The sequence below is a fragment of the Agrobacterium sp. 719_389 genome (assembly GCF_900188475.1).
Lineage (GTDB): Bacteria > Pseudomonadota > Alphaproteobacteria > Rhizobiales > Rhizobiaceae > Agrobacterium > Agrobacterium radiobacter.
On sequence record NZ_FYEM01000002.1, the window covers coordinates 113182 to 226407 of the forward strand.

A 113226-nucleotide genomic window follows, 5' to 3' on the forward strand; every position below is an offset into this window, starting at 1 on the left:
AGGCGAGGTTGCCATTCGCCAGCCGGTCCAGCCCCTCATCCAGAGACTGCACGACCATTTGCAGGGCGCCTGCTTCCGCCTCCCGTTCCGCAAGATGCGCGCGCCGGGCCGTTTCGGCTTCTTCCCGTGTGCGGGATGCGGTCTCTTCCATGTCCCGCTGCAGGATGAGTTTTTCACGGAAACTGCCGAGCGCACGCGCCATGCGGCCGATCTCGTCCTTTCGATCCTGATTGCCGATCTCCGCATCGAGGCGGCCTGCGGCCACTTCGCCCGTCAGTCCGGCAAGCTTTTCCAACGGTGCGAAGAGACGCCGCGCGAAAAAGGCCGTCGCCGCGCACATGGCGGCCAGAACGCAAAGGCCGATCACGGCAAGCGTGCCGGCAATCGAGATGGAGCCGGCGTTCAACTCGCTGCGCAGCATGCTTTCCACCGCGAGATATTTTTCGTCGGCGAAGGAGAAGGGACGGGCATAGGCATTGGCTTCGCCATCCGCGCGGTCGATCTTGGCGATGGTCATGCCCGCCGCGTTCAGGGCCTTTCCGTGGAAATCGTAGATGGCCGGATCAAGGCTGACCAGCCTTTCGCCCTCAACACCGATAGCCTTGCCATCGGCTGATATGATCGCGGATTGTTCCGAACTGCCCGCCGCGATGCCTTTCGTCAGGATCTGGCTGAAAACGCCTTCCTTGACCTGGAAGAGGACGATGCCCTTGAACGCGCCGAATTTGACAACCGGAACGCCGAAATAAATACCGGCCTCTTTCGTGGCCGCATCGATGCGCAGGCCGGAGAAACTGGTCTGCGCCACGTCGTTGACCGCCTTTTCGGCGTTCGCCGCGCCGCGCGCGAAGGCCGTACCAAGGCCGCTTTCCGCCCAGGCGCCGCCCTTGACGGTTTCCCCGAAGGCCGGTCCCTTCAGATAGGAATAATAGACCGTACCGGCGGGGTCGATGAAGAGAACATCGCTGAACGGCGTTCCCTTGATATAAGCGCCGATATCCGTCTGGGTCTTCTCATGGGTGGAGTAATAAAAGCCGCTGGGGCTTTCCGGCTTGATCAGCTTTTCCTTTTCGCCGAAGGGGTTTTCCTTGACGAAGACGCGCTGAAGTTCCGCTTTTGCGTCGCCGGAGTTTTTCTGCACGGTGGCCCAGCCGCTGCGCATGGAGACAACAGCCATCTGCAGGGATTCGATCTTGGCAATGGAATCCGCCTGAGTTTTCAGCTGCTCAAGGCGTTCCTGAAGCATGTCGCCGCGGAAAACCAGAATGCTTTCCATGGATCTCGACGCCTGCTCCTCAAGAACGCCGCTGCTGCTTTGATAGCCGAGAAGCGTCAGAGCCCCGGTCGAGATCGCCATCAGCGCCAGGAAAATCGCCAGCACTTTGGTGGATATGGAATGAAAACGGTTCAGCATGGCCGATGCAGCCCCCAATGCCGGATCAGTTCCCGCGCCATGCATGGATGGCGCCATCGGACGGCTGATATGGCGAACATGTTGTGCTGCGGATCATCATGTCCGCAGCTCCCCTTTTTTGATTTTGTGGGGAACAATGCGGTACGCGGTTTAAGCAGAGGTAAATGCTGCACTGCAAATTTGATCAATGTTGTCGTTTTGTTCACTTATCGCTGGCAGGGTCGCAGCCGGAAAGATAAGGTGCCTCATGCAAAAGACGATTCGAATCATCGGCATTGACCCCGGATTGCGGCGCACCGGATGGGGTGTCATCGAAACCCTTGGCAACAGCCTTCGGTTCGTCGCCTCCGGTACCGTGACATCGGACGGCGATATGGATCTCGCCTCCCGGCTGTGCCAGCTGCATGACGGGCTGGCTGACGTCGTGCACAGCTACCAGCCCGACGAAGCGGCGGTGGAGCAGACTTTCGTGAACAAGGATGCTGTTGCCACTCTGAAACTCGGTCAGGCGCGCGGCATCGCCATGCTGGTTCCGGCGCGGGCAGGATTGCCGGTGTTCGAATATGCGCCGAATGCGGTCAAGAAGGCCGTCATCGGCGTCGGGCACGGCGAAAAGCAGCAAATTCACATGATGCTGAAAATCCTGATGCCGAAGGCCGAATTCAAGGGTAACGATGCGGCGGACGCTCTCGCCATCGCAATCTGCCACGCGCATAATCGCGGCGGTGACAGGATGGCGCGGCTCTTGGCGGCTGGTTGAATATTTGAAGTCTCATTGCAGCGGGCGGCATTATGATCGGAAAACTGAAGGGCAGCATCGAGGAAATCGGCGCGGATTACGTGCTGGTGGACGTGCACGGCGTCTGTTACGTCGCCTATTGTTCGGCGCGCACGCTGTCGAAAATCGGCTCCGTCGGTGAGGCGGTGGTGCTGTTCATCGAAACCTATGTGCGTGAAGACCAGCTGAAGCTCTTCGGCTTTCTTTCGGCGCTGGAGCGGGAATGGTTCAACCTGCTGCAGAGCGTGCAGGGTGTGGGCTCGAAAGTGGCCCTGGCCGTTCTTTCCACGCTGTCGCCCTCCGAACTCGCCAATGCCATCGCGCTTCAGGACAAGGTGATGATTTCGCGTGCGCCCGGCGTCGGGCCTAAGGTGGCGGTGCGTCTTGTGACCGAACTTCGCAACAAGGCGCCCGCCTTTGCGGGGGAAGCTTCCGCTTCGATCGGCCTCAAGCAGGAGCTTGGCGAAGGCGTTGCTTCCGCGCCGGTGGCGGATGCTGTTTCCGCGCTCACCAATCTCGGCTATTCGCGCGACCAAGCCGCCAATGCGGTTGCTGCCGCGCTGAAGAATGGCGGGGAGGGCGGCGACAGCGCCAAGCTTATCCGTCTCGGGCTGAAGGAGCTTTCGCGGTAAGGACCGTCTGGCATGCGGACGTGGAGCCGCGTTTATCGTGAATTTCGTGAAGCGTATTGATGCGATAGTCGTGATATAGGGGCGACGACCACCTGATGAATTCGGTTAGAACAATGGAATGCCCTGAATGAGCGATGCGGAGAGACTGATTACCCCGGAAAAGCGCGGTGAGGACATCGACACCACGCTGCGCCCGCAGTCGCTGGATGATTTTACCGGCCAGGCGGAGGCCCGTGCCAATCTCAAGGTGTTCATCGAGGCCGCCAAGAACCGCGGCGAGGCGCTGGATCATGTGCTGTTCGTCGGCCCGCCCGGCCTCGGCAAGACCACGCTGGCGCAGATCATGGCCAAGGAACTTGGTGTCAACTTCAAATCCACTTCCGGGCCTGTCATCGCCAAGGCGGGTGATCTCGCCGCACTTCTCACCAATCTGGAAGAGCGCGATGTGCTCTTCATCGATGAAATCCACCGCCTCAATCCGGCAGTGGAAGAAATCCTTTATCCTGCCATGGAGGATTTCCAGCTCGATCTCATCATCGGCGAGGGGCCGGCGGCGCGCTCGGTGAAGATCGATCTTTCCAAATTCACCCTCGTTGCCGCCACCACCCGTCTCGGCCTCTTGACGACGCCGCTGCGTGATCGCTTCGGCATTCCGGTCCGCTTGGCCTTCTACACCGTCGACGAACTGGAGCTGATCGTTCGGCGCGGAGCGCGGCTGATGGGGCTGAATATGACCGATGAGGGTGCGCGCGAGGTGGCAAGGCGGGCGCGTGGCACGCCGCGCATCGCCGGGCGGCTGTTGCGCCGTGTGCGCGATTTCGCCGAGGTGGCGCGGGCGGAAGCCGTCACCCGTGAGATCGCCGACGAGGCTTTGACGCGGCTGCTGGTCGACAAAATGGGTCTCGACCAGCTCGACATGCGTTATCTCACCATGATCGCCGTCAATTTCGGCGGCGGCCCTGTTGGCATCGAAACCATCGCCGCCGGCCTCTCGGAGCCGCGCGATGCGATCGAGGACATCATCGAGCCCTATATGATCCAGCAGGGTTTCATCCAGCGCACACCGCGCGGGCGCATTCTGACTGCAACAGCCTGGAAACATCTGGGCATGCAGCCGCCCAAGGATATCGAGGCGGCGCAGTTCCGTCTGACGCTTGAGGATGACTGAGGGAACAAACCCGGCTTGCCGGCTTTGATCGTCTTTGGCACGGAGATGGTCATGTCTGGATATCGCAAGGGTACGAAGGTCCGGTGGAACTGGGGCAATGGCACCGGTGAAGGTAAAATCGTCGAGACTTTCACTGACGATGTCGAACGCACCATCGCCGGTTCCAGAATAAAGCGGAAAGCAAGCAGGCAGGAGCCTGCCTATCTGATCGAACAGGAAGACGGCGCGAAGGTTCTGAAAAGCAGATCGGAGCTTGAGCGTGTCGATTGAACGACGGCGTCCTTCGACGTCAAGGGAGGTACCCTCATGCCTTACGATCCGCTGCGGGTTTTCCGCAAACTTGCACGCAACAACCGGTTGGCAAATTTCCGGCTGCATCAGGCCTGTCTTCAGCTTTCACAGGGGGCGTTTGTCGCTTCCCGCGTCAGCTTCTTTCCCACGCTTAGGGCAACGCTGAACCACATCTACACCGTCGACCGGTTTTATATCGATGCCCTCCAGGGCGGCACGCTCGGCCTTGCTGCTTTTGCCGAAGAGGAGCCCTTCGCCACAATGCAGGCGTTGCAGAGTGCCCAGAGGGAGCTTGACGAGGAGCTGATCGCATATGTCGACGGTCTCGATGAAAACGGCCTTGCGGCCAACGTCAATATTCATCGGGGTGCGCGTATCCAGCGGGATCGCTGCGACGATGTTCTGTCTCATCTCTTCCAGCACCAGACGCATCATCGCGGGCAGGCGCATGCGATGTTATCAGGGACCACGGTCAAGCCGCCGCAACTGGATGAATTCATTGTGGGAGATGATGCAAAGACGAGAAAAGACGATATGGATGCGTTAGGGTGGACGGAAACCGATTTGATGTTTCCAGCCCGCAGGCCAGCACCATGACACATGATACCAAGCAGGACACCCGTATCCGCATCAAGTTCAAGCCGAAGCGCATTTTTCAGATGCGTGTCGCGGGACTGGCGTTTCGTGATGGCCATGTGCTGGTGCACCGGGCGTCGCATGAAAAATTCTGGACCTTTCCGGGTGGCCGCGCCGAAATGGGCGAACGCTCCGAAGAAACGCTGGCGCGTGAAATGGTCGAGGAGCTTGGCGTCGAAGCCAGGGTGGGACGTCTTCTCTGGGCGGTCGAGAATTTTTTCCACTACGAGGGCAAGGACTGGCACGAACTCGGGTTTTATTACCTGATGGACCTGCCGGAAACACTGGCCTTTCATCCGACTGACATCATTCACCGCGTTCAGGACGGCGAAAACGAGCTGGAGTTCCGCTGGGTTGCGGCAACCCGGCAGGCATTGACGGAGCTTGATATTCCGCCCTATTTCATCGCCGACGAAATAGAGCACCTGCCGAAGGCCACACGACACCTCGTCTGGCATGACGGCGATCTGGACGATAAATGACCTCTGCGCCTGAACGCCACATGATCCGGCTGGACCGGAAACCGCAGCTTTTCAGCATGCGGGTTGCGGCGCTGATCTTGCAGAACGGCCATCTTCTGGTCCAGCGCGGCACGAATGACAATTACTGGGCCTTGCCCGGGGGCCGTGCCGAAATCGGCGAAAGCACGCAGGAAACCATCATCCGCGAGATCGGCGAGGAGCTTGGCCGGGATTGTTCGGTCGAGCGTCTCGTCTGGTCGGCTGAAAATTTTTTCGCCTATGACGATTATGCGGCGCATGAGCTGGGATTTTATTATCTTGTTTCGCTTCGCCAGCCTCTGCCGTTCCACGAAAGCGATATCGTGCATCGGGTACTGGATGGCGTCGAGGTGGAGTTCCGCTGGCTGCCCGCGCAGCCATCAGCGCTTTTGAAGAGCGATCTGAGGCCCCGTTTCATCGCGGAGCGCATCGAGGCGCTGCCGCAACGGCATGAGCACCTTATCATTCGCGAAGGGCGTCCCGACGCAGCCGAAATTCTCAAGGAGATAGTATGAGCGAGCTTGTGGTTTCGCTTTCGGGTGAACTGATCGAACATGGCCACCGCCTGACGCAACGGGTCTATTATGAGGATACGGATTTCTCCGGCCTCGTTTACCACGCCCGTTATCTGCATTTTCTCGAGCGCGGACGCACCGATTACCTCCGGTGCCTCGGCTGCGAACAAAGCGCGCTTCTGACCGCCGATGAGGAGGGGCTGGTCTTCGTTGTGCATCGCATGGAGATCGATTTCAAAAGCCCGGCGCGGATGGATGACGTGTTGGCGATCACGACCATCACCGAGAAGGCCGGCGGCGCGAAAATGGTGCTCAATCAGGAAATCCGGCGGGGCGAAACGCTGCTGGTCGCCGCCAAGGTCATCATCGCCGTCATCAATGCCAATGGCCGGCCAAGGCGTCTTCCGGAGACAGTGGCGGAAAAATTCCTGAAGTAATTGACGGCCCCGTCCAGTAAATCCATCCGGCGTGGCCCCGCTGTAACACTCCTTTAACCATAATGGTGTCTTACTTTAGCAACTGGCATTTGTGCGGCGCACGCCTTCCTTTCACCAAATTTATTGGCAAGTAAGGCTTACTGGCAAGTATCGGGGTATGGCTAAGGGGTTGGCGGCTGCGGCCGCAGGACTTCGAGCGTTAACACGCGTTTGAATCGCCCGGTCCCGTACCGGGCGTTTGGATTCGGGGATTGGATATTTATGGAACAGGCAGGTTTGGCAGCGGCGACGCACGATGTAAGTCTCTGGGCGCTGTTTATGCAGGCGGGCCTCATCGTGAAGCTCGTGATGATCGGACTTATCGCCGCCTCGGTCTGGACGTGGGCGATCGTCTTTGACAAATATGTGAGCTTCGGCAAGGCAAAGAGGCAGTTCGACCAGTTCGAACAGGTCTTCTGGTCGGGCCAGTCGCTCGAAGAGCTTTATCGCACGCTGGCGGAACGCCAGAATGGCGGTCTTGCGGCAATTTTCGTTTCCGCCATGCGGGAATGGAAAAAATCATTCGAACGCGGCGCCCGTTCTCCCATCGGTCTGCAGATGCGTATCGACCGCGCGATGGACGTGACGATCGCACGTGAAGGCGAACAATACGAGGCTCGCCTCGGTTCGCTCGCCACCATCGGCTCGGCTGGTCCCTTCATCGGTCTTTTCGGTACGGTCGTCGGTATCATGACATCGTTCCAGGCGATTGCCGGTTCGAAGTCGACCAACCTTGCGGTCGTGGCGCCGGGTATCGCCGAAGCGCTTCTGGCGACGGCCATCGGCCTTGTCGCGGCTATTCCGGCGGTTATCGCCTATAACAAGTTCACGGCCGACGCGCACAAGCTTTCCGCCCGTATGGAAGGCTTCGCCGACGAGTTCTCCGCGATCCTGTCGCGCCAGATCGATGAAAAACTTCAGACGCGGCAGGCCGCCCAGTAAGCGGTCCCTAATTTACATGCCGTGCAGTAATTTGCCGCAAGGCAAAATGGAGTAGATGATATGGGTATGTCAGCAGGTGGCGGCGGCGGCGGTTCCGGTGGACGCCGGGGTGGGCGCGGCGGACGACGCAAAGGCGGGGCGATCAGCGAGATCAACGTGACGCCGCTGGTCGACGTCATGCTCGTGTTGCTCATCATCTTCATGGTGGCTGCGCCGATGATGACGGTCGGCGTGCCTATCGACCTGCCGCAGACCTCCGCCAATGCGTTGAACTCGGACACGCAGCCGATCACGATTTCCGTCAACGCCAATGGCCAGATCCATCTGCAGGAAACGGAAATCCAGGCGGCTGAAGTGGCCGACAAGCTGCAGGCAATCGCCACGACGGGTTATAACGAACGCATCTTCGTGCGTGCGGATTCCGTTGCCGCCTATGGCGTCGTCGCCGACGTGATGGCGCGTATCCAGGCGGCTGGCTTTAAGAATATCGGCCTCGTGACCCAGCAGAAACAGGACAATTGACGTAAAACGATGAAGGGCAGCCTTACCACATCCGCGATCGTGCATGCGTCGCTTCTGGCTTTCGCCCTCGTTTCCCTGGGCTCGCCGGAACCGCTTGACGTGTCGCAGGCCGAGGCCCTGCCGGTGGAGCTGGTGCCGATCGAGGAACTGACCCAGATCCAGCAGGGCGACAAGAACGCGCCCAAGGCGGAAAAGTCCGCGCCTGTTCCGACCACGCGTCCTGATATCATCGAGAATGCCCAGAATATCGGCAACAACACCGCCGATATCGAAGCGCCGCCGACCCCGACCGCAAAGCCCAACGACAATATCAGCGCGGCAGCTCCGCCCAAGCAGGAGAAGCCGCAGCCGGTCGTCGATACCAAGGCGAACGAGGTGAAGGAAATCGTCAAGGAAGAGACCTCGGCTCCCAAGCCGCAGGAAATGGCCGCCTTGCCGCAGACCAAGCCTGAAATTGCGCCGCAGCCGAAGACGGAGCCGCCGCCGCAGGAAACCAAGGCCGAAGAGCCGCCGCCTGCCACGCAGGAACCGGCCGAAATTCCCGTGCCGCAGAACGTGCCGCGCCCGAATTCTCGCCCGGAGCCGCCGAAGCCGGAGGAGCCGAAGCAGGCCGAGACCAAGCCTGCCGAGCAGAAGCCCGCGGAAAAACCGGCCGAAACCAAGCCCGATCAGGCGAAGTCCACGGACAAGCCTTCCGACAAGAAGCCGGGCGAGAAGAAGCAGGAGACTGCGAAATCCGCCTCTTCGAAGGAAAGCGATTTTAACGCTGACGATATCGCTGCACTTTTGAACAAGCAGGCGCCTTCCGGCGGCGGCGCCAAGCGCTCCACCCAGCAGGCAGCCCTTGGCGGCAAGAAATCGACCGGCGGCTCTACGCTCAGCCAGACGGAAATGGATGCGCTGCGCGGCGCAATCCAGAAAAACTGGCAGATCATTCCCGGCATGGCGGATGCCTCGGACGTTCGCGTCCGTGTCACCATGAAGCTTGACCGCGACGGAACCATCATCGGTCGGCCCGAGATCGAGGCAACCGGCGGTTCGGAAGGAACGCGCCGTGCTCTTTCCGGCGGAGCCTATCGCGCCATCATGCGTTCTGCTCCGTTCACGAACCTTCCTGCCGATAAATATGACGCATGGAACGAAGTCGTCGTGAACTTCGATCCCAGTGAATTGCTATGAATGCTGAAAGGCCTGGCAACATGAAGATATTTTCGCCGATCCGGCTGGTGCTCGCTGTCGCGGCCCTCATGTCGGTTTTCTCCGCACCGGCTTTTGCGCGGGTGGAAATCAACATCAACAAGGGTAATGTCGAACCGCTGCCCATCGCCATCACCGACTTCATGTCGAGCGACGGCATCGGTGCGCAGGTTTCCGCTGTTATCGCCGCCGACCTGCAGCGTTCCGGCCTCTTCGCGCCGGTCAACAAGAACGCCTTCATCGAAAAGATCAGCAACCCGGATCAGCAGCCGCGTTTCGAGGACTGGAAGGTCATCAACGCCCAGGCGCTTGTGACCGGCCGTGTCACGCGTGAAAGCGATGGCCGCCTGCGCGCCGAGTTCCGCCTGTGGGATACTTTCGCAGGCCAGCAGATGACCGGCCAGCAGTTCTTCACCCAGCCGGAAAACTGGCGCCGTGTCGCTCACATCATCGCCGACGCCATCTATGAGCGTATCACCGGTGAAAAGGGCTACTTCGATACCCGCGTGGTTTTCGTCTCCGAAAGCGGCCCGAAGACCGCCCGCAAGCGTCAGCTGTCGATCATGGATCAGGACGGCTTCAACGTCCGCAATCTGACCAATTCGAACGACATCGTTCTGACGCCGCGTTTCTCGCCGAACCGTCAGGAAGTGACCTACATGTCCTTCGAAGGCCAGCAGCCGCGCGTTTACCTGCTGCAGCTGGAAACCGGACAGCGCGAAGTGGTCGGCAATTTCCCGGGCATGACGTTCTCGCCGCGCTTCTCTCCTGATGGCCAGAAGGTCATCATGAGCCTGCAGCAGGATGGCAATGCCAATATCTACACCATGGACCTGCGCTCGCGCACCACGACGCGGCTGACCAACACGTCGGCGATCGATACCGCGCCGTCCTATTCGCCTGATGGCCAGCGTGTCGCCTTTGAAAGCGACCGTGGCGGCCGCCAGCAGATCTACGTCATGAATGCCGATGGCTCCGGCCAGCAGCGCGTCTCCTTCGGCGACGGTTCCTATTCCACGCCGGTATGGTCGCCGCGCGGCGATCTGATCGCCTTCACCAAGCAGTCGGGCGGCAAGTTCTCGATCGGCGTGATGAAGACCGACGGTTCGGGCGAGCGCATTCTGACCAGCGGGTTCCACAATGAAGGCCCGACCTGGGCGCCGAACGGCCGCGTACTGATGTTCTTCCGCCAGAACGCCGGCGCCGGTGGTCCGCAGCTCTATTCGATCGACCTGACGGGCTATAACGAACAGCTCATCAAGACGCCGACCTTCGCTTCGGATCCGGCATGGTCGCCGCTTCTGGACTGATATGACTGCCATAATGGCGCCGGCATGAACCGGCGCCATCATGTTTTACTTGATACCATGGGGAAGTGCGCCTCTTTCTTGCCGCAAAGTGTTGTGAGGGAGCAAAAAAACGGGGACATTTCCTTTCTGTTAACCATAAGCGTTTGCCGGCTATTAACCGCGATCAGTTAGTGTCCGGCAACGTTATTGAAATCCTAAGGAGAGACCGGCGATGAGCCGTACACACACTTCGGCACTCAGCCCCATGCAGAAACTGGCCCGTAACCCGGCTGTCATCGCCATGACGCTCGCGCTTGCTCTCGCAGGCTGCGCGAACAAGAAAAACATGCCGAACAGCGCCGGTGAACTCGGCCTTGGTGGCGCGGGCTCCGCAACGCCGGGCTCCCAGCAGGACTTCACGGTCAACGTCGGCGACCGCATCTTCTTCGACACCGACTCCACCTCGATCCGCGCCGACGCCCAGCAGACCCTGCAGCGCCAGGCCCAGTGGCTCGCCCGTTACCCGAACTACGCCATCACCGTTGAAGGTCATGCCGACGAACGCGGTACGCGCGAATACAACCTTGCGCTCGGCGCCCGTCGTGCGGCAGCAACCCGCGACTTCCTGGCTTCCCAGGGCGTTCCGGCTAACCGCATGAAGACGATCTCCTACGGCAAGGAAAAGCCGGTCGCGGTTTGCGACGACATTTCCTGCTGGTCGCAGAACCGCCGCGCCGTGACGGTTCTCGGTGGCGCGGGCATGTGATTGCCTGACGTTATTGTGATCTTGAATGAGAGGCGGTCTTCGGGCCGCCTTTTGTTTTTTTCATAGTTTGGCCGAAGTTAAGTTGCTTTTTCGGTTGATATGGAAAAAATCCGGCTTGCGCCATTCCGGTGCAAATCAGTTAAGGCAGGACGAATGAGATGAAGAAACTTGTCGTGGCGGGAATGCTGGGGCTTGCAGCCTGCACCGGCTTGAGCGGCACAGCCGTTTCGGGTCCGCTGTTCGGTGCGGGGGGTAGCTTCGGCACGATCAACTCTCAACAGCAGCTCCCGGTCGTCCGGGTTCAGGCCAATGAAGCCTATCGGGTTCAGCAGCTTGAAGAACAGATCCGGCAGCTCAATGGCCGTATCGAAGAAATGAGCTTCCAGCTTCTGCAGATGCAGGAAACGATCCGCAAGGCGCAGGAAGACAACGAGTTCCGCTTCCAGGAACTGGAAGGCGGCAATGCCGGCGGCAAGGGTGCAAGCCCGACCGCTGCACCGAAAAAGAAGGCGGAAGCCAGTCCGGTCAATCCGGCCTCGCCGCCGACCGACGACGTTGCAACGATCATCGAAACGCCACCCGAGGGTGGCGCTTCCGTTTCTCCCTCTGCTCCGACAGGCGCACCGGGAGAGACGACGCTCGGCTCGATCGAGCTTGATTCCAAGGGAATGCCGATTGGCGGCACGCTCAATTCGGGCGCCAGTAATTCCTCCGGTAGCCTTCCGGGTGTGACCACCGGCAACAGCACCCGCAAGACCGATCCTGTCAACACGGCGGCGCTGACCAGCGAAGGCGACATCTATCAGGCCGCCTACGGTCATGTCCTTTCCGGTGACTACAAGCTGGCGGAACAGGGTTTCCAGCAATATCTGCAGGGTTACCCCAAAGGTACAAAGGCCGCCGATGCGAGCTTCTGGCTGGGCGAGGCGCAATATTCCCAGGGCAAGTTCAACGAGGCCGCCAAGACCTTTCTGAACGGCCATCAGGCCTATGGCAAATCTCCGAAAGCGCCGGAAATGCTGATGAAGCTCGGCATGTCGCTTGCCGCCCTCGACAATACCGAAACCGCCTGCGCCACGTTGCGCGAGGTGCCGAAGCGCTATCCCAATGCTTCGAAGACCGTGCTGAGCAAGGTCGCCAGCGAACAGAAACGGCTGAGCTGCTGATTTTTCCCTGCGATGGCGGGTATTTCCATGCCGGTTGATGCCCGCACTCCGAATGAAAAGACAGTTGCGCCGCTCGCGGCGGCACAGCTTTTTGTCGGAAAACTAGAACCCCCCACCCATATCCTCGTCGCAATCTCAGGCGGCAGTGATTCCACCGGCCTGTTGCTGGCATTGCACGAGGCAACGGCGGGATTGGATGGGGACCGTTTGCGGCTCTCCGCCGTCACGGTCGACCATGCGCTGAGAGCGGAATCCGCTGATGAGGCGCGCAAGGTCGCCATGCTCTGCGCCGAACTTGGCATCCCCCACGTCACCCGCCGGTGGGATGGTGCCAAACCGGCTTCCGGCCTTTCCGAAGCCTCCCGGCTTGCCCGCTACCGCCTGATCGCCGAGGTCGCCCGTGAAACTGGCGCCGATGTTGTGGTAACGGGGCATACAATCGGCGACCAGCGTGAAACCGTGGCGATGCGCGCCGCCCGCAATGGCGGCAGTGATAATCTCGGTCTCTCCGGCATGGCGGACGCGGTTTTATACGATAACCGCTACTGGGTCATGCGGCCGTTCCTGATGTGTGAGAGACAGGCGATCCGTGACTATGTTTCGTCCCGCTCGCGCGTTTGGCTTGACGATCCGAGCAATGAAAATATCAGATATGAGCGGGTGCGTGTAAGGCAGGCGCTTCCCGTCTCTCCCATGTGGATCGATGCGGAGGCCTCTTTCAAAAGACGGTCGCTTTCCGACAAAACAGCTGTTTTCCTGCGCGATCACGCGCAGATTTTCCATGCTGCTCTCGCCAGGCTCGCCGACGATGGCGTCAATCCCGATCTTCCCGAGTTCCGGCATGGGTTGGCGGCGATGATCGCCATCCTTGGCGGAAGGGCATATTTTCCGGCCGCAAGCAGCATGGAGCGCGTTTTACGGTTTCTCAAAACGGGTGAAAACGGGCGAATGACAGTCGGCCGTGTTCTTCTCGATCGGCGGCGGGATGGCCTTTATTTGTTGCGCGAGCAGCGAAACCTGCCGCAACTTCACGTCGGCGCGCATGAGCAAGGGCTGTGGGACGATCGTTTCCTCGTGAAGAACGGATCGGCTTTTCCAATCCTTGTCAAAGCGGGCAAAGTTGGTGATGCCGCGGAAATGGCCGCGCTTTTTCCGTCGGCGCCATCAGGGGTGACAAAACCGGCGATGGCGGGTCTGCCGCAAATTGCCGCAGCGGCCGGCGGACCGGTTTTCATGCCGCAGGCCGTCACCATCACGCCGAGGCTCGCACCTTTCGATCTTTTCCTGCCGCGTTTCGACCTTGAGTTGGCAAATGCAATCGCGAATTTATTCGGACGGACGGCCTATCCACAGCCACCGGTTTAAATCCGGCCTCTTTTTCGTGAATTGCCATGGAATAGTTTTTACACCAAAACGCATCAGATAATGCGCTTTGCCTTGGCAACGGCAGATGTCGTCCTTATGTTAGGGGCACGTAAGAGCGGGCAGCAGATATGTCCGTGTGAGTTCGGGGAGTTCGATGAACCCAAATTTCAGAAATTTCGCCTTGTGGGCCGTGATCGCCCTCTTGCTGATCGCGCTGTTCAGCATGTTCCAGACCTCGCCGACGCAAACGGGCTCGCGGGAAATCCCGTACTCCCAGTTTCTTCGCGATGTGGATTCCGGGCGAGTTCGCGACGTGACCGTCACCGGTAACCGGGTTCTCGGAACCTATACCGAAAACGGCACGGCCTTTCAGACCTATTCCCCCGTCATCGACGACAGCCTGATGGAGCGCTTGCAGAGCAAGAACGTCACCATTGTGGCGCGTCCCGAAAGCGACGGCTCCTCCGGTTTCCTGAGCTATCTCGGCACGCTTCTGCCGATGTTCCTCATTCTCGGCGTATGGCTGTTCTTCATGCGGCAGATGCAGGGCGGTTCCCGCGGCGCGATGGGCTTTGGCAAGTCCAAGGCCAAGCTTCTGACGGAAGCGCATGGTCGCGTGACGTTTGATGACGTCGCAGGTGTGGACGAAGCCAAGCAGGACCTCGAGGAAATCGTGGAATTCCTGCGCGATCCGCAGAAGTTCCAGCGTCTTGGCGGTAAAATCCCGCGCGGCGTGCTGCTTGTTGGTCCTCCGGGCACCGGTAAGACGCTTCTGGCGCGTTCCGTCGCCGGCGAAGCCAATGTGCCGTTCTTCACCATTTCCGGTTCGGACTTCGTGGAAATGTTTGTCGGCGTCGGCGCAAGCCGCGTGCGTGACATGTTCGAACAGGCCAAGAAGAACGCGCCCTGCATCATCTTCATCGACGAAATCGACGCCGTCGGCCGCCATCGTGGCGCCGGTCTTGGCGGCGGTAACGACGAGCGTGAGCAGACGCTGAACCAGCTGCTGGTCGAGATGGACGGTTTCGAGGCGAATGAAGGCATCATCCTCATCGCCGCCACCAACCGTCCTGATGTTCTTGATCCCGCACTTCTGCGTCCAGGCCGTTTCGACCGTCAGGTCGTCGTTCCGAATCCTGATATCGTCGGCCGCGAGCGCATCCTCAAGGTGCATATCCGCAACGTGCCGCTGGCGCCGAATGTCGATCTCAAGATTCTGGCCCGCGGCACCCCCGGTTTTTCCGGTGCGGACCTGATGAACCTCGTCAACGAAGCCGCCCTCATGGCTGCCCGCCGCAACAAGCGCGTGGTCACCATGCAGGAATTCGAAGACGCCAAGGACAAGATCATGATGGGTGCGGAGCGCCGCTCCTCCGCCATGACCGAGGCCGAAAAGAAGCTGACCGCCTATCACGAAGCCGGCCACGCCATCACCGCGCTGAAAGTTGCCGTGGCCGATCCGTTGCACAAGGCGACGATCATCCCGCGCGGCCGTGCGCTCGGCATGGTCATGCAGCTGCCGGAAGGCGACCGCTATTCCATGAGCTACAAGTGGATGGTGTCGCGTCTTGTCATCATGATGGGTGGCCGCGTTGCCGAGGAATTGACCTTCGGCAAGGAGAACATCACGTCAGGCGCGTCTTCGGATATCGAGCAGGCCACCAAGCTTGCTCGCGCCATGGTCACGCAGTGGGGCTTCTCCGATGCTCTCGGCCAGGTATCCTATGGTGAAAACCAGCAGGAAGTCTTCCTTGGCCATTCCGTCTCGCAGTCGAAGAATGTCTCCGAGGCCACGGCCCAGACGATCGACACGGAAGTTCGCCGCCTGATCGACGAGGCCTATACCGAGGCACGGCGTATTCTCACGGACAACCACGACGGCTTTGTCGCAATTGCCGAGGGTCTTCTCGAATACGAAACCCTGACGGGCGACGAGATCAAGGCGCTGCTGCGCGGTGAGAAGCCGGCGCGCGATCTGGGTGACGATTCTCCGGGCAGCCGTGGTTCGGCGGTGCCGAAAGCCGGCGCCAAGAAGGACGGCCCAAGTGAAGTGAAGGGTGACGGCGAAGCCAAGGGTGACGGTGAGGCGGAAGGCGGCATGGAGCCGCAGCCGCACTGACAGCCCGCGCAAGTCAGAAATTGTAAAAGGCCATCCGGGTTTCCGGGTGGCCTTTTCATTTTGGTAACAAGATATAAGCCATTTTTGCGGTAATTTACGTGCTGTTTATCGTGGTTTGTGGCATCTAGCCAAAAACGCTTCCGGCTGTTTTCAGCTTTTGCCGGAATGCCCGAAAGATTTGGAGTTCAAATGGCACGCCGTTATTTCGGAACCGATGGTATCCGCGGACAATCGAACGTATTCCCCATGACGCCCGATCTGGCGATGCGTGTCGGCATTGCCGTTGGAACGATCTTCCGCCGTGGCCATCATCGTCATCGCGTTGTCATCGGCAAGGATACGCGGCTTTCCGGCTATATGCTGGAGAACGCGCTGGTTGCCGGCTTCACCGCCGCCGGCCTTGATGTCTTCCTGCTCGGACCCATTCCGACGCCGGCCGTCGCCATGCTGACCCGGTCGCTGCGCGCCGATATCGGCGTGATGATCTCGGCCTCGCACAATCCCTTCTCCGATAACGGCATCAAGCTTTTCGGACCTGACGGATACAAGCTCTCCGACGAGCTGGAACTGGAGATCGAGGACCTTCTCGACAAGGATATTTATGCGCAGCTCGCCAAGCCGAGCGAGATCGGCCGCGCCAAGCGCGTGGATGGTGATATTTATCGTTATATCGAATTCGTCAAACGCACGCTGCCGCGCGATGTGACGCTGAGCGGGCTTCGGATTGCGATCGACTGCGCCAATGGTGCTGCCTACAAGGTGGCGCCCGCAGCGCTCTGGGAACTCGGCGCGGAAGTCGTCACCATCGGCAATGAGCCGAACGGCATCAACATCAATCTCGAATGTGGCTCTACTCACCCGGAAGCCCTGCAGAAGAAGGTGCATGAAGTGCGGGCCGATATCGGCATTGCGCTCGACGGTGATGCGGACCGCGTCATCATCGTCGATGAGCGCGGCGAGATCGTCGATGGCGACCAGCTGATGGCTGTCATCGCCGATAGCTGGGCCGCCGACAACACGCTGCGCGGCGGCGGCATCGTCGCAACCGTCATGTCCAACCTCGGCCTGGAACGCTTCCTCGGAGACAAGGGCCTCACCCTTGCCCGCACCAAGGTGGGCGACCGTTATGTCGTCGAACACATGCGCAACCACAATTTCAACGTCGGCGGCGAACAGTCCGGCCATATCGTGCTGTCGGACTACGGTACGACCGGCGATGGCCTCGTCGCGGCATTGCAGGTTCTCGCCAAGGTCAAGCGCTCCGGCCTGACTGTCAGCGAAGTCTGCCGCAAGTTCGAGCCGGTGCCGCAGCTTTTGAAGAACGTGCGCATCTCCGGCGGCAAGCCGCTGGAAAACCCTGTTGTGCAGCAGGCGATTGCAGATGCGGAAAGCGCCTTGGCCAATAATGGCCGCCTCGTCATCCGCCCCTCGGGCACAGAGCCGCTGATCCGCGTCATGGCGGAAGGTGATGACAGCGCGAAGGTGGAGCAAATCGTCAATGATCTCGTCGGCGTCATTGCCAATGCTCGCTCGGCCGCGTGAGCCGAGGCGTCAGTAATGCCCTAACAAAGCCGGCTGCTCAGCCGGCTTTTTCTTTGCGTATTTGCTAATAAATATAGTGAATGATCGTGGTTAATCGGGACTTAACCATTTTACGTCAATCTCCATGACTGAACAGTTCACTGGCATCTGCTGCCGAAAACGCACGTGCCTCTTCTGGAGTGGAAGTCATGAAAAACGCCCTGGCCGGATTTCTGGCCGTCCTGCTGACCGGTACCAGCGCTATCGCTGCCGATCTTTATCAAGCCGAGCCCGCGCCGGCCTATGTCGAGGCCCCCGAGGTTGCGATCACCCAGGCGAGCGGCTGGTATCTGCGCGGCGATGTCGGTTATTCCTTCAACAAGCTGCGTGGCGCCCATTATTATCAGGGTGGCCCGGGTGGCTATCTGCAGGATTTTGACACGGCGACGATCAAGGACAGCTATGTCGTCGGCGCCGGTGTCGGTTATCAGTTCAACAACTATTTCCGCAGTGACGTAACCTTTGACTATATGGGCAAATCGGATTTCCGTGGTTCCACGAGTGGTTTCTGCGGTTCCGTTCCCGGCCGCTGCGTTTCGGCGGATCTTAGCTCCCTGCGCGCCTATACGCTGATGGCCAACGCCTATGTCGATCTCGGCACCTATGGCCGCGTCACGCCCTATGTCGGCGGCGGTATCGGCGGCTCCTACGTCAAGTGGGACAAGCTGCGCAACACATCCTGCAGCGTCAATGGCCTTGGCTGCGACCCGACCACCGAGCATGGCGGCAAGGGCAAGTGGCGCTTTGCCTACGCTCTGATGGCCGGTGCGTCCATCGACGTTACCTGTAACCTGAAGGCCGACATCGGCTATCGTTTCCGCCACATCAACAAGGGCGATATGTTCGCTTATGAGAATGGCGGCGGTCCGGGCCGAGACAAGGGCCTCTATTCGCATGAAGTTCGGGTCGGTGGCCGTTATGTCTTCAACGGCTGCGACACCGCGCAATACATGCCGCCTGCCGATATTCCGCTGCAGCCTGCCGTTTATAAATAAACGTCACGCCTGACTGATAGCTTCAAGCCGTTCGCATCCTTCGCGGGTGCGGGCGGTTTTTGTTTTAGCGGCATTGCGCATGACGCATATGGACCAAGATTCTTCTGCGCAGCGACATATTCCGCTTGACTGCGACCGGCGACAGGAATAGCAACGGCGTCAGGACACTCCACCCTAACGTGGAGCGCCTATCTGGAAGGATAGTCAAATGACAGATATCGTGAAGCCGGACGTACGTCCGGGCAATACGCATTTTTCCTCTGGTCCCTGCTCGAAGCGTCCCGGTTGGTCGCTAGATGCTCTTTCCGATGCGCCGCTCGGTCGCTCGCATCGCGCCAAGGTTGGCAAAGCCAAGCTGAAGCAGGCCATCGATCTCACCCGCGAAGTTCTCAATGTTCCCACCGATTATCGTATCGGTATCGTTCCCGCGTCCGACACCGGTGCCGTTGAAATGGCGCTCTGGTCGCTGCTCGGTGAACGCGGCGTTGATATGCTCGCCTGGGAAAGCTTCGGCGCCGGCTGGGTCACCGATGTCGTCAAGCAGCTGAAGCTGAAGGACGTGCGCAAGTTCGAGGCCGATTACGGTCTGCTGCCGAACCTTGCCGAAGTCGATTTCGACCGTGACGTCGTTTTCACCTGGAACGGCACCACCTCCGGCGTTCGCGTTCCCAATGCCGATTTCATCCCTGCCGACCGCAAGGGCCTGACCATCTGCGACGCCACCTCGGCGGCCTTCGCACAGGACATGGACTTTACGAAACTCGACGTCGTCACCTTCTCCTGGCAGAAGGTTCTGGGCGGCGAGGGCGGCCATGGCGTCATCATTCTTTCGCCCCGCGCCGTCGAGCGTCTGCTGAGCTATGCACCCGCATGGCCGCTGCCGAAAATCTTCCGCATGGTCTCCGGCGGCAAGCTGATCGAAGGCATCTTCACCGGCGAAACCATCAACACCCCGTCCATGCTCTGCGTTGAAGACTATATTGACGCGCTGCTGTGGGCCAAGAACCTCGGTGGCCTGAAGGCGCTGATCGGCCGTGCCGACGCCAACGCCAAGGTCATCTACGACTTCATCGAGAAGAACAACTGGATCGCCAACCTGGCCGTCAAGCCGGAAACCCGCTCCAACACTTCCGTCTGCCTTAAGATCGTCGATGCCGACGTGGCTGCGCTGGACGCCGCCGCACAGGCCGATTTCGCTAAGGGCGTTGTTGCCCTGCTCGAAAAGGAAAATGTCGCCCTCGATATCGGCGCTTACCGTGACGCACCGTCCGGTCTGCGCATCTGGGCCGGCGCAACCATCGAGACGGCCGATATGGAAGCCGTCATGCCCTGGCTCGCCTGGGCTTACCAGACGCAGAAGGCAGCACTTTCCAAGGCTGCCGCCTGATTTTGATACCGGCCCTGCGCAGATGCAGGGCCGCACATTTCCCGCTTTCAAAACTGCACCGTTTTCAAGGAGCCCGTGAACCATGGCACCTCGCGTACTCGTATCCGACGAACTGTCGGAAACCGCCGTCCAGATTTTCCGTGATCGTGGCGTCGAAGTCGATTTCCAGCCGAAGCTCGGCAAGGACAAGGACAAGCTTGCCGAAATCATCGGCAATTACGATGGTCTCGCCATCCGTTCCGCCACCAAGGCGACGGAAAAGCTGATCGAGGCGGCGACCAACCTCAAGGTCATCGGCCGCGCCGGCATTGGCGTCGACAATGTCGATATTCCGGCGGCCTCGCGTCGCGGTATCATCGTCATGAACACGCCGTTCGGCAACTCGATCACCACCGCGGAACATGCGATTGCGCTGATGTTTGCCGTTGCGCGCCAGCTTCCGGCCGCCGACAGCTCCACGCAGGCCGGCAAGTGGGAAAAGTCGAAATTCATGGGTGTCGAAATCACCGGCAAGACGCTCGGTGTCATCGGCGCCGGCAATATCGGCTCCATCGTCTGCTCGCGTGCGCTTGGTCTCAAGATGCATGTTCTGGCCTATGACCCCTTCCTGTCGCCGGAGCGCGCGCAGGAAATGGGCGTGACCAAGGTTGAGCTGGACGAACTTCTGGCGCAGGCAGATTTCATCACCCTGCATGTGCCGATGACCGACAAGACGCGCGGCATTCTCAATGCTGAAAACCTTGCCAAGACCAAGAAGGGCGTGCGTATCGTCAACTGCGCCCGCGGCGGTCTGGTGGATGAGGCGGCTCTTGCCGAAGCCATCAAGTCCGGCCATGTCGCCGGCGCCGGTTTTGACGTGTTCGAAGTTGAGCCCGCCACGGAAAGCCCGCTTTTCGGCCTGCCGAACGTTGTCTGCACGCCGCATCTCGGCGCATCGACCACGGAAGCGCAGGAAAATGTCGCACTTCAGGTTGCCGAGCAGATGTCGGACTATCTGGTCAAGGGTGCCGTTTCCAACGCCATCAATATGCCGTCGATCACGGCTGAAGAAGCGCCGCGCCTGAAGCCTTTCATCCGTCTCGCGGATGTTCTCGGTTCCTTCGTCGGCCAGGTGCAGGAAAGCGCCACCAAGGAAATCGAAATCCTTTATGATGGCGCAACAGCCAGCATGAACACGAAGGCATTGACCAGTGCATTGCTGGCCGGCCTGATCCGCAGCCAGGTTGCGGATGTGAACATGGTTTCGGCGCCTGTCATGATCAAGGAAAAGGGCATCATCCTTTCCGAGGTCAAGCGCGACAAGACCGGCGTTTACGACGGTTACATCAAGCTGACGGTCAAAACGGAAAACCAGATCCGCTCGGTTGCCGGCACGGTGTTCTCGGATGGCAAGCCGCGCTTCATCCAGATCAAGAACATCAACATGGATGCCGATGTGGGTTCTCACATGATCTACATCACCAACACCGACGTTCCCGGCATGATCGGCTTCATGGGCACCACGCTCGGCGAAGCTGGCGTCAACATCGCCAACTTCCAGCTCGGCCGTGAAAAGGAAGGCGGCGACGCCATCGCGCTGCTTTATGTTGACGGTCCGGTTTCCGAAGATGTGTTGGACAAGCTGCGCGCCAACCCGGCAATCCGCCAGGTCAAGCCGCTGACGTTTAACGTCGACTGATCTATCGTTCCTCCCAAGGGGACAATAAGGACCGGTGCAGGGGAAACCCTGCGCCGGTTTTTGTTTTTCCAGTTACCCATTTTATGGCAATTCGCGGCCACTTCGCGTTTCGGTTGCATATCACAAAAAATTTAAGCCGAGTGGTCTAAAAATGATGATCATGAGTTGCTATATCGCCTGCTGAGATGCCGCTCATGGGAGGGCGGCCAACAGGAGATAACGATGTTTGCTGCCTTTCGGCGCTTCAAGGGTTTGTTCGCAGTCGCCGCACTTGGTATCGCGGTGTCTTTCGTAGCGGTTGATATGGCAGAAGCACGCCGCGCCGGCGGTGGTTTCGGCAGCCGCGGCACGCGGACCTATTCCGCTCCGCCTTCGACCAGCACGGCGCCCGGCCAGACCGCGCCGATCAACCGCAGCATGACGCCTAATACCAATCAGGCAGCACCGAGCGCTGCCCAGCCGGCGCGCCCCGGTGCGCAGGCGGCCCCGCAGCAGAGCCGTGGCCTGTTTGGCGGCATGATGGGTGGTCTGATGGGCGGCCTGTTGATGGGCGGTCTGTTTGGCATGCTGATGGGCGGTGGTTTTGGCGGAATGGCCGGTTTCTTCGGCATGCTGCTGCAGGTATTGCTTATCGGTGGTCTGGTCATGCTCGCCATGCGTTTCTTCGCATCGCGCCGTCAGGGCCAGCCCGCTTATGGTGCAGCCGGCGGCTCGCAGCGCACGGATCATTCCTCCTATAATGGCGGTTCGCAGGCGGGTCCTTCCGCATCCTCGTTCAAGATTCCGAAGATTGGTGCTCTGGCCGGTGCTGCGGGTGGCGCTGCGGCTGCTACTGCTGCAACGGCAAAGCCCGTGCCCCACGCCAATGCCATCTCGGAAGGCGATGAAATCGGTATCACGCAGGGTGACCTCGAAACCTTCCAGAAAATGCTGGAAGATGTGCAGGCTGCCTATGCGGCCGAGGATTACGGTACGCTGCGCAAGCTGACGACGCCGGAAGCGATGTCCTATCTCGCAGAAGAACTGAGCGACAACGCGACCAGCGGTGTGAAAAACGACGTGCGCGACGTGACGCTGCTGCAGGGCGATGTCGCCGAAGCCTGGCACGAAGAAGGGCAGGATTACGCAACGGTTGCGATGCGTTACTCTGCCATCGACGTGATGCGTGACCGCACCTCCGGCAAGGTGGTCGAAGGCGATGAACAGCATCCGTCCGAAGCGGTCGAGATGTGGACCTTCGTCCGTCGCCCCGGCAACGATAACTGGCAGGTCGCCGCCATTCAGGCCGCCGCCTGAGGCCAACGGCCCGAGTTTTATCGAACGACATGGCCCGGAGGTTCACAAACCTCCGGGCTTTCGTTTATCAGGACGCAAAGACGTCGACCGTCCCAAAAATTTGGGCCCGGATACTCCTTGCCCTCGGCAGACGCGGCAGGACAAAAAAACGATTGATAAATCTAACGGGTGATATCTCCGCCGATCATCGGCTGCAATTTCCGTGTCACCCTGCTATGCAGGGCTTTGAGCCCTGTTCGTCTTGACATGTCGCCGGTGCATGGCTCGGCCGCTTCACGGAATTGCCTTTTTTCATTCATCCGGCATTCAGTCCCTGCATCCTAACCAGAAAGCATACACGTCAATGTGACTTTTCGCGCCGGTTCTAAACCGCTTTGGAAAGGGAACCACAGCCGCAAAACAGCGTTGACAATCCAATTCCCGGCCCGCCTCCCGCAAGCCGGGCTGGGTGGCCGGGCAACGCAGGCCCTGTGAGAACGGAGAGCTATCGAGATGAAACGCTTTGACCTGATCGACGGGATGCGTGGTTACTTCCTCGTCTTCATGCTGATCAACCATCTGGTGTTTGCCGGCGGCTTCTGGTTGGTGGAAATCAATCACCGCCAGTTCGCCTTTGTCGAGGACGCCCAAGGCTTCGTGTTCCTGTCCGGCCTGCTGATCGGCATGGTCTATGCGCGCAAGATGATGAAATATGGCTATGACGCTGGCAAGCAGATGATCTGGAACAGGGCGATGGAGCTTTATCGTTATGCGATGGGCCTCGTCATCGCCGTGCTGTTTTTCCGCATGGTCATCCCGCATGCGCCCTACATCTGGTACAACTGGCTTGGCATGACGACGTTCGACGATCCGCTGCGTCTGGCGGCGATTGCGACATTCCTTTTCCAGCCGACCTTCATGGATATTCTGCCGCAGTATATCGTCTACATGCTGTTTGCGCCGGTCCTCGTTAAGCTCTGCCTTGACGGCAAGTGGGCCTATGTCATGGCCGGTTCCCTGCTGGTCTGGATGGCGGGCCAGCTTGGTCTTCAGCAGATCGTGACGACGCCGCTCAACGAACTCGTCAAGGGTGCGGACGAGCAGGGTATCCGCGTCAGCTTCAACCTGCTCGGCTGGCAGCTGGTTTTCTATTCGGCGCTGGTAATGGGCGCGATGACGGCGCAGAACCGCATTCCGTGGAAGGCGATCTTCTCGCCGCAGCACACATGGCTTCCGAAGGCCGCGCTTGTCATCTGCCTGTTCTTCATGCCGCTGCGCATCGCCACCGCCTGGGGCCTCATGCCGGAATTCATGATGGGCAAGTTCTCCACCATGGAAATCCGCGCCGATTTCGGCCCGGTTTACCTCATCAACTTCCTAGCGGTTGGCGTCGGCCTGACCTGGCTGGTGATTGCCGGTCCGCACCACCACCGTCCGCTTGTGCGTTCCATCGCCGAAGGCGTCATCTGGGTGCTGTCGTTGAAGTTCCTGCAACTCCTCGGCCGCCATTCGCTGCAGGTCTATGTCTGGCATGTGGCGATCGTCTACGGTGTCTATTATCTCGACGGCCGCACGGCGGAACTGTCGCAGCTCAACAAGACGCTGATCGCTTTTACGGCCATCGGATTGCTGGCCTTGCCGGCCCTGTGGCGGGAGCGCGACAAGTGGTTCGGCAGCAGCGGCCAGAAGACGGCCGGCGCTTAACAGCCTGTCGCGGACCGAATCTGATTGCTTTGCGGGGCGGTTTTCCGCCCCGTACTTGCGTGCGCGGCCATTCCTTTCTATATGCAGCCCTTAAATCCGCAGGATGGCGAGACAGGACGGCCCGATTGATGGCCATGGTTTCTCGCGGCGGATGACCGACAGGCGGCGGGGCCTTTACCCCCGTTATGACTGACGATGGGAAAAAACGTGAATACGCTCGATTTTGACAAGAGGCCGGAAGATACCCGGATCGTTGTCGCCATGTCCGGTGGCGTCGATTCTTCCGTGGTGGCCGGTATCCTCAAGCGCGAGGGCTATGATGTCCTCGGCATTACCCTCCAGCTTTACGACCACGGCGCCGCCGTGCACCGTGCCGGCTCCTGTTGCGCCGGGCAGGATATCGATGATGCACGCAGGGTCTGCGAAACGCTCGGTATCCCCCATTATGTGCTGGATTACGAAGCGCGGTTCCGTGAAACCGTGATCAACCCCTTTGCCGAAGCTTATGCGATGGGCGAAACGCCGATCCCCTGCGTGGCCTGCAACCAGACGGTAAAATTCGCCGATCTGCTCGCCACCGCGCAGGAACTGGGCGCGGATGCACTGGCGACCGGCCATTATATCCGCTCGCGCCCCAATCCCGTTGCCGGCCAACCCGGACGCCGCGCGCTCTATCGGCCGATCGACAGCGACCGTGACCAGAGCTGGTTCCTGTTTGCAACAACGCAGGAACAGATCGACTACCTGCGCTTTCCGCTCGGCGGCCTCTCCAAGGCCGAAACGCGGGCGCTGGCGGAAGAGATGGGGCTTGTCGTCGCCAAGAAGGCCGACAGCCAGGACATCTGTTTCGTGCCGCAGGGCAAATATACCGATATCATCAACAAGCTGAAGCCGAATGCGGCATTGGCGGGCGACATCGTCCATCTCGACGGCCGCGTGCTCGGCCGCCACGATGGCATCGTGCATTATACGATCGGCCAGCGCCGTGGTATCGGTGTGGCGACCGGGGAGCCGCTTTATGTCGTGCATCTCGATGCGCGGGGCCGCCGGGTCATCGTCGGCCCGCGCGAAGCGCTGGAAACCCGCCGGGTCTATCTGCGCGACATGAACTGGCTGGGCGATGGCGAGCTGGTAAATGATGCCGGGCAGGGCTTTGCCTGTTTCGCCAAGGTGCGCTCCACCCGTCCGCCAACCGAAGCGATGCTGCATGCAGACGAAAACGGCATCTATGTGGATCTGATGACCGGTGAGGCCGGCGTCGCTCCTGGCCAGGCCTGCGTGCTCTATTCCGCACCGGGGGCCGATGCCCGCGTTTACGGCGGCGGTTTCATCGAACGGTCGGAACGCTCAGTGGATGCCGAGGCGTCGCTCAAGGCGCTTCTCGAAAAGCCGGTTGCCGCCTGAAACCATTCGCTTTTTGCAGCAATGCGGAAAGCGAATTTTTTGCGCATCTTGCGCTTGACACTTTGGGGAGCGGCACCTTATAAGCCGCTCATCCTGATGGAACGGCCGGTCACATGACTGTCACGTTTCCACTGTGGCGGGGTAGCTCAGGTGGTTAGAGCAGCGGAATCATAATCCGCGTGTCGGGGGTTCAAGTCCCTCTCCCGCTACCACTTTCCTTCATATGAAAAATCCAAACCGCGTCGTTCTGCGCCCGTGTTTCGTTGCTTTTCCGAGCGGGAAAAACGATGGATCATTTGGTGTTTACCGGTAAGTTTCGCCCAAAAAAAGGGAAACCCGCTTACTGCAAAAATGCAGCCAGCGGGTCTCAACCTCTACCCCCTCCCACAAGGGCGGCTGCACAAAAGCACATTGAATGAATTATGGCAAGATCAAGGCGACCATATTGTTGCGGTGGAGGGCCCTGTTCTCCAGTTTATTGGTGGATGGCAAAGCGTGACCAGTTCCGTGCGCCGTTGGTAAGGGGAGCGGTAGGACACCAGGTTTTCGGTGCAGCCCATTTTTTCAACGGCCCGCGGTTGGTAATGTGTCTTGTGCGGTGAAACCTGTTCGCGGCCATAAACGATCATGTCTGCGGCAAGCGATGTGGTTGGTATCGACAGGACGGCGAATGCGGCAGTCAAAAGAATTCTTCTCGAATATGCGGACATGGCTCTTCCCCGGTTTATCAACGCAGGAGAACGTCCGGCGCTATGAGCCGTTCCAGGGTTGATGCTGATATTTTCGCGCGTGGCGGCGGCGGCAAAAAAAGATGCCCGCTCAAGGCGGGCAATCAGAGGGGAACTGAGGTTAGGAGCCTCGCGTCTGAAACGGACATCTTCAGCATAAGTTCCGCTTGCGGGATAATTTCTGCAACGTCGGGCCGACGGACAGCTGCGAAGGCAATGTATTCCGGGCCGCATCGCACGGAACGATTCGGCATGCGGAAACAATGGTGCTTTCCTGAGGATTCAATCTTTAGGGAAATTTGGAGCGGGCGAAGGGATTTGAACCCTCGACCCCAACCTTGGCAAGGTTGTGCTCTACCCCTGAGCTACACCCGCTCAAATCCACCGGTCCGGGGTAGTACGCTGAACCGTGGGCCGCCAAGCGGCGACGGGCGCTATATCGCTCAATCGATTCTGGAATGCAACAGGGAAATGACAAAAACGCGAAAATTTCTTTGAGAAATGCGACAAGCGGCGGAAATGATTGAGAATTTTTCATTTCACTGTTTTTTCCTGCGTTGCCAAGCGTCAGTTGCCCCCTTAATCAGGAAACAAGGAAAACGGAATCGACAGAGGCAGGCGGCAGGATATGGCGGAAAATTCCCAGAAGACGGCAAAGGAACTGTTCGAGTTTCTCGACGGGCTTGGCATTTCCCACACCACGAAGCAGCATGAGCCGGTGTTCACCGTCGCCGAATCCCAGTCGCTGCGCGACCTCATTCCCGGCGGTCATACAAAGAACCTCTTTGTAAAGGACAAGAAGGATCAGTATTTCGTGCTGACCGTTGAGGAAAACGCGGCCGTGGACCTGAAAAGCGTTCACAAGACCATCGGTGCGGCGAGCCGCGTGTCCTTCGGCCGGCCGGAAAAAATGCTGGAATATCTGGGTGTCGTGCCGGGTTCGGTCACGGTGTTCGGGGCCATCAACGACACGGACAGGCAGGTCACCTTCGTGCTCGACAGCGATCTCCTGGAAAACGAGTTGGTGAACGGCCATCCGCTTTCCAACGACCAGACGACAACGATCGCGTCCAAAGATCTCATTCGCTTTCTCGAGGCAACGGGACATGCGCCGCTTGTCTTGAAAGTCAGCGAGTGAGATACGATCTTTGCTTCAAATAAGACAAATGACAGAAGTTTACGGGAGACCGGCATGAGCGGCGACAATAATCCTTACGGCGGTTCCTATAGCGGGCAGATGACCGCAAGCGCGCATCACAATGGCGAGCTTAACGGTGCGGCCTCCGGCCACATCAAGGACACGACGACGGCCAGTTTCTCCAAGGATGTTCTTGAAGAATCCCGTCGGCAGCCGGTTCTGGTGGATTTCTGGGCGCCCTGGTGCGGCCCGTGCAAACAGCTGACGCCGGTGCTTGAGAAGGTCATCAACGAGGCGAATGGCCGTGTGAAGCTCGTGAAGCTGAACATTGACGATCATCCGTCCATTCCCGGCCAGCTCGGCATCCAGTCCATTCCGGCAATCGTCGCCTTTGCCGACGGCCGGCCCGTGGATGGCTTCATGGGCGCCGTTCCAGAAAGCCAGATCAAACAATTCATCGAAAAGATTGCAGGGCCTGACGCTGGCGATCCCAAGGCTGAGATCGAGGCCGTTCTGACTGACGCAAAGCAGCTTCTGGCAGATGGCGATTTTAACGGCGCAGCGCAGCTTTTCGGCGCCGTCATGCAGGCCGATCCGGAAAATCCCGCAGCGATTGCCGGTATCGCCGAATGCATGATCGCGGCCGGTCAATATGAGCGGGCCAGCGAACTGCTCTCCTCCCTGCCTCAGGAACTCAACGACGATGCGGGCATTCAGCTCGTTTTGAAAAAGATCGCGCAATATGAGGAAGCCCGCAAGATCGGCGACCCCGTGGCGTTCGAGCGCGAGCTGGCGCTCAATCCCGATCAACACGAGGCGCGGGTGAAGCTTGCCAAGGTGCTGAACGCACAGGGGCGGCGTGACGAGGCGGCGGATCATCTGCTCTATATCATGCGCAAGGACCGGACCTTCGACGATGACGGCGCGCGCCGCCAGCTTCTGGAGTTTTTCGAGGCCTGGGGCTTCAAGGATCCGGCAACCGTTGCCGGCCGCCGGAAGCTTTCGGCGATACTGTTTTCGTAATGCGGGCATATCCCGGCCAGGGCGGTTGAACCGCCGGCCGGGCAGCAGTGAACAGGGGGCTTGATCCCATGCACGTCGGAAATGCGAGATACGTGAAGAACGACGACCTGCCGGAAACCGTGCCGGTCTTTCCACTTCCCGGCGCCCTGTTGTTGCCGGAAGGCCATCTCCCGCTCAATATTTTCGAGCCGCGATATCTTGCCATGATCGACACGGCGCTGGCGGGCCACCGGCTCATCGGCATGGTGCAGCCTGCCCTTCACGTCATCGAGTCCGGTCTTGAAGGCGGGCCTCTGAGCGCAGTCGGATGCCTCGGCCGCATCACCTCCTTTTCCGAAACCGGCGATGGCCGTTATATCATCTCGCTCACCGGTGTGTGCCGTTTCCGCCTGCTGGAAGAGGTTGGGGTGGGTGAGCCCTATCGCAGCTTCCGGCATGCGCCTTTCATCGCCGATCTCTCGGGCGAATATGACGAGGAGGCCGTGGATCGCGAAAACCTGCTGCGGGTATTCCGCTCGTTTCTGGACGCCAACCAGCTGGAAGCGGACTGGGAAAGCGTTGAGCGGGCGGGCAACCGTGTTCTCGTCAATTCGCTCTCCATGATGTCTCCGTTTGGACCCGCCGAAAAACAGGCGCTGCTGGAAGCGCCTGATCTGAAGACGCGAGCCGAAACATTGATCGCCATCACCGAGATCGTTCTTGCGCAGGGATCGGGTGAGGGCGGCAACGTGCTGCAATAGGAACGCCGCCATGGACGACAGGATGAGCAGTGTCGACCCCAAGCTGCTGGAGCTTTTGGTCTGTCCTTTGACGAAGGGGCGTCTTTCTTATGATCGCGTCCGCAACGAACTCATTTCCGAAAGTGCAAGGCTTGCTTACCCGATCCGCGACGGCGTGCCGATCATGCTGATTTCGGAAGCGCGCAAGATAGAAGACTAATCTCCCCGGTTATCACCTCCACACATTGCGTGTCGCGAATTGACGAAGATGCGTTGACAACCATGCGTGGATTTGACCAGAGTCCCGCCCGACATATCTGATGCGGGGAGAATACTGATGTCGTTGCGCGCGCTCGTCCGGATTTCGTTGGTTGCGGTCTCGACCGCCCTCATTTTTCCGCCAGCCATGGCGGCGGAGCCCTCCCGCAAGGTTGTCACCACCCAAAACGGCGATTATTTCGGTTTCGATCTTCGCACCGAGCAGAATGTCTCGTTGGAGCAATGCGGCGAGATTTGCGTTGGCGATACCGCCTGCAAGGCCTTCACATACAATCCCAAGGTGAAATGGTGCTTCCTCAAATCGGATTTCAATCAGCTGAACGCCTTCCCGGGCGCAGTTGCCGGCAAGATCGTGGAAGTGGCAACGGAAACCGATATCGGCGCGCCGCAACGCCTGTCCTTCGTCACTGACAGCCTGCAACAGGAAGCGCGCCGGTTGAAATCCGGCCTTGCTGCGAATGATGGTGAAGGCGGACAGGGCGTGGAAGCCCTCTTGCAGACGGCGCGGCAGCAGGCGGCCGCGGGCAACATTCCCGATGCGGTCACCACCTATAAACAGGCGCTTGCGATCACGCCCGACGACGGCGCGCTCTGGGCGGAGCTTTCGGAAAAAGCAGCGCAGGTCACCGACAATTATTCGATTGCCGGGCAGGCTGCTTCCGCCGCCATCAATGCCTACCAGCTGAGCCGCACCGTCAGCGCCCGTACCGAAGCCCTGAACCGGCTGGCGAAGGCTTTCGAAAGAACCCAGAATTATCGCGCAGCACTCAACGCCTATAAGGAGAGCCTTGCGCTGTCAGACAATGCGCAGACCAAGGCGGCCTATGCCGACCTGCGCACGCGTCAGGGTTTCCGCGTCATCAATAATACCGTGGATACGGATAGCGTCAGCCCGCGCGCCTGCGTGCAGTTTTCCGAGCCGCTGGTGAAGAACGGTGTCGATTATTCCTCCTTCATCACGCTGGATGGGGCAGCCCCCAAGGCCATCGAAGCGAAGGGCAGCGAGATTTGCGTCGAAGGCCTCACCCATGGCCAGCGTTACAAGATCGCGCTGCGCGCCGGTCTGCCTTCCTCGGTGGAAGAACCGCTGGAAAAACAGGTCGATCTCGATATTTACGTGCGTGACCGTGCCGCGAGCGTACGCTTCACGGGTGAGAATTTCGTGCTGCCGGGCACGGCGCGCCGCGGCATCCCCATTGTTTCTGTTAACGCCGACAAGGCCGACCTGAAGCTTTATCGTGTTGGCGACCGCAACATCACCTCGCTGCTCACAAACTCACAGTTTCTGACGCAGATGGATGGCTACAACGCCGACCGCATTGAAAACGAGATCGGCGAACTCGTCTGGCAGGGCTCGATCGATATTCAGCCCGATCTCAACATGGATGTGGTGACGAGCTTCCCGGTGGATGAGGCCTTGCCGGAGCGCAAGCCCGGCATCTATGTGCTGACCGCCGTGCCGCCTGGCACCGCGCCGGAAACGTGGGATTCCCGCGCCACGCAATGGTTCCTGGTGTCGGATACCGGCATCACCACCTATGCTGGAACCGATGGGCTGAATGTCTTTGTCCGAGCCCTTGGCAGCGCCAAGCCGCTTGCGGACGTGGATTTGCAGCTGCTCGCCAAGAATAACGAGGTGCTGGGCACGGCGAAAACCGATGCGGACGGCCGCGCGGTGTTCTCGGCCGGCCTGATGCGCGGCACTGCGGCGCAGGCGCCTGCCATCCTGACCGCGCGTAACGGCGACAAGGACTACGTCTTTCTTGATATGACCCGCGCAGGCTTCGACCTCTCGGATCGCGGCGTGACGGGACGTGCAGCGCCCGGCGCGATCGACGTGTTCAGCTGGACCGAGCGCGGCATTTACCGCGCCGGCGAGACCGTGCACGCCGCAGCGCTTGCCCGCGATGTCGACGGCAAGGCAATCGAGGATCTGCCGCTCACCTTCATCTTCTCGCGTCCGGATGGCGTCGAGGACCGGCGCTTCGTCAGCGACGGCAAGGCGCTGGGCGGTCATGCGGTCGATCTGCCGCTGCAGGCAAATGCCATGCGCGGCACCTGGACGTTGCGCATCCATACCGACCCGAAAACGGCTGCGATCAGCGAAAAGAGCTTCCTCGTCGATGATTTCGTGCCTGACCGCACGGAATTCGATCTCTCAAGCAAGGCGAAACAGATCGATCCGGGCGCGGAAACGGCAATCGACGTCGATGGCCGTTATCTCTATGGCGCGCCCGCCGCCGGCCTGACGCTTGAAGGCGAGGTCGCGATCAAGCCGACGCGCACGAGCGCCGATTTCGAAGGTTATTTCTTCGGCCTGGCGGATGAGGAAAGCGAAGAGGAAAACCGCACCGCGCTCGCCGACCTGCCGGTGCTGGACGAAGAGGGCAAGGCGAGTTTCAATGTTGACCTCACCGATCTGCCCTCCACCACGCAGCTTCTTTCCGCCAACATCACTGTGCGCATGCGCGAAGCCGGCGGCCGCGCCGTAGAGCGCTCGCTGACGCTGCCCATCAAGGCAGAAGCCTCTGTCATCGGCATCAAACCGCAGTTTTCGGGCGATCTCGCCCAGAATTCCGTCGGTCGTTTCCATATCATCGGCGTCAGCGCCGATGGCGCCAAACAGGCGATGAGCGGCCTCAACTGGAAGCTCATCAAGGTCGAGCGGAACTATCAATGGTATCGTCAGGGCAACTCCTGGCGTTACGAGCCGGTGGAATATACCAAGCAGCAGGAAGCGGGCACCTTGTCCGTCGATGCCAATGGCGGCGAGATTTCCGTACCCGTCACCTGGGGCCGCTACCGGCTGGAAGTGGAGGGTTCGGGTAATGGCGCACCGGTTTCCAGCGTCGAATTCGATGCCGGTTTCTACGTCGAGGCAAGCTCGACGGAAACGCCGGATGCACTGGAAATCGCCCTCGACAAACAGAGCTACAAGATCGGCGATACGGCCAAACTCAAGGTGTCATCGCGTTTTGCCGGTGAGTTGATGGTGACATCCGGTTCGGAAAAACTGATTGCCGTGCAGAATGCCGAGATCGGTGATGATGGCGGCGAGATCGACATTCCGGTCACCGAGGAATGGGGAGCGGGCGCTTATGTCACCGCCACGCTGTTCCGCCCCGGCGATGCGCAGGAAAGCCGCATGCCGATGCGCGCCATCGGCATCAAATGGCTTGCCGTCGATCCGGCCGAGCGCAAGCTTGCCGTCACCCTTGGCGCGCCGCAGAAAACACTGCCGCGCCAGCCGCTTGAAATTCCGATCACGGTTGCCGGCGCTGGCGTCGGCGAAAAGGCTTACGCCATCGTTGCGGCCGTCGATGTCGGTATCCTGAACCTCACCCGCTATGAACCGCCGAAGCCGGATGAATGGTATTTCGGCCAGCGCCGGTTGGGGCTGGAAATACGCGACCTCTATGGCCGCCTGATCGATGGTTCGCTTGGCGCCACCGGTCGGCTGCGCACCGGCGGTGACGGCGGCGGTGCGGCCCTTCAGGGCAGCCCGCCCACCGAAAAGCTGGTGGCCTTCTTTGCCGGTCCGGTTGAATTCGACGCTAACGGCAAGGCGACGGTGAGCTTCGATATTCCGCAGTTCAACGGTACGGCTCGCATCATGGCGGTGGCCTGGACGAAGACGGGTGTCGGCCACGCGGTTTCCGATGCCATCATCCGCGATCCCGTGGTAGTCACGGCGAGCGCGCCGAAATTCCTTGCCCCCGGCGATGTCTCGCAATTGCGGCTCGATATAGCCAATACCGATGGCGAGGCCGGCGATTACCGGCTGGATGTGACCAGCAACACGGCCTTGACCGTCGATCAGGGAGAGATGTCGCAGACATTGGCGCTGCAGAAAGGCGGCAAGTCTTCGCTGACGGTTCCGTTAACGGGTGAACAGCCCGGCAATGGTGCGATCACCATCAAGGTTTCCAATGCCGCGGGTGTTTCGCTGGAGCAGGTTCTGAACGTTCCTGTGCGTCCGGCTGTCCTGCCGGTGACGACACGGCGCGAAATCAAGATTGCGCCCAATAGCAGCCTGACGATCAATGGCGATCTTCTGGCCGACAGCATGCTGCTCGGCTCTTCCGTGGCCGTCAACGTCACGCGCTCGCCCGCCTTCGACATTCCGGCGCTGGTGATGATGCTGGACAAATATCCTTACGGCTGCGCCGAGCAGACGACGAGCCGCGCTTTGCCGCTGCTTTATGTCTCGGAACTGACGAAGGACAGCGGCATGGCGGAGGACCCGGATACCCGCAAGCGGGTGCAGGAAGCGATCTACCGCGTGCTGTCCTTCCAGTCGAGTTCCGGCAGCTTCGGGCTCTGGTCGCCTGGTTATGGCGATCTTTGGCTGGATGCCTATATCAGCGACTTCCTGACGAGGGCGCGCGAGCAGAATTACGACGTTCCTGAAGCTGCCATGGTGCAGGCGCTGAACAACCTGCAGAACGGCCTGTCCTATGACAGCAATGTCAAGGATCGCGGCAACGAGATCGCCTATTCGCTTTATGTGCTGGCGCGCAATCGCAAGGCGGCGATCAACGATCTCAGATATTACGCGGATACGGCGCTTGCCGATTTCCCGACGCCGCTTGCCAAGGCGCAGGTTGCCGCAGCCCTTTCGCTTTATGGCGATCAGGCCCGTTCGAAGACCGTGTTCGGCGCTTCGCTCGATATGGCAAGCCGCGCCACCAATGTCAGCTTCGCGCGTGCGGATTATGGTTCCGCCCTGCGCGATGGTGCGGCGACGCTGGCGCTTGCGGCCGAAAGCCGGCCGGTTCCGGCCGTGGTGCCGCAGCTTGCCGGTGCCGTGGCCAAGGAATGGGAAAAGAAGCCCTATACCAGCACCCAGGAGCAGGCATGGATGCTGCTTGCCGCCCGCGCCGTCAAAGGCGAGGACAAGGATATCCGTCTCGATGTGAATGGTGATTTGCAGACTGGCGGTTTCGGCAAGCGGCTGAGCGGCGATGAATTGCTGGCCGCACCGCTGAAGATCGCCAATGCCTCGGCCGATCCGGTCACGGCTGTCGTCACCACGGTGGCGCCGCCAGCGCAACCGCTGGCCGCTGGCGGTGAGGGCTTTACCATCACCCGCACCTATTATTCCATGGATGGCGAGGAGGTGAACCCGAGCGAGGTCACCCAGAACGAGCGTTATGTGGTGGTGCTGAACGTCACGCCACAGAATAACTGGCAGGCGCGCATTCTCGTAACGGATCTCTTGCCCTCCGGCTTCGAAATCGACAATCCGAGCCTCGTCAATTCGGCCGAGCTGTCAAATTTCGACTGGTTGCCAGAAACGGAAGCGGCGCATACCGAATTCCGCTACGACCGTTTCGTGGCGGCCTTCGATCGCTCGGCCGGCGACAGTTCGGAAATTGCGCTCGCCTATGTGGTCCGCGCCGTCATCCCCGGCACCTATGATCATCCCGCAGCTTCGGTTGAGGATATGTACCGGCCGCAATTTGCCGCCCGCACGGCAACGGGCCGCATGGAGGTGCGTTCGGCAACCCCATGAGGCGGAAAAAGGCAATCATCGCCGGCATCGTGACGGCCGCGTTGCTTCTGGGCGGCGCGGCCTTCGGTCTCGATGCGCTCGACAAGGCCTATCCGCCGCCGCTCGAGGCCGCACGGCAGCGATCTTTCGAGGTGCTGGATCGCGATGGCAGGCTGTTGCGGGCCTTTGCGACAGCGGATGGCCGCTGGCGGCTTAAAACCACGGCGGCCGAGGTCGATCCGCAGTTTATGCGCATGCTGGTCGCTTACGAGGATCAGCGTTTCTACGATCATCACGGGGTCGATCCCTTAGCGCTTTTGCGCTCCGCGTGGCAATTGGCCAGCAACGGCCGGATCGTTTCCGGCGCATCGACGCTGTCCATGCAGGTGGCGCGGCTGATCGAGCCGCGCGCCGACCGGTCATTCTCGGCGAAATTGCTGCAGGCCGTGCGTGCTCTCCAGATCGAAAGAAGGCTCAGCAAAGCTGATATCCTCGACTTATATCTGAATATCGCGCCCTATGGCGGCAATCTCGAAGGCGTCAGGGCCGCGAGCCTTGCCTGGTTCGGCAAGGAGCCGGGCCGGCTGGATACGGCGGAGGCGGCTCTTCTGGTGGCGCTGCCGCAATTGCCGGAAAAACGCCGCCCGGATCGTTTTCCAGAGGCGGCGAGGCAGGCGCGGGAGCGCGTATTGCAACGGCTTGCCGTCGAGCGCGTGGTGGGCGATGGGGAGGCGGCGCGGGCGGCTCTTGCAGATGTGCCTTCCAGCAGACGCGATCTTCCCTCCTATGCGCCGCATATGGCCGTTGCCGCACGGGCGAAATTCCCGAATAACGCCAAAGTGCGCTCTACGCTGACGCTGCCGATTCAGCGGGAACTGGAAGATGTTGCCCGCCATGCGGCGGAAAAGCTTGAGGACAAGGTCTCCGTCGCCATCGTCATGGCCGACGCGCAGACCGGCGATATTCTGGCGGAGGTCGGTTCGGCGGATTATCTCGATACGGCAAGACGCGGTTTCGTGGAGATGAGCCGGGCGGTGCGTTCGCCGGGTTCCACCCTCAAGCCGTTCATCTATGGCCTCGCCTTTGAAAATGGCCTCATTGGGCAGGAAACCATCATCGAGGATCGCCCGGCTGATTTTTCCGGCTACCGGCCGCGCAATTTCGACATGCATTACCTGGGTGATGTCAGCATCCGCCAAGCGCTGCAGCTGTCGCTCAATGTGCCGGCCGTGAAGCTGCTCGATGCGGTCAGCCCCTCGGCGCTGATGGTGCGGTTCCGGCGGGTGGGGGTTCGGCTCGTGCTGCCCTCCAGCGAAGCGCCGGGGCTCGCCATCGCCCTTGGTGGCGCCGGCATTTCTCTGGTCGATCTGGTGCAGCTTTATGCCGGGCTTGCCGGCGGTGGTGATCCCGTGCGGCTTGGAGATGGTGTTCGCTCTGCCCCGGAACGGCTGGAGGGCGACCGGTTGTTCTCCGATGCCGCTATCTGGAATGTCTCTGATATTCTTTCCGGCGTGCTGCCCCCGCTCGGCATGAAACAGCGCGGCATCGCCTACAAGACCGGCACCAGTTATGGATATCGCGACGCGTGGTCGGTTGGCTATGACGGGCGGCACGTCATCGGCGTCTGGGTTGGCCGTGCTGACAATGGCGCGGTGCCGGGCATTGCCGGATACGCAACGGCGGCCCCGATCCTGTTCGAGGCTTTCGCAAAATCCGGCGTGGCGGTGACGCCGATGCCGGCCGCACCCTCCGGTGTCGCCCGCCTTGCCGCGAGCGACCTTCCCGCCAACCAGCGGCGTTTCACCACAACGGCCAGCGGACTGCTTGCGGCATCGAGGCGGGAAAGCGCCCCGCGCATCGTTTACCCACCGGAAGGCGCACGGGTGGAACTCTCCGGCCAGTCAGGCATTTCGCCGCTGGTGCTCAAGCTGCAGGGCGGGCGCGCACCCTTCCGCTGGCTTGCCAATGGCTTGCCTTTGCCGGATGCGTCTCACCGCCGCAACAGCGAATGGCGACCGGAAGGGCAGGGATTTTCCACACTCACGGTAATCGACGCCGATGGCCGTGCTTCGAGTGTACGGATTTTCGTCAAATAGCAGGGACGTCCAACTCAACAAAGGGTCGCCCCCGTGCTTGCGTCGTACAAGCCCGCGAGCGTCTCATCAGTTCTTTTCGCCGCCTTGCCTATTGCGCCACATCGAATGAATGGCGGTCGATCCGCTCCTGAAGCGAAGCCACGACGGCTTGCAGAAACTCCCGGCGCCTGGGGTTGGTCGTCGCCGTCAACGTTATCTGTAACCGGCTTCTGATCCTGTTCAGAAAGCCAACGTGATTGAAACTATCGGCGGCGATATTGACCTCCACCTCGTCCATGTAATGCGCCAGATGCGGTTCCAATACGAGATTTGCATCCGTCTGGTAGCAGGCAGCCATCTGTTCCCCAAGCGTAGACACCTGCACATATGGACCATATTCGTCGATCATCAAATCTCCTTCCTCTAGCGCAAACAATTCTGACAGGCGCCTCATCATCACTGATAGGAAATAGGAAGCAATTGCCGGCTTTCAACGTTCCCTTTTGAAGCTTTGAATTTTCCGTGTTCGTGAAGGATGTCGCCGATACTTCGGTCGAGGCAGAGACGTGTCAAATGGCCGGCGGCTGCGCCGGGTGAGGCTGCGCTCAATCTACATCGTTGTTTTTACTAGATTTTACAGGAAAAATGGTGTCCACGAGAGGATTCGAACCTCCGACCCCAGGATTCATACCGCTTCGGCTTTCGCCGCCGTCCCGCCGTTGTCGGGCAAGACGTTCGTGGTCTGGACTGTCCCTTCACCATGGGCCGTCAGGCCTTTAGGTGCTGCCCATCCAGTCTCTACACCTTCACCGGATTTCTCCGGAGCTTGGCTCGGGATTGGCATGCTGGAAGACCAGCGAAGCTTTCCCCGACTTTGAGCAGATCGATTGCGTCGTTTCCGGGCGCAACCCCCAATTTGTCTTAGGAATCCTGTGCTCTATCCTGCTGAGCTACGTGGACACTGAATTGCTCTTTAACCTGACGATGCCTGCGGATCAACCGCGATCTTTATCGCGGCTGATCTCCTCCTCGGCTTTCTTCACTTTCGCCGGCAGTCAGCTTGTCAGACGCTGTTCAGCCAGTTTCACCCAATAGGAAATGCCGTAGGCGATGGCCTCATCGTTGAAATCATAGCCGGGATTGTGAAGGCCTGCCGAATCGCCGTTGCCGATGAAGATGAAGCAGCCCGGTCTTTCCTTCAGCATGAAGGAGAAATCTTCACCCGCCATGGAAGGATCGACATCGGGGTCGACATTTGGTTCGCCCGCCACATCGCGGGCAACAAGGATGGCGTGGTCGGTCTCGGTGGCGTGGTTGAAGGTCACCGGGCAATAACGCTCGTAGACGACTTCCGCTTCCGCTCCGTTGGCAAGGGCAATGCCTTCCGCCATCTGCTTGATGCGATCCTGCGCCAGATCGCGCACCGTTTCATCCAGGCTGCGCACCGTACCGGCGATCAGCGCCTCGTTGGGGATGATGTTGTGGCTGGAGCCGGCGTGAAAGCGGGTGACGGAGACGACGACGGAACGGATCGGATCGGCGTTGCGCGAGGCGATCATCTGCAGGTTGCCGACGATCTGCGCGCCGATGGTAATCGGATCGATGGTGCGGTGCGGCTGTGCCGCGTGGCCGCCGCGGCCCTTGACGGTAATCGAGAACTTGTCGGGCGCGGCCATGATGCCGCCCTTGCGGATGGCGAAGGCGCCGAGCGGAATGCCCGGCATGTTGTGCATGCCATAGACCTCGTTGATGCCGAAACGCTCCATCAGGCCGTCCTCGACCATGGCAAGCGCGCCGGCGCCGCCTTCTTCCGCCGGCTGGAAGATGACGGCGATGGAGCCGGCGAAGTTGCGGGTCTCGGTGAGATATTTGGCCGCGCCGAGGAGCATGGCCGTGTGGCCGTCATGGCCGCAGGCATGCATGGCGCCTGCGGTTTTGGAGGCCCAGGGCTTGCCGGTTTCCTCCAGAATGGGGAGGGCGTCCATATCCGCGCGAAAGCCGATGGTGCGATTGCCCGGAAGATTGCCCCTGATGACGCCGACCACACCCGTGCGGCCGAGACCGGTCACGATTTCGTCAACACCGAAAGATTTCAGCTTCTCCGCAACGAAGGCTGCGGTGTTGTCGACATCATACAAAATCTCGGGATTTTCATGCAGGTGATGCCGCCATTCGCTGACTTCCTGCTGGAGTTCGGCGGCTCTGTTCAAAATCGGCATTCGTTCATTCCTGGGTTCATCGGTACGGCGTGTCGTAAAATCCTATCCTCCGTGGTGGATAGTGCGCCGCATAATTGACGTAATCAATGTACTTTGCCATTGCTAGGACATATATGGTGAATATTGCCATTCCCCGACCGAAGACGGGAATTCGAGGACTAGCCTTGCCACAGACTTTCAAATCGCCAAACGCCGCCCGGCGGCTCTCCGCAGCTATTGCCATCATGACCGCAGGCCTCGTTGCCGCGGCGCCCGTGGCGAATGCCAATCCGAAAATGGTGGTCGATGTCAAAACCGGCAAGGTGATTTCCCACCAGGAAGCCTTCCGCAAGTGGTACCCCGCCTCGCTGACCAAGCTGATGACAGCCTATATCGCCTTTTCGCAAATGAAGGCCGGCAAGATCAGTCCGCAGACGGAAGTGGTGATGAGCAAGAAGGCCGCCGACCAGCCGGCCTCGAAAATGTATTTCAAGCCGGGCCAGAAGCTGACGATGGACAGCGCCTTGAAGCTGCTGCTCATCAAATCCGCCAATGACATCGCCGTGGCGATCGCCGAGACCATCGGCGGCACCAGCGATAATTTCGTGGCGCAGATGAATGCGCAGGCGCAGCGGCTGGGCATGAGTTCCACCCGCTACATCAATGCCAATGGCCTGCCCGGCAAGGGGCAATATACCACCGCCCGGGATCTGGCGCTGCTGGCGCTGATCATCAAGCGGGAATTTCCGGAATATGCCCATTATTTCTCGCTGGAGGGCGTCAGCACCGGCAAGAAGAACTACGCCAATTTCAACATGCTGGTCGGCCGCTTCGATGGCGCTGACGGCATGAAGACCGGCTTCATCTGTGCCTCCGGCTTCAACCAGGTATCGTCCGCCGTGCGCAATGGCCGCTCGGTCATCACGGTCGTGCTGGGTGCGGACAGCCTTGCCGGGCGCACCGACCAGTCGGCCGATCTGCTGCAGATGGGCCTGACGGCCCCTTCTGGCCAGGGCGTTTCCCTCGCCTCGCTGGCGCCCTATGGCGATACGGCCGATGTCAACGATATCAGCGCCGAAATCTGCAATCCGAAGGCCGCCAAGGTGCGCAGCGAAAGCCGCGATGAGGCTGGCCGCATGGTCATCCATTCGCCCTATGTCCAGGAAATGACCCGCCCGCCGGAATATTCCTTCGCTGGTCTCATTCCGGGCAGCGAGACCGTGGCGGTGAATGCCACCAAGGGAGCCGGCAAGGGCGAACTTGCGAACGTGCCGATCCCGATCCCGCGCCCGACATTCTGATGATCGGTGACGATCTCGCGGGCAAACCTCGCGGTTGATATGCACTTTGTGTATTCGCAGGCCAATGATGTTATGATATTACAATGTCGCTCGTGGCTTCCAGCCTCGGGCGATTTCTTTTAGCTCCATGCGGCTCCGGGTTTCGCGTCGTCCAGTGACCTGCCGGAGCGGCCATCAACATACAGGCAAGTCATGTCTCGCGATCGCATCCCGGTTTCCATCATCACCGGATTTCTCGGCGCCGGAAAATCGACGCTGCTCAACCGGCTTCTCAAGGATCCCGAGATGAGCGATGCGGCGATCATCATCAATGAATTCGGCGATGTCAGTATCGATCACATGCTGGTCGAAAGCGCCGGCGAGGGCATCATCGAACTGGCGGAGGGTTGCCTCTGCTGCACGGTACGCGGCGAGCTGGTGGATACGCTGGCGGAACTGATGGATGGCATCCAGACAGGCAAGCTGAAGCCGGTAAAACGGGTGGTGATCGAGACCACAGGCCTTGCCGATCCCGCCCCCGTCATGCAGTCGGTCATGGGCAACCCCGTCATCGCACAGAATTTCGTGCTGAACGGCATGATTACGGTGGTGGATGCCGTGAACGGCCTTTCCACGCTCGACAATCATCAAGAGGCGGTGAAACAGGCGGCCGTGGCCGACCGTCTGGTGATGACCAAGCGCGCGCTTGCCAATGCCGCCACGATTTCCGCGCTGACAGCCCGCCTCCAGATTCTTAATCCGCGCGCGACAATTGAGGATGGTGACAAAACCGACTGGAGCGCTGCGGGTCTTCTCGATAACGGCCTTTACGATGCCGGCAGCAAGAATGCCGATGTCGGCCGCTGGCTGGGCGAAGAGGCGGCAGACGATCACCACCACCACGACCATGATCATCACCACAATCATGACGACCACGACGACCATCACCATCATCACGATGTGAACCGGCACGACGCCTCCATCCGGTCCTTCTCGATCATCCACGACCAGCCGGTCAGCCCGATGGCGATCGACATGTTCGTGGATTTGCTGCGCTCGGCGCATGGTGAAAAGCTCCTGCGCATGAAGGCGATCGTCAAGCTGTCGGATAATCCGGGCCGGCCGCTGGTGCTGCATGGGGTGCAGAATATTTTCCACACGCCCGAGCGTCTCGCGGCCTGGCCGGACCCGGCTGATCAGCGTACGCGCATGGTGCTGATTACGAAGGATTTGCCAGAGGCGTTTGTAAAGGACCTGTTTGCCGCCTTCACAAGCGCACCGGGTATTGACCGGCCGGACAGGCAGGCGATGACGGATAATCCGCTGGCGGTTTCGGGGTTGCGGTTTTAGGGCGTGTCGTGATGGTCTAGGTCGGCGGGTGTGGTTCACCCCCCTCTGTCCTGCCGGACATCTCCCCCTCAAGGGGGGAGATCGACTTGCGGCTAGGTCTCGCCCATCTTAACCGTTGCGAATGTAGTGGCGACGGCGCATCTTGCTGATCTCCCCCCTTGAGGGGGAGATGCCCGGCAGGGCAGAGGGGGGTAAAACACCGGCGACACCGTCAAATGTCGGTTTCCCCGCCCTTCACAATCCGAAACCGATGCCCCTTATCCAGCGCAGTGGTTTCCACCAGCCTATGCCCATCCTCATTGCACATATGCGCAATATCGATCACCGCCAGTGGATCGGTCGTCTCGACGGTCAGAACATCTCCTGCCTTCAGGCTTGCGAGTTTCTTGCGGCTTCTCAAAACCGGAAGGGGGCATTTAAGCCCCCTCAAATCATAAACGATGTCGGCCGTGTCGCTCATTCCTTGGCCCAGAACTTCCAGAACGGCTTCTTCTCCGGCGCTTCGGGTGCAGGCGCTGCGGAATAGGCAAGCGGGTTCATGGTCGGAACCGGAACGCTCTGGACGGCAGCGCCAGTCTGACCGGCTGCGGCGGGGGTGGCGGAGGCAACCATCGTCGGTGCTGCGGGCGCCGGGTTCGATTGCGGTGCGGTGGCGGGCTGGACAGCCGAAGGGCGTGGGCCGCGCAGCGCGGAGGCGGTTGCGGTCGTCGCCGGTGAGGACGACGTGACCTGCTGCGCCTTTTTCTCCATCAGCGCTGCATATTCCGTTTCCTTCATCAGCTTGCCGGCTTTCAGCGCCGAACCGGTCGGTGCATAAGCGGGCTCGCGGCCCTTGCGCTTTTCGGCAACCAGCGCCTTGCGCTCCGCCTCGCTCGGGTCGTACCAGGCCATGCCGTCATATTTCTTCATCGCCGTTGCATAGGCGAGATCATAGGTCTTCTCATAGCTCGAAAGCGCGCTTGCGAGTGCCGGCGGCGTGCTCATCGGCGGGCACTGAGCGGCGGCGTTGAAACTGCCGCCCTCGGTCTGCTGGTTGAAGACATATTTCTTCTCGCAGACATTCACTTCCGGCGGGCGCTTGGTGACTTCAAAATTGTCGTAACCGACCTTCAGCATCTTCCAGAATTCGAGGTGTTCGCTCTGGCGATGGCGAGCCATGTTTTCCGCCGTCATGCGGAAGGGGAAAGCCTGCAGCTGCACGGTTTTCTGGCCGCCCTTGAAGGCGTCACGCGCAAAACCGTAGATTTCAAGAATCTGCGCATCCGTCATCGAATAACAGCCTGACGATGAGCAGGCGCCATGGATCATCAGGTTGGTGCCGTTGCGGCCATTGGCGGCATCGTAACGGTTCGGAAAGCCGGTGTTGATGGCGAGGTAATATTTGGAATTCGGATTGAGATGCGCCGGCGTCAGGTTGTAGAAACCTTCCGGCGCCTGCCGGTCGCCTTCCTTCACCTTGGGGCCGAGTTTGCCGGACCATGCGCAAATCTCGTAGCCGGCGATCTTCTCGAAACGGTTGTCGCGTCTGGCCTTCCAGATTTCCAAGGCACCTTCTTCCTTGAAGATGCGGATCATGATCGGCGAGGTGCGGTCCATGCCCCTTTTGTCGATCTCGGCCAGGATGGACGGAGACAGCGGGTAATCGACCTTGTTCTTGACGTGGGAGACGTCGCGCTCAACGGTTTCGAGCGTATCGTTGCAGCCGGCAAGAACGAGCGCGGTGCAGGCAAGAAGTGCAAAATGTGTCAAACGCATGATCTGATCCGAAAGACGATGGCACGAAGCGGCGGCAGTTCTACACCGTCCCGTGTGTATTTTAAATACGGTATTAACCGTTTACATCTTCTTAACTCAAATCGGATCCGCCCCCGCGGCCGCCGATACATCTTTTGATGTGACCGGACTATGGCCGAGTTGGGGCGATATTCAAGGAAAATAAGGCCGGGCTTAAAGGTTCCGGCCAATATCCAGGAATTTCTGGCGGCGTTCAGCGCGCAACTGGGTGCCGGAGCGCTGGGAAAGATCGGCCAGAGCCTTGGCGATGACGTCACCGGTTGCACTGATGACCGTTTCCGGGGCGCGATGCGCGCCTCCGATCGGCTCCGGAATGATTCCGTCGATGACACCGAGCGATTTCAGGTCTTCCGAAGTGATCTTCATGTTGGTCGCGGCTTCCTTGGCGCGGGTCGAATCGCGCCAGAGAATGGAGGCGGCGCCTTCCGGTGAGATCACCGAATAGATCGCATGTTCGAGCATGTAGACGCGGTTGCCGGTGGCGATCGCGATTGCGCCGCCCGAGCCGCCTTCGCCGATGACGACGGAGACGATCGGCACCTTCACGTTGAGGCACATTTCCGTCGAGCGGGCGATGGCTTCGGCCTGTCCGCGCTCTTCCGCGCCAACACCGGGATAAGCGCCAGCCGTATCGATGAGGGTGATGACAGGCAGCGAGAAACGGTCGGCCAGTTCCAGCACGCGGATCGCCTTACGGTAACCCTCCGGGCGCGGGCTGCCGAAATTGTGCTTCAGGCGGCTTTTGGTGTCGTTACCCTTTTCCTGGCCAATGATGGCGACGGGCTGACCGTTGAAACGGGCAAGGCCCGCCTGAATGGCGGCGTCTTCGGAAAATTTGCGGTCACCGGCGAGCGGCGTGAAATCGGTGAACAGCGCCCTGGCGTAATCGACGAAATGCGGACGCTGCGGATGGCGCGCGACCTGTGTTTTCTGCCAGGCGTTCAGCTTGGAATAGATGTCCTGCATCGCGTCGTTGACGCGCGATTCCAGGCGGTTGATCTCCTCCGAGGTGTCTATGCTCTCGTCTTCATCGGCAAGCTTCTTCAGCTCGATGATCTTGCCCTCAAGGTCCGAGATAGGTTTTTCGAAGTCGAGATAATTGTGCATGAGATCCGTTTCCGATCGTTTTGCGCAAGGTTTGACCGGATTATCCGGCGGTTCCGGTCGCTCTAATCAAGGTTTTTGCCCTGTTTGGCAAGGGGGTGATGTGTTTGTACCAGCTCTTGCAGGCGTTCTTCCAGCACATGTGTATAGATTTGTGTCGTTGAAATGTCGGAATGGCCGAGCAGTTCCTGCACCGCGCGCAGATCAGCACCGTTCTGCAGAAGGTGGCTGGCAAAGGCGTGGCGCAGCACATGCGGCGATATCACGGACGGGGTCAGACCCGCGCGAATGGCGATGTCCTTGAGGTCGCGCGCGAAGACCTGGCGGGGCAGGTGCCCTTGTCTGCTGCTGGAAGGAAAGAGCCAAGGGCTCTCCGTGGCTTCGGCTTTTTTGGGCGCCTTGTCTTTTTCCTGCACGAGCGCCTTTCGGGCGGCTTCGTATTTTTCCATCGCTTCGATGGCGGCACGGGAAAGAAGCACCATGCGGTCCTTGTTGCCCTTACCGCGGATCATCAGGAAGCGGCCTTCCTGGCGCAGCACCTTTACGGGAAGTGACACGAGTTCGCTGACACGCATGCCGGTGGCATAAAGCAGCTCAAGCAGCAGATGCATGCGGATGCGGGCAAGCTGGCCGGGACCTGCGGTCGCCGCCTCTTGCGCCGCGAGCCCAAGTAGCCTGTTCACATCGGCGACACTCATCGTTTTCGGCAGGGCGAGGCCTTTCTTGGGCGCATCGATGATGCCGGTCGGGTCGTCACCGCGCAGCCCTTCCGAATAAAGAAAGCGATAAAACTGCCGCATGGAGGAAAGGCGTCTTGCCTGCGAAGTTGCGGCAAAGCCCTGAGCGGAAAGGTGGGTCAGGTAAGCGGAAAGGTCTGGTGTCGCGGCATCGGTCAATGACTGGCCGCGGCGGCTGAGAAATTCACTGAGATCGGCGAGGTCGCGCTCATAGGAAGAGAGCGTGTTGGCGGCGGCGCCGCGCTCGGCGCTCATCATTTCCAGAAAACTCTCGAGCCACGCGCCGTCGCGCCCTGTCGCCGGTTGCCGGCTCATGGGGTGCGCCTTGCCGGTTCTGTCGCCGGCGGATTCAGCCGCTCGGAGGGGATGCGCACCGTCACCTCGCGGTCGCGCGGCTTGACGACCATGACGAGCAGCACCATGCCGCCATAGATCAGCCCCGCGATGGTCGCCAGTATCATCGTGAAGCGGAAGAGGGTGGGCATGGCGGCTCCGTAAGGGTGGCGGTCGAAATCTATATGCGGTGCGGCGAAAGCGGCGACAAGATCAAAATGGCCGCTCCGCCCAGCGCCGCATGCGGCGATGATTGTGATTCACCGCAATTCAGTCAGCAATTTGGCTTGACGCTTCGTAAACATTTGCAGATATCCATGCCAAACGGGCTTTCAAATTTATGAATGAAACGAATTTATCCGTCCCGGCCACACTCGGGGAGCAAGCGCGGGCAAAGCTCGGACGGCGCAACATCGTCTTCGTCGGGCTGATGGGGGCTGGAAAGTCGGCGGTGGGCCGCATGGTCGCCCAGCAGCTCAAGGTTCCTTTCATTGATACGGATGTCGAAATCGAGCGCGTATCGCGCATGACGATATCGGAACTTTTCGCCACCTATGGCGAAGAGGAATTCCGGGCGCTGGAAACGCGGGTCATCAAGCGCCTGCTGCGCGGCGGGCCCAAAGTCATTTCCACCGGCGGCGGCGCCTTTATCAACGACAATACCCGCCGGCACATTACGCGCGGCGGCATTTCATTTTGGCTGAAGGCCGATCTCGAGGTGTTGTGGGAAAGGGTCAACAAGCGCGACCACCGTCCGCTTCTCAAGACCGAAAATCCCAAGGCCACCCTGGCGGCGCTGATGGAGAAGCGCTACCCGATCTATGCGGAGGCGGACATGACCATCGAGTCCCGTGATGTCCGCAAGGAAATCATCGTGACCGAAGTGCTGACCGCCATAGCCGGCATCGAACAGAAAGACTGACCACCATGACGCCTTCCGAAATCCACGCCGATGAACGTCTCGTCCATGTGCCGCTCGGCGAGCGCGCCTATGACATTCTGATCGGGCCTGGCCTGATCGGCCGGGCGGGCGGCGAGATTTCGGCACGGCTGAAGGGCAGGCGCGCGGCGATCATCACCGACGAGCATGTCGCGCCGCTTTATCTCGAAGGCCTGATGGATGGCCTGCAGACTGACGGCATCGAGGCCGTTTCGCTCACCCTGCCGGCTGGCGAAAAGACCAAGAGCTTCGAACACCTGGTTACCGTCTGCGATGCGGTTCTGGCAGCAAGGGTGGAGCGCAACGATGCGGTGATCGCACTCGGCGGTGGCGTTATCGGCGATCTCGCCGGTTTTGCGGCGGGCATCGTGCGCCGTGGCGTGCGCTTCGTGCAGATACCGACCTCGCTGCTGGCGCAGGTCGATTCCTCCGTCGGCGGCAAGACCGGCATCAACACCCGCCACGGCAAGAACCTTGTCGGCGTCTTCCACCAGCCCGATCTGGTGCTGGCGGATACGGCGGTGCTCGATACGCTGAGCCCGCGGGAGTTCCGCGCCGGTTATGCCGAAGTCGTCAAATATGGCCTGATCGACAAGCCGGATTTCTTCTTCTGGCTGGAAAAGAACTGGGATGAAATCCGTACCGGCGGCCCGGCCCGCATCCAGGCGATTGCGACCAGCTGCCAGGTCAAGGCCGATGTGGTGGTGGCCGATGAGAAAGAAAACGGCGTGCGTGCGCTTCTCAATCTCGGCCACACTTTCGGCCATGCGCTGGAAGCGGCGACCAATTACGACAGTAAACGGCTGGTGCACGGCGAAGGCGTCGCCATCGGCATGGTGCTGGCGCATCAGTTTTCCGCCCGCCTGAACCTCGCAAGCCCTGATGATGCGGCCCGCGTCGAGGCGCATCTGAAGGCAGTTGGCCTGCCGACCACGATGAAGGATATTCCCGGTGAGTTGCCGCCGGTCGAGACGCTGATGACGGCGATCGCGCAGGACAAGAAGGTCAAGGGCGGCAAGCTCACCTTCATCCTCACCCACGGCATCGGCCAGTCCTTCGTGGCCGACGATGTTGCGGCGTCCGAGGTGCAGTCCTTCCTGTCGGAAAAGCATCCGGGTTAAGGCCGCGAGACAAAGGAAGCCGTGCCTAGAACCGCACCGCTTCCCCCGGCGCCGCCGCCTCGATCGCCAGCGCATGCAGCCCGGCGTCGAGTTCCGGCTTTAAAAGTGCGTTGATCGCCCGGTGGCGTTCGACGCGAGACTTGCCGGAAAAGCTTTCAGACACTATCTGAACACGCATATGCGTCTCGCCTGTGCCGGTCATGTCCGGCTGGTGGCCCGCATGCATCTGGCTTTCATCTACGACCCTCAAGCGTTCGGGTGAAAAGCTCTCCCGGAGCTTGGTTTCTATGCGGTCTCGCAGGGACATGCGACGGGCTCCATTCTTGTTGGCTGGTCTTGAAGGGGGCTACCTAAAAGCCAGCAACATTCCGCTTTGTCAATTCTTGTTGTGCAGCTTTTAGCACCCCATAATCAGGGCATCATGAAACTGGATTCGAAATATTTCGATCGCATCCGCACGCGCCGGAAAAGGGAGCGGGAACCTGAGGTTCAGGCCCCAACCTGCCAGTGGGACGGATGCGACAAACCGGGTATTCACCGGGCACCCGTCGGCCGCAATGCCGAGGGGCAATTCTTCCTGTTCTGTTTTGAGCACGTGAAGGAATACAACAAGGGCTATAATTATTTTTCCGGCCTCTCCGACAGCGAGATCGCCCGTTACCAGAAGGAAGCGATCACCGGCCATCGCCCCACCTGGACGGTCGGCGTCAACAAAACGGCCCGCGATAGCCCGCTGCATTCCACGCTGCGTTCCGGCACGGCCAGCGGCAATGCCCGTATCCGCGATCCTTTCGGCTTTGCCGGCGGTTTTGCGGGCGGCGCAAAGGCAGGCGGCACCCGCCTGCAGCAGGACCGCAAATTGAAGACGCTTGAGGCAAAAGCCTTCGATACGCTTGGTCTTTCTTCCAGCGCAAAGCAGGAAGACATAAAAAGGCGCTACAAGGAGCTTGTCAAAAAGCATCATCCTGATGCTAATGGTGGCGATCGTGGTTCGGAAGAGCGTTTTCGGGCTGTTGTTCAAGCATATCAATTGTTAAAGCAGTCAGGTTTCTGCTAAGCCAACTTATGTGTTTACCGCCTGATTGATGATGTGGCCGGGTGGCTGCCGCCCGCCTTGGAGACGTGATGAGCAAAATCGACCTTGATATTTCCAACCTGCCCGACACGACGGTGTCCGTGCGGGAGGTTTTCGGCATTGATACGGATCTGCGGGTCCCCGCCTATTCGCAGGGCGACGCCTATGTGCCTGACCTTGATCCCGACTATCTTTTCGACCGCGATACGACACTCGCGATCCTTGCCGGTTTTGCTCACAACCGACGTGTCATGGTCTCCGGTTTCCATGGCACGGGTAAATCCACCCATATCGAGCAGGTCGCTGCGCGCCTCAACTGGCCCTGCGTGCGCGTCAACCTCGACAGTCATGTCAGCCGTATCGACCTCGTCGGCAAGGACGCCATCGTTCTGAAGGACGGCAAGCAGGTTACCGAATTCAAGGACGGCATTCTGCCCTGGGCCTACCAGCACAATGTCGCGCTCGTCTTCGACGAATATGATGCCGGTCGCCCGGACGTGATGTTCGTCATCCAGCGCGTGCTGGAATCTTCCGGCCGCCTGACGCTGCTCGACCAGAGCCGCGTCATCCGTCCTCACCCCGCCTTCCGCATTTTTGCGACCGCCAACACGGTCGGCCTTGGCGATACGACGGGCCTCTACCACGGCACGCAGCAGATCAACCAGGCGCAGATGGACCGCTGGTCCATCGTCACCACGTTGAACTACCTGCCGCATGAGCAGGAAGTGAATATCATCGCCGCCAAGGTGAAGAGCCTCGACAATCCGAAGGGACGCGAAACCGTTTCCAAGATGGTGCGTGTGGCCGATCTCACCCGTTCGGCCTTCGTCAATGGCGATCTTTCCACCGTCATGAGCCCGCGTACCGTCATCACCTGGGCGGAAAATGCGGAAATCTTCGGCGATCTCGCCTTTGCCTTCCGCGTGACCTTCCTCAACAAGTGCGACGAGCTTGAGCGCACGCTGGTTGCCGAACAGTATCAGCGGGCCTTTGGCGTCGAGCTGAAGGAAAGCGCCGCGAACATCGTTCTCAGCGCCTGATCGTCCCCGGCTTGTCCGGAGACGATTTCGATGACTTGAAGACGCCGGCAGACCGCGCACATATCGGTGGGCGGTCTCCACGCGTCGGCAAATGACAGGAAAGACAATGGCAGCGCGCGGCGACAATTCCAGAGCAAAACCGGGTACGGCTGTTGATACGGAGCCGTTGCGTCAGGCGATTGCCGGATGCGTGCGATCTGTCGCTGGCGATGCCGAAGTTGAGGTCGTCTTCGCCAATGAGCGGCCGGGCCTTGCAGGTGAGCGCATGCGCCTGCCGGAAATCTCCAAAAAACCGACCGCGCAGGAAATCGCCATTACCCGCGGCCTCGGTGATTCCATGGCGCTGCGCCTTGCCTGCCATGATGCCGACACGCATGCGGTGATGTCGCCGCAGGGCGCCGAAGCGCGATTGATCTTCGATGCGGTTGAACAGGCGCGCGTGGAATCGATCGGCGCGCTGCGCATGCCGGGCATGGCCTCCAACATCCAGGCCATGAACACGGAAAAATACGCCAAGGCCAACTTCGCCGGCATCACCAACAAGGACGACGCGCCGCTTGCCGAAGCCGTGGCGCTTCTGGTGCGCGAGAAGCTGACGGGTGAAAAGCCGCCGGAAAGCGCCGGCAAGGTTGTCGATCTGTGGCGCGATTTCATCGAGGACAAGGCCGCTGGCGATCTCAAGGATCTCTCCAGCGTCATCACCGACCAGAAGGCGTTTTCGCGGCTGGTGCGCAAGATGCTGACCTCCATGCAGATGGCGGAGGATTTCGGCGACGAGGATAACGAGCCTGACAGTCAGGAGGCGGAATCCAACGAGGACCAGCCGCGCACCAACGAGACGGAAGAAGAGCAGGTCGAGGAAGAGGCCGGCTCGGACGCGACGCCCGCCGATGAAAACGAGGCTTCGCAGGAGGAAATGGAAGAAGGCGAGATGGACGGCGCCGAGATGTCGGACGAAGAAATGTCCGATGATCTCGACGAGGATTCCGAAACGCCCGGCGAGACCCGCCGCCCCAATAGCCCCTTCGACGACTTTAATGAAAAGGTCGATTATCGCATCTTCACGCAGGAATTCGACGAGGAAATCCACGCGGAGGAACTGTGTGACGAGGCCGAACTGGACCGTCTGCGCGCCTTTCTCGACAAGCAGCTCGCCCATCTTCAGGGTGCGGTCGGGCGCTTAGCGAACCGGCTGCAGCGCCGCCTGATGGCGCAGCAGAACCGTTCGTGGGATTTCGATCTGGAAGAGGGTTATCTCGATCCGGCCCGCCTCGTCCGGCTCATCATCGATCCCATGCAGCCGCTTTCCTTCAAGAAGGAGCGCGACACCAAGTTCCGCGATACTGTCGTGTCGCTCGTGATCGACAATTCCGGTTCGATGCGCGGCCGTCCGATCACGGTTGCGGCCACCTGCGCGGATATTCTGGCGCGCACGCTGGAGCGCTCGGGCGTGAAGGTGGAAATTCTGGGCTTCACCACCAAGGCGTGGAAGGGCGGGCAATCGCGTGAGCAATGGCTGGCCAGCGGCAAGCCGGCTTCGCCAGGCCGTCTGAATGATCTGCGGCACATCATCTACAAATCGGCGGATGCCCCGTGGCGGCGCGCCCGGCGCAATCTTGGCCTGATGATGCGGGAAGGCCTGCTGAAGGAAAATATCGACGGCGAAGCGCTGATGTGGGCGCATAACCGCCTGATCGGCCGCCCCGAGCAACGCAAGATCATGATGATGATCTCCGACGGTGCGCCGGTGGACGATTCGACCCTGTCGGTCAATCCGGGCAATTATCTGGAGCGGCACCTGCGCGCCGTCATCGAGCAGATCGAGACACGGTCGCCGGTGGAACTGCTGGCGATCGGTATCGGCCACGACGTGACGCGTTATTATCGCCGCGCCGTGACCATCGTGGATGCGGATGAGCTGGCGGGCGCGATGACCGAGCAGCTCGCGGCGCTCTTTGAGGATACGAGCAGCGCCTCCGGTTCGTCCCGCAGGGTTCGCCGTGCGGGATAAGCGGGGCCGGGTTTCCTCCGCCTGCAAAACACTCTCAATGGCCGCCATTCTGGCGGCCGCATCGCTGTTCCCGGTTTCCATCGGCGCTTCGACCATCGATGTGCCGGTGAGCGCGCGTCTCCTCTCGTCTTTCGAAGTCGGCACCAGCGAGAAACGTTTTGGCAAGCTGGAATTTGTCGGCGGCATGGTGATGAGCGCGCCGGAAAAACTGTTCGGGGCCATATCCTCCATCCGCTTTCGCCCAAACGGTGAGGATTTTATTGCGGTGCTGGATACGGGCCATTGGCTGACGGGCAGAGTCACGCGTGATGCTGTCGGGGCGCTGTCTGGCCTTGCTGAAGTCCGTATCACCCCCATGCTGGACATGAGCGGACGCGAACCGCCGCGCAAGATGGAGATGGATGCGGAAGGACTGGCGCTGCGTGACGGCAAGGTTTTCGTCAGTTACGAGCAACGTCACAGGATCGATATCTATCCCGATCCGGGCTTCGAGACATCGAAACCGCTCGGCCGTCTGCCGCATCTCATTCCCAATAACGAGTTACGCCACAATGGCGGCATGGAGGCGCTGGCAGTATCACCGGCCGATTCGCCGCTCGCCGGCTCTCTCGTCGTGGTGGCTGAAAAAAGCATCGATGCTGACGGCAATCTTCTTGCCGCCATATTGGAAGGTCCGCTGAAGGGCACATTCGCCGTTACGCATCATCCGTCATTCGACGTGACGGACGGCGCTTTCCTGCCAAATGGTGATCTGCTGCTTCTGGAGCGCCGGTTCAATTTCGCCGAAGGCGTGGGCATGCGCATTCGACGCATCCGTGGCGCCGATATCCGGCCGGGTGCTGTGGTGGATGGCGAAATCCTCATGGAAGCGGGCATGGCCTACCAGATCGACAATATGGAAGGCATGGATGTGGTGAAGGGGCCGGACGGCTCGACGCGCCTCATCATCGTTTCCGATGACAATCATTCGTTCCTCCAGCGCAACCTGATGCTGGAATTCAAGCTGGTGGAGTAAAATCAGGCCTGCTGCTGCTGTGCCGCCTTGTAGGCTGCCATCAAGTCCTCGACGGGAATGCCGTCGATCTTCATGCCGGTCATTCGGCATGACGTTATCTGCGCACCCGACAGGTTTGAGTTGCTCAGTTTCAGACCGGAAAAATTGACGTCATCGATCGACCAGCCGGACATGTTGTTATCCGTGAACGACGCGCCTGACAAATTGATATTGTTAAAGCTCGCCCCGGAAAGATTGACATTGTCGAAGACCGTGCCGGATAGATTGACGTCGTTGAAGGTTGAGCCTGAAAGCGTGGCGCTGGCGGCCTCCACGATGTCGATAACGTCCTTGATCTGCATGTCGACCTGCCTCCGCGCTGTGCCACGGACCGCAGACTGCAATGCTGACTGCTGGTTTGCAAGCGCGATTTGATCCGCGCTTGCCCGGCCTCAAACGCGGCCCGTTTTGACGGCGCCCGGCATCGGCTTTAGCGTGTTCATCAGCGCGCCGTAAGGCAACAACATGATGAGGCCGACGAGAACCTTCACCGAGAGATCACCCAGCGCCCAGGAAATCCAACGGGGCGCTTCCACGGCGAAGGCACCGAGGATGGGAGCGCTTTCGATGGCGAAGGCATCGTTGGGACCGACGAAGGAGAAGCTCGCGGCAAAGGCGATGGAGAAGAACAGGGCCGTATCCAGCACCGAGCCCAGCATGGAGCCGGCCAGTGGCGCATGCCACCAGCGCTGGCGCCGCAGGCGGTTGAACACCGAAATATCCAGCAGCTGGCCGATCAGATAGGCGGTGCCGGACGCAACAGCGATGCGCGGAATGGATGTCCAGAAGGAAAGCGTGACACCGACGACAAAGCCGGCAAGCACGACGCGACGCGCGATGGACGGGCCGAACTGGCGGTTGGTCAGGTCTGTAACAAGGAACGCGATCGGATAGGTGAAGGCGCCCCAGGTCAGGAGGTCGCCGAGATTGACGCCGAACAGCGAGCCGGAGAGCGGGTATTGCACCAGAATATTGGAAGCGACGACGACGAGCGTCATCAGCAGAACATAGATAAGCGTATAGCGCAGATAGGGCATTTTTTTATCCTGGGTGATGCCACCAGTTGGAGCCAAGCATCGGAGCAAAACGTCTCAAACGGTTTTCGCAAAACCCGATGCAACGAAAATCTAAAACAAACAAAAGGCTTGAGCGGCAAAAGCCATTCAAGCCCTCTGAATATCAGATGATGTCGAAACCGCTATTAAGCAGCTTCGGCCGTCTTCTTGGCGATCTGGCGGCGCAGGAGACGAGCGCGCATGCTCAGTTCGTTTTCGCCGGACTTCAGAAGGAAGGCATCGAGGCCGCCACGGTGTTCAACGGAGCGCAGAGCGGCTGCGGAAACACGCAGGCGGAAGCGCTGGCCGAGAGCATCGGAGATCAACGTGACCTGGCAGAGGTTCGGAAGGAACCGGCGCTTGGTCTTGTTGTTGGCGTGGCTGACGTTGTTGCCCGTCTGGACGCCCTTGCCGGTCAATTCGCATACACGGGACATGGGTACACCTATTTCGTTTCGTCTGTTTCACCACTGGCTCGCCACCGGCAAAACCGGGGTGGCAATCCAACTGGCCATGATTGGAAAGTTGCGGTTCTATAGTCAGACGGGACTTAACAGTCAAGCCGCCCGCGAGCAAATCAAAGGAAATTCCGGCGTTTTCAACCGGCATCCGCTTTTTTATTGCCACAAGTCAGCGTATATGATCGCCCGATAAGGCCGCTTCCGCGCCTCTTTTAAGGTGATATCGAAATGATTGCCAGAGGAAAAAGCATTTTTATGGCCGCTACCATGGCGCTTGCGGGTGTCTCCTCCTCGCTCGCCGCCGAAGCGCGCCACACAAGCGAATACAGCATCAATCTCGGCATTTTGCCGATTGCGCGGGCAAGTTTTTCGACTCGCATGGATGGGCCGAATTATTCGATCTCCGGCTCCTTCAGCGCCGCCGGCCTCGCCAGCATCCTCAAGGATATTTCCGGCAAGACGACGGTTTCCGGCGCCAAGCGCGGCCACCGGCTGCAGGCCAATGAATATTCGCTGGTCTACAAGGACGGCAAGCGGGTGCGCACCTATGACGTCGTCTATCGCAACGGTAACGTCACATCGACGACGGTGAAACCCGAGCCCAAGGCGCGCCCGGACAACTGGGTTGACGTGAAGGACCGCGATCTGCGCTCGGTTCTCGATCCGATTTCCGGTCTCATCATTCCCGCCGGCGGCCGCATCTGCCCGACTCGCCTGCCGATCTATGACGGCGAATCGCGGCTCGATCTCGTTTTGAGCTCCAGCGGCACCAAGCCTTTCAAGACCAACGGTTTTAATGGCGACGCCATCGTCTGCAAGGCGCGTTATGTGCCGAAGTCGGGCTATCGGCAGGGACGCAAGGATATCGAATATCTGAAATCCATTTCGATGGAGATCTGGTTCGCCAAGTCGAACAACATGGATGTCTATGCGCCGGTCTATGCCATCATTCCGACGCGGGTGGGGCAGGTCTACATCACCGCCACTAAATACGGAGGCTGACCAAGATTGATGGCAGGGCAATTGAAAGCAGGCGTTGCCGCGTATTTCTTCTCCCCGTTCGGGGAGAAGGTGGCCCGAAGGGTCGGATGAGGGGGCACCCTCTCCGAATATCGCTACCGTTTCCCCCTCATCCCGCTGCCGCGGACTTCTCCCCGGCGGGGAGAAGAAACAAGCGGAGCACGACCGGGCTTTTGATTGCTCTCAGGGTTACGCCGCATCACCCGGCGACCAGCCGGGCTCTGCCATAACGAAGCTCGAAAAGGCAAAGCCCGGCGAGACGGTGCAGCCGACAAGGGTGAAATCGCCGAGGCTTTCGGCCGATTGCCAGCAATTGGCGGGAACGATCACCTGCGGGCGCTCGCCTTCCAGAATGGCGGGGCCGAGCGTGAAGGTCTGCACCTCCCGTCCGTCCTGCGAAAGATGCAGCGCAATCGGCGCGCCGGCATAATAGTGCCAGACCTCGACCGCATCGGTGACCCGATGCCAGTGCGAGCGGTCGCCTTTTTCCAAGAGATAATAGATCGCCGTGGAGTGGCCGCGCTCGCCGCCGGCCTTGTCACGGAAAGTCTGGTGGTAAAAACCGCCCTCGGGATGCGGCTCCAGCCCCAGTTCACGAATGATCGCCTGCGCGGATATATCCGTTCCCATCAGAAATTGTCCTTGCGCGTGCGGATTTCCGCGAAGACGTCGGCATCGGTGGCGCTTTCCAGGCCAAGATATTTGCGGATGCCGGGATCGGCCACCCGCATATAGGGATTGGTCTGTTTTTCGAGCCCGATACTGGTGGGAATGGTGAATTCATTCGCCTGCCGCGCCTTTTCCACCCGCTCCGCGCGCTCGCGCAGCACGGTATTGTCGGGATCGACGGTCAAGGCGAAACGGGCATTCGTCAGCGTATATTCATGGCCGAAATAGACCTTGGTCTCATCCGGCAGGGCAATGAGTTTCTGGAAGGAGTGCCACATATCCGCCGCCGGGCGTTCGAACAGGCGGCCGCAGCCCATGGCGAACAGCGTATCGGCGGCAAACAGCAGCCCGTCATCCGGCATATAATAACAGATATGTCCCGCCGTATGACCGGGCGTGGCGATGATCTGAACGCGGCGACCGGCGAATTCGAATTCGTCACCATCAGCCTGCGAGCGGTCGAGCCCCGGTATTGCAACAGCCTCATCATAGGGACCGTGAATTTCGCACTGAAACTTGTCTTTGAGCGCCAGATTGGCTTCCACATGGTCCTGATGGTGGTGAGTGGTGAAGATGTGCGTGAGCTTCCAGCCGTGGCCATCGAGAGCATGCAGTATAGGGCCTTCTTCCGGGGCGTCGATGGCGGCGGTCGCCCCGCTTTCGGGGTCGTGCAGGAGAACCCCGAAATTGTCGCTGCGGCAAAGAAAGACGTCTATTTCCAAAGGTTTCATCTTATCCTCTCCATTTGCCGGCCAAAACCGGCGCATTCGCCCGCCTGATCTTCTATGTAAGGGCAGACGCCTTGAAGTCCAACCGCCTGATGCTACATTCTCGCCATGAATACCGATATCGTCGATCTGCGCGAATTCTATCATTCTCCGCTTGGCCGCTCGGCCGAGCAGGCGATCACCATGGCGCTTTCGACGCTGTGGCCGCCTTTGCCGGAAGAGCGGCTGGTCGGGCTGGGTTATGCCGTGCCGTTTCTGGACCGGTTCCGCCGCGATACGGAGCGCACCTTCGCCTTCATGCCGGCGGGGCAGGGGGCGGTGAACTGGCCGGCGGGCGAGCTTTCCTCCACCGCGCTGGTGTTCGATGAAGAACTGCCGCTGCCTGATTCGTCGATAGACCGGGTCCTGATGGTGCATGCGCTGGAATTTGCCGAAAATCCGCGCGAAAGCCTCAAGGAACTGTGGCGGGTGCTGGCGCCGGGTGGCCGCCTCGTCATCGTGGTGCCGAACCGCCGCGGCGTCTGGGCGCGCATGGAACATACGCCCTTCGGTTCCGGAAGGCCCTATTCGCGCGGGCAGCTGACGGCGCTTTTGCGCGAAACCAATTTCACACCGGGCGCCTCCGCCGAAGCGCTGTTCTTCCCGCCGACCACAAGCCGGCCGGTGCTGAAATTCCGCCGTTATCTCGAGCATACCGGCCGCCGGCTGTGGCCGCTATTTTCCGGTGTCATTGTGGTGGAAGCGCAAAAACGCCTCTATCAGGGATTGCCCGTCACGCAGCGCGCCTCGCGCCGCGTTTTCGTGCCTGTACTCGCGCCGCAGGGGGTGCCCACCACCCGCACCGCTGCAAGCCAAGGAAAGCCGCGCTGACCCTCGACAAAGCGCCCATTCCGGTCTAATGCCTCCGGCATTGCTTTTGCCGGGTTCTCCGACATTTTTTAGAGGCCGATAAAAATGAGCGCAGAGCTAAGCCAACCTGTTCCGCGTCCGGGTATTCTCGATATCGCCGCTTATGTTCCCGGAAAGGAACATGTCGATGGTGTCGCCAAGGTTTATAAGCTTTCCGCCAACGAAACGCCGTTCGGGCCGAGCCCCAGGGCGATACAGGCTTTCGGCACGGCTTCCGCCAATTTGGAACTTTATCCGGACGGTCAGGCGGCGGCGCTGGATGTACGGCCCGGCGGACATCATCGATGCGCTTAACCGTGTGCGCGGCCCGTTCAACCTGAATGCACCCGCGATTGCCGCCGGCACTGCTGCCTTGCGCGATCAGGTTTTTGTGGAAACGACCATCGGGCATAATCTTTTCTGGCGCGATAAGCTGACCCATGCGTTCACCGCGCTCGGCCTGACCGTCACGCCGTCCGTCGCCAATTTCCTGCTAATCCATTTCCCCGACCGGGACGGCAAGCGTGCGGCGGATGCGGATGAGTTTCTAAGCCGCCGCGGTTATATTCTGCGTGCGGTGCGCAGCTACGGTTTCCCCAATGCTCTCAGAATGACCGTTGGTTCGGAAGAGGCTAATCTCGGCGTCGTGGCGGCCCTTGCGGAGTTCATGGGGCGGGTCTGACGAGTGGATCATGTGCGAGCGCATCGCACCGACCTGCACCGCCGCGAAACAGGGAAAGCCTCTGACCCTCGACAAAACGCCCATTCCGGTCTAATGCCTCCGGCATTGCTTTTGCCGGGTTCTCCGGCGTTTTTCCAAAGGTCGATCAAATGAGTGCAGAGCTTAGCCAACCTGTTCCGCGTCCGGGTATTCTGGATATCGCTGCTTATGTTCCCGGCAAGGAACATGTGGACGGCGTCGCGAAGGTTTATAAGCTCTCCTCGAATGAAACGCCGCTTGGGCCGAGCCCGAAGGCCATCGAAGCCTTCGGTGCTGCCGCCAGCCATCTGGAAATCTATCCGGACGGTCAGGCGATTGCGCTGCGTCAGGCGATTGCCGATGTGCATGGTCTCAACATCGCGAATATCATGTGCGGTAACGGTTCGGACGAGCTGCTTGGCCTGCTCTGCCACGTCTATCTGGGTGCGGGCGATGAGGCGATCATCACCGAACATGGTTTCCTCGTCTACAAGATCCAGATCATGGGCGCGGGCGCGACCCCGGTGACGGTGAAGGAAAAGGACTGCGCGGTCGATGTGGATGCCGTGCTTGCCGCCGTCACGCCGAAGACGAAGATGGTTTTCATCGCCAATCCCGGCAATCCCACCGGCACCTATGTCCCGGTCGCGGAAATCCGCCGCCTTCAGGCCAGCCTGCCGAAACATGTCGTGCTGGTGCTCGATGCGGCTTACGCCGAATATGTGCGCAAGAACGATTATGAGGCGGGGCTTGAGCTGGTGTCCGGCAACCGCAACGTGGTGATGACCCGCACCTTCTCCAAGGTTTACGGTCTGGCCGCACTGCGTGTCGGCTGGATGTATGCTCCGGCAGATATTATCGATGCGTTGAACCGTGTGCGCGGCCCCTTCAACATGAGCGCGCCGGCCATTGCGGCCGGTGCCGCTGCGATCCGCGATCAGGCCTTCGTTCAAAAAGCGGTGGCACATAATGCCCTGTGGATGGAAAAGCTGGTCACGACCTTTGCCGGCCTCGGCCTCGAAATCACGCCGTCGGTCACCAACTTCATCCTCATCCATTTCCCCGATCAGGATGGCAAGCGGGCTACGGATGCTGACGAGTTCCTGAGCCGCCGCGGTTACATTCTGCGTGCCGTGCGCGGTTACGGCTTCCCGAATGCGCTCAGAATGACCGTCGGTTCTGAAGAGGCCAATCTCGGCGTCATCGCTGCTCTCACCGAGTTTATGGGGCAGGCGTGATGGCTGAGATCATGTTTGAACGCATCGCGCTGATCGGCATCGGCCTCATCGGCTCGTCGATTGCCCGAGATATCAGGGAACTGGGTCTTGCCCGCAATGTGACGATTTCCACGCGCAGCGAAGACACGCTGAAAAGGGCAGAAGAACTGGCGCTCGGCACGGATTACACCGTGTCGGCGGCTGAGGCGGTGAAAGAAGCCGATCTCGTCATCGTTTCGGTGCCTGTTGGTGCATCGGAAAGCGTGGCGCAGCAGATCGCGCCGCATCTGAAACCGGGCGCCATCGTTACCGATGTCGGCTCCACCAAGGCTTCGGTCATCGCACAGATGGCGCCGCATATGCCTGACAATGTGCATTTTATTCCCGGCCATCCGCTGGCGGGTACAGAAAAATCCGGCCCGGATGCCGGTTTTGCCGGTCTCTTCCGTGACCGCTGGTGCATTTTCACGCCGCTGCCGGGAACGGATGCGGCGGCTCTTGAAAAGCTGAAGGATTTTTGGCGGGCGCTCGGCTCGCGGGTCGATGAAATGGATGCCGATCACCACGACAAGGTTCTGGCGATCGTTTCGCATCTGCCGCACATCATCGCTTACAATATCGTCGGCACGGCGGATGATCTGGAGACGGTGACCGAATCGGAAGTCATCAAATATTCCGCCTCCGGTTTCCGTGACTTCACCCGTCTGGCCGCCTCCGACCCCACCATGTGGCGCGATGTCTGCCTGCACAACAAGGATGCCATCCTTGAAATGCTGGCGCGGTTTTCGGAAGACCTCGCCTCCTTGCAAAGGGCGATCCGCTGGGGAGAGGGCGACAAGCTGTTCGAACTGTTCTCCCGCACCCGCGCCATCCGCCGCTCCATCGTTGAGGCCGGTCAGGATGTCGATGCGCCGGACTTCGGGCGTCACGCGCTGGATCAGAAGAAGTAGGGCGCATTTAGCTGAGGTCGTGTGGGATTTGATCCGGCCCATCACGCCTGCCGGCAAAGTGCCAAAGCCTCCTCGACGTCATCCTCGGGTCAAACCCGAGGATGACGTCGAGTATAAATCAATCCCTCAGATCGGCGGGATTTTCCCAAGCGGGATAAAGCCGCTGACCGTGGCGCGGCCGCGATCCACAACGAGATCGACGGATGCACGGTCACCGCCGCCGGCAAGCGCGCCGAGCAGTTTGCGGGCCGTATCGATGGTGGATTGCAGCTGCGGGAAGGCCTGCTTGGCATTATCGGACCATGCGCCGAGCTTTTCGATCTCAAGCTTGAACTGGCCGGAGAGATATCCCTCATTGTCGAAGGAGAAGGGGCCGCTGATGCGCATGGTGCGGCCCTCGCCAATATCGGCCACCAGCCGGCGAAGCTCGCCGCTTGTGCCATAAAGGCCCGACTTGTCGCTACCATCCACCATGCCCGCCTTGCCGGCGAGCGTGACGTCAACGATGGCGTCGAGGCGTGGAAGAACCTGCGGCCAGTCCTTGATGACGGTCGCCGAATCGGTGAGCGTGATTGCGCCGTCGAGATCGGCCCCGTTCTGGCGCAGATGCATTTCCGTCTTGACGGCGTCAAAATCGATGGTCTGTCCGGTGACCGAGGAAACCGCCTGCGCTTTTAGTCCGTCGATGACGAGCGAGCTGCGGTCAATGCCCTTCAGTTTGGTGACGATGCTGGACTGCATGTTCTTCCAGGCAGCCGAAATCGTCAGGCCGTGGGCGGAACGGATTTCCGCGGGCGAATCGAGTTCCCAGACGATATGGCCGGGATTATAGACCTGCGCCGCCGAGCGAAGTTCGCCGAAGGAAGCGGAAACGCCGTTCTGGCTGTCATCCACCGTCACCTTCGAGCAGAAGAGGCCGATGCGGAAGGGATAACCCTTGAAGGCGATATCGCCGCATTCCCCACTGACGCTGCGGGCCTGCGAAGGGGAAATGACGTTCAGGACCGTCTGTTTCAGCCTGTCGGCGGCATAAAACCACCCCGCCGTGTAAAGTCCGATGACCAGCACAACGGCGATACCAAGCCAGAGGAATTTTTTGGCCGTGCCGGATTGGCTTGACGCTGCCATATTGATCTCCGATGAACAGACTTCAGGGAATTTTGATTTGGCTTGGGATATGGACGATTTTTGGGTCTTTGGCTACGGTTCGTTGATGTGGAACCCCGGCTTTGCCTTCGAGGAGAGGCAGCAGGCGCGGCTGCACGGTTATCGGCGCTCGCTCTGCATCAGTTCCAACTTCTATAGAGGTACGGAAGAAAAGCCCGGTCTCGTTCTCGGTCTGGAGCGCGGCGGCTCCTGCCTCGGCGTCGCCTTCCGCGTGCGCGGACAGGACCGCGATCCCGTCATGGTCTATCTGCGCGAGCGCGAACTGGTGACCAATGTCTACAAGGAGCGGATGGTTTCCATCGCGCTGTCAGATGGCAGGCGCGGCAGCGCCGTGACCTATGTGGCCGACCCCGCGCATGAGCAATATATCGGCGGTCTCGGCGTGGCCGAATCGGCGACCATCGTCGCGGCTGCAGCGGGCCGGTCGGGGCCGAATACGGATTATGTCTTCAACACCGTGCAACACCTGCAGGAGATGGGCATTCGCGACTCCCTGCTGGAGAGCATCGCCAAGAATGTCGGCGCGCTCGCGGCTCAGCCGGCCGAGGTTTCCTTGCCCTGAAGTTCGGCGATCCGCTTCACGGCGGTCGGCGGCAGCGGCAGGTGGGGATTGTTGCGCACCGTTTCCAGCAGTAATTCGTCGCTCGCCTTTTCCGTCACCTCGATCAGACGCTTGAAGAACACGTCGGGGTCCAGCCCCGGCTCGATGGCCGGCAGGATACGTACCTTGAAATGGCCGGGATAGCGCATGGTGGAACGGCGCGGCCAGAACAGGCCCGGATGCATGGCGACGGGAATGACCGGAACCTGCAGATCGCGGTAAAGCCTTGCGATGCCGTAACGATATTCGGGCTCGGCGCCCGGCGGGCGGCGTGTGCCTTCGGGATAGATGATGAGTTCGCGGCCGGCGGCCATTTCCTCTTTCGCCCGCTCCATGACCTTCAGCATCACCTTGCCGCGTGCGGCGCGGTTAACCGGGATCATGCGCTGTTTCATGACATACCAGCCGAACAGCGGAATCCACATCAATTCCCGTTTCAGAATGTAAACGGGGTCTGGCAGATTGGGCAGCAGCGCATAGGTATCCCAGAAGGACTGATGCTTGGGGGCGAAGATGCAGCCGGTCTCGGGAATGTTTTCCAGCCCCTCGATCTCGAAGGTAGTGCCGACGATGGTTTTCATCAGCCAATGGTTGGACCGCGCCCAATTCTTGGGAATTTCGAATGCGATCTTGCGGGGCAGGATGAAATAGATCGGCGTCAGCACGATCATGCGGACAATCAGGTTGAGATAAAAAAGCGTATTGAAAAGAAAAGAGCGCAGCTTGAGCATCAACAGCCTTCCCTGGATCATGATGATTTCAGGTCCTGTCGACCTGAAATCATCATGATCCAAATTATATAATTAGAGCGGGATTTCAGACGAAAACCGCATACGCTTTTCGCCATCCCGCTCTATGCAGCCGTTCCGAAACTCTGAGCGCCTCGATGCCGGATGCCTATGCCAGACGCCTACACGAAAACAAGGGGCCGCAGCAAGGGTGTTCTCGCGGGTCAGGGCGAAGCGGTCGCCACCTTCGGGGCGGAGTAGTCGGCGGCTGCCTTGCGCAGCCCATCACCCTTGCCGAAGCCGGTGAGGTCTCGTCCGGCCGCGGCCACGAACTTCAGATATTCGTAGAGCATGGTTCTCACTACATCCGGCTCCACGAACCAGTTGGTGCGGGCGAGATCGGCGCTGATGACGGGATAGGCGATGAATTCCGTCTGCGGGCTGGCGCTGCGCAATTCATGCAGGCTGCGATGCATATGATAATTGTTGGTGACGACGACGATGGAGGAATAGTTGTGGTCACGTATCCAGCTTGCCGCCTCATTGGCGTTGCCGATCGTGTCGATGGCCTTGTAGCCCATATCCACGCAGCAGGAGAACATGTCGGATGACCCTTGAGTCATCTTGCGAATCTGCGAGCGGGTGGTGGCGGGGTTGACGCCTGATATCAAAAGCCGCTTGCCCACGCCGTCCCTGAGCAGGCCGACCGCCTGTTCGATACGCTGATAGCCGCCGGTGAGCACAATGATGGCGTCGCCTCTCGCCCCTTCCGGCGGGCGCATGGAGGCTACGGAATCGGCAAACCACAGGAAGCCGCCTGAAAAAACACCAAGAAGAACGACGCAGAGCAGGATGAAGCCGCGAATAAAACGGCGCAAAGGACCACGCCGCGACAACAGGCCCTTTCTGGCCGGCCGCGCCGTCGTCTGATCCTGGTCCATCCGACTCACAAACATTCCTCCTGAATACTCGCCGATTAAGGCAAGGAACAGGCATTTTTGTCCACCGTCTGCAGGTTACATCCGGCCTGTGACGGTTTCAGTTTTACCGCAGGATTCCGGTGGTATCCTCACGACGCGAGGCCGTCACTTTTCGATGGATCGGAGCGGACGCGGTCAATATCGTCGATGGTGCGGATGACGGTCATGCGCGCCGTGATGGTGGTGAGAAGCGCGATGATGATCATCGTCATGGCGATGCCGAGATAACCGCCGAGGCCGACCGAAAACGAGCCAAAAAGCGCGCTTGCCTGATCGCTTTGCGGTGTGGCGACCGTGCTCGATTGCCAGAAGCCGGCGACCAGGAACACGGCGGCCGCCAGTGCGCTGCCTGCCGCTGCCCCCTTGAGGCTGATCTTCAGGAAGTGCTTCTGGAATTCGCGCGCCACGAAGCTGCTTTCGGCACCGACGAAATGCAGCACCTCCACAATATGCCGGTTGCCGGAAAGCGCGCCGCGCGTGGCGAACACCACCGTCAGCACCATGGCTGTGAAAACGAGGATGAGGACGCCGACGCCGATCATGACTGTAGTTCTGGCCATGGAGACCAGCCTGTCGACCCAGGTGCGGTGATCGTCGAGAAATGCCTGCGGGATTTCCGCTTTCAGCATATCCCGCATGGCCTGGAAATCGGGCGGATTGCTTTCATCGATGGTGATGACGACGAGACGCGGAATGGGAAGTTCGGAAAGGTCGAGACCGCTGCCGAGCCATGGTTCCAGCAGGCGCGATGTCGCCGCATCGTCGAGGATCGTGCCATCCCGCGTGCCGACAAAGGTGAGCGCCAGATTACGCGCCTTGTTCAACGCCGCATTCATGTCCAGCCCGTCCTCGGGCTTGATCTGAATGGTGATCTCGCGGGAAATCTGGCTTTGCCAGGTTGCGGCGGTGGCGCGCACCATGGAGACGGCGCCGAGCGTCAGGCAGGCAAGGAAGGCCATGATGGCGATCACCACCATCAGCGCGTTGCCCTGAATGTTGGAGGGCGGCAGGATGGGCGCCATGGGGCGGATGCGCATGGGCGGGCGCTTCGGCTGCGCGGCTTCCGGTTTCAGCTGTTTGCGGTTGATCTCATTCATAGATATCGAGCCGCCCTTCGGTGAGGATCATCCGGCGCGCATCGATCTGGTCCATCAGGCCAAAATCATGGGTGGCAATGACGACGGCCGTGCCCAGCCGGTTGAGCTCCAGGAAGAGGTTGAGCAGACGTTTGGCCATGGGCGGATCGACGTTGCCGGTCGGTTCGTCGGCCAGCAATATTTCCGGCTGGTCCATCAGCGCGCGGGCAATGGCGGCGCGCTGCTTTTCCCCGCCGGAAAGAATGGCCGGCAGCACATTGATACGCTCGCCGAGCCCGACCCACTTCAGAAGCTCGATCACGTCGTTGCGATAGGCGCTCTCTTCCTTGCCGCGCACACGCAGCGGCAGGGCGACATTCTCATAGGTCGTCAGATGATCCAGCAGCCGGAAATCCTGAAACACGATGCCGACACGGCGACGCAGCATCGGCAGCTCGCTGCGCGGGATGCGTGATACATCGCGGTTGAACATGCGGATATTGCCGCGCGTCGGCTGCAGCGACATCAAAAGCAGGCGCAGAAGCGTCGTCTTGCCTGCGCCCGATGGGCCGGTCAGAAACTGGAATGACCCCTTGGGAATGTCGAAGGTCATATCCCTCAGGATCTCGGGTCCCATGCCGTAACGCAACCCGACATTTTCGAAATGGATCAACGGACTTCCAGTCTCTTCGTTTCGTGGTGGTTCGCAAGCCGCTGGCGCGTTGGGTTCGGTGTCGGGGGTTAACCCGGATCCGGTGACCCGTGCGAGCCGTTTTTGCGAAGCATTAACCAATTAAATTTAAAACTTGGCAGGATTCGTTGCAATGCCCAGTTTTGCGGGCCGGAAAACCTGACCGGGGAATTCTATGGCTATGTTCCATTCATCTCGCCGGCAAGCGGCATTCGATTTTGACCTCCTGATGCCGGAAACGCCGGTGCGCCGTTCGGCGCGGGCGGCAAATCCCGACCGCGACGTGGTAGACGCTGAATTTGTCACCATCAAGGAAAACCGTGCGCGCCAGCCCGGAAATGACAATCGTGGCGCAGCGCGCCGGCAGGCTGTAAAGCCGCCCGTTACCCTCCCCATGCTGGGCCTCGCCTTCATTGGCTGGGTGGATCGCAGATTGTCGCGCCTTTCGGCGGATGCCTATTCGGCACTGGTGGCTGGCCTCGCTATTTTTGTCTTCGTATGCTCGGGTGGTCTCTCGGTCGTAGTACCGGAAAAGACGGCCGCCCCGGCCCCGGTCAGCCCGCTCGCCATTTCCCATGTTACCGTGACCCCGCAGGAAGCGGGCGGCATGGATATTCTGCTCATCAACGGCATCGTGGAAAACAATGGCGGCAATCTGGAAGAGGTGCCGGCCCTTCGCGCCGATCTCTTCGCCGCCAAGGGGCAGCTGGTGGCCAGCATGGTCATCGAGCCGCCGGTGAAAGAGATGCAGCCCGGTTTCAGCCACGGTTTTTCGGCAAAACTGCGCCATCCCGGTGGAAAAACGCCAGAGATCAAGCTTTCCTTCGTCGAGGCGGGTGCGTCCGAACGCTGACTGTGCTAACGCCTGTCTTCTATTTTTACTGAAAGGTAAAATCGGCAAGGCGCAGCACAGGAGTAAGAATGCCCGTCGTCCGTGGAAAAAATATCGAGCCGCTTTATACCGCCGAGCAGATCGCCGAGCGTAATCGCGACATGGCCAAGCACATTGCCAGCGGCCCGACCAAGGATTTGCTGGTCATTGCCGTGCTCAAGGGATCGTTCATTTTCGCGGCCGATCTTATCCGCGCGCTGCATGACAGCGGCCTTGCGCCCGAAGTCGAATTCATCACGCTGTCGAGCTATGGCACCGGCACGGTTTCGCAAGGCGTCAGGATCGTCAAGGATATCGACAGCGATGTGAAGGATCGCGATGTGCTCCTGATCGACGATATTCTGGAATCCGGCCGCACGCTGCGTTTCGCCAAGGAACTGCTCTATGAGCGCGGCGCGCGCCACGTCACCATCGCCGTGCTGCTCGACAAGAAGGTGAAGCGCAAGGAAGATCTGGAGGCCGATTATGTCGGTTTCGAATGTCCAGATTATTTCGTCGTGGGTTACGGTATGGACGTGGCTTATGCCTTCCGCGAGCTGCCTTTCGTCGGCGTCGTGACCGGCGACGCCTGACTACTTCTCCCGTACCGGAACGGCACAGGGCAGAGACGCCTCATTAACCATTCACCCAGCCAAAGCCTGGGTGTTTACCTCTTGAAAAGAGGAGCCTGCGATGTTGCTCACGGCTGGAAATGATGCCCAGGAGCAATGATTGATGGCAAAAATTCTGATTACCGAAGACGAGGATGCGCTGCGTTCTTTCGTGGCGCGCGCCCTGCGTCTCGACGGTCACGAGACCTACGAGGCGGCGGATGGCGAGCAGGGGCTGGAGAAGCTCCAGGAAACCAGTTTCGATCTTCTTCTTTCGGATATCCGCATGCCGGTCATGGATGGCATCGAGCTGGCGCACCGCGCGGCCGAGAGCTTCCCGGCCATGCGCATTTTGTTGATGACCGGTTATGCCGAACAGCGCGAACGTGCAGATGATCTGGCGGAAAAGATCGTTGATGTGGTTTCCAAACCCTTCGCGCTTCCGGATATCCGCAAGGCGGTTGCGCGCGCGCTCGCGGCCTGAGTGATAAAGTTACACAGATTTAGAGGGCGGCCGTCGGGTCGCCTTTTTTATTGACGGATTGCCTGCTTCGCAGGTTCGTCATCCTCGGGCTTGAGCCGAGGATCCACAACTCGGTGAAAACAATGGATCCTCGGCTCAAGGCCGAGGATGACGTCGAGTGTTTGGCGAGCCCCGGGGCCAACTAGTGACGCGGCGCCCCGGTCTGGGCAAAAAGCGCCACGCTAGGCGAAAGGCCGGATCAGGGGCATGTCCTCCCCTATCCTCACCGAATATCCAGCAACCGCTCCAGATAACGCCGCTCGATTTCCCCCGGCGGGTTATTGCCGAGCTTTTCACGGATAGCCTCGAGGATTTCGCGGGCACGCTGAACGTCGATCTCGTCAGGCACCTTCACCTGATCGCCGAAATCCGGGCCGGTGGTGCTGCGCGGACGGCCGAGCGGGTCGCGGCCGTTCTGGCCGCCCTGACCCGCCATGCCTTCCTGACCCTGTCCGGGCTGCTGACCCTGCTGGCGCATGGCCTGCATGATCTGGCCCATCATGTCCTGCGCGCCCTGTCGCAGAGCGTTCAGCGCATTGCCCTGGCCTTCGACGGCCTGTTCGCCCTGGCCCTTGCCCAGCGCTTCACCGGCGCCCTGCATTTCCTGCTGCGCCTTGCCGAAGTTTTCGCCCGGTTCCATGCCGAGATCACGAAGACCCTGCTGCAATTCTCCGAGCTGCTTGCCGAGTGCATCCTGCTGGGCCCGCAGGTTTTTCAGCGCTTCGCGCAATTGCTCCGCAGTCATCTGGTCAGACTGCTGCTGCCCACCCTGCTGGCCATTTTCGCCCTGTTGGCCCTGCTGACCCTCTTGCGGCGGCTGGCCGTTTTCACCCATCTGCTGGTCTTCATTTTCGCCGCCCTGCTGCGGGTCGCCGCGCTGCATACGGTCGCGCAGCGCCTGATCGAGCTTGAAGGTCTCGTCCATCAGCTTCTGCTGCTGTTGCAGGATTTCGCCGAGCTTGTCGATCTGCTGGCGCATCTTGCTGCTCTGTTGCTGCCCCCGCTGGCCCTGACGTTGCGGCCTGCCTGCCTGCAGATTGTTCATCATGCGCTGCAGCTGCGACAGCATTTCCTGCGCTGCGTCACGGTTGCCGGAGCGGGCGAGGTTCTCGATCTGGTTCATCATGTTTTCCAGATCGCGCTGGCGCAGAACGTTTTGCGCCTGCTGGTTCATGTTGGCTTGCGGCGCGTTCTGCATGCGCTGCGCAAGCTCGCTCATGAATTGCTGCATCGCTTCCCGCAGTTCCTGCATCAGCTTGGCGACCTCTTCGTCAGAGGCATTTCGCTGCAACGCTTCCGAAAGCGCAGTCTGCGCATCGCGCAGGCGTTTTTCGGCCTGCGAAAGATCGCCATCCTCGATGCCAAGCGCAATTTCCCAGAGGTAATCAGCCGTATCCTTCAGCATCTCCTCATTATAGGCGAGCCGCATGCGGGTCTGCGCCGATTGCAGCAGGAGATAATGCGTGGTGTTGGGAATGGTCTCTTCCGGGCGCAGGCCCACCGCCTCGTTATAGGTGATGGCCTTCGGCATCTGGCGCGTATCCAGCGAGAAGATCTGCCGCTGCTCGGCAATGGAAGCAGCCAGCGGTTCGGAGAAATTGCGGCCGGGCAGCACCATTTCATGCGCGGGGCTGCGGCCGGTCTGGCCGGCACCGTCGGTCGCCACCAGCGTGATGCGCACGCGCTTGCCCGCCATCGGATGTTCGGTCAGGTTACGGCTGGTCAGACCCTTGATTTCGCGGTTATTCTGCCGGGGCAGATCGAGCTTGAATTCCGGCGCCGGGTAAAGCGCGGTTGCGCCTTCCGCCACGCCAAGCGGCTCGATGATCGCATGGGCTTCCTTCAGGCCGTAATCGTCTTTGGCCGTGAAGCCCACTTCGAGCGCGCCGTTGACAGCCCGGCGCGGCATGTTGTCGAAAGCGATGCTGGGCGGCTGGTCGGGGATGATGTTGAAGACCCATTGCTCGCCATTGGCGGTAATCATCCCGCTTTCGGTGACATCCATGGCGAAGGTGCGCGGCGCGACGGGCTGATCCGCCGAACGCACCGGCGCCTGAACGGCGACCTCACCGCTTGCACTGTCGGCGCGCGCCGCCTCCGGCGCAAGCTTCTGCAATGCGCCTGCCATTTCCGGTTCGAAGGTCACTTCCTCGCCGCCGTCGCCGCCGGTCATGCGGATCGTCAGCTTGGAGGATTGCGGCACGGAAACCGCGTCGCGGTTGGTCGCATCACGCCCGGTCAGGAAAATCGGTGCGCGGCCGGTATAAGCGGGCGGCGTGACCCAGGCATCGAGACGAATATCCGGATTGAGCGGGCCGGCTGCCGGCCGGCTGCGGAACGCATCGGCAACCGTGCCTGCGCCGTTGGAATAGGAAAAACCGAAGGCAGTGACCAGAAGCAGCGCCGGAACGGCGCGCAACGCCAGCCGGTCATAACGGGCGATATCGGGTTTCGGCAGGCCGGCATTGAGCGCGGCGATGCGCTCCGCCATGCGGATCTGGTGTTCTTTCCAGAGCGTGCGGGAAAATGGCGTGTCAAAGGCAGGTTCGTCTTCCTGCACGCCGACCGGCTGGTGCGCGAGACCGTTCCGATCCTCGAGGAGGCGCGACGCGTCATTATCCGTCGGCCATTTCAGCCTGAGGATCGGCAGAAGCGTGGCGATAAAACTGAAAACCAGCACAAAAACGATGCCAAGCCGCAAGAAATCAGGCATGTGCCGGTAAAGGCCGAACCAGGCAAACGCCAGAAATACGGCGGCGATGGAGAGCGGCCACAGGGTTTTCGGTGCGATTTTCTCGCAGAGCAGCACGATTTTCGCGAAGAAGCGCTTGGCGGCAACCAAGCGGGCAAGGTCTGGCCGCTGCGCGAATGCGCCGGTCGGGCGCTTTCTGCCTGTCCTGTCCTCTCCGGCTGTGGTCATCAATCCGTTCTCCCGGTTCTGGCCACGTCAAACGCCATTCCCGGAACGGCGAGCTGCTTGTATTCTGAGGGGCAAGGATAACATTCTTTGTGGCGAAGACGAGGGCAAGCACATGCTCACCCCCATTTTTTAGGCAGCTTCGCTCAATTGTGATCGGCTGGGCAGGATCAATCGAGCCAGGCGGGTACGGAATCGAGAGCGATCAGCTCTTCATAGGTGCCGCGCGGGCGGATGACGTGGAACTTGTCACCCTTCACCAGCACTTCCGGCACCAGCAGACGCGAATTATAGGTGCCTGCCTGCACTGCGCCATAAGCACCGGCGGAGCTGACGGCGATGAGATCACCCGGCTGCGGCGCGGCCATCTCGCGGTCCAGCGCCAGATAGTCACCGGTTTCGCAGACGGGGCCGACGATATCGGCCTTGATGCGCGGCGCGTCTACAGCGGGCTGCACGACCGGGCGAATGCCGTGATAGGCCTCGTAAAGCGTCGGGCGGATGAGGTCGTTCATCGCGCCGTCAACGATCACGAAGGTCTTCTCGCCGCCATCCTTCACATAAATCACCTCAGTCACCAGAATACCGGCATTGCCGACAATCAGGCGTCCCGGTTCGGTGATGATCTTGCAGTTGAGGCTTTTCAGTTCATTCTTGACGATATGCGCATAGGCATCGGGCAGCGGCGGCGGGTTGTTGTCGTCGCGGTAGGGAATGCCGAGACCGCCGCCGATGTCGACGTGGCTGATCGTGTGTCCGTCGGTGCGCAGCGCCTCGACCAGTTCACGCAGCAACCGGAAGGCATCCTCGAAAGGCTGCAATTCGGTGATCTGGCTGCCGATATGCATGTCGATGCCGGTGACTTCGATACCGGGCAAAGTGGCGGCATGGGCATAGACCGCGCGGGCGCGTTCATAGGAAATGCCGAACTTGTTTTCTTTCTTGCCGGTGGAAATCTTGGCGTGGGTGCGCGCATCCACGTCAGGATTGATGCGGAAGGAGACATGCGCCCGCTTGCCCACTTTCACGGCGCGCAGGTTGAGGACTTCCAGTTCCGGCTCGGATTCGATGTTGAAGCAATAGATACCGGCATCGAGCGCATAATCCATTTCCGCCACGGTCTTGCCGACGCCGGAGAACATGATGCGGCTTGCCGGTACGCCGGCTGCGAGCGCGCGGCGCAATTCGCCGCCGGAAACGACGTCGATGCCCGCGCCGAGCTTCGCCAGCGTCTTCAGCACCGCCTGGTTGGAATTGGCCTTCATGGCGTAACAGACCATGGCGTCCACATCGGCGAAGGCGCCTGAGAACACCTTGTAGTGGCGCTCCAGCGTCGCGGTCGAATAAACATAGAACGGCGTGCCCACTGCCTTGGCGATCTCAGGCACGGGCACGTTTTCGGCGTGCAGCACGCCGTCGATATAGCCAAAATGGTTCACGGCTTTTTACCCGTCAGAGGAGCTTGTCGAGAATGAACGGACGCTCAGCCGTTGCCGGCTTCGGCTCGCTTCCATCGGCGGCGCGTTTGTTGCGCATTTCGACCGGCGTGCTCGGTGGATCGATATCGCCCTTACGCCCGCAGGCGCTGAGAGCAAGGCTGACGGCGAGCGTCATGCCGATGGGAACGATGATTTTGCGCGCGGTTTTTGAAAGCATGAGCCTGTCCAAAGGAAATATGTGCCTCTCTGATAACGAAAAACAGGGCGCTTGTGCACCCTGTTTCTTGTGATCGCAGCGTAACGCAGATTTATCAGTTGCGTCCACGCCACCAGGCGATCTGCTTTCGCACTTCCGAAGGGGCCGTGCCGCCGAAGCTCACGCGGCTGGCAACCGATGCTTCTACCGAAAGAACGTCGAAAACGCCGCTGGTGATGGCAGGATGAATTGCCTGCAACTCCTCGAGCGAAAGATCGGCCAGATCGCAGCCCTTCTTTTCCGCCAGCGCCACGGCATTGCCGGTCACATGGTGGGCGTCGCGGAAGGGCAGGCCCGCCTCGCGCACCAGCCAGTCGGCGAGATCGGTGGCGGTGGAATATCCAGATCCCGCCGCTGCGCGCATGCGGTCCTTGCGCACTTCGAGGTCGCGGATCATGCCGGTCATGGCGGCAATGGCCAGTTCCAGGCTTTCGGCGGCGTCGAAAACCTGTTCCTTGTCCTCCTGCATGTCCTTGGAATAGGCGAGCGGCAGGCCCTTCATGACCGTCAGAAGGGCAACCAGCGAGCCGTTGATGCGGCCGGTCTTGGCGCGCACCAGTTCGGCGGCGTCAGGGTTCTTTTTCTGCGGCATGATTGAGGAGCCGGTGGAAAAAGCGTCCGACAGGCGGATGAAGCCGAATTGCGGCGTCGACCAGATGACAATTTCTTCGGCAAGACGCGACAGATGCGTGGCGCAGATAGAGGCGATCGACAGGAATTCCAGCGCGAAATCGCGGTCGGAGACGGTGTCGATGGAGTTGCGGGTCGGCTCGCGGAAGCCGAGCGCCTTCGCCGTCATGTGGCGGTCGATGGGGTAGCCGGTGCCGGCAAGGGCTGCGGCGCCGATCGGGCTTTCGTCCAGATGTTCGATGGCGTGGCGCACGCGGGCGCGGTCACGGCCGAACATTTCCACATAGGCCATGCAATGATGGCCGAAAGTGACGGGCTGGGCGGTTTGCAGATGGGTGAAACCAGGCATGACGGTATCGGCATTTTCTTCGGCGCGGTCGAGGAAGGCGGCGATGAGCGCGGTCAGCATGCCCTCGGTCTTCTGCAGTTCTTCCTTCACCCACAGGCGGAAATCGAGCGCCACCTGGTCGTTGCGCGAACGGGCGGTGTGCAGGCGGCCGGCGGCGGGGCCGATCAGCGTTGCAAGCCGCGCCTCGATATTCATGTGAATATCTTCGAGCTTGCGTGAGAATTCGAAGCTGCCGGCCTTAATCTCTGACAGGATCGTGTTCAGGCCGTGAGTGATCTTGTCTTTATCTTCCTGCGAAATAATGCCTTTTTCCGCCAGCATGGCGGCATGCGCCATAGAGCCGCGGATGTCCTGGGCGTAAAGCTTCTTGTCGAAGCCGATGGAGGCATTTATCTCTTCCATGATGGCAGATGGCCCGGAAGCGAAACGTCCGCCCCACATCTGGTTGGAGGATTTCTGATCTGTGCCGTCAGCCATGTTAAGTGCCCTGGAGTATTCGATGACAGAAAAAAGGCCGTTCAGGCTTCCTTCCGCCAAATTGGTTGCAATTGCTGCCGTGGCCGGTGTGCTCGCCGGTGCTGGCGCGGTCTGGTTCAGGCATATTGGGTCTGAGAGCCCGGTTCAAGGGGCAGCGGTGACTGACGCCGGTTTATGTGAGGGTGCGGCAAACCGCATCGCCTCGCTGAAGCCGTTTCTGAAAGGGCAGGTGGCGGCCATGTCGGCGGCGGACAAGCCGCGCATCATTCCGCTGTCCTTCAAGGGGCCGGAGGCCAAGGACATGACGCTTGCCGATCTCAAGGGCAAGGCGGTTCTTCTCAACCTCTGGGCCACATGGTGCGTGCCCTGCCGCGAAGAGATGCCGGCGCTGAACGCGCTGGAGAAGGAAAAGGGCGGCGAGAATTTCGAGGTCGTTGCCGTAAATATCGATGTCGGCGCGGATGAAAAACCGAAAGCTTTCATGGAAGAATACAAGATCGATGCTCTGAAGCACTATCGCGACAGTTCCATGGGCGTCTTCAACGTTCTGAAAAAGGAAGGCCTCGCTTTCGGCCTGCCGGCAACCCTGCTGCTGGATGAAAACGGCTGCCTGCTCGCGGCCATGAACGGCCCGGCGGCGTGGGATAGCGAGGATGCCAAGGCGCTGATATCGGCAGTCAAATGACTGCCGATACCTTCTTGTGAGATCAATATAACGGGTCGATCGACACGCCGTAATAAAGACCTCGACCAACACGGCCCTCATTCCCTTCGAGGGTGACGCCGAAGCCGGCTTCAATTTCCTTCAAGACCGCGGCCTTTATGGATGCGCTGGTCGACGCCTTGTAGGTAATTGAATAATCCAGATCTGCCTTGAAGGCAGAACGCACGATATGTGCATTCCCCTTTTTTCGCTGTTTATCGAGAATGTTTCGGCACTCGGGCCCGAGACCGTTTTCGATGGCTTCGAGTTTGTCGAGGCCATATTCAAGATATTCGATATTGTTGAACTTGATCGTCAGATTGCTCACGTATTTTGCGCTGGTTGAAAAGCCGAGTTTCTGGAGATTGTCTCCATTGAAGGAGAAATCTTTCTTGCGTCCGAAATCGGTTATTTCTCCCGCCCCTTTTTCAGGCGCTCCAGGAAGCTTTACGTATTCCGGAGAGCATATGTAACCAAGAGAGACATCATCCTTGTCGTTATACCGATTGACTTTTTTCCAGACGATGTTGCCTGGCCCATAGTTGGTGCTGGGCGGAACCGTCGTGAGATAGCCAGACTTTCTGACGATTTCCCGCGGATTCTCCGAAACACAACCTGTAGCGAGAATGGCAACAACAGACATCGCGATATAAATTTTCATGAAAAACCCCCAAGAATCACACTCTTGACATTGAGGTTTTCGCGCGCTGTGTGTCAACATTTTAAGTTGTATTTTAGTAAATACAACTGATTATTCTATCTGGCAGGCCGCAATCAAAGGCTCAGCGCGTGGGGACCGGCGTCTCGCCGCGATAGTCGTAGAATCCGCGGCCTGATTTGCGGCCGAGCCAGCCGGCCTCGACATATTTGACCAGCAGCGGGCAGGGGCGGTATTTGCTGTCGGAGAGACCGTCATGCAGCACCTGCATGATCGACAAACAGGTATCGAGACCGATGAAATCGGCAAGCTGCAACGGTCCCATCGGGTGGTTGGCGCCAAGCCGCATGGCGGTGTCGATGGCTTCCACCGAGCCGACGCCTTCATAAAGCGTATAGATCGCCTCGTTGATCATCGGCAGCAGGATGCGGTTGACGATGAAGGCCGGGAAATCCTCGGCGACGGTGATCGCCTTTTCCAGCGTCCGCACATAATCCTTGGCCGCGTCGAAGGTCTTTTCATTGGTGGCGATGCCACGCACCAGTTCCACCAGCTTCATGACCGGCACCGGGTTCATGAAGTGGATGCCCATGAACTGTTCGGGACGATCGGTAGCGGATGCAAGCCGGGTGATGGAGAGCGAAGACGTGTTGGTGGCGAGCAGCGCTTCGGGCTTCAGGACCGGGCAGACCTGTGCATAAATCTTGCGCTTGACCTCTTCATTTTCCGTCGCGGCCTCAATGACGAGATCCATGGCTGCGAGATCATTGATGTCGGTCGATCCGCTGATCAGCGCCAGCGCCTGCTTGCGGGCGTCGTCCGAAAGCTTGCCGTTGGTGACCTGGCGGGCGAGATTGCCGTTGATCGTGGCGAGACCGGCCTCGATGCCTTCCTTGGAAAGATCGTAGATATGAACCCTGTAGCCGGCAATGGCGGAGACATGCGCAATACCGCATCCCATCTGACCGGCTCCGATGACACCGATGTTTTTAAAGGGGGCGGTCATAGGCTGGTCTCCTCTCAGGGATTTTGTCTGCGTTATTGCCGGCGATGTTACGCATATCGCCGAAAAAGAGAAGGCGGCGCGTTTAAAAAACGCGCCGCCTCCAATTTATGCTTAAATTACAGCGATTTTTCGAGTTCCGGCAAGGCTTCGAACAGATCGGCGACGAGGCCGTAATCCGCAACCTGGAAGATCGGCGCTTCTTCATCCTTGTTGATGGCGACGATGACCTTGCTATCCTTCATGCCGGCCAGATGCTGGATGGCGCCCGAAATGCCGGCGGCGATGTAAAGCTGCGGGGCAACCACCTTGCCGGTCTGGCCCACCTGCCAGTCGTTCGGCGCATAACCGGCATCGACGGCCGCACGGCTGGCGCCAACGGCGGCGCCGAGCTTGTCGGCAACGGGAAGGATGACTTGCCTGAACTTTTCCGAAGAGCCGAGCGCGCGGCCACCCGAGATGATGATCTTGGCCGACGTCAGTTCCGGACGATCAGACGACGCCAGCGCATCGGAAACGAAGCTGGAGAGGCCGGGATTTTCTGCCGCGCCAATGGTCTCGACCGCTGCCGAACCGCCTTCGGCCGCTGCCGCAAAGGCGGTGGGGCGCACGGTGATGACCTTCTTCGCATCGGTTGCCTGCACGGTCTGGATGGCGTTGCCGGCATAGATCGGGCGCTTGAAGGTGTCAGCGCTGACGACCTCGATGATTTCCGAGATCTGGGCCACATCGAGAAGGGCCGCCACGCGCGGCGTCACGTTCTTGGCCGATGCGGTGGCCGGGGCGATGATGACGTCGTAGGAGGGTGCGAGCGAAACGATCAGCGCGGCCAGCGGCTCGGCGAGCGCGTTGGCATAGGAGGCGTCGTCGGCAAGCAGTACCTTGGCAACGCCGGAAAGTTTCGCCGCCGCGTCTGCGGCACCCTTTGCGCCAGAACCGGCGACCAGCACATGCACGTCGGAGCCGATCTGCGTTGCCGCCGTCAGCGTCTTGCCCGTCAGGTCGGAAAGGGTTGCGTTGTCGTGTTCTGCCAGAAGAAGAATGGCCATGAGAATATCTCCCTTTTCCGAAACCTTAGAGGACGCCGTCGGCTTTGAGCTTTTCGACCAGCTCGGCAACCGAGCCAACCTTGATGCCGGCCTTGCGGCCTGCCGGCTCTTCGGTCTTCAGCACCTTCAGGCGCGGCGAAACGTCGACGCCGAAATCGGCCGGCGACTTTTTGTCGAGCGGCTTCTTCTTCGCCTTCATGATGTTCGGCAGCGAGGCGTAACGCGGCTCGTTCAGACGAAGATCGGTGGTGACGACGGCGGGAAGCTTCAGCTCAACCGTCTGCAAACCGCCATCTACTTCACGGGTGACCGCGACCTTGCCGTCTGATGGTACGACCTTGGAGGCAAACGTGCCCTGGCCCCAGCCGAGAAGGGCGGCCAGCATCTGGCCGGTCTGGTTCGAATCGTCGTCGATCGCCTGCTTGCCGACGATGACGAGACCGGGCTGTTCAGCCTCGGCAACGCCCTTCAAAAGCTTGGCGACGGCGAGCGGCTCAACGGTTTCGTCGGTCTCGATCAGGATGGCGCGGTCAGCGCCCATGGCAAGCGCCGTGCGCAGCGTCTCTTCCGCCTTGGCCGGACCGATCGACACGACCACGACTTCTTCGGCCTTGCCGGCTTCCTTCAGGCGTAGCGCCTCTTCCACCGAGATTTCGTCGAACGGGTTCATCGACATCTTCACATTGGCGAGCTCAACGCCTGAACCATCCGATTTCACGCGGATCTTAACGTTGTAATCGACGACTCGTTTAACGGGGACAAGGATTTTCATCGGCGGCTTTCCTCAAACTCCTGTCCGCTTTGGCCAGTTGACCGCGCGGACCTCCAAAAACAGGTTGGCGACATGGATAAGCATTTTTCCCGCAAATACAACGGAGCAATCTTCATTATCACATGCACGTAAGGCATATCTTACGTTGACGTTAACGTAAATACTCTATCTCTGACGCAGGGTCTCATCTACCCCCGTCATAGCCCCGTTCGATTTGCGACAACCCTGTTGTTTGCGACGTATTCTTGAACTGCGCCGCCCTCGGCGCAACAATGGTTCGGTCAAACAGGGGCACGCCTCGCCTGCGCATGAAAACCACCAGGATCGCACCTGCAATTATGCCGCCGACATGGGCGCCCCAGGAGACGTTTTCTTCAAGCCCCAGCGCCAGCATCAGGAACTGCTGGCCAATCCACAGCGCCAGCGGAATGAAGGCGGGCAAAGGAAGCGGAATACGCATGAGAACCAGCACCCAGACACGCACCCTGGGATGCAGCAGGAAATAGGCCGCGACGACGCCGGAAACCGCACCCGAAGCGCCGATCAGCGGCCCTTCCGATGTGGGTGAGACGACGCCGTGAAACAGCGCGCCGACAATGGCGCAGGCAAGATAGAAAATCAGGAAACGGAAATGGCCAAGCGCGTCCTCGACATTGTCGCCGAAGACCCAGAGAAACAGCATGTTGCCGGCCAGATGCCAGAAATCGAGATGCAGGAATGCGTAAGTGACAACAGTCAGATCGTCAGGCACCACCTGCAGCGCCGGTTCCAGATAAGCATAATCGAACACGACGGCCGGAATGAAACCAAGGCCGAGCGCTGCGGCATTGGCCTCGGTATCGCTGGCAAGCACGCCGGTAAACAGCCAGACCAGCACATTGACCACGATCAGGCCGATGGTGACATATTGCAGCCGGATATGTTTGAGGGAATTCGCATCGTGCAGCGGTATGAACATCGAACGCCCTTCATTTGCGCAAGTGGTGCGATCTAGCGGTTCTTGCCGGGAACCCACAATATGTCTGCCTTGCCGGCATCATTGGCAAAACGGGCCGCGACGAACAGGAAATCGGACAGGCGGTTGGCATATTTCAACGCTGCCGGACTAACGATCTCATTCTCGGAAACGGAAAGTTCCACCATCAGCCTCTCCGCCCGGCGGCAGACGGTGCGCGCCAGGTGCAGATTGGCCGCCGCCGCGCTGCCGCCCGGCAGCACGAAAGAGGTCAGCGGTTCGAGGGCGGCATTGAGTTCGTCGATTTCATTTTCCAGCCGTGTGACCTGGCTTTCGACGATGCGCAGGGGCTCGTAAGAAAGCGGCTCGCCACTATCAGGTGTGGCGAGATCGGCGCCGAGATCGAAGAGATCGTTCTGGATGCGAAAGAGCATGGCATCCAGCCGTTCCAGCCCGCCCGTATGCAGTCGCGCGACGCCGATGGCCGAATTGGTCTCGTCCACCGTGCCATAGGCCTCGACGCGAAGATCGTGCTTCAGCCGGCGCGGGCCGGAAACCAGCGCGGTCGTGCCTTTGTCGCCGGTGCGGGTGTAGATCTTGTTCAGTTTCACCATGTCAGCGGCCACCGCCGGTGAGCCAGAGGGTGAGCATGATCAGCGCGATGGCGATGGCCTGCAGGAGAAGGCGAAGCTGCATCAGCTTGTTGGACCGGTTGGCATCCTGCCCCTTCAGCATGTTGAAGAGGCCGCGTATCAACACGATGACGACGAGGCCCATGACGATAAGGGCCAGAACGGTGGTGAAGCCGGACATGCGGTATTACTCCTCCTCAATCGAATCTGCGCAGCAGACGATAGAAAAGTCCGGCAGGCAAGAGCCGTTTCAGGATAAGCCCCTGTTTGGCTGGCACCGTGACGGGATAATGCGGCTTCGGTTTTGCCGCCGTCAGGGCGTGTTTCAGCACGGCATAAACCGCATCGGGGCCAAGCTTGTGACGGTTGACGGGACCGGAGCCATCCATGCGCGCCAGCTGGCGTTTATATTCCGCCGCATGGGCCGAATTTTCGAGATCGATATGCTCGTTGATATGGGCAAGCGCCGTCGCGGTGAATTTCGAGGTGATGGGACCGGGTTCGATCAGGCTCACATGGATGCCGCTGCCCTGAAGCTCCATGCGCAAGGTGACCCCCAGTCCCTCAAGCGCGAATTTCGAAGCGGTGTAAGCGCCGCGGTAACGATAGGGCACGAGGCCGAGTATCGAAGAGCAATGCACGATGCGGCCCGCGCCTCGGGCGCGCATGAAGGGAATGACCCGCCGTGTCAGATCGTGCCAGCCGAAGACATTGGTTTCGAACTGGGCTCTCAGCGCTTCGACAGGCAGGTCCTCCACCGCGCCCGGCTGGCCATAAGCGCCGTTGTTGAAAAGCGCATCGATGCGGCCGCCGGTTCGGGCGGCGACGGTATCCACCAGCGCGGCGATGGTTTCCGGCTTGGTGTAATCCATGATCAGGGTTTCGATGCCCTGATTTTCAAGTGCGGCCATGTCGGCGATGCGGCGCACGGTGGCGAAAACCCGCCAGCCGTCCCGGTGGAGCGCGCCGGCGCAATAAGCGCCGATGCCCGAGGAACATCCGGTGATGATGATGACGGGCTTTTCAGACATCTGCCGCTCCGGGAAACCGACTATCGCTCTGGCCCGTTCGACCGGCCCATGGAAAACGCATTGCGCAAAATCCTTTTCAGTGACGGAACCGAAAGCCGGGCTTGCGCGCTGTACAAAGCGAAGCTGATTTCCCATATTCGGGACGAAGTTACAAATGAAATGCCGATGAATGGAGGTGACATGGTTGCCGCAGTGCGCCTGGCAGGCAAGGTTGCCTTCGATGCCTATTCCCATTTCGCCGAGGATGACGGCTGGGCGATGGCGAGCCATATGGCGCTTTCCATCCTGCTGGCGCTGTTTCCCTTCCTGATCTTCGGCACGGCGCTTGCCGGTTTTCTCGGGGCCGACCAGTTTTCCGAAACGGCGGTGCATCTGATTTTCGACACCTGGCCGGAGGCGATTGCCGGGCCGCTGGCGGCGCAGGTGCAGCAGGTGCTGACCATTCCGCGCGGCGGGCTGCTGACGATTTCGGTGCTGGCCGCCGCCTATTTTGCCTCCAATGGCGTCGAGGCGCTCCGAATTTCACTCAACCGCGCCTATCGTGTCACCGAAACGCGATGGTGGTATATCACCCGCCTGCTCAGCCTGCTTTATGTGCTGATCGCCGTGGTCGTCTTTGCCGGCATCAGCATCGTGCTTGTTGCCGTGCCGGTTGCCACCTCTTTTGCCGAGCAGCGGTTCCCGTGGCTGACGGATGTGCTGAACACCATCTCCAGCCTTGGTCTTTACGGCACCATCGTGGTTCTGACGGCGGGGCTGGTGGCCGCGCATCTTTGGCTGCCCGCCGGCAAGCGCCGTATCTGGGATGTCTGGCCGGGCATTCTCTTGACGATGATCTTCTGGGTCATCGGCGCGGCGATCTTTGCCTACTATCTCTCCACCTTCGCCAATTATGCCGCCACCTATGCCGGTCTTGCCTCCGTCATGGTGGTTCTGGTGTTTCTTTATATGGTCGGCGTCATCTTCATGCTCGGTGCGGAGGTCAATGCCGCGCTCATGAAATACAAGGTGCGGCAGATCATCCGCCGCAATATCGGCGGCAGTGGCGCGCGCCGGGAGCGGGAGCTAGAGGAGGCCGACAAGCCGGCGGATATCTGACGGCGTCGCCCCTTCCGCCCGCAGGGCGGAAAGGCCGGTGCTGCCTTCGCTTTTCGAAAGCTTGCGCCCGTCTGCGCCCAAGATAAGCCGATGATGATGATAGTTGGGTTGCGGCAGGTCCAGCAGGTGCTGCAGCAGCCGGTGGATGGCGGTTGCGTGGAAGAGATCCATGCCGCGCACCACATGGGTGATGCCCTGCAGCGCATCATCAACCACAACGGAGAGATGATAACTTGAAGGCGCGTCGGAACGCGACAGCACCACATCGCCCCAGAGCGCGGGAAGGGCCTCGATCCGCCCGGGCCCGCCGTCGCCGCTCTCCTGCCAGAACAGAGGGATGCCGGCGGCGCGGATCCCCTTTTCCATATCGAGCCGCCAGGCGTGCGGACGGCCGGAGGCGAGCAGCGCCTCCCGCTCAGCCTTTGGCCTCTCCCGATCTAAGGCCGGGTAAAGCGGCGCACCATCAGGATCGCGTGGCCAGAGCCTTCCTTCTGCCTCAAAAGTGCGAACGATGGCCTTTGTTTCCCCACGGCTGAGAAAAGCCGGATAGGCGAGGCCCGCGTCGATCAGCCTGTGCAGCGCCGCGCGATACTCATCGAAATGTTCCGATTGCCGCCGCACCGGTTCTTCCCAGGAAAGTCCCAGCCAGCCGAGATCATCATGGATCGCCTGCTCCAGCTCCGGCGTGCAGCGCGTCTGGTCGATATCCTCGATGCGCAGCAGAAAGCGGCCGCCATTGTCCTGCGCCATGTCATGGTTCAGGAAGGCGGAAAGCGCGTGGCCGAGATGCAGCAGGCCGTTGGGGCTTGGCGCAAAACGGTAAACCGGTTTTTGACGGAAAGGCGAAGGCATGGTTTCTTCTGCCATGTTTTAAAGCGCCCCACCAGCCGGCTGGCGGCATATGGAATGACGGACATGAAAATCATTACCGGGATGGATGACATCAGCGAAGGGCTGGAGCATCTCGCCTACCTCGATCCGGCTCTCAGCCTCATTATCGAAAAAGCCGGTCCGCTGGAGCTGCGCATTCACGAGCCCGGCTTTGCCGGCCTTGCCCATATCGTCGTGTCGCAGATGGTGTCGCGCGCCAGCGCCAACGCCATATGGGCGCGTATCCTTACCGGCACCGGCGGCGTGGTCACGGCGGAAAATTATCTCGGCGCACCCAAGGAATTGCGCGCTGGCTTCGGCCTTTCCCGGGCCAAGGCGACGACGCTGGAAGGGCTGGCGCGCGCCGTCACGGAAGGGCAGATCGATCTTGACGGCGTGGTGCGCAAGGAAGCCGCTGCCGCCCTTTCCGAACTGGTTGCGCTTCGGGGTATCGGCCCGTGGACGGCGGAGGTCTATCTGATGTTCTGCGGCGGGCATCCGGATATTTTCCCGGTCGGCGATGTGGCGCTGAGATCGGCGGTGGCCCACGCGCTTGATCTGGAGGTGAGGCCGGAAGCGAAATGGCTGGCGGAGCGTGCGGCGCTCTGGTCGCCATGGCGCTCCGTGGCCGCGCGGCTTTTCTGGGGCTACTACGCCAATATCATGCGGCGCGCCATGGTGCCTTTACCCTGATACTCCCGCGGCGCTAGAAGTCGGCGATCCTGTAGGGCAGGGCTCCGCGCGAAAGATGATCGAAATGCAGCTTGCGTTTCAACGGCGGCACGGCGCGCTGCACGCAATCCACCCTTTCGCAGACCCGACAGGAAATGCCGATCGGCTTGAAGGAGGCCGCATTGCCGAGATCGAGCGTATCGGCATAAACGAAATTCTGTGCATGGGAAATTTCGCAACCGAGTGCGATGGCATAGCGCGGTCTCTCCGTATTGAAGCCGGCGCCAGCTTTCTCGATTTGCGTGGCAATGGAAAGATAGCGCACGCCGTCAGGCGTTTCCGCCAGTTGCCGCACGATGCTGTCGGAGCTTTCGAAAGCCTGATGGATATTCCAAAGCGGACAGGCCGCCCCGAAACGGGCAAATTGCAGCCGCGTGGCGCTGTGGCGTTTGGTGATGTTGCCGGCGCGGTCGATCTTGGCGAAAAAGATCGGCACGCCTTTCATGCCCGGCCGCTGCAAGGTGCTCAGCCGGTGGGCCACCTGCTCAAGGCTCGCGCCGAAGCGCACGGCCAGAAGCTCCAGATCGTGGCGCAGTTCCTGCGCCGCCCGATGAAATTGCCCATAGGGCAGGATGAGGGCTGCGGCAAAATAATTATGCAGTCCGATACGACAGATTTCCGCCGCTTCCGCATTGCGGAATCCGGCGCCGGCCAGCACCCTGGCCACCGTCGCGCCGGCGTGAAGCTGGGCGATCTGCAATGCAAGCTGAAAACAGCGGGTCGGCGCGGCCATGTAGGAGCTGAGAGCGAGCGTTTTGCCGGCGGGGTCGAAATGCCGGATCAGGCCGTCCGCCGCCGCGGTTCGGGTGATATGGATGCCGTAATGGGTACGAAGATGCGCGGCCAGAATGCCGTAGGTCTCGCCGCCTTCTATCTCCAGTTCTTCCGCCAGCTCTTCGGCCAGAAGGTCGATCTCGGCGACGTAGTTGTCGACGAAGTGGAAGAAATCGCGCACCTCCTCATAGGGGGTTCTTTCCACCTGCGCGGTTCCGCGGCCCAGACGATCATCCAGCTGCACCAGCTGCTCGCTGTTCTGCCGGTAAGCCTGATGGGCGCGCAGCAACGCATGGGCAAAACCCGGCGCGTTCTGGGCGATCAGTTTCAGTTCCTGAAGCCCCGGCTCGTAGTTCAGGAACAGCGGGTCTTTCAACGCCTCACGCACGGCGGAAACCAGCCGGTCGCTTTCGCCCGTCGCCAGCTCCGCCATATCAAGCTGGAATTTTTCCACCAGCGTCACCAGAACGCTGGCCGAAACCGGGCGTTGATTGTTCTCGATCTGGTTCAGGTAGCTCGCGGAGATGCCCAGCCGCTCGGCAAATTGCGCCTGCGTGGCGCGGGCGTTTTCGCGAAGGCCGCGCACCTTGCGGCCGATGAAGAGTTTTTCCGTCGCCATATTGCAACTTTGCAAAATTAAATATTGCAAATATTTATGGCACGCATACGCGCACGATCAAGGCTTCTGGCAGACTATTTTCTGCGCTATGGATCGTTTGACAACGCATGGAGGAAACATGCCCGGCATTCTGGAGCAGTTGGAAACGCGGCGGGAAGAGGCGCGGCTCGGCGGCGGCGTCAAGCGCATCGAGGCGCAGCACGCCAAGGGCAAGCTGACGGCGCGCGAGCGTATCGACGTGCTCCTGGATGAAGGTTCCTTCGAGGAATACGACATGTACGTCACCCACCGGGCTGTGGATTTCGGCATGGCGGGGCAGAAGATTGCCGGTGACGGCGTCGTTACCGGCTGGGGCACCATCAATGGCCGGCAGGTCTATGTTTTCTCGCAGGATTTCACCGTGCTCGGCGGTTCGCTGTCGGAAACCCATGCGCAGAAGATCTGCAAGATCATGGATATGGCGGTGCGCAATGGTGCGCCGGTGATCGGGCTGAACGATTCCGGCGGTGCGCGTATCCAGGAGGGCGTGGCCTCGCTCGGCGGTTATGCCGATGTGTTCAAGCGCAATGTCGTCGCCTCCGGCGTCGTGCCGCAGATATCGGTCATCATGGGGCCTTGTGCGGGCGGTGCGGTCTATTCGCCGGCCATGACCGATTTCATCTTCATGGTGCGCGATACCTCCTACATGTTCGTGACCGGGCCGGATGTGGTGAAGACCGTGACGAACGAGATCGTCACAGCGGAAGAGCTTGGCGGTGCCTCCACCCATACGAGAAAATCCTCCGTCGCTGACGGCGCCTATGAAAACGACATCGAGACGCTGGAACATGTGCGGCTGCTGTTCGATTTCCTGCCGCTCAACAATCGCGAAAAACCGCCTGTCCGGCCGTTTCATGACGATCCGGCGCGGCTGGAAGCACGTCTCGATACGCTGATCCCCGACAGCTCCAACAAACCCTACGACATGAAGGAACTGATCCACGCGCTGGCCGATGAGGGAGACTTCTTCGAGCTGCAGGAAGCCTTTGCCCGCAACATCATCACCGGCTTCATCCGCCTTGAAGGCCAGACGGTGGGGGTTGTCGCCAACCAGCCGATGGTGCTGGCCGGCTGCCTCGATATTGACGCCTCGCGCAAGGCCGCCCGTTTCGTTCGCTTCTGTGATGCCTTCAATATTCCGCTGCTGACGCTGGTGGATGTGCCGGGTTTCCTGCCCGGAACGGCACAGGAATATGGCGGTGTCATCAAGCACGGGGCTAAACTTCTCTTCGCCTATTCGGAAGCGACGGTGCCGATGGTAACGCTGATCACCCGCAAGGCCTATGGCGGCGCTTATGACGTGATGGCGTCCAAACATATCGGTGCGGATGTCAATTACGCCTGGCCGACGGCGGAAATCGCTGTCATGGGCGCAAAAGGAGCGGCCGAAATCCTCTATCGTTCCGAGCTTTCCGATCCCGAGAAGATCGCCGCGCGCACGAAAGAATATGAGGAGCGTTTCGCCAATCCCTTCGTGGCGGCGGAACGCGGTTTCATCGATGAGGTCATCATGCCGCATTCCTCACGCCGCCGCATCACCCGCGCCTTCGCGTCGCTGCGCAACAAGAGCGTCGAAACCCGCTGGAAGAAACACGACACCATTCCGCTCTGATTTGCTGCAGGGCTGGAAAAATGCTTCGGCCACCTTACTATATGGATGTTCAGGCGCCCGGATTTCCGGATGTCCTCCCGAAACGCACAAGGACACATTTTCATGGCCGAAAATTCCTCCGCAGATAATTTCCCCGCCGGATATGAAGTGCCCAGGGTCTGGACCTGGGACAAGGGCAATGGCGGCCAGTTCGCCAATATCAACCGTCCAATCGCCGGTCCCACCCATGAAAAGGAACTGCCCGTCGGCAAGCACCCGCTGCAGCTTTATTCGCTGGCGACGCCGAACGGCCAGAAGGTCACCATCATGCTGGAAGAATTGCTGGCTGCCGGCCACAAGGGCGCAGATTATGATGCGTGGCTGATCAAGATCGGCGAAGGCGACCAGTTCGGTTCCGGTTTCGTCGGCGTCAATCCGAATTCCAAGATCCCGGCGCTGATGGATCATTCGACCCCTGAGCCGACGCGTGTTTTCGAAAGCGGCTCTATCCTCGTTTATCTTGCGGAAAAATTCGGCGCCTTCCTGCCGAAAGAGGGTAATGCCCGCACGCAGGTGCTGAACTGGCTGTTCTGGCAGATGGGCTCCGCCCCCTTCCTCGGCGGCGGTTTCGGCCATTTTTACGCCTATGCGCCGGTGAAGATCAAATATGCGATCGACCGTTACGCGATGGAGGTCAAACGCCAGCTCGACGTGCTGGACCGGCACCTCGCCGACAACCGTTATCTCGCCGGTTCGGAATATACGATCGCCGATATGGCCGTCTGGCCGTGGTATGGCAAGATCGCGCTCGGTCAGGCCTATGGCGATGCCGGTGCGTTCCTTGAAGCGGACAGCTATAAGAACGTCATGCGCTGGACGCTCGAAATCGGCGAGCGCCCGGCGGTCAAGCGCGGTGTGATCGTCAACAAAACCTCGGGCGATCCGTCCGAACAATTGCATGAACGCCACGATGCCTCCGACTTCGAAACGAAGACTGAGGACAGGATCGGCAAGGCATAACGAAAAGATTAGAGCGCTAAAAGCGCTCTAACTATTTGAATTGACGCATTTCCGGACGTAAAAGCGATTCCGCTTTTACTGGAAATGTTCTGGAAGGACTAAAGATGGCGAACCTGCCCGAAATGACCAAACACAAGGGATTTCCCTCCGGCATGCCGAGCACGGGCGTCCAGTTCACCATCCGTCGCGCCAACCCCAAAGGGATAACACCGATCAAGATGATACCCCGCCGGGCACGCAACGATACCAAGGAGCATCGCATCGATGCCGCCTTCCTGCACTCACTCTGGCACCATTTTGGTGCCGAGCCCTTCGAGCGCGGCAATCTCGACGCCGCCCGCCTCAACCTGCTTTTCGGCCGTGAGGTCATACCTGCGGAAAAGAATTTCGATCCGCTTTCCTATCAGGCGATGCTGGTCATCGATGAGCGCGTTGCCCGGCAGAATTTCCCGGAATCATTCGAGAATTTTTTCGAGATCTGAGGGCAGGCGACGGCATTTTTCCTGAGGGGGAGGAGGAACATGATTGTCGACATACTCCATATGGACCTGCAATGGCTGCGACGCTGGGTGAGGCAACGTCGCGGCGGTAACGCGGGCAGAGCATCGGGCAGTCGTGATCCAAAGCCAAAGATGACGCCGGAAGCTGCCCGGCTCGATCACCGGCAGATGCTGCGTTTCATGGCGTTCAATGCGGCGGTCGGCGTGCTGATCGGCGTCTGCGTCGGTGCAGCGCTGATTTTTCTCGACATTGGCGGTTTGGGCGCGCGCATCGGCCGCGCCGCAAATCCGGTTGTGCCGGTATTGCTGGTCGTCGTGCCCATCGCGTCCCTGTTCGGCGCGGCGGCCACCGCCTCGGCGATCCTGATGATGCCCTATGAAAAGAAATTCCGCGACGATGATGACGATGCGAGGGGAGAATAACCGCATGATCAAGAAAATCCTCATCGCCAATCGCGGCGAGATTGCCTGCCGGGTTATCAAGACCGCGAAGAAGATGGGCATCGCCACTGTCGCGGTCTATTCGGATGCGGACGCCAATGCGCTGCATGTGAGACAAGCGGATGAAGCCGTTCATATCGGCCCGGCTCCCTCGTCGCAGTCCTATATCGTCATCGATAAAATTCTGGAGGCGATCGCGAAGACCGGGGCGGATGCGGTCCATCCCGGTTACGGCTTCCTGTCGGAAAACGCCGCCTTTGCTAAGGCGCTGGAAAAGGCGGGCGTCGCCTTCATCGGCCCGCCTGTCGGCGCGATTGAGGCGATGGGCGACAAGATCACCTCGAAGAAACTGGCCGCCAAAGCGGGTGTTTCCACCGTTCCCGGCCATATGGGGTTGATTGAGGATGCGGATGAGGCGGTGAGGATCGCATCGCAGATCGGTTATCCCGTCATGATCAAGGCGTCCGCCGGCGGCGGCGGCAAGGGCATGCGCATCGCCTTCAACGACACCGAGGCGCGTGAGGGGTTTCAGTCCTCGAAAAACGAGGCGAAATCCTCCTTTGGCGACGACCGCATCTTCATCGAGAAATTCGTTACCCAGCCTCGCCATATCGAAATTCAGGTGCTGGGCGACAAGCACGGCAATATTCTCTATCTCGGTGAGCGCGAATGCTCGATCCAGCGGCGTAACCAGAAGGTCATCGAAGAAGCGCCGTCGCCGTTTCTGGACGAAGCGACCCGTAAGGTCATGGGCGAACAGGCCGTGGCGCTGGCAAGGGCGGTCGGTTACCATTCGGCCGGCACGGTGGAATTCATCGTCGATGGCGAGAGGAATTTCTACTTTCTGGAAATGAACACCCGCCTGCAGGTGGAACATCCGGTGACCGAGCTTGTCACCGGCATCGACCTGGTCGAACAGATGATCCGTGTGGCGTCAGGTGAAAAGCTTTCCTTCGCACAGGCGGATGTGAAACTGAACGGCTGGGCGATTGAAAGCCGGCTTTATGCCGAAGACCCCTATCGCAACTTCCTGCCTTCCATTGGCCGGCTGACGCGCTATCGTCCACCACAGGAAGGTGCGCAGGAGAACGGAACGGTCATCCGCAACGATACCGGCGTCTTCGAAGGCGGCGAAATATCGATGTATTACGATCCGATGATCGCCAAGCTGTGCAGCTGGGGCCAGGATCGCGGGACGGCCATCGACGCCATGGGGCAGGCGCTGGACCGTTTCGAGGTGGAGGGCATCGGCCACAATCTGCCCTTCCTGTCGGCCGTCATGCAGCATGAGCGTTTCCGGGCCGGAAGGCTTACGACGGGCTTTATCGCGGAAGAGTTTCCGGAAGGGTTTTCCGGCGTCGAGCCGGATGAAGCCGCGGCGCGCAAGCTTTCCACCATTGCCGCCATCATCAACCAGCGCGTACAGAACCGCGCGGTCGAAATTTCCGGCACCATCGGCAATCACCGCCGCATCGTCGGCCATGACTGGGTGGTTTCATTTGGCGCATTGGACCAAAGGGTCAGCGTTGAAACCGGTGCGGACGGCACGGCGGTCCGTTTTGAAGACGGGGCGGCGCTCACCATCGATACCGGCTGGCTTCCGGGCCAGAGTCTGGGTCTGTTCACGGTGGCGGGCGAAGTCATCGCCGCCAAGGTCGATCTTGCCGGTGCGGCGGTTCGCCTGCGCTGGCGCGGCATGGATATTCTCGTCCGCGTCCGCAGCCCGCGCGTTGCGGAACTGGCGCTGCTGATGCCGGAAAAACTGCCGCCGGATACATCGAAACTGCTGCTCTGCCCCATGCCTGGTGTCATTACCGGTATCTCTGTGGGCGAAGGCGACGAGGTGGAGGCCGGGCAGGCGCTGGCGACGGTGGAGGCCATGAAGATGGAAAATATTCTGCGCGCGGAAAAACGCGGTCGCGTTGCCAGGGTGGCGGCAAAACCGGGCGACAGCCTTGCGGTGGACGAGGTCATCCTCGAATTCGAGTGACGACCTTTGGCCGTTTTTGCGGAACGGATGCGGATCGGAGTGGTTTAAGGGGTCTGGCCTGCAGGCGGCCGTTCGATTTTCGTCACGATCAACCGCCACAGTGCTAAAATGAAATGCAGAAGGGGAGAGATGCATGTCGGGTGAAAAAACGGTGCGGGATTGGCTGCAGCTTGCCGAAAGGGAGCTGAAGCGCTCACCGGACACACTCGTCTGGCACACGCCGGAGGGCATCGAGGTCAAGCCGCTCTATACGGCTGACGATCTGCAGAAGATTTCCCATCTCGACAGCCTGCCGGGCTTTGCGCCTTTCACGCGCGGCCCGCGCGCCACCATGTATGCCGGGCGGCCCTGGACTATTCGCCAATATGCCGGTTTTTCCACGGCCGAGGCCTCGAATGCCTTTTATCGCAAGGCGCTCGCCGCCGGCCAGCAGGGTGTTTCCGTGGCCTTCGACCTCGCCACCCATCGCGGTTATGACAGTGATCACCCGCGCGTGGAGGGTGACGTCGGCAAGGCTGGTGTGGCGATCGACAGCGTCGAGGACATGAAAATCCTGTTCGACGGCATCCCGCTTGAAAAAGTCTCGGTGTCCATGACCATGAACGGCGCGGTCATTCCGGTGCTCGCCAGTTTCATCGTGGCGGGCGAAGAACAGGGCGTTCCCCGCGCCGCCCTTTCCGGCACCATCCAGAACGACATTCTCAAGGAGTTCATGGTCCGCAACACCTATATCTATCCGCCGGAACCCTCGATGCGGATCATTGCCGATATCATCGAATATACGGCGAAGGAGATGCCGAAATTCAACTCCATCTCCATATCAGGCTATCACATGCAGGAGGCGGGCGCGACGCTGGTGCAGGAGCTTGCTTTCACGCTGGCGGATGGCCGCGAATATGTGCGCGCGGCGCTGGCCAAGGGGCTGAATGTCGATGATTTCGCCGGGCGCCTGTCGTTCTTTTTCGCCATCGGCATGAATTTCTTCATGGAGGCGGCGAAGCTGCGCGCCGCGCGCCTGCTCTGGTCACGCATCATGGAGGAATTCAGGCCGCAGAAGGCCTCGTCGCTGATGCTGCGCACCCATTGCCAGACTTCCGGCGTCTCGCTTCAGGAGCAGGACCCCTATAACAACATCGTCCGCACCGCGTTTGAGGCCATGTCCGCCGTGCTTGGCGGCACGCAGTCGCTGCACACCAATTCCTTTGATGAGGCGATTGCCCTGCCGACGGAGTTTTCCGCCCGCATCGCCCGCAATACCCAGCTTATCCTCCAGCATGAAACAGGTGTTACCAAGGTCGCCGATCCCCTTGCCGGTTCTTATTACGTCGAAAGCCTGACCGATGAACTGGCTGAGAAAGCCTGGGCATTGATCGAGGAGGTGGAGGCGCTTGGCGGCATGACCAGGGCCGTGGCGGAAGGCCTGCCGAAACGGCTGATCGAAGAGGCGGCAACACGCCGCCAGGCGGCGGTGGACAAGGGCGAAGAGGTCATCGTCGGCGTCAACCGTTACCGTCTCGAAAACGAGGAAGATATCGATGTTCTCGATATCGACAATGCCGCCGTTCGCGCCGCGCAGATCCGCCGCATTGAGGAGACGCGCCGCCGCCGCGATGGCGAGGACGTGACCTCCGCCTTGGCGGCACTTTCCGAGATTGCCCGCAGCGGCAAGGGCAATATTCTCGAAGCCGCCGTTGCCGCCGCCCGCGCCCGCGCCACAGTGGGAGAGATTTCCGATGCATTGCGTGCGGTCTTCGGAGACCATGCCGCCGTGCCGGAGGTGGTGAGTGATATCTACGGTGAGGCCTATAAGGATGAGCCGGAACTTGCCACGCTCGCCGCCCGCCTCTCCGGTGTTGCTGAACGGATCGGCACCAAGCCGCGCATCATGGTCGCCAAGCTCGGGCAGGACGGACATGATCGCGGCGCGAAGGTCATTGCTTCAGCCTTTGGCGATATCGGTTTTGATGTGCTGGCCGGCCCCTTGTTCCAGACTCCCGTTGAAGCGGCGGATATCGCCGTTCAGAACAGGGTTCATGTGGTCGGTATGTCATCGCTCGCCGCCGGTCATAAGACGCTTGCGCCGCAGCTGGTCGAAGCGCTGAAACAGAAGGGCGCGGAAGACATCATCGTCGTGGTCGGCGGCGTCATTCCGCGGCAGGATTATCAGTTCCTGCTCGATCACGGCGTTTCGGCAATTTTCGGACCCGGCACCAATGTCATGGACGCGGCCAACAAGGTTCTCGACCTGCTCGAAGGCGTCAGGCGGAACGTGTGAGGGGAAGAAGACCATGTTCGGAAGACTGAATCACGTCGCCATCGCGGTGCCCGATCTCGAAGCCGCCGTCACCCGCTACAGGGCGCTTGGCGCAGCGGTCTCGGAGCCGCAATCGCTGCCTGAACACGGGGTGACGGTGGTTTTCATTCAGGCTGAAAATACCAAGATCGAGCTTCTTTATCCGCTCGGCGAAAATTCGCCGATTGCCGCCTTTCTCGAAAGAAATCCGGGCGGCGGGACGCACCATCTCTGCTTCGAGGTGCCGGATATTGCCGCGGCCCGTGATGACCTCATCAAGAAGGGCGTTCGAATTCTGGGTGATGGCCAGCCGAAGATCGGCGCCCATGGCAATCCCGTTCTTTTCCTGCACCCGAAGGATATGGGCGGCGTGCTCTATGAGCTTGAGCAGGTTTCTCAGACACACGACTGAAACATAAATCTCCTAGAGCATTTCCAGGAAAAGTGGCCCCCGGTTTTCCGTCCGGAAATGCGGCAAGCACGAGTTCGAGCGTTTTCGCGATTCGAAGAAAAGCGAAAATGCTCCAGGAGGCTGACGTTGTGAAGCGCTGCTCATGGCGACGCTTTCATTTGCGTTCGTATGGTTCGTTTGTTTTCTTTTGACATTCGTTTTGTTTTCGTTTTTATGTAATTGTCTTTCCATAAGGGGTTTCTCCCCTGCATTGTCGCGGAGGCTTCATGTCCGGCGAAAACATTTTTGATCTTTTTGTCATCGGTGGCGGCGTCAATGGCTGCGGCATTGCCCGCGATGCTGTGGGCAGAGGTTATTCCGTGGCGCTTGCGGAAAAGGGCGATTTTGCCTCCGGCACATCTTCGGCGGCCACCAAGCTCATTCATGGCGGTTTGCGGTATCTCGAACATTACGAATTCCGCCTCGTGCGTGAAGCGCTGATGGAGCGGGAAATCCTCTGGGCCATGGCTCCGCATGTTATCTGGCCCATGCGTTTCGTTCTGCCCATTCAGAAGGGCGGAGTACGCCCGGCCTGGATGGTCCGGCTCGGCCTGTTTCTTTATGACAATCTCGGCGGCCGCAAACTTTTGCCGGCGACCCGTACGCTCGATCTTCGCAAGGACCCGGCGGGCAAGCCTCTGAAACCGGCTTTTGCCAGGGCTTTCGAATATTCCGACGGCTGGGTGGATGATGCCCGCTTTGTGGTCCTCAACGCACGCGATGCGGCGGATCGCGGCGCGACCATCATGAACCGCACGCGGGTCGTTTCCGCACGGCGCGAAGGCGGGCTGTGGCTCGTCGAGACGCTGGACGAAAAAACCGGTCGTTCAGCCACGCATAAAGCACGCATGCTGGTCAACGCTGCCGGTCCCTGGGTGGATACCGTGCTTTCCGGCGTCTGCGGGCGCAAGGATGTTCACAACGTCCGGCTCGTGCAGGGCAGCCACATCATCGTGCGCAGGAAGTTTTCCGATCCGCGCGCCTATTTCTTCCAGAACCCGGATAACCGCATCATCTTCGCCATTCCCTATGAGCGGGATTTCACGCTGATCGGCACCACCGACCGCGACTACAAGGGTGACCCGGCCAAGGTTCGCATTTCCGAGGAGGAGATTTCCTATCTCTGCAACGCGGCGAGCGACTATTTCAGCGAACCCGTTCGGCCGGAAGACATCGTCTGGACTTATTCCGGCGTGCGGCCGCTCTTTGATGACGGCGCTTCGAAAGCGCAGGAAGCTACACGCGATTACGTGCTGAAGGTTGAAGAGACCGAGGGTGAGGCTCCACTCCTCAATATTTTCGGCGGCAAGCTCACCACCTATCGGCGGTTGGCGGAACACGCGCTGGAAAAGATCGGCGCGGCGATCGGCGAAAAGGGCAAGCCGTGGACGGCGGGCTCTCACCTGCCGGGCGGCGATTTCGGCGCGCAGAGATATGAGGCGCAGGTTCGGGCGCTCGTCTCCCAATACCCTTTCCTTGATGGACGCCATGCCGAGCGGCTGGTCAGAAACTACGGCACAAAGGCTGTGGAACTGTTGGGCAGGGCCACCGATATGTCCGGTCTCGGCCGGCATTTTGGCGGCACGCTTTACGAATGCGAAGTGCGCTGGCTGGTGGAACACGAATGGGCGTTTGCGGCCGAGGATATTCTCTGGCGACGCACGAAGCAGGGCCTGCGCCTGAGCAAGGACGAGGCCGCGGCTCTGGATGACTTCGTGGTCATGCTGACAGGCGGTAGGCAAAAGACCGAAGCCGTGGCGGAACGGGCCTGAGCTTCCGCCAGGTTTTACGTCAATTCCCCGAGTTCCTCAGCGGTCTCTCGGGGCCGTCGGCGCTCAAGATGTAGTCGTCGGCAGCGGAAAGGGCGTGTTCCATATGTCCTTCGAACACCAGTTCCGGCTCGTGGGGAGCGATTGCGATTTTTGGCATTCCGCCGAAGCGCACGGCCTGCGATTGGGCAAGGCCGTCGTGAAGGCCGCTTTCCAGAAGGTCGAAATAACGGGTGCCGGGGCCGGTGATGAAAACCGGCATATGGCCGTGCAAGCTGAAGAGGCGTGAAAGGCCGTTGCCGAGCGCCAGCCCGGCGGTGCGGAAGGCAAACCGCGCCATGCGGCCCCCGGCGCGGGCCGAAGCGGCGATCTTGTCGACCTCGGCGATCGGTACGAACTTTGCTGGTTCCGCCTGTGGCGGGGCCTCGAAAGCCGAGCGCAGGATGGCGTAAAATCCGGAATAGGCCTCAATGCAGCCCCTGGTGCCGCAACGGCAGAGCGCACCATCGGCCAGATGCAGCATATGACCGAAATTGGGGGCGCTGACTTCGATTGCGCCGCCCGTTGCGCGGGCAATGCCAAGGCCGATGCTGTGGCCGAGCGACAGGGTGACCAGCGCTTCCGGCGCCGGGGTTTCCCTTGCGTGCTCCCGCATCCAGATGGCTTTTGCGGCCAGCAGCGTCTCGTTGTTCAGCGTCACGCGGGTGCGGCCGTCTTGCGAAATAAGCTGCTGGAAATCTATCTTTTCGTTACCGAGGACTGGCGACCACACGAGTACAGCCGTTGCCGCATCCACGAGGCCCTTGCTGCTGATCGAGACCTGAAGAATGTCGTGGCGGTTGATGCGGGAACGGTCCGCAAGTCTCGCAAGGCCCGCCAATATCCAACCTCCGAACGAGCCTTTTTCAGCCGTGATCCTCTGCTCGGTAAAGCGGTCCACCAGCTTGCCGGCATAATCGACGAGCGAATATTGCACGCTGTCGGAGGAGATGATGACGATCGCAACGTAGCAGAAGTCGCCGCTTGGCGCGAAGAGGATACGCGGTCGCCCGCGGCCGGCAGTGGCAAGCTGCTCTTTCCTGAGAATGAGCCCCGCACGTTCGAGTTCCATGGTGATGGCGGAAACGGTTGCGGAGGCAAGCCCGGTGAAAGTCGACATGTCGGTATGGGAAAGACTGCCGTGCAGACGCAGTGCCGCCATCACCGACAGGCTGTTTTTCTGGCGCACCAGTTCCGTGCTTGCAATGGCGGACATGGGCTGGGGCATGCTCCCTGAACGGCTTTTTTCCTGTCGTGCTGATCCCTCTGATGGCGCATGCCGAAAGCAAGATCAAGGCACCCGGATGCTGCCCGCAGCCGTTGTTGACAGCATGGGGAATCTCTGACATTAATTTTCTCGACTGTCGAGAAAATTGTGAAATCACAGAGACCGGCAGCTTTTTCCGGGCGTTTTTCCTGCATGGAGGTGCAGGCTTCGCCCTTACCGGGAGGACATCATGAATTCTTTTGCCAAGCTTTTGGCGGGTACAGCCGTACTCGTTTCCCTGCATACTGCCGCTATTGCGGCTGATCTCGTCGTTGGCGTTTCCTGGTCGAATTTCCAGGAAGAACGCTGGAAGACGGATGAGGCGGCCATCAAGTCCGCTCTCGACAAGGCTGGCGCGAAGTACATTTCCGCCGATGCGCAATCGTCCGCCGCAAAGCAGCTGACCGACGTGGAATCGCTGATTTCCCAGGGCGCCAACGCGCTGATCATCCTGGCGCAGGACAGCGACGCGATTGGCCCGGCCGTTGAAAAGGCTGTTGCCGAGGGTATTCCGGTCGTTGGTTATGACCGCCTGATCGAAAACAAGAACGCCTTCTACATTACCTTCGACAACAAGGAAGTCGGTCGCCTTCAGGCAGCCGAAGTCTTCAAGGTGAAGCCGGAAGGCAACTATGTCTTCATCAAGGGCTCGTCTTCCGATCCGAACGCGGACTTCCTTTTTGCCGGCCAGCAGGAAGTGCTGAAGGCCGCCATCGACGGGGGCAAGATCAAGAATGTCGGCGAAGCCTATACCGATGGCTGGAAGCCGGAAAATGCCCAGAAGAACATGGAACAGTTTCTGACCAAGAATAACAACAAGGTCGATGCTGTTGTCGCCTCGAATGACGGCACGGCCGGTGGCGCAATCGCCGCTCTCGCCGCGCAGGGCATGGCGGGTTCGGTGCCCGTTTCCGGTCAGGATGCAGACTTCGCCGCGCTTAACCGCGTCGCACTCGGCACGCAGACGGTATCCGTCTGGAAGGACAGCCGCGAACTCGGCAAAGAAGCGGCCGGTATTGCGCTCGCGCTTGCTGGCGGCAAGAAGATGACGGAAATCAAGGGCGTCACCGCCTTTGACGGCGGCCCGAAGAAGGTCACGATGCAGTCGGTCTTCCTCAAGCCGATCGCCATCACCAAGGACAATCTGAACGTCGTCATCGACGCCGGCTGGATCAAGAAGGAAACGGCCTGCCAGGGTGTGAAGGCCGGAACCGTCAAAGCCTGCGATTGATCGAATACGTCCCGGTTTGGGCGCTGCGTCATGGTTCATGGCGCGGCGCCTTTAGAGCATTTCCAGGAAAAGTGGAGCCCGGTTTTCCGTCCGGAAATGCGCCAGAACAAAGAGTTAGAGCGTTTTCGCGATTCGAGGAAAAGCGAAAACGCTCTAAGATGTAAGGAGCACCGGCAGTTCATGGCCGATATGACCCAATCCAATTCCACGACGTCGCAAAAGACGGAAAAAACAGGCTCGATTGCGCGCTTCATCAACGCCACCGAGCTGGATACCAGACTGCTCGGCATGGTCGGCGCGCTTCTTCTGATCTGGATCGGTTTCCACATTCTTTCGGGTGGGCTGTTCCTGACGCCGCGAAACCTCTGGAACCTCTCCGTGCAGACCGCTTCCGTGGCTGTCATGGCGACCGGCATGGTGCTCGTCATCGTCACCCGCAACATCGACCTTTCGGTCGGATCGATCCTTGGTTTTTCCGGCATGATCATGGGTGTCATGCAGGCGGAAATCCTGCCGCAGCTTCTCGGCTTCGAACATTGGGCGACATGGATCGTCACGCTTCTGGTCGGCATTCTCGTCGGCGGCGCCATCGGCATGCTGCAGGGCTCGATCATCGCCTTCCTCAACGTGCCGTCCTTCATCGTCACGCTCGGCGGTCTGCTGGTCTGGCGCGGCGGCACCTGGTTCGTCACAAGCGGCCGCACCGTGGCGCCGATGGATTCCACCTTCCGCCTGATGGGCGGCGGCACCAGCGGCTCGATCGGCGCGACATGGAGCTGGATCGCTGCCATTGTCGCCTGTGTCGCCATCGTCGCGGCAATCCTCAATTCCCGTCACCAGCGCCGCCGTTTCGGCTTTCCGCTGCGGCCGGTCTGGGCGGAATATTTTCTGGTGGCGCTCGGCTGCTTTGTCGTCATCGGTTTCGTGGCTGTCGTCAACAGCTACCCCTGGCCGATCAACATCGCCCGCAATTATGCCGATGCCAATGGCATCACCTGGCCGGATGGTGGCCTGTTCATTCCGCACGGCATTGCCATTCCGGTGCTGATGGCGCTCGCCGTTGGTGCAGTGATGACCTTCATCGCCACGCGGCTGCGCTTCGGACGTTATGTCTTCGCCATCGGCGGCAACCCGGAAGCGGCCGAACTCGCCGGCATCAAGACCCGCTGGGTCACGGTGAAGATATTCACGCTGATGGGCGTTCTCTGCGCCATCGCCGCGGCAATCTCCACTGCCCGCCTCAACGCGGCAACCAACGCCCAGGGTGAACTGGACGAACTTTATACGATCGCGGCGGCGGTCATCGGCGGCACCTCGCTTGCCGGCGGTGTCGGAACCATAGCCGGCGCGATGCTCGGCGCGCTCGTCATGCAGTCGCTGCAATCCGGCATGGTGCTGGTGGGCATCGACACGCCCTTCCAGCGCATCGTCGTCGGTGTGGTTCTGGTCGTCGCCGTCTGGCTCGACACCATCTACCGCGCCCGCGCCAAGTAAGAACCGAGGAGAACTCCTATGACGGAACAAGTCACGCCCCTCGTGGAAATGCGCAATATTTCCATTTCCTTCGGCGGTATCCATGCGGTGGAAAACGCCTCTGTCGACCTTTTCCCCGGTGAGGTGGTGGCCCTTCTCGGCCACAACGGCGCGGGCAAATCGACGCTCATCAAGATATTGTCCGGCGCCTACCGGCGCGATGGCGGCGATATCCTCATCAATGGCGAGGATGCGGATATCCGCAATCCCCGCGACGCCAAGAAATATGGCATTGAAACCATCTACCAGACGCTGGCGGTGGCGGATAATGTCGATGCGGCGGCCAATCTCTATCTCGGCCGCGAGCTGAAAACGAAATGGGGCACGTTGGATGATGTCGCCATGGAGGCCTCGGCCCGGGAGGTCATGGGGCGTCTCAACCCCAATTTCCGGCGTTTCAAGGAGCCGGTAAAGGCATTGTCGGGCGGCCAGCGGCAGTCCGTCGCCATCGCCCGCGCCATCCTTTTCGACGCCCGCATCCTCATCATGGACGAACCGACAGCGGCGCTCGGGCCGCAGGAAACCGCGCAGGTAGGCGATCTCGTCAAGGAGCTGAAACGGCAGGGCATCGGCATCTTCCTCATCAGCCACGATATCCATGACGTCTTCGACCTGGCGGACAGGGTATTCGTGATGAAGAACGGCAAGGTGGTCGGCCATGCCCGCACGGAAGATGTGACGAAGGACGAGGTTCTCGGCATGATCATTCTGGGCAAGGTGCCGTCTGGCGCTGTGGCGGGCCCGGGCGCGGTCGTCTCCTGACACCTGCCTTTAAATGAAATAAAGATATAAAGATTTCTTTATATCTATTGACATTGTGACACCCGTAGTGAGAAATGCGGGTGTCATGGTTCTCCGGGCCTGATTATTTCAATCCCGGAGCTAAGAGGGAATCCGGTGCGCCGACGATCGGCAAGACCGGAGCTGCCCCCGCAACTGTAAGCGGCGAGCCTTTGTCCAGGATGTCACTGGGGCTAAAAGCCCCGGGAAGACGGGCAGGGGCGGCGACCCGTAAGCCAGGAGACCTGCCAGGACAAAATAACGTCCACGGGCGGGGTGTCCCGGTGGTTGCTGCAATGGTTCGGCAAGCCGGACCTGCACGCGTCCGCTTTACCCATGCCCCCACAACCAAATGGGGTATGACAATGTCAGACAAGACCATTCCAGTCGCATCGCTCGGTTTCCCGAGGATCGGCCGTCATCGCGAACTGAAGTTCGCGCTTGAAGGCTTCTGGTCCGGAAAGATTTCCGAAACGGAACTTCTCGAAACCGCCGCCAGGCTGCGCGCCGAAAACTGGGTGCTTCAGCAGGAGAAGGGGATTAGCCACATCCCCTCCAATGATTTTTCCCTCTACGATCATGTCCTCGATACGGCCGTGATGGTGGGCGCCGTTCCATTCCTCTATGGATGGGCGGGTGGAGATGTTTCCCTCTCGACCTATTTCGCCATGGCGCGCGGCAGCCAGAGCGAGGGGCATGCAGGCTGCGGCCATGCGCATGAAGGGCATTCGCATCATGGTCATGGCGTTCCGGCGCTGGAAATGACCAAATGGTTCGACACCAACTATCATTACATGGTGCCGGAGGTCTCCGAGGATCAGCATTTCGAACTGACCTCGCAAAAGCCGGTCGACCACTTCCTTGAGGCGAAGGCGCTCGGCATCCATACGCGTCCGGTCATTCTCGGTCCGGTCACGTTCCTGAAGCTTGCCAAGGCGCGTGAAGCTGCTTTCAAGCCGCTTGATCTGCTGGCGAGGCTGCTGCCTGTCTATGAAGAGCTGCTGCGCCGCCTGCACGCGGTAGGCGCAGACTGGGTGCAGATCGACGAACCCGTGGCCGTATTGGACCTTTCCGAGGGGGAGCGTCATGCACTGGCTGTGGCCTATCAGGCTTTGTCCAGGGCCGCGCCGGATCTGAAGATCCTGCTCGCCACCTATTTCGGTGGGCTTGAGGACAATCTCGAAACCGTCACCGCGCTGCCGGTTGCCGGCCTTCATGTGGATCTGCTGCGAGCACCCGCTGCGTTGGAGGCGGTGTTGAAGGTGCTGCCGGAAAATCGCGTTCTGTCGCTGGGCGTCATCGATGGCCGCAACATCTGGCGTGCTGATCTCGCCGCGATCGTCACCCGATTGGAACCCATCATCGCGTCACGCGGTGCGGCGGCGTTTCAGATTGCGCCGTCCTGCTCGCTGCTGCATGTTCCGGTCGATTTGGAACTGGAAACCGGCCTCGATGCCGATCTGAAGGGCTGGCTTTCCTTTGCCAGCCAGAAGCTCGACGAGATTGCCACGCTTGGCAAGGCTCTCGGTGAGGGCAAGGCCGCTGTAACCCCGGAACTGGAGGCTGCCTCGAAGGCGGTTGCCGCACGCGCATCCTCGCCTAAGGTAACGGATGCCGCCGTGCAAAAGCGTATCGCGACGATCGGCGATGCCGACAGGAAACGGCTAAGCCCGTTTGCCGAGCGGCAGAAGCTGCAGTCGCAGGCCATTACGCTTCCGCTTTTCCCGACGACGACCATCGGCTCCTTCCCGCAGACGCCGGAGGTGCGCAAGGCCCGATCAGCGCATTCGAAGGGCGCCCTGAGCGATGCGCAGTATGAAACATTCCTGCAGAAAGAAACGGAAGCGGCCATCCGCTGGCAGGAGGATATCGGTCTCGATGTGCTTGTTCACGGCGAGTTCGAGCGCAACGACATGGTGCAATATTTTGGCGAGCAGCTGTCCGGCTTCGCCTTTACCCAGCATGCGTGGGTGCAGAGTTACGGCTCGCGTTACGTGCGTCCGCCCATCATCTTCGGCGATGTGTCGCGTCCGAAGCCGATGACGGTCCGCTGGTGGGAATATTCCCAGTCGCTCACCGACAAGCCCGTCAAGGGCATGCTGACCGGACCGGTGACGATCCTTAACTGGTCCTTTGTCCGCGATGATATCGCCAGAAGTCTGACATGCCGGCAGATCGCGCTCGCCATCCGCGACGAGGTCAACGATCTCGAGGCGGCCGGGGCGCAGATGATCCAGATCGATGAGGCGGCTCTTCGCGAAGGCCTGCCGCTTCGGCACCGGGACTGGCAGGATTATCTCGGCTGGGCGGTGGAGTGCTTTCGTATTTGCTCCGGCGGCGTGGATGATCGCACACAGGTGCACACCCATATGTGCTACTCCGAATTCAACCAGATCATCGATGCCATTGCGGCGATGGATGCCGACGTGATCTCCATAGAGACGTCGCGCTCGAAGATGGAATTGCTGGATGCGTTTCGGACTTACAAATATCCGAACCAGATCGGTCCCGGCGTTTACGACATCCATTCGCCGCGTGTGCCTGATGTTGGAGAAATGGTCGATCTTCTGGCGCTGGCGCGGGAGCGTCTTGACGACCGGCAGCTCTGGATCAACCCCGATTGCGGCCTGAAGACCCGCAAGTGGGAGGAGGTCAGGCCGGCCCTCGTCAACATGGTTGCCGCCGCCGTCGAGCTTCGCCGCGCGGCGCCCTGATATGAAGTGAGGCCCGGCAAAACCGGGCCTCACTCATGGCTTGCGCCAATAAAATGTGGAGGAAGATATGTGAATGACTCTCCTGCTGGATGGAGCCAGCCGGACAGACAAGACGTTCCCAGGCTCTCACGACTGGAGGCCGGCGCGGAAACGCTCACGCCTGCGGGTTCATGCCGTTGCGAAAGCGTTCAATGCAGGTCGGCCTGTGCCAAGGCGCTGACATTGATTTCTGCGTTTACCAGCGGCAGACCCTGCTGATTGATGTCCTGGGCCAGCGACAGCAATGCCATTTCCAGGAAATAGGTCGACATGCCCAGTTCCAGAGATTTCGAGCGCTGGCAAAGATAGGAAACCATCCGCCCGAGCGCCAGAATCTCGTCTGCATTGTCCTGTTCAAGTATAGCTGTGGTAGACGCCACCATGATTCCCTCTCGACAGTCGACAGTATGAAAACGCTTTGATGTTGCGTTGTTCATTTTTGACCACATCGAGCGTCACGCGAGCGTCACACCTGCGTCAATTGTCGTTTTTGTCTGCCGGCGCGCTGGCATTTTCCGCCGCTTCAGTCGCCGCAAGCGATGTCACGAGGGCGACGATGCTTCTGCGCACGGCGGCGCTCTTGATGCGCGAAAAGGCCTGGTTGAGCGAAAAGCCTTCATTCGAAGCCACGAAGGTCTGCATGGCGTTGATCGTGCCAAGAGCCGGATTTGACGGGTCGCCATCGGGCGTGGCATTGGCGAACAGGGAGCTGACCTCCACGCCGAGGATCGACGCAATGGCCTGCAGGCGGGACGCGCCGACTCGGTTGGCGCCCTTTTCATATTTCTGGACCTGCTGGAAGGTGATGCCCAATCGCCCGGCCAGCGCACTCTGACTCATGCCGAGCGACTTGCGGCGCATTCTGATTTGTGCGCCGACATGGACGTCGATCGGGCTGGGTAGTTTGGCCTGCATTACAAATTCCTCCGGTTGAGGTTCTTAAATCCGATGATTATCAATTAATATTGTTGAAGGTATACATTCAACACAATTTCCACGGGTATTATGAAGCTTTATTGACAAAATTGCACGGTTTTTCGTTCATAATCGCGTGTCCACGCCGCGATTTATTATTTTTGTGGCGCAACGCAACGCACCGTTGCGGCTTGAAAGATGGCTCCATCCGGCCACACCGATGGCTTGAAAGCCGAATCTGTCCCAAATTTTCCGATTCATCGCGTCGAATTCCCCAAGCGCTTCCCTATCGCCGAAATGCGGAATCCAGACGAATGGTCGTTTCTGACCGGAACGTGTGACATTTTCAAGAAGGACATTGTTGTAAAGCCTTGGCAGGCATTTGTTGGTATCGATGGCCGGTGAAACCGGGATGGGATTTCGTTCAATCGCAAAGCCTTGCCGCGCAAGCGAAAGGACCGAGGCGTCCAGCTTTTGTTTCAGATCGGTTGCTGCGCGGGCATTGCATCCGCCTTGCGCGACGGGATCGGCAACGAGCAATAACGGCCGCCCCCCGCTCCTCAGACCGGTAACGGAAACGAACTGGTCAACGTGGAAGCCGCATTGGTGCATTCTTTCGCCGGCAATCTTTGCTCCGCAAGTCTCTGCCGCGGAAAGATCTAAAGAAACCGGGATATTGCCGAGATCCTCCGGCCGATATCCGAAACTGAACACGCTTCGGCCGTCGAGAGCCTCAACCTTTCGCCACCGTTGTGACGGGATGGAAGCATTCTTTTGGATGCCACTGTCATCCTGCAGGCTGGAATGGCCCACCAGCCGAAAATCCGGGCCGACGAGTTGATTGCCTCCTGCCAAAGCGACATCGGAATGCGTGGTCGTCGCTCCCATATATTCGGCCAGAGTGACGCCGACGGCCTTTTCCGCCCCCAAAACAAATTCCGTCACGACATCTCCGTCGTGATCATCTCTCCGTACATGGAACATATCCTGTAGCCATGGATGCGAAACGCTGCCGTTTCCGGCAAGGGGTATCAGCTCGGTGGGGCAGGAGATTGGCAGGCTATCGAGCCAGCTTTGCGCCGGCGCAAGACAGGCGAGATCGACCACGATAGCGGCAACGATATCCGCTGGCAGGGCCGAAAGCAGGTTTCCGATGGGAATGAGCGGAGAAACGGTGTCAGCAGGCCCGTTCTCTGCAAAAAAGGCGGCAGGCAATGCGAGTGCGATCGTGCGGATCAGCCCACCGCAATCGGACACCAAAGGCAGGGGCTGGACGGCGTTCAAGACGTCTTGTCTCCTGCCGTCTGCCGTGCGGCCAATTGCTGGAAAAACATCGTGTTCTGCAGTTTCCATGCTGGCGGCGGCGAGGATGGCAGCGTCGCGCCCGAGAGTACCGCCACAAGCCTCGTCGCATCGTTTCTCTTGACGGAAACCGCATTGGACGCGAGCAAATCTGCCGTTGCGGAGCCGAGGCCGGCTTCGGCAGCGATGGAGCGCCATGTCCTGCGGGTAAAATGCAGGTTGCTGGCGGCACGCGCGAGCGCGTCCTGTTGCTCTGGGGTGAGGGCGTCGCGGCAGGCCGCAAGCGTCGCCTCGGCGTCGACCAGCGCAACTGTCAGCGAACGGTAGGCGAGTTCGCCGGGTGCATGGCTCACCGCCACATCGGCATCGGAAAAACGTTGCCCGTCCCGATAGGCCTCGAAAATCTCACCGATGCCGATCATGCCGAAGGAGGTGCATTCCGCAGCGCGGAGCGCCCCCATGCTGGCGGCGCCGAAAACGCTGACGCCGCTCGACAGCGCATAGAGGATTTCCTTGTGCCAGACGGCGGCGCAATCGCCGTAAAGTCCGTCGATCAGTCCGATCGCTCCGATGCCTTGCCGGACCGCGTCGAAAATATCGCCGCAAGCCGCCGGACCGCGAAGATCGAGGCCGGACAAATCTTCGCCAGCGATGCCATGGATGGACGGGCCTGCAAAAACCACCGGCTTCATCCGAGGCCTCCGACAGTCAGCAAGTGATCGAGGGTGCGCTGCGAGATACGTTGCAGGCCGCCGCCGGCCGGGGAAAGGCCGCTTGCCAGAACCCGTACGACATGCAGGCCGGATACGTCCGTTTCCAAGGGAAAGACATAGATATCCTCGATGCCGCCGGCGAAAAGGTGCGTCGCAAGCGGGCGCCATGGCGGCGAAGACACGGCACTATCTGCAAAATCGAGATTGACCGGCACCCTCTCCACCGGCCGCGCGCCCGAGGCCGAAGGTCCTGCGGCGACCCTATCCCGCTGGTAGCGGAGAGGGGAGAGATCGTCCCTCGCACCGCTGATATCGGTCAATCGCGACTGGATCGCCTCCAGCAGCGCGGCAATCGCAGCGCCATGCATATCAAGCCGGCAGGCCGCACCCGCGGCGCTGCGGGTGGCCGGCCCGTCCTTGGCCTGAAGAGAGCGGGGCAGGCTTGCCATCACCACCGGCACACCAAGCCCATTCGTCATGTCGAAGAAGGACGGCGGCAGCCCGATATCCGACAGGCGTCGAACAAGAGCGTCAAGGGAAGGATCGACGCCCGCCGGAATGAGGATCGGTTGAGGTGCGATGGCGCGTGTTTCGAAAGTGTCGACGAGGAAGCAGGCGTCATTTTCAATGAGTTCGAGCAGGGCATGCAGAACCGCATGGTCATGGTCGAACCCGGCTGCGAGCCCTTGGGAACTCATGCGGAAGGCCCGCCGGTCCCAGGGGAAATCCACGCGGAAATCCATGCCGACGAGCTCGTAAGGGGCAAAAACCTCCCGCCGCCGGCGAATGGATGTTCCCTTCACCCAGGCGCGTTCTTTTTGCGGATCGAGAGCATCCGGATCCACCCTGCCGACGGTTTCGAGGGGAATGAGAGGAACCCCTTTGTCCCGCATCTCCTTGATGGAGCTGAAAGCAGCGATATGTTTGCGGGTTTCTTCGGCAACCGCGCCTTCGATTGCCTCCATGATCGCCGATAGTCGGGCCTGTTCCGTGACAAGCCCCTTGCCCTGCGATACCGATAGCCCGCGTGAATTGGGCCGGGTCGCGAACCAGACGGGAATGCCGATAATATCGAGACCGGTTACATCGCCGATGCGGGTAATCCCGAACCGCCGAAGCAGTCCGGGATCGAAGAACGAAGCGTCGGCATGCCTTGAAGCCGCTGTCGCTGACATGGGAGCATCGGCGCCGGTCAAGGCTGCGCGACCACGATCAGGGCGCCGTGTTGCCGTCGTCGGCAAGGATGGCGTCGAACAGTTCGCCGGTGACGGAGCCGGCCGGACCGACAGCCTTCAGGGCGGCTTCGATCGGCGCCTGTACCATGCGGTTGAAATCCCAGCCGGCGTCGCTCACTTCGCCAATAAAGGCGAAATCGGCTTCGGAAACCACGGCGCCACCGGCGACGAGGGCTTCGATGCCCTGAATCTGAACCTGGTCCAGTTCGGCTTCAGGCTGGCCGTTCTGGCGAACGAGCATGGATTTTGCAGCGGCTGCCACGCGGGCATAACCATCCACGCCGGGATGGCTGGCTTCATAGGCGGCAATCGTCTCATGCGATACGGACGCAACCCTGAGCGGCGCCGTGCGAATGAAGAGAACGCCGAAACCCTTTTTTCCGACAATGAAGAAATGCGAGGACATAATATCTCCTATTTGATCCCAGCTAATCGAAGTGCGTGATAGAATTTTTCATTCGCTACCGGGTCTCGGTCTGGAGACAGGCTACTGATCTCCCTCGCCGTCATACCCGGATAGTTTTCCTGAAGCCTGCCGCCGGTTTCCCGGGCGGCGGCCAAATCTCCATGCAATGCGTGGCTTGCGGTCAGAACACGCAACGCCGGCTCGTCATTTTCCATTCGCCCGCACAGTTCAACCGCCGTGCCATAATCCTCGCGCTTGAACGCAATGCTGGCGCCGGCCCACCAATAGATGTCGGGGGCGAGCGGATTGAGGTCGATGGCCTGCTGAAACTTCTCCCAGGCGATTTCCGCATCGCCGAAATGGGCGAGCGCATCGGCATGCTGAAGCAGGAGGTCGGCGGAGTTGGGCGCCAGCGCCTCCGCCTCGAAGAATTTTTCAGCGGAGATGTCGAAATCCCGCTGGTAGAGCGCCACCACCGCGCACATCCAGTGACCGACACCAAGAGCGGGGTCGATCTCGACGGAGGAATCCGCTTCCGCCTTGGCGCGATGCAGGAGATGGGGGTCGTTGCCGCCAAGCATCAGCCATTCCAGCTGCAGGCTCTGCGCGACGCGGGCGCGGGCAACCGCCAGGCTCTGGTCGAGATCGACCGCCTTGCGGAACATCGAACGGGCTCTTCGAAGAAGCGGCAGGTCGCATTTGCCGCGCAGAAGCTGTTGGCCTTCCAGCAATTGCCGGTAGGCCTCACCGCTATGGTTGCGGTCGGGTTCCACCTGCAGCCGCTCGATTTCGCGGGCGAGCGCTGCGGCCACCTGTTTTGAGAGCAGGCGGAAGGCGGCGTGGATCTGCCGCTCGGTCAGGACCGCTTCCAGCGACCAGACGATTTCACCGCTTGCATCCTCGATCAAGGCAACCGACATGCGGGTTTCGTCGAATACGGTCGAAATGATGCGGTAATCCGCCCGCAGCATGGCGTAGCTGTCATCGGCCCGCTGATGCGCCAGTGCAAAGGTGCTGTGCGGCGAAAGCACGGTGAAGGTCCGGTATCGGACAAGGCTGTTGGCGACATCCTCGACGAAGGCCTGCATGACCGGCGAGACCGGCTGTCCGTCGACCCTTGCCGGGCGAACGAATGCGACGCGCGGTTTAGTCTGGGATTTTCGGCGGTTGCCGTCTTCCGGTTCGGCGGGGGCCGCTATCGTGGCGGTCAGACTTTGTATTCGCCGCCTCAGCGCCACGGTTTCCGCTTCCGGCGAACGACCTTCCTGGCGGAGCTGCTCCATCAGAAGCTGGTGCATGCCGTCGCAGGCGCTGATATTTCCGATCCGCGCATAGGCCGCCATGGCGGCGCGGTAGGTTTCTTCGCGCTCCGGCTCGATCTTGCAGGCGCATTCGGCAAGCCTGGCGATATCGTTCGAACTGGCGCGACCAAAACGTGTCAGTTCCTCCAGAAGCTGGGTGTAGGAGGAAAAGAACAGATCCCTGAGACGACGGCGCTCCGAAAGCAGCCAGAGATAAAGATGATCCTGCCCGGCCTCCAGCCCCTCCAGCAATTCGCCGCCGAATTCGAGCAGCGCATTGAGCCGCCGCATCGGGTCTTCGGCCCTTGCGCCGGCAAGGAAGATGGCAAGGTCGGTTCGCTGCGCCAGCTTGCCGGCCTTCAGATCGTTTCCTTCGGTCAGAAGGATCGCCTCATCCTCGTTGGGAAGCTTCTGCAGGCGCAGGATCAGCTGCCGCAGGTTGCCGAGAGCCCTTTTCTGCTCGACATTTTCCCACAGCAGCGATGCGGCGTGCTGGCGGGAAAGGGACTGGTTCGGCGCAAGGATGAGGGCGGCGGTGAGGGCGAAACCCTTGGACGGAAAAAATGCCTCCCGCACCGCATCACAGCGCGGGGTGCCAAAAAGCCGGATCGGTATCAGTTCAGCGTTCCCAGCCACTTTCGTCCCCTCATGAATCATCATCTAACAACGTGCCCGGGAAATTGAAAGTCATCATAGCGTTCCATTTGACGCTGGTGTGACGCGGCCTGCCTATTGTCGCAGACAGAAGCATGAATGACGGGTGGAAAACAGCGGACATGCGGCGGGCAGGCATCGGGATTTTTCGAAAGTGATAGCGTTTAACGGAAGCTACATGGCCTTCGAGCCGCGCATCGAACCTTATCAGCGTGCCGACGATGTCGGATATGCGGTGAGTGAATTCATGTGGTTCAAGGGTCGTCCGTTCTATCCGGTCTCGGCGCTGGTCCATGCGAAGGTCGCGCATGCCAGGCTGTCGGCGAAGAAAGGCGATGAGGAGGACGAGGATAATCTCGATATCCTCTTTCGTATGCCGTTGGTGGCGGGCGGACACTTTTTCGAGATCGTGCTGCGGTCGAATGAAGGGACGTCCTACGGCGGCTGGGTGTGGGGAGAAGAGCTGGAAATCCTGAATGAATTCGTCAACGGCTATCGCGTTCTGGCGGGGAAGTTCGACGACAGGTTCATCCGGTTCGAATACTCAAAGCGGTTTCAGCGTTACCGGACGATCGAGCCGCTGCCGGTGGAAAAATCCGTCTTCCTGATCCAGCGGGAAGCAAAGCCCTATGCGGGCGGGCGTGGACTACCCGGAGCGCTGGTGCCCTGATAGGGGGACGTCTTTGGGCGTGAGGGCGTGGACGGCACGGATTGCGGCATCCCGGTAAAGCGCGGCTTTATCGGAGGTCGTCAGGGAATATTTTTATTTTTATTGTGTGGAAAATTATGATGCTCAATAGAGGTAAAGTGCGTAACAGGGGGATGTCACCGCAACTTGCGGCGGTGAATTGCGCTTCCAGCGACGATATGCTTTCCGATGCGGAGAGCGTTGATGATGGGTCGCGCCCGCCTCCGCGCAATGACAGGCTTTACGTCGTCAGCGAACCGATTTCCCGGACATTGCCCCCGTTCACCCTCGAAGATGATCGAGCCGGGGAGGAGACGCCGGCCAGGATCGAGATCCGCAACAGCGTCGTGGATTCCGATATCAGGGCGGCAAAATGGGCCTGGGCGATATTGGCGATCGCGCATTGCTGGCTGATTTATTTCATGGTGCACAATCTCGGGGGGTGAGACGTCCGCCGCCACCCTCTGCATGCTCTCAGTCCGTTTCGCCGATGCCGTGCAGGATCATTGCCGCCGCGCCGAAGGCCACGGGGTCCGTTGCGGCGACCCCGGGCAGCAGGATTTGCGGCTGGATGACCTTTGCGCCGCTGAACGGATCCGAAACCTCATAATCCAGCCATTTCGCCAGTTTTTCGCGCACCATTCTCGGTAAGGTGCCGCCGACATAGATGGCGTCGGGCGCCAATACGGCGCTGACGGCAAAGCCAAGGCGGGCAACCTGTGGCCCGGCCCGGTCCAGCCACGCGTCGAGCACGGCGGTGTTGCGGGACAGGTAGTCCGTCCAGATGTCAGGAGCCCGTCCGGAGGGTTTTTCGCCGACATGCTCGAGGCACCAGGCCGCCAAATCTTCGAAAGAGGGCCGTGAGTTTCCGCGACCACGCAGGGCGCCGATCTCGCCGGCATTGCCGAGAAAACCGCGATAAAGTTCGTTCCTGATGATGATGCCGCCGCCGATACCTTCGGACAAATAGAGATAGGCGAAATTTTCGTGCCCCGCCGTATTGCCGAGCGTGAGTTCGCCCATGGCCGCCGCATTGGCGTCGTTTTCGATAATCACCGGGCAGCGCAGCGCCTCGCGCAGCATGGCGGAAAGGTCGGAACCCGCCCAGGAAATGACCTCGTCAGCAAGATCGAGCGACATCGCCTCGTTGCGAAAGCGGGTGGGCATGGCAATCGCCGCACCGATCAGGTCGTTGCGGCTAATCGCGTTTTTTGAAAGCAGCGCTTCGGATCCTTCCTCAAGTGCCCGCTGGACATCGGAAAACGCGTCATAGGAACCGCGCATCTGCAATTCGCCAACGATCTCTCCGCCGAAATTCAACAGCGTCAGCATCACCGAATAACGATTGGCATGGGCGCCGAGAGCATAACCGACGGTTCTCTTGAGCATGAGGTCGATATGGGGAGCGCCCCGGCCTTCCTGCCGGCGCGCGCCTTCCTCGATAATGCCGCGTTCGAGCAGGTTGCGAGTCATCATGCTCACGGCAGCCGGTGTGACGTTGCAATATTCCGCAAGTTCGACCCGCGATGCCGAGCCCTTGCGCCTGATGTAACCCAGAAGCGCGCCCTGTGTCGCGCCGATACCCGCAAATCCGCCGTTTCGTTTCTCAGCCAAAGTCCTGCTCTCCCAGCTTTAGCGCCGGAAATGTCATAAAGCTGTAAATTAAGCAACTTAATTAAATAATCAGTTTCAACGGGAATGCACCTCATGTTTAAATCTCTTTCCCTGGCGGCCACGGTCGCCCTCGGCGCACTTTTGCCGACCATTGCCTTTGCCGAAGACATCAACGTCAAACTCTGGACGCTCGCCGACAAGAACGCGCCCGCCCGCGTCACCAACATTGAAGCGGCGGCCGGCATCATGAACGCGCAGTTCAAGGCCGCCGGCGTCGACAAGCGCATCGTCATCGACACGAACAATAGCAGCGTGCAGGGCTGGGACGGTTTCGCTCTCGATACGCTGAAGGCATTTTCGGTGGGGCAGGGCCCGGATATCTACATTCTGCCGCATGAATGGATTGGCCAGTTCGCGCAGGACGGTTATGCCATGCCGATGGAAGACAGGATCGCCGCCGCCCCGTGGGTCTATGGCGATATTCTTCCGGTCCTCTGGAATTCGGCCAAGGGCGCCGACGGCAAGATTTACGGTATTCCACAGGACGCGGAAATCCGCATGTTCTTCTACAACAAGGACATGCTGCGCAAGATCGGCAAGGACGAGGCCTTTATCGAAAGCCTGCCGGCCAAGGTCGATGCCGGTGAATTCACGCTCGATGATCTGACCGCGCTGTCGAAGGAAGTGGTCGACGGCAAGGCCGCTCAATATGGCATGCTGCATCGCCCGAATGTCGGTATCGACTATCTGATGGTGTTTCAGTCCTATGGCGTGAAGTTCATGGACGAAAAGACCGGCAAGCTTGTCTTCCCCAAGGCGGAAATGGTGAAGGCGCTCGGCTGGTATGAGCGCAACGCCAAGCAGGGCGTCACGCCGGTCGACAATACCGCCATGAGCTGGGAAGCCATCCAGACCGCCTTCAAACAGGAAAAGGCCTTCATCTTCCATCAGGGCGTGTGGGCCGTTGCCTGGCAGGTGGGCGACAAGAACGGCGCAACCTGGCCGACCGATCGCGAAGGATATTTCAACAAGATCGGCTGGATTTCCGCACCGGCAGCCGAAAAGGGCGGCAAACCGGCCAACCTGTCGCATCCGTTGCTCTATACCGTCAACCCGAAGAGCGCCAATGCCGATATTGCCGCCGATCTCGTGGCGCTGGCGACCTTGCCCTATTTCAACAACGAGCACGCCGTCACTTCCTATCACACGGCCATCAGCAACGCGCAGACGGCCATGCCGAAATACCGGGACAACTGGGTTCTTTCCGCCGCTTCGCCGATGATGAAGGACGCACGGTTCGTGCCTAACCACACCAAGTTCGGCAGCTACAACAAGGTGCTGTTCAGCGGCCTGCAGGCGGTCGAGACCGGCAAGATGACGGCCGAACAGGCGGTCGATTTCATCGCCGACGAACTCGAACTGCAATTCGGCGCGGATATCGAAATCCGCGAAGCCGCAAGCAACTGAGTTTTATCAGACACCACGCCGCCCGGTTACGCCGGGCGGCT

At 60.0% G+C, this 113226-nt stretch carries 106 protein-coding genes, 2 tRNA genes, 1 pseudogene and 1 riboswitch (1 of these 110 only partly in view); of the genes and pseudogenes, 66 read left to right on the top strand and 43 right to left on the bottom strand.

Going from position 1 to position 113226, the window contains the following annotated elements:
• A protein-coding gene (locus tag CFB10_RS04240; RefSeq protein WP_020012213.1) for a methyl-accepting chemotaxis protein crosses the window boundary here: on the bottom strand, positions 1–1414 show its 5' portion. Its footprint begins 896 nt before the window's first position; only the first 1414 of its 2310 coding nucleotides appear in the window; its start codon is at positions 1412–1414; its stop codon lies off the left edge, out of view.
• 247 nt (positions 1415–1661) lie between these two features.
• Between CFB10_RS04240 and ruvC the strand changes: the two genes are divergently transcribed.
• The 24 genes from ruvC to CFB10_RS04360 all read left to right on the top strand — a co-directional run bounded on the left by ruvC (position 1662) and on the right by CFB10_RS04360 (position 26012).
• Positions 1662–2174 (top strand): crossover junction endodeoxyribonuclease RuvC, encoded by a 513-nt coding sequence (gene ruvC / locus CFB10_RS04245; protein WP_003506222.1) that lies wholly within the window; start codon positions 1662–1664, stop codon positions 2172–2174.
• 32 nt (positions 2175–2206) lie between these two features.
• Positions 2207–2824 carry a Holliday junction branch migration protein RuvA gene (gene ruvA / locus CFB10_RS04250; RefSeq protein ID WP_003506224.1) on the top strand — a complete coding sequence of 206 codons (618 nt, stop codon included), beginning with the start codon at positions 2207–2209 and terminating at the stop codon, positions 2822–2824.
• A gap of 127 nt (positions 2825–2951) precedes the next feature.
• Positions 2952–3992 (top strand): Holliday junction branch migration DNA helicase RuvB, encoded by a 1041-nt coding sequence (gene ruvB, locus CFB10_RS04255; protein WP_003506226.1) that lies wholly within the window; start codon positions 2952–2954, stop codon positions 3990–3992.
• 51 nt (positions 3993–4043) lie between these two features.
• Positions 4044–4262 (top strand): DUF2945 domain-containing protein, encoded by a 219-nt coding sequence (locus CFB10_RS04260; protein ID WP_081629702.1) that lies wholly within the window; start codon positions 4044–4046, stop codon positions 4260–4262.
• 36 nt (positions 4263–4298) lie between these two features.
• The gene (locus CFB10_RS04265; RefSeq protein ID WP_020012210.1) at positions 4299–4880 is read left to right on the top strand and encodes a DinB family protein; all 582 of its coding nucleotides are present in this window, start codon (positions 4299–4301) and stop codon (positions 4878–4880) included.
• Positions 4877–5401 (top strand): NUDIX hydrolase, encoded by a 525-nt coding sequence (locus tag CFB10_RS04270; protein WP_020012209.1) that lies wholly within the window; start codon positions 4877–4879, stop codon positions 5399–5401. The genes CFB10_RS04265 and CFB10_RS04270 overlap by 4 nt, the downstream gene beginning before the upstream one ends.
• The gene (locus CFB10_RS04275) at positions 5398–5934 is read left to right on the top strand and encodes an NUDIX hydrolase (RefSeq protein WP_020012208.1); all 537 of its coding nucleotides are present in this window, start codon (positions 5398–5400) and stop codon (positions 5932–5934) included. The genes CFB10_RS04270 and CFB10_RS04275 overlap by 4 nt, the downstream gene beginning before the upstream one ends.
• Positions 5931–6371, top strand: a complete 441-nt coding sequence (gene ybgC / locus CFB10_RS04280; protein WP_020012207.1) for a tol-pal system-associated acyl-CoA thioesterase — start codon at positions 5931–5933, stop codon at positions 6369–6371. Before CFB10_RS04275 ends, ybgC begins: the two co-directional genes overlap by 4 nt.
• A 261-nt stretch (positions 6372–6632) precedes the next feature.
• A complete protein-coding gene (gene tolQ, locus CFB10_RS04285; protein WP_003497570.1) occupies positions 6633–7352 on the top strand; it encodes a protein TolQ in 720 nt (239 codons plus the stop codon).
• Positions 7353–7412: 60 nt separating this feature from the next.
• Complete coding sequence (gene tolR / locus CFB10_RS04290; RefSeq protein WP_020012206.1) at positions 7413–7874, top strand: protein TolR; 462 nt, start codon at positions 7413–7415, stop codon at positions 7872–7874.
• Positions 7875–7883: 9 nt separating this feature from the next.
• On the top strand, positions 7884–9053 hold the full coding sequence (locus CFB10_RS04295; protein ID WP_020012205.1) for a hypothetical protein: 1170 nt from the start codon (positions 7884–7886) through the stop codon (positions 9051–9053).
• A gap of 20 nt (positions 9054–9073) precedes the next feature.
• Positions 9074–10381, top strand: coding sequence for a Tol-Pal system beta propeller repeat protein TolB (gene tolB, locus CFB10_RS04300; protein ID WP_026364039.1), 1308 nt, complete (start codon positions 9074–9076; stop codon positions 10379–10381).
• A gap of 211 nt (positions 10382–10592) precedes the next feature.
• Positions 10593–11126, top strand: coding sequence for a peptidoglycan-associated lipoprotein Pal (pal, locus tag CFB10_RS04305; RefSeq protein ID WP_026364038.1), 534 nt, complete (start codon positions 10593–10595; stop codon positions 11124–11126).
• Positions 11127–11284: 158 nt separating this feature from the next.
• The gene (ybgF, locus tag CFB10_RS04310; RefSeq protein WP_020012203.1) at positions 11285–12292 is read left to right on the top strand and encodes a tol-pal system protein YbgF; all 1008 of its coding nucleotides are present in this window, start codon (positions 11285–11287) and stop codon (positions 12290–12292) included.
• A 27-nt stretch (positions 12293–12319) separates the two neighbouring features.
• Complete coding sequence (tilS, locus tag CFB10_RS04315; protein ID WP_026364037.1) at positions 12320–13657, top strand: tRNA lysidine(34) synthetase TilS; 1338 nt, start codon at positions 12320–12322, stop codon at positions 13655–13657.
• Between the two features lie 154 nt (positions 13658–13811).
• A complete protein-coding gene (gene ftsH, locus CFB10_RS04320; protein ID WP_020012201.1) occupies positions 13812–15776 on the top strand; it encodes an ATP-dependent zinc metalloprotease FtsH in 1965 nt (654 codons plus the stop codon).
• Positions 15777–15965: 189 nt separating this feature from the next.
• Positions 15966–17318 carry a phosphoglucosamine mutase gene (gene glmM, locus CFB10_RS04325; protein ID WP_003523248.1) on the top strand — a complete coding sequence of 451 codons (1353 nt, stop codon included), beginning with the start codon at positions 15966–15968 and terminating at the stop codon, positions 17316–17318.
• Positions 17319–17506: 188 nt separating this feature from the next.
• Positions 17507–18352 carry an outer membrane protein gene (locus CFB10_RS04330; RefSeq protein WP_020012200.1) on the top strand — a complete coding sequence of 282 codons (846 nt, stop codon included), beginning with the start codon at positions 17507–17509 and terminating at the stop codon, positions 18350–18352.
• 208 nt (positions 18353–18560) lie between these two features.
• On the top strand, positions 18561–19739 hold the full coding sequence (locus tag CFB10_RS04335; protein ID WP_020012199.1) for a phosphoserine transaminase: 1179 nt from the start codon (positions 18561–18563) through the stop codon (positions 19737–19739).
• Between the two features lie 82 nt (positions 19740–19821).
• Positions 19822–21417, top strand: a complete 1596-nt coding sequence (gene serA, locus CFB10_RS04340; protein WP_020012198.1) for a phosphoglycerate dehydrogenase — start codon at positions 19822–19824, stop codon at positions 21415–21417.
• A gap of 222 nt (positions 21418–21639) precedes the next feature.
• On the top strand, positions 21640–22713 hold the full coding sequence (locus CFB10_RS23655) for a Tim44 domain-containing protein (RefSeq protein WP_020012197.1): 1074 nt from the start codon (positions 21640–21642) through the stop codon (positions 22711–22713).
• 492 nt (positions 22714–23205) lie between these two features.
• Positions 23206–24396: an OpgC family protein gene (locus tag CFB10_RS04350; RefSeq protein ID WP_003506259.1), complete on the top strand. Its 1191-nt coding sequence runs from the start codon at positions 23206–23208 to the stop codon at positions 24394–24396.
• A gap of 207 nt (positions 24397–24603) precedes the next feature.
• On the top strand, positions 24604–25800 hold the full coding sequence (gene mnmA / locus CFB10_RS04355) for a tRNA 2-thiouridine(34) synthase MnmA (protein WP_026364036.1): 1197 nt from the start codon (positions 24604–24606) through the stop codon (positions 25798–25800).
• A gap of 135 nt (positions 25801–25935) precedes the next feature.
• Positions 25936–26012: transfer RNA gene (locus tag CFB10_RS04360), tRNA-Met, on the top strand.
• 816 nt (positions 26013–26828) lie between these two features.
• On the opposite strand, the gene CFB10_RS04365 is transcribed toward CFB10_RS04360, so the two are convergent.
• Positions 26829–26903: transfer RNA gene (locus tag CFB10_RS04365), tRNA-Gly, on the bottom strand.
• A 253-nt stretch (positions 26904–27156) separates the two neighbouring features.
• Between CFB10_RS04365 and CFB10_RS04370 the strand changes: the two genes are divergently transcribed.
• From CFB10_RS04370 to pbpC, 6 genes are all read left to right on the top strand, one after another.
• Complete coding sequence (locus CFB10_RS04370; RefSeq protein ID WP_003506262.1) at positions 27157–27666, top strand: prolyl-tRNA synthetase associated domain-containing protein; 510 nt, start codon at positions 27157–27159, stop codon at positions 27664–27666.
• A 54-nt stretch (positions 27667–27720) separates the two neighbouring features.
• On the top strand, positions 27721–28689 hold the full coding sequence (trxA, locus tag CFB10_RS04375; protein WP_020012195.1) for a thioredoxin: 969 nt from the start codon (positions 27721–27723) through the stop codon (positions 28687–28689).
• Between the two features lie 68 nt (positions 28690–28757).
• On the top strand, positions 28758–29429 hold the full coding sequence (locus CFB10_RS04380) for an LON peptidase substrate-binding domain-containing protein (protein WP_003506267.1): 672 nt from the start codon (positions 28758–28760) through the stop codon (positions 29427–29429).
• A 10-nt stretch (positions 29430–29439) separates the two neighbouring features.
• Positions 29440–29628: a Trm112 family protein gene (locus tag CFB10_RS04385; RefSeq protein ID WP_026364035.1), complete on the top strand. Its 189-nt coding sequence runs from the start codon at positions 29440–29442 to the stop codon at positions 29626–29628.
• 117 nt (positions 29629–29745) lie between these two features.
• Positions 29746–35202: an alpha-2-macroglobulin family protein gene (locus tag CFB10_RS04390; RefSeq protein WP_020012193.1), complete on the top strand. Its 5457-nt coding sequence runs from the start codon at positions 29746–29748 to the stop codon at positions 35200–35202.
• Positions 35199–37277 (top strand): penicillin-binding protein 1C, encoded by a 2079-nt coding sequence (gene pbpC, locus CFB10_RS04395; RefSeq protein WP_020012192.1) that lies wholly within the window; start codon positions 35199–35201, stop codon positions 37275–37277. The genes CFB10_RS04390 and pbpC overlap by 4 nt, the downstream gene beginning before the upstream one ends.
• A gap of 88 nt (positions 37278–37365) precedes the next feature.
• Here the strand turns inward: pbpC and CFB10_RS04400 are convergent, their stop codons facing one another.
• Together CFB10_RS04400 and CFB10_RS04405 are read right to left on the bottom strand one after the other, a co-directional pair.
• A complete protein-coding gene (locus CFB10_RS04400; protein WP_026364034.1) occupies positions 37366–37665 on the bottom strand; it encodes a hypothetical protein in 300 nt (99 codons plus the stop codon).
• Positions 37666–38311: 646 nt separating this feature from the next.
• Entirely contained in the window at positions 38312–39475 is a 1164-nt protein-coding gene (locus CFB10_RS04405) for a M20 aminoacylase family protein (RefSeq protein WP_020012190.1), read from the bottom strand.
• 224 nt (positions 39476–39699) lie between these two features.
• Here CFB10_RS04405 and CFB10_RS04410 point away from each other — a divergent pair, with 224 nt between their 5' ends.
• On the top strand, positions 39700–40755 hold the full coding sequence (locus CFB10_RS04410) for a D-alanyl-D-alanine carboxypeptidase family protein (protein ID WP_020012189.1): 1056 nt from the start codon (positions 39700–39702) through the stop codon (positions 40753–40755).
• A 192-nt stretch (positions 40756–40947) separates the two neighbouring features.
• Positions 40948–42084, top strand: coding sequence for a GTP-binding protein (locus CFB10_RS04415; RefSeq protein ID WP_020012188.1), 1137 nt, complete (start codon positions 40948–40950; stop codon positions 42082–42084).
• 211 nt (positions 42085–42295) lie between these two features.
• On the opposite strand, the gene CFB10_RS04420 is transcribed toward CFB10_RS04415, so the two are convergent.
• From CFB10_RS04420 to CFB10_RS04440, 5 genes are all read right to left on the bottom strand, one after another.
• On the bottom strand, positions 42296–42544 hold the full coding sequence (locus tag CFB10_RS04420; RefSeq protein ID WP_020012187.1) for a sulfurtransferase TusA family protein: 249 nt from the start codon (positions 42542–42544) through the stop codon (positions 42296–42298).
• Positions 42541–43839 (bottom strand): murein L,D-transpeptidase family protein, encoded by a 1299-nt coding sequence (locus CFB10_RS04425; RefSeq protein WP_020012186.1) that lies wholly within the window; start codon positions 43837–43839, stop codon positions 42541–42543. The genes CFB10_RS04420 and CFB10_RS04425 overlap by 4 nt, the downstream gene beginning before the upstream one ends.
• A 192-nt stretch (positions 43840–44031) precedes the next feature.
• A complete protein-coding gene (locus CFB10_RS04430) occupies positions 44032–44985 on the bottom strand; it encodes an acetyl-CoA carboxylase carboxyltransferase subunit alpha (RefSeq protein ID WP_020012185.1) in 954 nt (317 codons plus the stop codon).
• Between the two features lie 62 nt (positions 44986–45047).
• Positions 45048–46034 (bottom strand): site-specific tyrosine recombinase XerD, encoded by a 987-nt coding sequence (gene xerD / locus CFB10_RS04435; RefSeq protein WP_020012184.1) that lies wholly within the window; start codon positions 46032–46034, stop codon positions 45048–45050.
• Complete coding sequence (locus tag CFB10_RS04440) at positions 46031–46204, bottom strand: hypothetical protein (RefSeq protein WP_003509868.1); 174 nt, start codon at positions 46202–46204, stop codon at positions 46031–46033. Before CFB10_RS04440 ends, xerD begins: the two co-directional genes overlap by 4 nt.
• Positions 46205–46392: 188 nt before the next feature.
• Between CFB10_RS04440 and CFB10_RS04445 the strand changes: the two genes are divergently transcribed.
• Positions 46393–46974, top strand: coding sequence for a shikimate kinase (locus CFB10_RS04445; RefSeq protein WP_003509869.1), 582 nt, complete (start codon positions 46393–46395; stop codon positions 46972–46974).
• Positions 46975–46979: 5 nt separating this feature from the next.
• On the top strand, positions 46980–48113 hold the full coding sequence (gene aroB / locus CFB10_RS04450; protein ID WP_020012183.1) for a 3-dehydroquinate synthase: 1134 nt from the start codon (positions 46980–46982) through the stop codon (positions 48111–48113).
• Positions 48114–48138: 25 nt separating this feature from the next.
• Here aroB and CFB10_RS04455 read toward each other — a convergent pair whose 3' ends face one another.
• Complete coding sequence (locus tag CFB10_RS04455; RefSeq protein WP_026364032.1) at positions 48139–48420, bottom strand: BolA family transcriptional regulator; 282 nt, start codon at positions 48418–48420, stop codon at positions 48139–48141.
• A 114-nt stretch (positions 48421–48534) separates the two neighbouring features.
• Between CFB10_RS04455 and CFB10_RS04460 the strand changes: the two genes are divergently transcribed.
• The 4 genes from CFB10_RS04460 (at position 48535) to CFB10_RS04475 (ending at position 53254) form a co-directional block, all read left to right on the top strand.
• Complete coding sequence (locus tag CFB10_RS04460; RefSeq protein ID WP_020012181.1) at positions 48535–49170, top strand: J domain-containing protein; 636 nt, start codon at positions 48535–48537, stop codon at positions 49168–49170.
• A gap of 68 nt (positions 49171–49238) precedes the next feature.
• Entirely contained in the window at positions 49239–50228 is a 990-nt protein-coding gene (gene cobS, locus CFB10_RS04465; protein ID WP_003509875.1) for a cobaltochelatase subunit CobS, read from the top strand.
• A gap of 106 nt (positions 50229–50334) precedes the next feature.
• Positions 50335–52239 carry a cobaltochelatase subunit CobT gene (cobT, locus tag CFB10_RS04470; protein WP_026364031.1) on the top strand — a complete coding sequence of 635 codons (1905 nt, stop codon included), beginning with the start codon at positions 50335–50337 and terminating at the stop codon, positions 52237–52239.
• Positions 52240–52276: 37 nt separating this feature from the next.
• Positions 52277–53254 (top strand): esterase-like activity of phytase family protein, encoded by a 978-nt coding sequence (locus tag CFB10_RS04475; protein ID WP_020012179.1) that lies wholly within the window; start codon positions 52277–52279, stop codon positions 53252–53254.
• Between the two features lie 2 nt (positions 53255–53256).
• Here the strand turns inward: CFB10_RS04475 and CFB10_RS04480 are convergent, their stop codons facing one another.
• From CFB10_RS04480 to rpmB, 3 genes are all read right to left on the bottom strand, one after another.
• Positions 53257–53595: a pentapeptide repeat-containing protein gene (locus CFB10_RS04480; protein ID WP_026364030.1), complete on the bottom strand. Its 339-nt coding sequence runs from the start codon at positions 53593–53595 to the stop codon at positions 53257–53259.
• A gap of 90 nt (positions 53596–53685) precedes the next feature.
• Positions 53686–54330 (bottom strand): queuosine precursor transporter, encoded by a 645-nt coding sequence (locus CFB10_RS04485; protein ID WP_020012177.1) that lies wholly within the window; start codon positions 54328–54330, stop codon positions 53686–53688.
• 164 nt (positions 54331–54494) lie between these two features.
• The gene (gene rpmB / locus CFB10_RS04490) at positions 54495–54785 is read right to left on the bottom strand and encodes a 50S ribosomal protein L28 (protein ID WP_003509888.1); all 291 of its coding nucleotides are present in this window, start codon (positions 54783–54785) and stop codon (positions 54495–54497) included.
• Here rpmB and CFB10_RS23670 point away from each other — a divergent pair.
• Positions 54784–55002: a hypothetical protein gene (locus CFB10_RS23670; protein ID WP_020012176.1), complete on the top strand. Its 219-nt coding sequence runs from the start codon at positions 54784–54786 to the stop codon at positions 55000–55002. The genes rpmB and CFB10_RS23670 overlap by 2 nt on opposite strands.
• A gap of 35 nt (positions 55003–55037) precedes the next feature.
• Positions 55038–55811 (top strand): DUF3108 domain-containing protein, encoded by a 774-nt coding sequence (locus CFB10_RS04495; protein ID WP_020012175.1) that lies wholly within the window; start codon positions 55038–55040, stop codon positions 55809–55811.
• A gap of 207 nt (positions 55812–56018) precedes the next feature.
• On the opposite strand, the gene CFB10_RS04500 is transcribed toward CFB10_RS04495, so the two are convergent.
• Both CFB10_RS04500 and gloB read right to left on the bottom strand, forming a co-directional pair.
• Positions 56019–56459, bottom strand: a complete 441-nt coding sequence (locus CFB10_RS04500; RefSeq protein ID WP_020012174.1) for a cupin domain-containing protein — start codon at positions 56457–56459, stop codon at positions 56019–56021.
• A complete protein-coding gene (gene gloB, locus CFB10_RS04505) occupies positions 56459–57229 on the bottom strand; it encodes a hydroxyacylglutathione hydrolase (RefSeq protein WP_020012173.1) in 771 nt (256 codons plus the stop codon). Before gloB ends, CFB10_RS04500 begins: the two co-directional genes overlap by 1 nt.
• Before the next feature lie 105 nt (positions 57230–57334).
• Between gloB and CFB10_RS04510 the strand changes: the two genes are divergently transcribed.
• The 4 genes and pseudogenes from CFB10_RS04510 (at position 57335) to CFB10_RS04525 (ending at position 60981) form a co-directional block, all read left to right on the top strand.
• The gene (locus CFB10_RS04510; RefSeq protein ID WP_020012172.1) at positions 57335–58096 is read left to right on the top strand and encodes a class I SAM-dependent methyltransferase; all 762 of its coding nucleotides are present in this window, start codon (positions 57335–57337) and stop codon (positions 58094–58096) included.
• A gap of 84 nt (positions 58097–58180) precedes the next feature.
• Positions 58181–58796, top strand: a pseudogene (locus CFB10_RS04515) (aminotransferase class I/II-fold pyridoxal phosphate-dependent enzyme).
• A 149-nt stretch (positions 58797–58945) separates the two neighbouring features.
• Positions 58946–60052 carry a histidinol-phosphate transaminase gene (gene hisC / locus CFB10_RS04520; RefSeq protein ID WP_020012169.1) on the top strand — a complete coding sequence of 369 codons (1107 nt, stop codon included), beginning with the start codon at positions 58946–58948 and terminating at the stop codon, positions 60050–60052.
• Positions 60052–60981, top strand: coding sequence for a prephenate/arogenate dehydrogenase family protein (locus tag CFB10_RS04525; protein WP_020012168.1), 930 nt, complete (start codon positions 60052–60054; stop codon positions 60979–60981). Before hisC ends, CFB10_RS04525 begins: the two co-directional genes overlap by 1 nt.
• A gap of 126 nt (positions 60982–61107) precedes the next feature.
• Here the strand turns inward: CFB10_RS04525 and CFB10_RS04530 are convergent, their stop codons facing one another.
• Positions 61108–62109, bottom strand: coding sequence for a DUF2125 domain-containing protein (locus CFB10_RS04530; RefSeq protein WP_020012167.1), 1002 nt, complete (start codon positions 62107–62109; stop codon positions 61108–61110).
• A gap of 49 nt (positions 62110–62158) precedes the next feature.
• Here CFB10_RS04530 and CFB10_RS04535 point away from each other — a divergent pair, with 49 nt between their 5' ends.
• Entirely contained in the window at positions 62159–62710 is a 552-nt protein-coding gene (locus CFB10_RS04535) for a gamma-glutamylcyclotransferase (RefSeq protein ID WP_020012166.1), read from the top strand.
• Here CFB10_RS04535 and CFB10_RS04540 read toward each other — a convergent pair.
• The 4 genes from CFB10_RS04540 to ftsE all read right to left on the bottom strand — a co-directional run bounded on the left by CFB10_RS04540 (position 62683) and on the right by ftsE (position 66206).
• Positions 62683–63480, bottom strand: a complete 798-nt coding sequence (locus tag CFB10_RS04540; protein ID WP_026364029.1) for a 1-acyl-sn-glycerol-3-phosphate acyltransferase — start codon at positions 63478–63480, stop codon at positions 62683–62685. The genes CFB10_RS04535 and CFB10_RS04540 overlap by 28 nt on opposite strands.
• A 221-nt stretch (positions 63481–63701) precedes the next feature.
• The gene (locus CFB10_RS04545; RefSeq protein ID WP_020012164.1) at positions 63702–64418 is read right to left on the bottom strand and encodes a YdcF family protein; all 717 of its coding nucleotides are present in this window, start codon (positions 64416–64418) and stop codon (positions 63702–63704) included.
• Positions 64419–64546: 128 nt separating this feature from the next.
• Positions 64547–65554 carry an ABC transporter permease gene (locus tag CFB10_RS04550; protein ID WP_003509918.1) on the bottom strand — a complete coding sequence of 336 codons (1008 nt, stop codon included), beginning with the start codon at positions 65552–65554 and terminating at the stop codon, positions 64547–64549.
• Positions 65547–66206 (bottom strand): cell division ATP-binding protein FtsE, encoded by a 660-nt coding sequence (gene ftsE / locus CFB10_RS04555; RefSeq protein ID WP_003497447.1) that lies wholly within the window; start codon positions 66204–66206, stop codon positions 65547–65549. Before ftsE ends, CFB10_RS04550 begins: the two co-directional genes overlap by 8 nt.
• A 199-nt stretch (positions 66207–66405) precedes the next feature.
• Here ftsE and CFB10_RS04560 point away from each other — a divergent pair, with 199 nt between their 5' ends.
• The 3 genes from CFB10_RS04560 (at position 66406) to CFB10_RS04570 (ending at position 68190) form a co-directional block, all read left to right on the top strand.
• The gene (locus tag CFB10_RS04560) at positions 66406–67077 is read left to right on the top strand and encodes a DUF3426 domain-containing protein (RefSeq protein ID WP_020012163.1); all 672 of its coding nucleotides are present in this window, start codon (positions 66406–66408) and stop codon (positions 67075–67077) included.
• A 68-nt stretch (positions 67078–67145) separates the two neighbouring features.
• Positions 67146–67688 (top strand): hypoxanthine phosphoribosyltransferase, encoded by a 543-nt coding sequence (gene hpt / locus CFB10_RS04565; RefSeq protein WP_003509922.1) that lies wholly within the window; start codon positions 67146–67148, stop codon positions 67686–67688.
• Positions 67689–67830: 142 nt separating this feature from the next.
• Positions 67831–68190: a response regulator gene (locus tag CFB10_RS04570; RefSeq protein WP_020012162.1), complete on the top strand. Its 360-nt coding sequence runs from the start codon at positions 67831–67833 to the stop codon at positions 68188–68190.
• Positions 68191–68452: 262 nt separating this feature from the next.
• Here CFB10_RS04570 and CFB10_RS04575 read toward each other — a convergent pair whose 3' ends face one another.
• The 4 genes from CFB10_RS04575 to argH all read right to left on the bottom strand — a co-directional run bounded on the left by CFB10_RS04575 (position 68453) and on the right by argH (position 74297).
• A complete protein-coding gene (locus CFB10_RS04575; protein ID WP_020012160.1) occupies positions 68453–71149 on the bottom strand; it encodes a TIGR02302 family protein in 2697 nt (898 codons plus the stop codon).
• A 167-nt stretch (positions 71150–71316) separates the two neighbouring features.
• Positions 71317–72585, bottom strand: a complete 1269-nt coding sequence (lysA, locus tag CFB10_RS04580; protein ID WP_020012159.1) for a diaminopimelate decarboxylase — start codon at positions 72583–72585, stop codon at positions 71317–71319.
• A 13-nt stretch (positions 72586–72598) separates the two neighbouring features.
• Positions 72599–72802 (bottom strand): lipoprotein, encoded by a 204-nt coding sequence (locus tag CFB10_RS04585; protein WP_020012158.1) that lies wholly within the window; start codon positions 72800–72802, stop codon positions 72599–72601.
• A gap of 94 nt (positions 72803–72896) precedes the next feature.
• A complete protein-coding gene (gene argH / locus CFB10_RS04590; protein WP_020012157.1) occupies positions 72897–74297 on the bottom strand; it encodes an argininosuccinate lyase in 1401 nt (466 codons plus the stop codon).
• Positions 74298–74319: 22 nt separating this feature from the next.
• Between argH and CFB10_RS04595 the strand changes: the two genes are divergently transcribed.
• Positions 74320–74982, top strand: coding sequence for a TlpA disulfide reductase family protein (locus CFB10_RS04595; protein ID WP_020012156.1), 663 nt, complete (start codon positions 74320–74322; stop codon positions 74980–74982).
• A gap of 22 nt (positions 74983–75004) precedes the next feature.
• Here CFB10_RS04595 and CFB10_RS04600 read toward each other — a convergent pair whose 3' ends face one another.
• The 8 genes from CFB10_RS04600 to CFB10_RS04635 form a co-directional block, all read right to left on the bottom strand.
• The gene (locus CFB10_RS04600; RefSeq protein WP_020012155.1) at positions 75005–75661 is read right to left on the bottom strand and encodes a hypothetical protein; all 657 of its coding nucleotides are present in this window, start codon (positions 75659–75661) and stop codon (positions 75005–75007) included.
• A 121-nt stretch (positions 75662–75782) separates the two neighbouring features.
• Positions 75783–76664, bottom strand: a complete 882-nt coding sequence (locus CFB10_RS04605; protein WP_020012154.1) for a 3-hydroxybutyryl-CoA dehydrogenase — start codon at positions 76662–76664, stop codon at positions 75783–75785.
• A gap of 116 nt (positions 76665–76780) precedes the next feature.
• Positions 76781–77710 (bottom strand): electron transfer flavoprotein subunit alpha/FixB family protein, encoded by a 930-nt coding sequence (locus CFB10_RS04610; RefSeq protein WP_020012153.1) that lies wholly within the window; start codon positions 77708–77710, stop codon positions 76781–76783.
• A 25-nt stretch (positions 77711–77735) separates the two neighbouring features.
• Positions 77736–78482 carry an electron transfer flavoprotein subunit beta/FixA family protein gene (locus CFB10_RS04615; RefSeq protein ID WP_020012152.1) on the bottom strand — a complete coding sequence of 249 codons (747 nt, stop codon included), beginning with the start codon at positions 78480–78482 and terminating at the stop codon, positions 77736–77738.
• A 184-nt stretch (positions 78483–78666) separates the two neighbouring features.
• Positions 78667–79440: a rhomboid family intramembrane serine protease gene (locus CFB10_RS04620; RefSeq protein WP_020012151.1), complete on the bottom strand. Its 774-nt coding sequence runs from the start codon at positions 79438–79440 to the stop codon at positions 78667–78669.
• Positions 79441–79472: 32 nt separating this feature from the next.
• Entirely contained in the window at positions 79473–80051 is a 579-nt protein-coding gene (locus tag CFB10_RS04625; RefSeq protein ID WP_020812917.1) for a cob(I)yrinic acid a,c-diamide adenosyltransferase, read from the bottom strand.
• 1 nt (position 80052) lies between these two features.
• Entirely contained in the window at positions 80053–80250 is a 198-nt protein-coding gene (locus CFB10_RS04630; RefSeq protein ID WP_004445622.1) for a twin transmembrane helix small protein, read from the bottom strand.
• Positions 80251–80266: 16 nt separating this feature from the next.
• Positions 80267–81100, bottom strand: coding sequence for an SDR family oxidoreductase (locus tag CFB10_RS04635; RefSeq protein ID WP_003509588.1), 834 nt, complete (start codon positions 81098–81100; stop codon positions 80267–80269).
• 180 nt (positions 81101–81280) lie between these two features.
• On the opposite strand from CFB10_RS04635, the gene CFB10_RS04640 reads away from it, so the two are divergent.
• Positions 81281–82198 carry a YihY/virulence factor BrkB family protein gene (locus tag CFB10_RS04640; protein WP_026364028.1) on the top strand — a complete coding sequence of 306 codons (918 nt, stop codon included), beginning with the start codon at positions 81281–81283 and terminating at the stop codon, positions 82196–82198.
• On the opposite strand, the gene gluQRS is transcribed toward CFB10_RS04640, so the two are convergent.
• Positions 82166–83065 (bottom strand): tRNA glutamyl-Q(34) synthetase GluQRS, encoded by a 900-nt coding sequence (gene gluQRS, locus CFB10_RS04645; RefSeq protein WP_020012148.1) that lies wholly within the window; start codon positions 83063–83065, stop codon positions 82166–82168. The two genes, CFB10_RS04640 and gluQRS, sit on opposite strands and share 33 nt — an antisense overlap.
• Before the next feature lie 39 nt (positions 83066–83104).
• On the opposite strand from gluQRS, the gene CFB10_RS04650 reads away from it, so the two are divergent.
• A complete protein-coding gene (locus tag CFB10_RS04650; RefSeq protein WP_020012147.1) occupies positions 83105–83761 on the top strand; it encodes a DNA-3-methyladenine glycosylase in 657 nt (218 codons plus the stop codon).
• Positions 83762–83774: 13 nt separating this feature from the next.
• Here the strand turns inward: CFB10_RS04650 and CFB10_RS04655 are convergent, their stop codons facing one another.
• Entirely contained in the window at positions 83775–85193 is a 1419-nt protein-coding gene (locus CFB10_RS04655; RefSeq protein ID WP_020012146.1) for a short-chain fatty acyl-CoA regulator family protein, read from the bottom strand.
• A gap of 118 nt (positions 85194–85311) precedes the next feature.
• On the opposite strand from CFB10_RS04655, the gene CFB10_RS04660 reads away from it, so the two are divergent.
• The 8 genes from CFB10_RS04660 to CFB10_RS04700 all read left to right on the top strand — a co-directional run bounded on the left by CFB10_RS04660 (position 85312) and on the right by CFB10_RS04700 (position 95290).
• Positions 85312–86844, top strand: a complete 1533-nt coding sequence (locus CFB10_RS04660; protein ID WP_020012145.1) for an acyl-CoA carboxylase subunit beta — start codon at positions 85312–85314, stop codon at positions 86842–86844.
• A 102-nt stretch (positions 86845–86946) separates the two neighbouring features.
• Complete coding sequence (gene yghU, locus CFB10_RS04665; RefSeq protein WP_020012144.1) at positions 86947–87843, top strand: glutathione-dependent disulfide-bond oxidoreductase; 897 nt, start codon at positions 86947–86949, stop codon at positions 87841–87843.
• Between the two features lie 104 nt (positions 87844–87947).
• Positions 87948–88325 carry a hypothetical protein gene (locus tag CFB10_RS04670; RefSeq protein ID WP_020012143.1) on the top strand — a complete coding sequence of 126 codons (378 nt, stop codon included), beginning with the start codon at positions 87948–87950 and terminating at the stop codon, positions 88323–88325.
• A gap of 39 nt (positions 88326–88364) precedes the next feature.
• Positions 88365–88766 carry a hypothetical protein gene (locus tag CFB10_RS04675; protein WP_003509580.1) on the top strand — a complete coding sequence of 134 codons (402 nt, stop codon included), beginning with the start codon at positions 88365–88367 and terminating at the stop codon, positions 88764–88766.
• A gap of 4 nt (positions 88767–88770) precedes the next feature.
• A complete protein-coding gene (locus CFB10_RS04680; RefSeq protein ID WP_020012141.1) occupies positions 88771–90774 on the top strand; it encodes an acetyl/propionyl/methylcrotonyl-CoA carboxylase subunit alpha in 2004 nt (667 codons plus the stop codon).
• 133 nt (positions 90775–90907) lie between these two features.
• Positions 90908–93049 carry a methylmalonyl-CoA mutase gene (scpA, locus tag CFB10_RS04685; protein WP_020012140.1) on the top strand — a complete coding sequence of 714 codons (2142 nt, stop codon included), beginning with the start codon at positions 90908–90910 and terminating at the stop codon, positions 93047–93049.
• A gap of 13 nt (positions 93050–93062) precedes the next feature.
• Positions 93063–93479: a methylmalonyl-CoA epimerase gene (gene mce, locus CFB10_RS04690; RefSeq protein WP_020012139.1), complete on the top strand. Its 417-nt coding sequence runs from the start codon at positions 93063–93065 to the stop codon at positions 93477–93479.
• Positions 93480–93745: 266 nt separating this feature from the next.
• On the top strand, positions 93746–95290 hold the full coding sequence (locus CFB10_RS04700) for a glycerol-3-phosphate dehydrogenase (protein WP_020012138.1): 1545 nt from the start codon (positions 93746–93748) through the stop codon (positions 95288–95290).
• 19 nt (positions 95291–95309) lie between these two features.
• Here CFB10_RS04700 and CFB10_RS04705 read toward each other — a convergent pair whose 3' ends face one another.
• On the bottom strand, positions 95310–96542 hold the full coding sequence (locus CFB10_RS04705) for an ROK family transcriptional regulator (protein ID WP_020012137.1): 1233 nt from the start codon (positions 96540–96542) through the stop codon (positions 95310–95312).
• A 241-nt stretch (positions 96543–96783) separates the two neighbouring features.
• On the opposite strand from CFB10_RS04705, the gene xylF reads away from it, so the two are divergent.
• The 4 genes from xylF to metE all read left to right on the top strand — a co-directional run bounded on the left by xylF (position 96784) and on the right by metE (position 102851).
• A complete protein-coding gene (gene xylF / locus CFB10_RS04710) occupies positions 96784–97824 on the top strand; it encodes a D-xylose ABC transporter substrate-binding protein (protein ID WP_020012136.1) in 1041 nt (346 codons plus the stop codon).
• Between the two features lie 180 nt (positions 97825–98004).
• Positions 98005–99318: a sugar ABC transporter permease gene (locus CFB10_RS04715; protein ID WP_020012135.1), complete on the top strand. Its 1314-nt coding sequence runs from the start codon at positions 98005–98007 to the stop codon at positions 99316–99318.
• An 18-nt stretch (positions 99319–99336) separates the two neighbouring features.
• Positions 99337–100119 carry an ATP-binding cassette domain-containing protein gene (locus CFB10_RS04720; RefSeq protein WP_003509572.1) on the top strand — a complete coding sequence of 261 codons (783 nt, stop codon included), beginning with the start codon at positions 99337–99339 and terminating at the stop codon, positions 100117–100119.
• A 69-nt stretch (positions 100120–100188) separates the two neighbouring features.
• A riboswitch (cobalamin riboswitch) is annotated at positions 100189–100405 on the top strand.
• A gap of 97 nt (positions 100406–100502) precedes the next feature.
• The gene (gene metE / locus CFB10_RS04725) at positions 100503–102851 is read left to right on the top strand and encodes a 5-methyltetrahydropteroyltriglutamate--homocysteine S-methyltransferase (RefSeq protein ID WP_020012133.1); all 2349 of its coding nucleotides are present in this window, start codon (positions 100503–100505) and stop codon (positions 102849–102851) included.
• A 188-nt stretch (positions 102852–103039) separates the two neighbouring features.
• On the opposite strand, the gene CFB10_RS04730 is transcribed toward metE, so the two are convergent.
• The 7 genes from CFB10_RS04730 to CFB10_RS04760 form a co-directional block, all read right to left on the bottom strand.
• Entirely contained in the window at positions 103040–103273 is a 234-nt protein-coding gene (locus CFB10_RS04730) for a hypothetical protein (RefSeq protein WP_026364026.1), read from the bottom strand.
• A 94-nt stretch (positions 103274–103367) separates the two neighbouring features.
• A complete protein-coding gene (locus CFB10_RS04735) occupies positions 103368–103805 on the bottom strand; it encodes a helix-turn-helix domain-containing protein (protein WP_020012131.1) in 438 nt (145 codons plus the stop codon).
• Positions 103806–103931: 126 nt separating this feature from the next.
• Positions 103932–105089, bottom strand: coding sequence for a hypothetical protein (locus CFB10_RS04740; protein ID WP_020012130.1), 1158 nt, complete (start codon positions 105087–105089; stop codon positions 103932–103934).
• Complete coding sequence (locus CFB10_RS04745) at positions 105086–105799, bottom strand: TfuA-like protein (RefSeq protein WP_020012129.1); 714 nt, start codon at positions 105797–105799, stop codon at positions 105086–105088. Before CFB10_RS04745 ends, CFB10_RS04740 begins: the two co-directional genes overlap by 4 nt.
• Positions 105796–106995, bottom strand: a complete 1200-nt coding sequence (locus CFB10_RS04750) for a YcaO-like family protein (RefSeq protein ID WP_020012128.1) — start codon at positions 106993–106995, stop codon at positions 105796–105798. The genes CFB10_RS04745 and CFB10_RS04750 overlap by 4 nt, the downstream gene beginning before the upstream one ends.
• Positions 106996–107032: 37 nt before the next feature.
• Positions 107033–107461, bottom strand: coding sequence for a hypothetical protein (locus tag CFB10_RS04755; RefSeq protein WP_020012127.1), 429 nt, complete (start codon positions 107459–107461; stop codon positions 107033–107035).
• 8 nt (positions 107462–107469) lie between these two features.
• The gene (locus CFB10_RS04760; protein ID WP_020012126.1) at positions 107470–109422 is read right to left on the bottom strand and encodes a BTAD domain-containing putative transcriptional regulator; all 1953 of its coding nucleotides are present in this window, start codon (positions 109420–109422) and stop codon (positions 107470–107472) included.
• A gap of 172 nt (positions 109423–109594) precedes the next feature.
• Between CFB10_RS04760 and CFB10_RS04765 the strand changes: the two genes are divergently transcribed.
• Both CFB10_RS04765 and CFB10_RS04770 read left to right on the top strand, forming a co-directional pair.
• Positions 109595–110086 (top strand): hypothetical protein, encoded by a 492-nt coding sequence (locus CFB10_RS04765; RefSeq protein WP_020012125.1) that lies wholly within the window; start codon positions 109595–109597, stop codon positions 110084–110086.
• Between the two features lie 41 nt (positions 110087–110127).
• Entirely contained in the window at positions 110128–110550 is a 423-nt protein-coding gene (locus CFB10_RS04770) for a hypothetical protein (protein ID WP_081629670.1), read from the top strand.
• A gap of 28 nt (positions 110551–110578) precedes the next feature.
• On the opposite strand, the gene CFB10_RS04775 is transcribed toward CFB10_RS04770, so the two are convergent.
• Complete coding sequence (locus CFB10_RS04775) at positions 110579–111718, bottom strand: ROK family transcriptional regulator (RefSeq protein WP_020012123.1); 1140 nt, start codon at positions 111716–111718, stop codon at positions 110579–110581.
• A gap of 93 nt (positions 111719–111811) precedes the next feature.
• Here CFB10_RS04775 and CFB10_RS04780 point away from each other — a divergent pair, with 93 nt between their 5' ends.
• On the top strand, positions 111812–113185 hold the full coding sequence (locus CFB10_RS04780) for an ABC transporter substrate-binding protein (protein ID WP_020012122.1): 1374 nt from the start codon (positions 111812–111814) through the stop codon (positions 113183–113185).
• Positions 113186–113226: the final 41 nt, after the last annotated feature.

Excerpts from the sequence above, each read along its gene's own strand:
- ruvC (WP_003506222.1), top strand. The coding sequence starts at position 1,662 with ATGCAAAAGACGATTCGAATCATCGGCATTGACCCCGGATTGCGGCGC.
- ruvA (WP_003506224.1), top strand. The coding sequence starts at position 2,207 with ATGATCGGAAAACTGAAGGGCAGCATCGAGGAAATCGGCGCGGATTAC.
- ruvB (WP_003506226.1), top strand. The coding sequence starts at position 2,952 with ATGAGCGATGCGGAGAGACTGATTACCCCGGAAAAGCGCGGTGAGGAC.
- CFB10_RS04260 (WP_081629702.1), top strand. The coding sequence starts at position 4,044 with ATGTCTGGATATCGCAAGGGTACGAAGGTCCGGTGGAACTGGGGCAAT.
- CFB10_RS04265 (WP_020012210.1), top strand. The coding sequence starts at position 4,299 with ATGCCTTACGATCCGCTGCGGGTTTTCCGCAAACTTGCACGCAACAAC.
- CFB10_RS04270 (WP_020012209.1), top strand. The coding sequence starts at position 4,877 with ATGACACATGATACCAAGCAGGACACCCGTATCCGCATCAAGTTCAAG.
- CFB10_RS04275 (WP_020012208.1), top strand. The coding sequence starts at position 5,398 with ATGACCTCTGCGCCTGAACGCCACATGATCCGGCTGGACCGGAAACCG.
- ybgC (WP_020012207.1), top strand. The coding sequence starts at position 5,931 with ATGAGCGAGCTTGTGGTTTCGCTTTCGGGTGAACTGATCGAACATGGC.
- tolQ (WP_003497570.1), top strand. The coding sequence starts at position 6,633 with ATGGAACAGGCAGGTTTGGCAGCGGCGACGCACGATGTAAGTCTCTGG.
- tolR (WP_020012206.1), top strand. The coding sequence starts at position 7,413 with ATGGGTATGTCAGCAGGTGGCGGCGGCGGCGGTTCCGGTGGACGCCGG.
- CFB10_RS04295 (WP_020012205.1), top strand. The coding sequence starts at position 7,884 with ATGAAGGGCAGCCTTACCACATCCGCGATCGTGCATGCGTCGCTTCTG.
- tolB (WP_026364039.1), top strand. The coding sequence starts at position 9,074 with ATGAAGATATTTTCGCCGATCCGGCTGGTGCTCGCTGTCGCGGCCCTC.
- pal (WP_026364038.1), top strand. The coding sequence starts at position 10,593 with ATGAGCCGTACACACACTTCGGCACTCAGCCCCATGCAGAAACTGGCC.
- ybgF (WP_020012203.1), top strand. The coding sequence starts at position 11,285 with ATGAAGAAACTTGTCGTGGCGGGAATGCTGGGGCTTGCAGCCTGCACC.
- tilS (WP_026364037.1), top strand. The coding sequence starts at position 12,320 with ATGCCGGTTGATGCCCGCACTCCGAATGAAAAGACAGTTGCGCCGCTC.
- ftsH (WP_020012201.1), top strand. The coding sequence starts at position 13,812 with ATGAACCCAAATTTCAGAAATTTCGCCTTGTGGGCCGTGATCGCCCTC.
- glmM (WP_003523248.1), top strand. The coding sequence starts at position 15,966 with ATGGCACGCCGTTATTTCGGAACCGATGGTATCCGCGGACAATCGAAC.
- CFB10_RS04330 (WP_020012200.1), top strand. The coding sequence starts at position 17,507 with ATGAAAAACGCCCTGGCCGGATTTCTGGCCGTCCTGCTGACCGGTACC.
- CFB10_RS04335 (WP_020012199.1), top strand. The coding sequence starts at position 18,561 with ATGACAGATATCGTGAAGCCGGACGTACGTCCGGGCAATACGCATTTT.
- serA (WP_020012198.1), top strand. The coding sequence starts at position 19,822 with ATGGCACCTCGCGTACTCGTATCCGACGAACTGTCGGAAACCGCCGTC.
- CFB10_RS23655 (WP_020012197.1), top strand. The coding sequence starts at position 21,640 with ATGTTTGCTGCCTTTCGGCGCTTCAAGGGTTTGTTCGCAGTCGCCGCA.
- CFB10_RS04350 (WP_003506259.1), top strand. The coding sequence starts at position 23,206 with ATGAAACGCTTTGACCTGATCGACGGGATGCGTGGTTACTTCCTCGTC.
- CFB10_RS04370 (WP_003506262.1), top strand. The coding sequence starts at position 27,157 with ATGGCGGAAAATTCCCAGAAGACGGCAAAGGAACTGTTCGAGTTTCTC.
- trxA (WP_020012195.1), top strand. The coding sequence starts at position 27,721 with ATGAGCGGCGACAATAATCCTTACGGCGGTTCCTATAGCGGGCAGATG.
- CFB10_RS04380 (WP_003506267.1), top strand. The coding sequence starts at position 28,758 with ATGCACGTCGGAAATGCGAGATACGTGAAGAACGACGACCTGCCGGAA.
- CFB10_RS04385 (WP_026364035.1), top strand. The coding sequence starts at position 29,440 with ATGGACGACAGGATGAGCAGTGTCGACCCCAAGCTGCTGGAGCTTTTG.
- CFB10_RS04390 (WP_020012193.1), top strand. The coding sequence starts at position 29,746 with ATGTCGTTGCGCGCGCTCGTCCGGATTTCGTTGGTTGCGGTCTCGACC.
- pbpC (WP_020012192.1), top strand. The coding sequence starts at position 35,199 with ATGAGGCGGAAAAAGGCAATCATCGCCGGCATCGTGACGGCCGCGTTG.
- CFB10_RS04400 (WP_026364034.1), bottom strand. The coding sequence starts at position 37,665 with ATGATCGACGAATATGGTCCATATGTGCAGGTGTCTACGCTTGGGGAA.
- CFB10_RS04405 (WP_020012190.1), bottom strand. The coding sequence starts at position 39,475 with ATGCCGATTTTGAACAGAGCCGCCGAACTCCAGCAGGAAGTCAGCGAA.
- CFB10_RS04410 (WP_020012189.1), top strand. The coding sequence starts at position 39,700 with ATGACCGCAGGCCTCGTTGCCGCGGCGCCCGTGGCGAATGCCAATCCG.
- CFB10_RS04415 (WP_020012188.1), top strand. The coding sequence starts at position 40,948 with ATGTCTCGCGATCGCATCCCGGTTTCCATCATCACCGGATTTCTCGGC.
- CFB10_RS04420 (WP_020012187.1), bottom strand. The coding sequence starts at position 42,544 with ATGAGCGACACGGCCGACATCGTTTATGATTTGAGGGGGCTTAAATGC.
- CFB10_RS04425 (WP_020012186.1), bottom strand. The coding sequence starts at position 43,839 with ATGCGTTTGACACATTTTGCACTTCTTGCCTGCACCGCGCTCGTTCTT.
- CFB10_RS04430 (WP_020012185.1), bottom strand. The coding sequence starts at position 44,985 with ATGCACAATTATCTCGACTTCGAAAAACCTATCTCGGACCTTGAGGGC.
- xerD (WP_020012184.1), bottom strand. The coding sequence starts at position 46,034 with ATGAGCCGGCAACCGGCGACAGGGCGCGACGGCGCGTGGCTCGAGAGT.
- CFB10_RS04440 (WP_003509868.1), bottom strand. The coding sequence starts at position 46,204 with ATGCCCACCCTCTTCCGCTTCACGATGATACTGGCGACCATCGCGGGG.
- CFB10_RS04445 (WP_003509869.1), top strand. The coding sequence starts at position 46,393 with ATGAATGAAACGAATTTATCCGTCCCGGCCACACTCGGGGAGCAAGCG.
- aroB (WP_020012183.1), top strand. The coding sequence starts at position 46,980 with ATGACGCCTTCCGAAATCCACGCCGATGAACGTCTCGTCCATGTGCCG.
- CFB10_RS04455 (WP_026364032.1), bottom strand. The coding sequence starts at position 48,420 with ATGTCCCTGCGAGACCGCATAGAAACCAAGCTCCGGGAGAGCTTTTCA.
- CFB10_RS04460 (WP_020012181.1), top strand. The coding sequence starts at position 48,535 with ATGAAACTGGATTCGAAATATTTCGATCGCATCCGCACGCGCCGGAAA.
- cobS (WP_003509875.1), top strand. The coding sequence starts at position 49,239 with ATGAGCAAAATCGACCTTGATATTTCCAACCTGCCCGACACGACGGTG.
- cobT (WP_026364031.1), top strand. The coding sequence starts at position 50,335 with ATGGCAGCGCGCGGCGACAATTCCAGAGCAAAACCGGGTACGGCTGTT.
- CFB10_RS04475 (WP_020012179.1), top strand. The coding sequence starts at position 52,277 with ATGGCCGCCATTCTGGCGGCCGCATCGCTGTTCCCGGTTTCCATCGGC.
- CFB10_RS04480 (WP_026364030.1), bottom strand. The coding sequence starts at position 53,595 with ATGCAGATCAAGGACGTTATCGACATCGTGGAGGCCGCCAGCGCCACG.
- CFB10_RS04485 (WP_020012177.1), bottom strand. The coding sequence starts at position 54,330 with ATGCCCTATCTGCGCTATACGCTTATCTATGTTCTGCTGATGACGCTC.
- CFB10_RS23670 (WP_020012176.1), top strand. The coding sequence starts at position 54,784 with ATGGGTACACCTATTTCGTTTCGTCTGTTTCACCACTGGCTCGCCACC.
- rpmB (WP_003509888.1), bottom strand. The coding sequence starts at position 54,785 with ATGTCCCGTGTATGCGAATTGACCGGCAAGGGCGTCCAGACGGGCAAC.
- CFB10_RS04495 (WP_020012175.1), top strand. The coding sequence starts at position 55,038 with ATGATTGCCAGAGGAAAAAGCATTTTTATGGCCGCTACCATGGCGCTT.
- CFB10_RS04500 (WP_020012174.1), bottom strand. The coding sequence starts at position 56,459 with ATGGGAACGGATATATCCGCGCAGGCGATCATTCGTGAACTGGGGCTG.
- gloB (WP_020012173.1), bottom strand. The coding sequence starts at position 57,229 with ATGAAACCTTTGGAAATAGACGTCTTTCTTTGCCGCAGCGACAATTTC.
- CFB10_RS04510 (WP_020012172.1), top strand. The coding sequence starts at position 57,335 with ATGAATACCGATATCGTCGATCTGCGCGAATTCTATCATTCTCCGCTT.
- hisC (WP_020012169.1), top strand. The coding sequence starts at position 58,946 with ATGAGTGCAGAGCTTAGCCAACCTGTTCCGCGTCCGGGTATTCTGGAT.
- CFB10_RS04525 (WP_020012168.1), top strand. The coding sequence starts at position 60,052 with ATGGCTGAGATCATGTTTGAACGCATCGCGCTGATCGGCATCGGCCTC.
- CFB10_RS04530 (WP_020012167.1), bottom strand. The coding sequence starts at position 62,109 with ATGGCAGCGTCAAGCCAATCCGGCACGGCCAAAAAATTCCTCTGGCTT.
- CFB10_RS04535 (WP_020012166.1), top strand. The coding sequence starts at position 62,159 with ATGGACGATTTTTGGGTCTTTGGCTACGGTTCGTTGATGTGGAACCCC.
- CFB10_RS04540 (WP_026364029.1), bottom strand. The coding sequence starts at position 63,480 with ATGCTCAAGCTGCGCTCTTTTCTTTTCAATACGCTTTTTTATCTCAAC.
- CFB10_RS04545 (WP_020012164.1), bottom strand. The coding sequence starts at position 64,418 with ATGGACCAGGATCAGACGACGGCGCGGCCGGCCAGAAAGGGCCTGTTG.
- CFB10_RS04550 (WP_003509918.1), bottom strand. The coding sequence starts at position 65,554 with ATGAATGAGATCAACCGCAAACAGCTGAAACCGGAAGCCGCGCAGCCG.
- CFB10_RS04560 (WP_020012163.1), top strand. The coding sequence starts at position 66,406 with ATGTTCCATTCATCTCGCCGGCAAGCGGCATTCGATTTTGACCTCCTG.
- hpt (WP_003509922.1), top strand. The coding sequence starts at position 67,146 with ATGCCCGTCGTCCGTGGAAAAAATATCGAGCCGCTTTATACCGCCGAG.
- CFB10_RS04570 (WP_020012162.1), top strand. The coding sequence starts at position 67,831 with ATGGCAAAAATTCTGATTACCGAAGACGAGGATGCGCTGCGTTCTTTC.
- CFB10_RS04575 (WP_020012160.1), bottom strand. The coding sequence starts at position 71,149 with ATGACCACAGCCGGAGAGGACAGGACAGGCAGAAAGCGCCCGACCGGC.
- CFB10_RS04585 (WP_020012158.1), bottom strand. The coding sequence starts at position 72,802 with ATGCTTTCAAAAACCGCGCGCAAAATCATCGTTCCCATCGGCATGACG.
- argH (WP_020012157.1), bottom strand. The coding sequence starts at position 74,297 with ATGGCTGACGGCACAGATCAGAAATCCTCCAACCAGATGTGGGGCGGA.
- CFB10_RS04595 (WP_020012156.1), top strand. The coding sequence starts at position 74,320 with ATGACAGAAAAAAGGCCGTTCAGGCTTCCTTCCGCCAAATTGGTTGCA.
- CFB10_RS04600 (WP_020012155.1), bottom strand. The coding sequence starts at position 75,661 with ATGAAAATTTATATCGCGATGTCTGTTGTTGCCATTCTCGCTACAGGT.
- CFB10_RS04605 (WP_020012154.1), bottom strand. The coding sequence starts at position 76,664 with ATGACCGCCCCCTTTAAAAACATCGGTGTCATCGGAGCCGGTCAGATG.
- CFB10_RS04610 (WP_020012153.1), bottom strand. The coding sequence starts at position 77,710 with ATGGCCATTCTTCTTCTGGCAGAACACGACAACGCAACCCTTTCCGAC.
- CFB10_RS04615 (WP_020012152.1), bottom strand. The coding sequence starts at position 78,482 with ATGAAAATCCTTGTCCCCGTTAAACGAGTCGTCGATTACAACGTTAAG.
- CFB10_RS04620 (WP_020012151.1), bottom strand. The coding sequence starts at position 79,440 with ATGTTCATACCGCTGCACGATGCGAATTCCCTCAAACATATCCGGCTG.
- CFB10_RS04625 (WP_020812917.1), bottom strand. The coding sequence starts at position 80,051 with ATGGTGAAACTGAACAAGATCTACACCCGCACCGGCGACAAAGGCACG.
- CFB10_RS04630 (WP_004445622.1), bottom strand. The coding sequence starts at position 80,250 with ATGTCCGGCTTCACCACCGTTCTGGCCCTTATCGTCATGGGCCTCGTC.
- CFB10_RS04635 (WP_003509588.1), bottom strand. The coding sequence starts at position 81,100 with ATGTCTGAAAAGCCCGTCATCATCATCACCGGATGTTCCTCGGGCATC.
- CFB10_RS04640 (WP_026364028.1), top strand. The coding sequence starts at position 81,281 with ATGGTTGCCGCAGTGCGCCTGGCAGGCAAGGTTGCCTTCGATGCCTAT.
- gluQRS (WP_020012148.1), bottom strand. The coding sequence starts at position 83,065 with ATGGCAGAAGAAACCATGCCTTCGCCTTTCCGTCAAAAACCGGTTTAC.
- CFB10_RS04650 (WP_020012147.1), top strand. The coding sequence starts at position 83,105 with ATGACGGACATGAAAATCATTACCGGGATGGATGACATCAGCGAAGGG.
- CFB10_RS04655 (WP_020012146.1), bottom strand. The coding sequence starts at position 85,193 with ATGGCGACGGAAAAACTCTTCATCGGCCGCAAGGTGCGCGGCCTTCGC.
- CFB10_RS04660 (WP_020012145.1), top strand. The coding sequence starts at position 85,312 with ATGCCCGGCATTCTGGAGCAGTTGGAAACGCGGCGGGAAGAGGCGCGG.
- yghU (WP_020012144.1), top strand. The coding sequence starts at position 86,947 with ATGGCCGAAAATTCCTCCGCAGATAATTTCCCCGCCGGATATGAAGTG.
- CFB10_RS04670 (WP_020012143.1), top strand. The coding sequence starts at position 87,948 with ATGGCGAACCTGCCCGAAATGACCAAACACAAGGGATTTCCCTCCGGC.
- CFB10_RS04675 (WP_003509580.1), top strand. The coding sequence starts at position 88,365 with ATGATTGTCGACATACTCCATATGGACCTGCAATGGCTGCGACGCTGG.
- CFB10_RS04680 (WP_020012141.1), top strand. The coding sequence starts at position 88,771 with ATGATCAAGAAAATCCTCATCGCCAATCGCGGCGAGATTGCCTGCCGG.
- scpA (WP_020012140.1), top strand. The coding sequence starts at position 90,908 with ATGTCGGGTGAAAAAACGGTGCGGGATTGGCTGCAGCTTGCCGAAAGG.
- mce (WP_020012139.1), top strand. The coding sequence starts at position 93,063 with ATGTTCGGAAGACTGAATCACGTCGCCATCGCGGTGCCCGATCTCGAA.
- CFB10_RS04700 (WP_020012138.1), top strand. The coding sequence starts at position 93,746 with ATGTCCGGCGAAAACATTTTTGATCTTTTTGTCATCGGTGGCGGCGTC.
- CFB10_RS04705 (WP_020012137.1), bottom strand. The coding sequence starts at position 96,542 with ATGTCCGCCATTGCAAGCACGGAACTGGTGCGCCAGAAAAACAGCCTG.
- xylF (WP_020012136.1), top strand. The coding sequence starts at position 96,784 with ATGAATTCTTTTGCCAAGCTTTTGGCGGGTACAGCCGTACTCGTTTCC.
- CFB10_RS04715 (WP_020012135.1), top strand. The coding sequence starts at position 98,005 with ATGGCCGATATGACCCAATCCAATTCCACGACGTCGCAAAAGACGGAA.
- CFB10_RS04720 (WP_003509572.1), top strand. The coding sequence starts at position 99,337 with ATGACGGAACAAGTCACGCCCCTCGTGGAAATGCGCAATATTTCCATT.
- metE (WP_020012133.1), top strand. The coding sequence starts at position 100,503 with ATGTCAGACAAGACCATTCCAGTCGCATCGCTCGGTTTCCCGAGGATC.
- CFB10_RS04730 (WP_026364026.1), bottom strand. The coding sequence starts at position 103,273 with ATGGTGGCGTCTACCACAGCTATACTTGAACAGGACAATGCAGACGAG.
- CFB10_RS04735 (WP_020012131.1), bottom strand. The coding sequence starts at position 103,805 with ATGCAGGCCAAACTACCCAGCCCGATCGACGTCCATGTCGGCGCACAA.
- CFB10_RS04745 (WP_020012129.1), bottom strand. The coding sequence starts at position 105,799 with ATGAAGCCGGTGGTTTTTGCAGGCCCGTCCATCCATGGCATCGCTGGC.
- CFB10_RS04750 (WP_020012128.1), bottom strand. The coding sequence starts at position 106,995 with ATGTCAGCGACAGCGGCTTCAAGGCATGCCGACGCTTCGTTCTTCGAT.
- CFB10_RS04755 (WP_020012127.1), bottom strand. The coding sequence starts at position 107,461 with ATGTCCTCGCATTTCTTCATTGTCGGAAAAAAGGGTTTCGGCGTTCTC.
- CFB10_RS04760 (WP_020012126.1), bottom strand. The coding sequence starts at position 109,422 with ATGATGATTCATGAGGGGACGAAAGTGGCTGGGAACGCTGAACTGATA.
- CFB10_RS04765 (WP_020012125.1), top strand. The coding sequence starts at position 109,595 with ATGGCCTTCGAGCCGCGCATCGAACCTTATCAGCGTGCCGACGATGTC.
- CFB10_RS04780 (WP_020012122.1), top strand. The coding sequence starts at position 111,812 with ATGTTTAAATCTCTTTCCCTGGCGGCCACGGTCGCCCTCGGCGCACTT.